General features: G+C 69.5%; 78 protein-coding genes. 40 read left to right on the top strand and 38 right to left on the bottom strand.

What is annotated here, in order from left to right; genetic code table 11:
• Positions 1-43: 43 nt before the first annotated feature.
• From gspF to UUA_RS11465, 12 genes are all read left to right on the top strand, one after another.
• Complete coding sequence (gene gspF / locus UUA_RS11520) at positions 44-1,261, top strand: type II secretion system inner membrane protein GspF (RefSeq protein WP_008437000.1); 1,218 nt, start codon at positions 44-46, stop codon at positions 1,259-1,261.
• A 122-nt stretch (positions 1,262-1,383) separates the two neighbouring features.
• Positions 1,384-1,797, top strand: coding sequence for a type II secretion system major pseudopilin GspG (gspG, locus tag UUA_RS11515; protein ID WP_161940593.1), 414 nt, complete (start codon positions 1,384-1,386; stop codon positions 1,795-1,797).
• Between the two features lie 83 nt (positions 1,798-1,880).
• Positions 1,881-2,348: a GspH/FimT family pseudopilin gene (locus tag UUA_RS11510; protein WP_039953867.1), complete on the top strand. Its 468-nt coding sequence runs from the start codon at positions 1,881-1,883 to the stop codon at positions 2,346-2,348.
• Between the two features lie 134 nt (positions 2,349-2,482).
• Complete coding sequence (locus UUA_RS11505; RefSeq protein WP_039953866.1) at positions 2,483-2,911, top strand: type IV pilus modification PilV family protein; 429 nt, start codon at positions 2,483-2,485, stop codon at positions 2,909-2,911.
• The gene (locus tag UUA_RS11500) at positions 2,908-3,564 is read left to right on the top strand and encodes a prepilin-type N-terminal cleavage/methylation domain-containing protein (protein WP_008436994.1); all 657 of its coding nucleotides are present in this window, start codon (positions 2,908-2,910) and stop codon (positions 3,562-3,564) included. The genes UUA_RS11505 and UUA_RS11500 overlap by 4 nt, the downstream gene beginning before the upstream one ends.
• Positions 3,561-4,430: a type II secretion system minor pseudopilin gene (locus UUA_RS11495; protein ID WP_008436993.1), complete on the top strand. Its 870-nt coding sequence runs from the start codon at positions 3,561-3,563 to the stop codon at positions 4,428-4,430. Before UUA_RS11500 ends, UUA_RS11495 begins: the two co-directional genes overlap by 4 nt.
• Positions 4,427-5,599, top strand: coding sequence for a PilN domain-containing protein (locus UUA_RS11490; protein WP_008436991.1), 1,173 nt, complete (start codon positions 4,427-4,429; stop codon positions 5,597-5,599). Before UUA_RS11495 ends, UUA_RS11490 begins: the two co-directional genes overlap by 4 nt.
• Positions 5,596-6,243, top strand: a complete 648-nt coding sequence (gene gspM, locus UUA_RS11485; protein ID WP_008436989.1) for a type II secretion system protein GspM — start codon at positions 5,596-5,598, stop codon at positions 6,241-6,243. Before UUA_RS11490 ends, gspM begins: the two co-directional genes overlap by 4 nt.
• Positions 6,240-6,965 carry a general secretion pathway protein GspN gene (locus UUA_RS11480; RefSeq protein WP_008436987.1) on the top strand — a complete coding sequence of 242 codons (726 nt, stop codon included), beginning with the start codon at positions 6,240-6,242 and terminating at the stop codon, positions 6,963-6,965. Before gspM ends, UUA_RS11480 begins: the two co-directional genes overlap by 4 nt.
• Positions 6,966-6,968: 3 nt before the next feature.
• Positions 6,969-9,299, top strand: a complete 2,331-nt coding sequence (gspD, locus tag UUA_RS11475) for a type II secretion system secretin GspD (RefSeq protein WP_050981873.1) — start codon at positions 6,969-6,971, stop codon at positions 9,297-9,299.
• Between the two features lie 63 nt (positions 9,300-9,362).
• Positions 9,363-12,137, top strand: coding sequence for an ATP-dependent helicase HrpB (hrpB, locus tag UUA_RS20035; RefSeq protein ID WP_008436983.1), 2,775 nt, complete (start codon positions 9,363-9,365; stop codon positions 12,135-12,137).
• Between the two features lie 108 nt (positions 12,138-12,245).
• Positions 12,246-14,900, top strand: a complete 2,655-nt coding sequence (locus UUA_RS11465) for a bifunctional diguanylate cyclase/phosphodiesterase (RefSeq protein WP_050981874.1) — start codon at positions 12,246-12,248, stop codon at positions 14,898-14,900.
• 21 nt (positions 14,901-14,921) lie between these two features.
• Here the strand turns inward: UUA_RS11465 and UUA_RS11460 are convergent, their stop codons facing one another.
• The gene (locus UUA_RS11460) at positions 14,922-16,331 is read right to left on the bottom strand and encodes a M20/M25/M40 family metallo-hydrolase (RefSeq protein ID WP_008436981.1); all 1,410 of its coding nucleotides are present in this window, start codon (positions 16,329-16,331) and stop codon (positions 14,922-14,924) included.
• Positions 16,332-16,491: 160 nt separating this feature from the next.
• Positions 16,492-19,002, bottom strand: a complete 2,511-nt coding sequence (locus UUA_RS11455; RefSeq protein ID WP_008436980.1) for a pre-peptidase C-terminal domain-containing protein — start codon at positions 19,000-19,002, stop codon at positions 16,492-16,494.
• 667 nt (positions 19,003-19,669) lie between these two features.
• Here UUA_RS11455 and UUA_RS11450 point away from each other — a divergent pair.
• Positions 19,670-20,941, top strand: coding sequence for a TIGR03862 family flavoprotein (locus UUA_RS11450; protein WP_081491545.1), 1,272 nt, complete (start codon positions 19,670-19,672; stop codon positions 20,939-20,941).
• Between the two features lie 11 nt (positions 20,942-20,952).
• Here the strand turns inward: UUA_RS11450 and UUA_RS11445 are convergent, their stop codons facing one another.
• Complete coding sequence (locus UUA_RS11445; protein WP_008436978.1) at positions 20,953-21,915, bottom strand: LysR substrate-binding domain-containing protein; 963 nt, start codon at positions 21,913-21,915, stop codon at positions 20,953-20,955.
• A gap of 250 nt (positions 21,916-22,165) precedes the next feature.
• Here UUA_RS11445 and UUA_RS11440 point away from each other — a divergent pair, with 250 nt between their 5' ends.
• From UUA_RS11440 to UUA_RS11430, 3 genes are read left to right on the top strand one after another with little or no spacing between them, the layout of a single operon-like run.
• Complete coding sequence (locus UUA_RS11440) at positions 22,166-23,299, top strand: DmsE family decaheme c-type cytochrome (protein ID WP_008436977.1); 1,134 nt, start codon at positions 22,166-22,168, stop codon at positions 23,297-23,299.
• A gap of 12 nt (positions 23,300-23,311) precedes the next feature.
• Entirely contained in the window at positions 23,312-25,927 is a 2,616-nt protein-coding gene (locus UUA_RS11435; RefSeq protein WP_008436976.1) for an MtrB/PioB family outer membrane beta-barrel protein, read from the top strand.
• Between the two features lie 11 nt (positions 25,928-25,938).
• A complete protein-coding gene (locus tag UUA_RS11430) occupies positions 25,939-26,643 on the top strand; it encodes a c-type cytochrome (RefSeq protein ID WP_008436974.1) in 705 nt (234 codons plus the stop codon).
• Positions 26,644-26,888: 245 nt separating this feature from the next.
• On the opposite strand, the gene UUA_RS11425 is transcribed toward UUA_RS11430, so the two are convergent.
• Positions 26,889-27,668, bottom strand: coding sequence for a glutaminyl-peptide cyclotransferase (locus UUA_RS11425; RefSeq protein ID WP_008436972.1), 780 nt, complete (start codon positions 27,666-27,668; stop codon positions 26,889-26,891).
• A 27-nt stretch (positions 27,669-27,695) separates the two neighbouring features.
• Entirely contained in the window at positions 27,696-29,075 is a 1,380-nt protein-coding gene (gene dbpA, locus UUA_RS11420) for an ATP-dependent RNA helicase DbpA (RefSeq protein WP_008436971.1), read from the bottom strand.
• A 95-nt stretch (positions 29,076-29,170) separates the two neighbouring features.
• On the opposite strand from dbpA, the gene folB reads away from it, so the two are divergent.
• Together folB and folK are read left to right on the top strand one after the other, a co-directional pair.
• Entirely contained in the window at positions 29,171-29,527 is a 357-nt protein-coding gene (gene folB / locus UUA_RS11415; protein ID WP_008436970.1) for a dihydroneopterin aldolase, read from the top strand.
• A 13-nt stretch (positions 29,528-29,540) separates the two neighbouring features.
• Positions 29,541-30,029 carry a 2-amino-4-hydroxy-6-hydroxymethyldihydropteridine diphosphokinase gene (folK, locus tag UUA_RS11410; protein WP_039953861.1) on the top strand — a complete coding sequence of 163 codons (489 nt, stop codon included), beginning with the start codon at positions 29,541-29,543 and terminating at the stop codon, positions 30,027-30,029.
• A 144-nt stretch (positions 30,030-30,173) separates the two neighbouring features.
• Here the strand turns inward: folK and UUA_RS11405 are convergent, their stop codons facing one another.
• The 4 genes from UUA_RS11405 to UUA_RS11390 all read right to left on the bottom strand — a co-directional run bounded on the left by UUA_RS11405 (position 30,174) and on the right by UUA_RS11390 (position 34,298).
• On the bottom strand, positions 30,174-30,494 hold the full coding sequence (locus UUA_RS11405; protein ID WP_008436968.1) for a tetratricopeptide repeat protein: 321 nt from the start codon (positions 30,492-30,494) through the stop codon (positions 30,174-30,176).
• Positions 30,491-32,215: an ArnT family glycosyltransferase gene (locus UUA_RS11400; protein WP_008436967.1), complete on the bottom strand. Its 1,725-nt coding sequence runs from the start codon at positions 32,213-32,215 to the stop codon at positions 30,491-30,493. Before UUA_RS11400 ends, UUA_RS11405 begins: the two co-directional genes overlap by 4 nt.
• 85 nt (positions 32,216-32,300) lie before the next feature.
• Positions 32,301-33,332, bottom strand: coding sequence for a CDP-glycerol glycerophosphotransferase family protein (locus UUA_RS11395; protein ID WP_008436966.1), 1,032 nt, complete (start codon positions 33,330-33,332; stop codon positions 32,301-32,303).
• A 150-nt stretch (positions 33,333-33,482) separates the two neighbouring features.
• Positions 33,483-34,298: a glycosyltransferase family 2 protein gene (locus UUA_RS11390; protein WP_008436965.1), complete on the bottom strand. Its 816-nt coding sequence runs from the start codon at positions 34,296-34,298 to the stop codon at positions 33,483-33,485.
• Positions 34,299-34,470: 172 nt separating this feature from the next.
• Between UUA_RS11390 and UUA_RS11385 the strand changes: the two genes are divergently transcribed.
• The 3 genes from UUA_RS11385 to UUA_RS11375 are packed head-to-tail and all read left to right on the top strand — an operon-like array spanning position 34,471 to position 37,205.
• Entirely contained in the window at positions 34,471-35,421 is a 951-nt protein-coding gene (locus UUA_RS11385; protein WP_008436964.1) for a UDP-glucuronic acid decarboxylase family protein, read from the top strand.
• Entirely contained in the window at positions 35,418-36,356 is a 939-nt protein-coding gene (locus UUA_RS11380) for a glycosyltransferase family 2 protein (protein ID WP_008436963.1), read from the top strand. The genes UUA_RS11385 and UUA_RS11380 overlap by 4 nt, the downstream gene beginning before the upstream one ends.
• A gap of 9 nt (positions 36,357-36,365) precedes the next feature.
• Positions 36,366-37,205 (top strand): glycosyltransferase family 2 protein, encoded by an 840-nt coding sequence (locus UUA_RS11375; RefSeq protein ID WP_008436962.1) that lies wholly within the window; start codon positions 36,366-36,368, stop codon positions 37,203-37,205.
• Here the strand turns inward: UUA_RS11375 and UUA_RS11370 are convergent.
• The 6 genes from UUA_RS11370 to def all read right to left on the bottom strand — a co-directional run bounded on the left by UUA_RS11370 (position 37,193) and on the right by def (position 44,301).
• Positions 37,193-38,194 (bottom strand): glycosyltransferase, encoded by a 1,002-nt coding sequence (locus UUA_RS11370; RefSeq protein ID WP_008436961.1) that lies wholly within the window; start codon positions 38,192-38,194, stop codon positions 37,193-37,195. The genes UUA_RS11375 and UUA_RS11370 overlap by 13 nt on opposite strands.
• A gap of 5 nt (positions 38,195-38,199) precedes the next feature.
• The gene (locus UUA_RS11365; RefSeq protein WP_235605862.1) at positions 38,200-39,453 is read right to left on the bottom strand and encodes an O-antigen ligase family protein; all 1,254 of its coding nucleotides are present in this window, start codon (positions 39,451-39,453) and stop codon (positions 38,200-38,202) included.
• 312 nt (positions 39,454-39,765) lie between these two features.
• Positions 39,766-41,481, bottom strand: coding sequence for an ArnT family glycosyltransferase (locus tag UUA_RS11360; protein WP_008436958.1), 1,716 nt, complete (start codon positions 41,479-41,481; stop codon positions 39,766-39,768).
• A gap of 74 nt (positions 41,482-41,555) precedes the next feature.
• Positions 41,556-42,857 carry a 16S rRNA (cytosine(967)-C(5))-methyltransferase RsmB gene (gene rsmB / locus UUA_RS11355; protein WP_008436956.1) on the bottom strand — a complete coding sequence of 434 codons (1,302 nt, stop codon included), beginning with the start codon at positions 42,855-42,857 and terminating at the stop codon, positions 41,556-41,558.
• On the bottom strand, positions 42,854-43,780 hold the full coding sequence (fmt, locus tag UUA_RS11350) for a methionyl-tRNA formyltransferase (protein WP_193385133.1): 927 nt from the start codon (positions 43,778-43,780) through the stop codon (positions 42,854-42,856). Before fmt ends, rsmB begins: the two co-directional genes overlap by 4 nt.
• A gap of 11 nt (positions 43,781-43,791) precedes the next feature.
• On the bottom strand, positions 43,792-44,301 hold the full coding sequence (gene def, locus UUA_RS11345; RefSeq protein ID WP_008436954.1) for a peptide deformylase: 510 nt from the start codon (positions 44,299-44,301) through the stop codon (positions 43,792-43,794).
• A 188-nt stretch (positions 44,302-44,489) separates the two neighbouring features.
• On the opposite strand from def, the gene UUA_RS11340 reads away from it, so the two are divergent.
• From UUA_RS11340 to UUA_RS11310, 7 genes are all read left to right on the top strand, one after another.
• Positions 44,490-45,611, top strand: a complete 1,122-nt coding sequence (locus UUA_RS11340; protein WP_008436953.1) for a LysM peptidoglycan-binding domain-containing protein — start codon at positions 44,490-44,492, stop codon at positions 45,609-45,611.
• Positions 45,612-45,703: 92 nt separating this feature from the next.
• Positions 45,704-46,879 carry a DNA-processing protein DprA gene (gene dprA, locus UUA_RS11335; protein ID WP_081491543.1) on the top strand — a complete coding sequence of 392 codons (1,176 nt, stop codon included), beginning with the start codon at positions 45,704-45,706 and terminating at the stop codon, positions 46,877-46,879.
• Positions 46,880-47,001: 122 nt separating this feature from the next.
• The gene (locus UUA_RS11330) at positions 47,002-49,503 is read left to right on the top strand and encodes a DNA topoisomerase I (RefSeq protein WP_008436951.1); all 2,502 of its coding nucleotides are present in this window, start codon (positions 47,002-47,004) and stop codon (positions 49,501-49,503) included.
• Positions 49,504-50,076, top strand: coding sequence for an L-threonylcarbamoyladenylate synthase type 1 TsaC (gene tsaC / locus UUA_RS11325; RefSeq protein WP_008436950.1), 573 nt, complete (start codon positions 49,504-49,506; stop codon positions 50,074-50,076).
• A 128-nt stretch (positions 50,077-50,204) separates the two neighbouring features.
• Positions 50,205-51,584, top strand: a complete 1,380-nt coding sequence (locus UUA_RS11320) for an AMP-binding protein (RefSeq protein ID WP_008436944.1) — start codon at positions 50,205-50,207, stop codon at positions 51,582-51,584.
• A gap of 106 nt (positions 51,585-51,690) precedes the next feature.
• Positions 51,691-52,989 carry a phosphoribosylamine--glycine ligase gene (gene purD, locus UUA_RS11315; RefSeq protein ID WP_008436943.1) on the top strand — a complete coding sequence of 433 codons (1,299 nt, stop codon included), beginning with the start codon at positions 51,691-51,693 and terminating at the stop codon, positions 52,987-52,989.
• Between the two features lie 170 nt (positions 52,990-53,159).
• Positions 53,160-54,041, top strand: a complete 882-nt coding sequence (locus UUA_RS11310) for a YbaY family lipoprotein (RefSeq protein WP_008436942.1) — start codon at positions 53,160-53,162, stop codon at positions 54,039-54,041.
• A 112-nt stretch (positions 54,042-54,153) separates the two neighbouring features.
• On the opposite strand, the gene UUA_RS11305 is transcribed toward UUA_RS11310, so the two are convergent.
• Entirely contained in the window at positions 54,154-56,001 is a 1,848-nt protein-coding gene (locus tag UUA_RS11305; RefSeq protein WP_008436941.1) for an autotransporter domain-containing protein, read from the bottom strand.
• A gap of 114 nt (positions 56,002-56,115) precedes the next feature.
• Positions 56,116-58,443: a Tex family protein gene (locus UUA_RS11300; protein WP_008436940.1), complete on the bottom strand. Its 2,328-nt coding sequence runs from the start codon at positions 58,441-58,443 to the stop codon at positions 56,116-56,118.
• A 489-nt stretch (positions 58,444-58,932) separates the two neighbouring features.
• Here UUA_RS11300 and UUA_RS11295 point away from each other — a divergent pair, with 489 nt between their 5' ends.
• Positions 58,933-59,430, top strand: coding sequence for a hypothetical protein (locus UUA_RS11295; protein ID WP_008436933.1), 498 nt, complete (start codon positions 58,933-58,935; stop codon positions 59,428-59,430).
• A 332-nt stretch (positions 59,431-59,762) separates the two neighbouring features.
• Here UUA_RS11295 and UUA_RS18560 read toward each other — a convergent pair whose 3' ends face one another.
• The 3 genes from UUA_RS18560 to mnmG form a co-directional block, all read right to left on the bottom strand.
• The gene (locus tag UUA_RS18560; RefSeq protein ID WP_008436931.1) at positions 59,763-60,617 is read right to left on the bottom strand and encodes a winged helix-turn-helix domain-containing protein; all 855 of its coding nucleotides are present in this window, start codon (positions 60,615-60,617) and stop codon (positions 59,763-59,765) included.
• Positions 60,618-60,973: 356 nt separating this feature from the next.
• Positions 60,974-61,738, bottom strand: a complete 765-nt coding sequence (locus UUA_RS11285) for an RDD family protein (protein WP_008436929.1) — start codon at positions 61,736-61,738, stop codon at positions 60,974-60,976.
• A gap of 59 nt (positions 61,739-61,797) precedes the next feature.
• The gene (mnmG, locus tag UUA_RS11280) at positions 61,798-63,675 is read right to left on the bottom strand and encodes a tRNA uridine-5-carboxymethylaminomethyl(34) synthesis enzyme MnmG (protein ID WP_008436926.1); all 1,878 of its coding nucleotides are present in this window, start codon (positions 63,673-63,675) and stop codon (positions 61,798-61,800) included.
• Positions 63,676-64,266: 591 nt separating this feature from the next.
• Between mnmG and UUA_RS11275 the strand changes: the two genes are divergently transcribed.
• On the top strand, positions 64,267-64,446 hold the full coding sequence (locus UUA_RS11275) for a hypothetical protein (RefSeq protein WP_235605863.1): 180 nt from the start codon (positions 64,267-64,269) through the stop codon (positions 64,444-64,446).
• 80 nt (positions 64,447-64,526) lie between these two features.
• Here the strand turns inward: UUA_RS11275 and pepN are convergent, their stop codons facing one another.
• Positions 64,527-67,181, bottom strand: coding sequence for an aminopeptidase N (pepN, locus tag UUA_RS11270; protein WP_008436923.1), 2,655 nt, complete (start codon positions 67,179-67,181; stop codon positions 64,527-64,529).
• A 66-nt stretch (positions 67,182-67,247) separates the two neighbouring features.
• Here pepN and UUA_RS11265 point away from each other — a divergent pair, with 66 nt between their 5' ends.
• Positions 67,248-68,249, top strand: a complete 1,002-nt coding sequence (locus UUA_RS11265) for an aldose 1-epimerase (RefSeq protein WP_008436922.1) — start codon at positions 67,248-67,250, stop codon at positions 68,247-68,249.
• Positions 68,249-69,196, top strand: coding sequence for a pyridoxal-phosphate dependent enzyme (locus tag UUA_RS11260; RefSeq protein ID WP_008436921.1), 948 nt, complete (start codon positions 68,249-68,251; stop codon positions 69,194-69,196). The genes UUA_RS11265 and UUA_RS11260 overlap by 1 nt, the downstream gene beginning before the upstream one ends.
• 13 nt (positions 69,197-69,209) lie before the next feature.
• Here UUA_RS11260 and UUA_RS11255 read toward each other — a convergent pair whose 3' ends face one another.
• Both UUA_RS11255 and UUA_RS11250 read right to left on the bottom strand, forming a co-directional pair.
• Positions 69,210-70,325, bottom strand: coding sequence for a sterol desaturase family protein (locus UUA_RS11255; protein WP_008436920.1), 1,116 nt, complete (start codon positions 70,323-70,325; stop codon positions 69,210-69,212).
• Between the two features lie 65 nt (positions 70,326-70,390).
• Positions 70,391-71,272 carry a DMT family transporter gene (locus UUA_RS11250; protein WP_039953856.1) on the bottom strand — a complete coding sequence of 294 codons (882 nt, stop codon included), beginning with the start codon at positions 71,270-71,272 and terminating at the stop codon, positions 70,391-70,393.
• Between the two features lie 79 nt (positions 71,273-71,351).
• Here UUA_RS11250 and UUA_RS11245 point away from each other — a divergent pair, with 79 nt between their 5' ends.
• The 3 genes from UUA_RS11245 (at position 71,352) to UUA_RS11235 (ending at position 73,903) form a co-directional block, all read left to right on the top strand.
• Positions 71,352-71,930: a DNA-3-methyladenine glycosylase I gene (locus UUA_RS11245; protein ID WP_008436918.1), complete on the top strand. Its 579-nt coding sequence runs from the start codon at positions 71,352-71,354 to the stop codon at positions 71,928-71,930.
• Between the two features lie 257 nt (positions 71,931-72,187).
• Entirely contained in the window at positions 72,188-72,982 is a 795-nt protein-coding gene (locus tag UUA_RS11240; protein ID WP_039953855.1) for a hypothetical protein, read from the top strand.
• 93 nt (positions 72,983-73,075) lie between these two features.
• Positions 73,076-73,903: a transporter family protein gene (locus UUA_RS11235; RefSeq protein WP_008436916.1), complete on the top strand. Its 828-nt coding sequence runs from the start codon at positions 73,076-73,078 to the stop codon at positions 73,901-73,903.
• Between the two features lie 165 nt (positions 73,904-74,068).
• Here the strand turns inward: UUA_RS11235 and bioC are convergent, their stop codons facing one another.
• The 6 genes from bioC to UUA_RS11205 form a co-directional block, all read right to left on the bottom strand.
• Entirely contained in the window at positions 74,069-74,947 is an 879-nt protein-coding gene (gene bioC / locus UUA_RS11230) for a malonyl-ACP O-methyltransferase BioC (RefSeq protein WP_008436915.1), read from the bottom strand.
• Positions 74,944-75,729, bottom strand: a complete 786-nt coding sequence (gene bioH / locus UUA_RS11225) for a pimeloyl-ACP methyl ester esterase BioH (RefSeq protein WP_008436914.1) — start codon at positions 75,727-75,729, stop codon at positions 74,944-74,946. Before bioH ends, bioC begins: the two co-directional genes overlap by 4 nt.
• Positions 75,726-76,469: a sulfurtransferase gene (locus UUA_RS11220; protein ID WP_008436913.1), complete on the bottom strand. Its 744-nt coding sequence runs from the start codon at positions 76,467-76,469 to the stop codon at positions 75,726-75,728. The genes bioH and UUA_RS11220 overlap by 4 nt, the downstream gene beginning before the upstream one ends.
• 28 nt (positions 76,470-76,497) lie before the next feature.
• On the bottom strand, positions 76,498-77,703 hold the full coding sequence (gene bioF / locus UUA_RS11215) for an 8-amino-7-oxononanoate synthase (protein WP_008436912.1): 1,206 nt from the start codon (positions 77,701-77,703) through the stop codon (positions 76,498-76,500).
• 151 nt (positions 77,704-77,854) lie between these two features.
• Entirely contained in the window at positions 77,855-78,898 is a 1,044-nt protein-coding gene (bioB, locus tag UUA_RS11210) for a biotin synthase BioB (RefSeq protein WP_008436911.1), read from the bottom strand.
• 155 nt (positions 78,899-79,053) lie between these two features.
• A complete protein-coding gene (locus UUA_RS11205) occupies positions 79,054-81,036 on the bottom strand; it encodes a multicopper oxidase domain-containing protein (RefSeq protein WP_008436910.1) in 1,983 nt (660 codons plus the stop codon).
• Between the two features lie 145 nt (positions 81,037-81,181).
• On the opposite strand from UUA_RS11205, the gene UUA_RS11200 reads away from it, so the two are divergent.
• On the top strand, positions 81,182-81,916 hold the full coding sequence (locus UUA_RS11200; protein ID WP_008436903.1) for a ComF family protein: 735 nt from the start codon (positions 81,182-81,184) through the stop codon (positions 81,914-81,916).
• Here the strand turns inward: UUA_RS11200 and UUA_RS11195 are convergent.
• A complete protein-coding gene (locus UUA_RS11195; RefSeq protein WP_008436902.1) occupies positions 81,897-83,456 on the bottom strand; it encodes a CehA/McbA family metallohydrolase in 1,560 nt (519 codons plus the stop codon). The two genes, UUA_RS11200 and UUA_RS11195, sit on opposite strands and share 20 nt — an antisense overlap.
• A gap of 150 nt (positions 83,457-83,606) precedes the next feature.
• The gene (locus UUA_RS11190) at positions 83,607-86,120 is read right to left on the bottom strand and encodes a TonB-dependent receptor (protein WP_235605864.1); all 2,514 of its coding nucleotides are present in this window, start codon (positions 86,118-86,120) and stop codon (positions 83,607-83,609) included.
• Positions 86,121-86,653: 533 nt separating this feature from the next.
• On the opposite strand from UUA_RS11190, the gene UUA_RS11185 reads away from it, so the two are divergent.
• The 3 genes from UUA_RS11185 (at position 86,654) to UUA_RS11175 (ending at position 88,944) form a co-directional block, all read left to right on the top strand.
• A complete protein-coding gene (locus UUA_RS11185) occupies positions 86,654-86,989 on the top strand; it encodes a PadR family transcriptional regulator (RefSeq protein WP_008436900.1) in 336 nt (111 codons plus the stop codon).
• Positions 86,977-87,501: a PspC domain-containing protein gene (locus UUA_RS11180; protein ID WP_039953854.1), complete on the top strand. Its 525-nt coding sequence runs from the start codon at positions 86,977-86,979 to the stop codon at positions 87,499-87,501. The genes UUA_RS11185 and UUA_RS11180 overlap by 13 nt, the downstream gene beginning before the upstream one ends.
• A gap of 159 nt (positions 87,502-87,660) precedes the next feature.
• Entirely contained in the window at positions 87,661-88,944 is a 1,284-nt protein-coding gene (locus UUA_RS11175; protein ID WP_008436898.1) for a hypothetical protein, read from the top strand.
• A gap of 25 nt (positions 88,945-88,969) precedes the next feature.
• Here UUA_RS11175 and ubiA read toward each other — a convergent pair whose 3' ends face one another.
• Positions 88,970-89,863, bottom strand: a complete 894-nt coding sequence (gene ubiA, locus UUA_RS11170; protein ID WP_008436896.1) for a 4-hydroxybenzoate octaprenyltransferase — start codon at positions 89,861-89,863, stop codon at positions 88,970-88,972.
• Between the two features lie 280 nt (positions 89,864-90,143).
• On the opposite strand from ubiA, the gene UUA_RS11165 reads away from it, so the two are divergent.
• Positions 90,144-91,280, top strand: coding sequence for a GGDEF domain-containing protein (locus UUA_RS11165; RefSeq protein WP_008436895.1), 1,137 nt, complete (start codon positions 90,144-90,146; stop codon positions 91,278-91,280).
• 208 nt (positions 91,281-91,488) lie between these two features.
• Here UUA_RS11165 and ilvA read toward each other — a convergent pair whose 3' ends face one another.
• The 6 genes from ilvA to UUA_RS11135 form a co-directional block, all read right to left on the bottom strand.
• Entirely contained in the window at positions 91,489-93,033 is a 1,545-nt protein-coding gene (gene ilvA / locus UUA_RS11160) for a threonine ammonia-lyase, biosynthetic (protein WP_008436894.1), read from the bottom strand.
• Positions 93,030-93,278: an acetolactate synthase small subunit gene (ilvN, locus tag UUA_RS11155; protein ID WP_008436893.1), complete on the bottom strand. Its 249-nt coding sequence runs from the start codon at positions 93,276-93,278 to the stop codon at positions 93,030-93,032. Before ilvN ends, ilvA begins: the two co-directional genes overlap by 4 nt.
• A gap of 154 nt (positions 93,279-93,432) precedes the next feature.
• Positions 93,433-95,241, bottom strand: coding sequence for a biosynthetic-type acetolactate synthase large subunit (gene ilvB / locus UUA_RS11150; protein WP_235605823.1), 1,809 nt, complete (start codon positions 95,239-95,241; stop codon positions 93,433-93,435).
• A gap of 210 nt (positions 95,242-95,451) precedes the next feature.
• Positions 95,452-96,468 (bottom strand): ketol-acid reductoisomerase, encoded by a 1,017-nt coding sequence (ilvC, locus tag UUA_RS11145; RefSeq protein WP_008436890.1) that lies wholly within the window; start codon positions 96,466-96,468, stop codon positions 95,452-95,454.
• A 118-nt stretch (positions 96,469-96,586) separates the two neighbouring features.
• The gene (gene ilvD / locus UUA_RS11140) at positions 96,587-98,308 is read right to left on the bottom strand and encodes a dihydroxy-acid dehydratase (protein WP_008436889.1); all 1,722 of its coding nucleotides are present in this window, start codon (positions 98,306-98,308) and stop codon (positions 96,587-96,589) included.
• 261 nt (positions 98,309-98,569) lie between these two features.
• On the bottom strand, positions 98,570-98,911 hold a 342-nt coding region (locus tag UUA_RS11135; RefSeq protein ID WP_008436888.1), incomplete at its 5' end, for an isocitrate/isopropylmalate family dehydrogenase.

The raw sequence follows: 98,911 nt of genomic DNA, 5'->3' as shown, positions 1-98,911 counted from the left end.
TATTCCCGACTCCCTATTCCCGGCTGGCGGCGGAGCCAGCCCAGTGAGCCAATACCGCTACAAGGCCGTCAACGAGTCCGGTGAAGTCCTGCAAGGCCGGATGGAGGCGGCCAGCGTGGAGGAGGTGATCGGCCGCCTGCAGGACCAGGGCCACACGCCCCTCGAAGCGCAGCCGGCCGACGGCGCGGGTGGCGGCAGCGCTCTGGCCGGCTGGTTCCGGCGCGGCCCGTTCAGCGGCGACCAGCTGGCCCAGTTCACCCACCAGCTCGCCACCCTGCTCGGCGCCGGCCAGCCGCTGGACCGCGCGCTCGGCATCCTGCTGGACCTGCCCGAGGGCGAGAGCGCGAAGAAGCTGGTCGAGCGCGTGCGCGACCGCGTGCGCGGCGGCAACAGCCTGTCCTCGGCGCTGGATGAGGAGCACGGCGTGTTTCCCAAGCTGTACGTCAGCCTGGTGCGCGCCGGCGAGGCGGGCGGTTCACTGGAGGAAACACTGCGCCGGCTGGCCGATTACCTTGAACGCGCGCAGCAGCTGCGCGGCAGCATCGTCAATGCGCTGATCTACCCGGCGTTCCTGCTGGTCGGCGTGCTCGGTTCGCTGGTGCTGCTGCTGGCCTACGTGGTGCCGCAGTTCGTGCCGATCTTCGAGGACATGCAGGTGCCGGTGCCGTGGATCACCGCCGCGGTGCTGGCGCTGGGCAACGCGCTGCAGGCATGGTGGTGGCTGATCCTGCTGCTGCTCGGCGGCGGCCTGTTCACCTGGCGCGCGCGGCTGCGCGAACCGGCGGCGCAGCTGGCCTGGCATGCCCGCCTGCTGCGGCTGCGCGTGGTTGGCCCGCTGCTGCTGAAGGTGGAAACCGCGCGCATCGCGCGCACGCTCGGCACCTTGCTGAAGAACGGCGTACCGTTGCTCAGCGCATTGACCATCGCGCGCCAGGTCACCGGCAACCGCGCGCTGGACGCAGCGCTGGACGCGGCGCACGAGCAGGTCAAGGGCGGCGCGGGCCTGAGCCTGGCGCTGGGCCAGTCGAAACTGTTCCCGCGTCTGGCCATGCAGATGGTGCAGGTGGGCGAGGAGGCCGGCCAGCTCGACACCATGCTGCTGAAGGTCGCCGACACCTTCGAGCTAGAGTCCAGGCGCACGATCGACCGCCTGCTGGCGGCGCTGGTGCCGGCGTTGACCATCGTGATGACCGTACTGGTGGCGATCATCATGGCCGCGATCCTGCTGCCGCTTTTGAGTCTGACCAGCAACATCCAATGATGAGGAGTATGTCGATGGTGAAGTCTTTGGCATTGATGAAGCAGGGAATCGGGAATCGGGAATCGGGAATCGGAAAAGCAGGGAGCTCGCGAGCTTCCGCTATTCCCTACTCCCTATTCCCTATTCCCGGGCGCGCGCAGCGCGCCAGCGGCTTCACCCTGCTCGAGATGCTCGCGGTGATCGTGCTGATCGGCATCATCGGCGCGGTGGTGGTGACCCAGGTCGGCAAGAACGTCGACAAGGGCAAGTACGGCGCCGGCAAAGCGCAGCTGATGACGCTGAACCAGAAGATCGAGAACTACGCGCTGGACAACGGCGCGCCGCCGCAACAGCTGGAAGGACTGGTGACAAAGCCGGCGAACGCATCGAACTGGCAGGGCCCGTACGCGAAGGAGTCCGACCTGAGGGACCCATGGGGCCATGACTTCGGCTACCAGTACCCGGGCCAGCACGGCAGCTTCGACCTGGTCTTCTACGGCCAGGACGGCAAACCCGGCGGCGACGGCTACAGCAAGGACGTCGGAAACTGGCAATGAAGCGGGGAATCGGGAATCGGGAATCGGGAATCGGAATAGCAGGGCGCTCGCGAGCTTCCACTATTCCCTGTTCCCGATTCCCTATTCCCGGGCGTGGCGACAGCCGCGCCGCCGGCTTCACCCTCCTCGAAATGCTCGCGGTGATCCTGCTGGTCGGCATTGCCGCGGCGGCGGTGTCGGTTTCGGTGAGCCAGGGGCTGGCCAGCGCGCGGGTGCGTGCGGCCAGCAGCGAGCTGGCCGGCGCCTTGCGCGCCACTCGTGCGCAGGCAATCGTGCGCGGCGAGGAGCAGCACTTCGACGTGGACACCCGCGCCAACAGCTACGACGGCGCGAAGCGACAGGACGTACGCCTGCCCGGCGGCCTGCGCGTGAGCATCACCAGCGCGAAGGAAGACCAGCCGAACGACCACACCGGGCGCATCCGCTTCTTCCCCGATGGCAGCTCCACCGGCGGGCGCATCACGCTGAAGAGCGGCCGGCGCGAGTGGCACGTCAACGTGGCGTGGCTGACCGGCGAAGTGCGCGTGGTCGATGCGGTGGCGCGGCGATGAACGCCGGGAATAGGGAATGGGGAATGGGGAATGGGGGAAGCCGCTCCCCGGAAGCGTCTGGGCTGAGCGCAACGCACGGACAGGGCAATGATGTCCCGATCAGCGACAAAACCTCTTCCTATTCCCTATTCCCCATTCCCTATTCCCGGGCCGCCCGTCAGGGCGGGTTCTCCCTGCTCGAAGTCATCGCCGCGATCATGCTGCTGGCGATTGCGTTCACCGCGCTGATGAAGGTGGCCGGCGCGTCGATCGGGCTGAGCCACAACGCGGCCGAATACAGCGAGGTGGCGATGCGCGCGCGTAGCCTGCTCGACGGCGCGTTCGTGGGTGAGCCGGTCATGCCGGGCAGCCGCTCGGGCCGCTTCAACCCGCGGTACCGCTGGCAGCTCGACGTGACGCCGTGGAGTCCGGGCGGGCCGGCGACGCCGGGCGAACCGCTGCAGCTGTATCAGCTGGACCTGACCGTGGCGTGGGGTTCGCCGGCGCATCCGCGCACGGCACACTTCCGCGCGCTGCGGCTGGGCACGCCCGACCTTGCCGGCAACGTGCAGGCAGCCCGATGAAACGCGCCGCGGGCTTCACCCTGCTGGAGGTGCTGGCCGCGCTGGCGCTGCTGGCGCTGCTGCTGGTCGGGGTGTATGCGGGCATCCGCACCGCCAGCCACAGCGTGCGCTCGGGCACCGCGACGATCGAGCGGACCGACCAGGTGCGCTCGGCCCAGCAGTTCCTGCGCCGCGAGCTGGCGCAAAGCATGCTGCAGCCGATCGGCCGCAGCGACCGCGGCGAGCCGCTCTATTTCGAGGGCAGTGCGCGCGAGATGCGCTACGTGGCACCGCTGCCCGGCTACCTCGGCAAGCTCGGCCCGCAGCTGCAGCAGCTGCAACTGGTCGACGACGGCCACGGTGGCCAGCGGCTGGAGTTGAGTCTGGCCGTGCTGCCGCCGGACGGCCAGCCGCCGCAACCACTGGGCGAGCCGCAGGTGCTGCTCGACCGGATCAAGGCCGGCGGCTTCAGCTATCGCGGCGTCGACCCGCAGGGCGCCGTGGTGCCGTGGTCGCCGACGTGGCCCGACGGCCGCCGGTTGCCGCAGCTGGTGCGGATCGAACTGCAGGCGCCGGGCATGGTGGCGTGGCCGACACTGGAGGTGCCGCTGCGGGCGAGTCCGCTGCAGGCTGGCATGTCGCCGATGCAGGTGCGCGGCGGGAGCATCCGGTGAAGCCTGCGCTGCCAAGGTTGCCGACCCGCCAGCGCGGGGTCGCCCTGCTGCTGGTGCTGTGGGCGTGCACCTTGCTGGCGATCCTGCTCGGCGGCTACGCCGCGCTGGCGCGCACCGAAGGCCTGCAGGCGCGCTACCAGTTCGCCCAGACCCAGGCGCATTACGCCGCCGAGGCCGGCCTGATGCGTGCGCTGTACGCCTTGCAGGATCCGCAACCGGCGCGGCGCTGGACCGGCGATGGCCGGCCGTATGCATTCGACTACGACCGCGCCAAAGTCGTCGTGCGCGCGATCGACGAGGGCGGCAAGGTCGATCTCAACGCCGGCTCGCCCGAGGTGCTGCGCGGCCTGTTCCAGGCGGCCGGGCTGAACGCGGCCGAGGCGCAGGTGCTGGCCGGGCACGTGCTGGACTGGCGCAACCCGATCGTGCTCGAGGGAGACGCCGCCAGCCAGCGCGCGGCCTACAAGGCGGCCGGCCGCGATTACGGCCCGCGCGGCGGCCCGTTCGCCAGCATCGAGGAACTGCAGATGGTGCTCGGCATGACGCCCGCGCTGTACCGGCAGGTGGCGCCGGCGGTGACGATCTGGGCCGGCACCGCCAGCCCGGATCCGAACACCGCGCCGCCGCTGGCGCTGGCCGCGATCCCCGGGATGACGCCGGCGCAGTTGGAGCAGATCCGCGCCGCACGGCAGCGCAACGCGGCCGACCCGCGGCTGGTCCTGAACAACGGAACCACGCATAGTATTCGTTCGGAGGCCACCTTGGCCGACGGCACGCGCGCAATCCTGCGCGCCACGATTCGCCTGCAGGCGGGGCAGGCGCAACCGTACCTAGTGCTGCGCTGGCAGGAGGGAGAGGCGGAATGATTACGGCGACGCCGTCGCTGCGGCCGTGGGTGGAGCGTGTGCGCCGGGGCTGGCGCGCCTCGCCGTTGCCGGGCTTCCTCGGCTGGTGGGGCGGCGAGCTGCGCGAGCTGCTGCCGCCGCGCTGGCGCGGCTGGTTCGGCAGCGGCGCTGACTGGCACCTGCTGCAGCACGCGGATGCGCAATGGACCCTGCGTCGCAGCGGCCACGCCGACGTGCTGGCGCGCTGGGAAGACGGCGCCATGATGGCTGCCGACGGTGTGCACGTGGCGCCGGCCGTGCTGGACGACGCGCTCGGCCGTGTGGACCGCGAGGACCTGCGGCTGGCGCTGCTGCTGCCGCCCGCGCTGGCGTTGCGGCGCACGCTGACACTACCGCTGGCCGCGCGCGACAACCTGCTGCAGGTGGCTGGCTTCGAGGTCGACCGGCAGACCCCGTTCCAGCTGGCGCAGGTGTACTACGCCGTGCGCGAGCCGGTCGCGCCGGCGCCGCCGGGGCGCTTCGGCGCCGAGCTGGTGGTGGCCACCCGCGACACGCTGGACCCGCTGCTGGCGCGCCTGCGCGCGCAGGGCATCGAGGTCGACGCGGTGGATCTGATGCTCGGCGATGGCCGTCTCGGCGCCAACCTGCTGCCGCCACAGCAGGTGCCGCGCCGCGCGCGCCCGCGCCGCCGGCTGAACCTGATGCTGGCCGCGGCCTGCGTGCTGCTGGCGCTGCTGATGCTGGGCGAGTGGCTGCACAACCGGCAGCTGGCGCTGACGCAGATGCAGACCGAGGTCGCGGCGATGCGCGGCGAGGCGCAGCAGGTGGCCGCGCTGCGCCAGCAACTGCAGGACAACGCCGGCGCTGCCGGCTTCCTGGCCCGGCGCAAGCACGACACGGTGGCCATGCTCGGCCTGCTGCAGGAAGTCACCGAACGCCTGCCCGACAGCACCTGGCTGGAGCGCTTCAGCGTCGACAACACCGGCCAGGTCGGCTTCCAGGGGCAGAGCCAGCAGGCCGCCAAGCTGCTCGATGTGCTGAAGGATTCGAAGCTGATCACCGACGCCAGTTTCCAGGGCAGCATCCAACCCGACCCGACCACCGGCAAGGAACGTTTCTACCTGACCGCGCGCGTGAACCAGCCGAAGCCGCCACCGGCCAACCCGGCTCCCGGCGGGAGCGCGCCATGAAGCTGACCGCCATGAGTCCGCGCGACAGCCGCATCGCGGCGATCGTCCTGCTGCTGCTGGCGGTGGGGCTGGCCTATTTCGTGCTGCTGCACTGGTGGTTCGTGGCGCCGCTGCGGCAGATCGGCGGCGAAATGGCCGACCTGCGCGACACGCACAGCCGCTACGCCGCGGCGATCGCCGAGAAGCCCGAGTTGCAGCAGCGCCTCGCCGCGCTCGGTGCCGGTCAGGCGGCCAGCAGCGCGTTCCTCGCCGCCGACGACCCCAACACCGCTGCGGGCGACCTGATGCAGCGGGTGATCGACGTGGTTGCCGCCAACGCCGGCGGCAACCGCTGCACGGTGAGCCAGAAGATGCCGCTGCCGAGCCCCCCGGCCTCGCCCGGCGAGCCGTACCGCAAGGCGGCGGTGAGCATCAGCCTGAACTGCGACATGGAACCGCTGGCGGCCGTGCTGCAGGCGCTGGAGCAGGGCACGCCGTACCTGTTCATCGACGACCTCAGCATCTACCGCAACCCGGTGGTTGCGCAGCAGGACAGCTCGGCGGGGCTGGAAGTGCAGTTCAGCCTGTCCGGCTACGTGCGCCCGAGCCGCGCTGCGCCGGCAGCGGCAGAGCGTGCACCCGACGATGCGGGAGTCGTGCCATGAACGCCGCCAGCCAGCGCCAGCTGACCCCGTGGCTGGTCGCCCTCGTGCTGTTGCTGGGCGCTGTGCTGCTGTTGCTGCTGGCCGGCCTCTGCCGCGGCGTGCGCTGGGATGCGCCGCGCCAGCCGCCGCCGTTGCCGCCGATCGGCCGTCAGGCCGAGCTGCCAACCCCGGTGCCGCTGCCGCAGTACGCGCAGGTCTGGCAGAAACCGCTGTTCAGCCCCGACCGCAAGCCGGCTGCCCGCGCCGCCGGCGGCAGCAGCCTGGGCGACCTCGGACTGACCGGCATCCTGCTCACCCCGGGCCTGCGCATGGCCCTGCTGCAGGATCGCAACGGCGACCGCCAGGTGCGGCTGCGCGAAGGCGAGACGCTGCCCGACGGCAGCGTGAGGCTGGTCGAACTGCGCCCGCGTTCGGCGCTGTTCGACTCTCCGGCCGGGCGCACCGAGCTGAAGCTGCCGGCCGGCGCGCCGATCGATCCGCCTCGCGCCGCGGCGGAAGCACGCGGCCAGCCGGCCGGCTCGGCGGCGATGCAGTTGGCACCGGGCGAAGGCAAGGCGGCGGCCGGGCGCAGCGGCTCCGGCCAGGGCAGCATCGCGCCGAGACGCGCCGCCTCGCCGGCCGCGCCATCGTCCGCACCGGAATCGGCCGCCGAGCGGCTGCGCAGGAACATCCAGCAACGTCGGGCCGGCCGTGCCGCCGCGGCCCACGAAGGAGAACACTGATCCATGTCCCGCATGCTCATCCAGCCCATCCTGCGTACCGCCGCGCTTGCCCTCGCGGTGGCCCTGGCCGCCTGCGCCAGCCTGCCGCCGCCGCATGACGACGGCGCGCTGCAGCGCGAGGCAATGGCCGGCACGCAGAACCCGGTGCCGGCGCCGCTGCCGTTGAACAACGAGGCCGGCAGCCGCGGCGCGAGCGCGGCGACCGCCGAGGTCAGCCACGGCAGCGGCCGCTTCATCCGCCCCGGCGCGCTGGCCACGCCGCGTCCGGCGGCCAGCGGCAACGGCGCGGTTACCTTCAACTTCGAGAACCAGCCAGTGCAGGCGGTGGTCAAGGCGATCCTCGGCGACCTGCTCAAGCAGAACTACACCATCGTGCCCGGCGTGCAGGGCAACATCTCGTTCGCCACCTCCGAACCGGTCGACGCCAGCCAGGCGCTGCCGATCCTGGAGACGCTGCTGTCGTGGACCGGCAACGCGCTGGTGCGTCGCGACGGCGGCTACGTGGTGATGCCGCAGAAGGACGCGGTGGCCGGCAACCTGGTGCCCAGCTTGGGCGCCAGTGCGCCAGCGGGCGGGCTGCAGGCGCGGCTGTTCCCGCTGCACTACATCTCCGCCACCGAGATGCAGAAGCTGATCAAGCCGTTCGCGCGGCCGGACGCCACCCTGCTGGTCGACCCGGCGCGCAACCTGCTGGTGATGTCCGGCACGCCGCAGGAACTGGCGAACTACCAGAGCATGGTGCGTACGTTCGACGTCGACTGGCTGCGCGGCATGTCGGTGGGCGTGTTCAACCTGCAGTACGCGAACGTCGGCGAGCTGATGCCGAAGCTGGACGCGATGTTCGGCGAGCACGGCAACACCCCGCTGGCCGGCATGCTGCGCTTCATCCCGATCGAGCGCACCAACGCGCTGGTGGTGATCAGCACCCAGAGCGACTACCTGCAGGAAGTCGGCGACTGGATCGCCCGCATCGACCGCGGCGGCGGCAACGAGCCGCAGCTGTTCGTCTACGACGTGCGCAACATCAAGGCGTCGGACCTGGCGAAGTACCTGGCGCAGATCTACGCCAACGGCGCCGGCAGCGGCGGAGACATCGGCGGCCAGGTCGGGCCGGGGCTGACCGGTGCCACCCTGGGCAGCGCTGAGAACGCCGGCGCGACCAGCATGGGCAGCACCGCCGGCGGCTTCGGCAACCCGGCCGACGCCTCGCGCGGTGGCGGCCAGGTCAACAGTGGCATGGGCAGCAGCGGCTTCGGCGCCACCGGCGGCGGCCGTGACAGTGGCGCCGCGGCCGGCGGCTTCGGCAGCAGCGCAGCCGGTTTTGGCGGCAACCCGGCCGGCGGCGGCAACGGCGCGGCCAGCGAGGCGCAGTACAGCTCCAGTGACGGCAGCGTGCGGATCAGCTCGGTCGACGGCAGCAACCAGCTGCTGGTGCGCGCGCGCGCGTCGCAGTGGGAGGAGATCAAGACGGCGATCAGCAAGCTCGACAACGTGCCGCTGCAGGTGCAGATCGAGACGCGCATCCTCGAGGTCAATCTCACCGGCGAGTTCCAGTTCGGCGTGCAGTGGTACCTGGAAGGGCTGACTGGCAGTACCGGCAGCACCTCGAACGGTACGTTCGTGCCGGGCCAGTCGTACCGCCACCGCCAGCTGGGCCTGGGCCAGGGCGGCAACGCGTTCGGTGGCGAGCCGTTCTTCTACTCCTTCCTCAACAGCGACCTGCAGGTCGCCGTGCGCGCGATGGAGACCAGCGGCAACACCAAGACGCTGTCGGCGCCGTCGATGGTGGTGATGAACAACCAGGTGGCCAGCATCGCGGTCGGCAATCAGATCCCGATCAACCAGACCAGCGTGAACACCGGCATCGGCACCACCACCAGCTACAGCCAGGTCAACTACCTGAGTACCGGCGTGATCCTCAACGTGCAGCCGCGGATCAACCCCGGCGGTCTGGTCTACATGAACATCAGCCAGGAAGTCAGCCAGGCCGACAAGTCGGTGCCGCTGGTCAACGGCAACCCGGCCATCTCGCAACGCAAGCTGGCCACCCAGGTCGCCGTACAGAGCGGCCAGACCGTATTGCTCGGCGGCCTGATCCAGCAGGCCGAGGGCAATACCGACACCGGCATCCCGGGGCTCAACCGCGTGCCGGTGCTGGGCCGGCTGTTCGGCAGCACCAACCGCAGCCGCAACCGCACCGAGCTGATCGTGCTGATCACGCCGCGGGTGATCCGCGGCGGCGCGGACGCCAAGCAGATCACCGACGATTACCAGAGCAAGTTCGAGTCGCTGGAGCCACTGCGCACGCCGGCTGGCGCCGGCACGAAGCCGTAGCGGGCGACCGCCCCGGCGCGCTGCCGGGGCAGCCGTACGGCGGCGCCCGCTATCATCGGCGCGATGAGTGCGCCGCCTTCGTTCCCGATCACCCCACTGCTGCCCGAGATCCGCGCGTCGCTGGCCGCGACGCCGCGGTTGGTGCTGGAGGCGCCGCCGGGCGCCGGCAAGACCACCCAGGTGCCGCTGGCCCTGCTCGACGCGCCGTGGCTGGCCGGGCAGAAGATCGTGATGCTGGAACCGCGCCGGATCGCCGCGCGCGCCGCCGCGCAGTTCATGGCGCAGCAGCTCGGCGAGGCGGTCGGACAGGCCGTCGGCTACCGCATACGCTTCGAGTCGAAGGTGAGTGCGGCGACCCGCATCGAGGTGGTCACCGAAGGCATCCTCACCCGGCTGATCCAGCACGATCCGGAGCTGACCGGCATCGGCGCGATCATGTTCGACGAGTTCCACGAACGCCACCTCGCCGGTGACCTCGGCGCCGCGCTGGCGCTGGAGGTGCAGGCCACGCTGCGGCCACAGCTGCGCCTGGTGGTGATGTCGGCCACGCTGGATGGCGAGCGCATTGCGACGTGGCTGGACGCGCCGCGGCTGTCCAGTCCGGGCCGCAGTTTCCCGGTGCGTGTCGAGTATCCGCCGGCGCGTGCGCAGGAAGCCGTCGAGCACCAGCTTGCTCGCGTCGCGCGGCAGGCGCTGGAAGAAAACGATGGGGACGTACTGGCCTTCCTGCCCGGTCGGCGGGAGATCGCGCGGGCGCAGGCGGTGCTGGAGGAAGCCGTAGCGCGTGACGCAGCGCTTGCACACCCCTATCGCTCCGGGGTGAGCGGTGGTGTTGGCGATCTGCCGGTGGCAGATCGCGCCACCGGGAACGCCCGAGCGCAAGCGAGGGCCGGGGGTTGCTTGGCGAGGAACGAGCCTAGCAACGGGGCTGGGGGAGAGGGTACGGGCGGAGCGGGACACCGCGCTTCGCCCGCGCCCTCATCCGCCCCTGCCGGGGCACCTTCTCACCCACAAGGGGACTCCCTGGCGGTCGCCGGAGGGAGAAGGGAGGGCACACGCATCGACATCGTGCCGCTGCACGGCGAACTCTCGCTGGCCGAGCAGCAGGCCGCGCTGGCGCCGGCTGAACCGGGCACACGGCGCATCGTGCTGGCGACCAACGTGGCCGAGTCCAGCGTCACCCTGCCGGGCATCCGCGCGGTGGTCGACAGCGGGCTGGCGCGCGAGCCGCGCTTCGATCCGAACTCCGGCTTCACCCGGCTGGAAACCGTGGCTATTTCGCAGGCCTCGGCCGACCAGCGCGCAGGCCGCGCGGGGCGCGTGGCCGCGGGCACGGCGTACCGGCTGTGGCCGCAGAGCAGGCGACTCGACCCCGCGCGCAGCGCGGAGATCGCGCAGGCGGAACTCTCCGGCCTGGCACTGGAACTGGCCGCCTGGGGTAGCGACGAGCTGCGCTGGCCGGACCCGCCACCGCCCGGCGCGCTGGCGCAGGCGCGCGAGCTGCTGACGAATCTTGCCGCGCTGGACACCGATGGCCGCATTACCGCGCTGGGCCGGCGCATGCTGGAACTCGGCGCCACGCCGCGGCTCGGTGCCGCCGCCTTGCGCGCGCCGCCGGAACTGCGGGCACTAATCGCCGACCTGCTGGCCTTGATGGAGGCGCGTTCGCCGCTGCGCGGCACGCAGGCGCGCAGCGACGATTTCCGCGTCCGCGTCGCCGCGCTGCATGCCTGGCGCGACCGCCGTGGCTCGTCCGTGCGCGGCGAAGCCGACAGCGGCGCGCTGGCGGCGATCGAGCAGGCCAGCAAGGGCTGGCGTCGGCGTCTGGACCTGCGCAGCGCCGCCAGCGGCACGCCGGACAGCCACGCGGTCGGCGACCTGCTGCTGCACGCCTTTCCCGACCGCATCGCGCGTCGCGACGAGGCCAACCCGCTGCGCTACACGCTGGCCAATGGCCGTGGCGCGCGTCTGCACGAGCACACCGCGCTGCTCGGCGAGCCGTGGCTGGTGGTACTGGACCTGCGTCTGGAAGCGCGCGACAGCCTGGTGTTCGCTGCCGCGCCGTTCGACCCGCGCGCGCTGGAGCGCGACTTCCCGCTGCGCTTCACCCGCGAACGCACGCTGCGCTGGAACGACGAGCGCGGCGCCGCTGAGGCGTTCGAGGAGCGCCGTTTCGGCGCGATCGTGCTGGAGCGGCGCAGCGTGCCGGTGAAACCCGCCGATGCGCTGCCCGCGCTGTTGGCCGCCGTGCGCGCGCGGGGTCTCGATGCGCTGCCGTGGAGCGAGCACGCGCGGCGGCTGAGGGCACGCATGCAGGCGCTGCGCGCATGGATGCCCGAGCTGGGCTTGCCCGATGTTTCCGATGCCGCCTTGCTGGCCTCGCTGGAGGACTGGCTGGCGCCGTACCTCGACGGCAGGCACCGCCTCGACGCGCTTGCTGCGGAGGAACTGACGCAGGCGCTGGTCTCGCGGCTGGACCACGCGCAGCGCCACACGCTCGACATGCAGGCGCCGGAAAGCCTGCAGGTGCCGAGCGGGCAGCAGCGCCGGCTGGAGTACAGCGAAGGCCAGTCGCCGGTGCTGGCGGTGAAGCTGCAGGAATTGTTCGGCCTGGCCGACACGCCGTGCGTGGGCGGCGGACGCGTTGCGGTCACCTTGCACCTGCTGTCGCCGGCCGGCCGGCCGATCCAGGTGACCCAGGACCTGAAGGGCTTCTGGCAGCGCACTTACCCGGAGGTGAAAAAGGAACTGAAGGGCCGCTACCCGCGCCACCCGTGGCCGGACGACCCGTGGACCGCCACGCCCACGCATCGCGCCAAGCCGCGCGGGCGGCATTGACGCACCGCCGGACGTGGCGCCCGCGGCACAGTTGTGTACCATCGCCGGTCACGGCATCGCGTGGTGAATCCCTTGCCCCGGAACAAGGACTACGACGAATTCCATCCGATGGCGGCCAACGGCCGTGGCGAGCCCGATGTCGCGTTTCCTGTGCCGTCGCCGTGGCGCCTGACGAGCTGGCTGTGGAGCCTGCTGGTGCTGCTGTCGGGGCTGGCGCTGACTGTGTTCATTCATCACCATCATCAGCAGCGGCTGCAGGTCGAGCACACGTTGATCCACGACGGGCTGGCCAACAAGGCCCTTGTCTCGCTGCAAGGCCGGCTGCATACCGCCGAATCGCTGCTGCGAGCCGCGCAATCGCTGTTCCTCTCTTCCGAGGAGGTGGATGAGGGCGAGTACGCCGGCTTCTACGCCAACATGAGCCCGCGCGAACAGTTCCCCAGCCTGCTCGCGCTGGCCTACGCGCCGCGCGAGCTGCGACCGGACGGCGAGCACTACATCACCCGCTGGGTCCGGCCATTGGCCGGCAACGAAAGCGTGGTCGGGCTCGACGTGGCCACGCAGCCGCACAACTTCGCCAGCCTGCTGGCGTCGCGCGACAACGATCAGGCGACCCTGTCGGCGCCGTTTCACCCGGTGCAGCTGGCCGGGTCCGGCACGGCCGGCGAAGGCGTCACCCTGCGGCTGCCGATCTACAGCCCCGGGCCGCCGCCACAAACCACCGCGGAGCGACGCAGCCGCGTGCGCGGCTCGATCGCGGCCTCGTTCCGGCTGGAGGGCTTGATCGGCGAGGCGCTGCCCGAGCAGCTGGTGCGCAACCTGCGCCTGCGGGTCAGCGACGTCAGCGGGCCGCAGATGGTGCTGCTGTTCGACTCGGATAGCGGCCCCTGGTGGTCGGGCGGCGATTACCGCTACGAGCGCAGACTCGCGTACGGTGGGCGCACGTGGAACGTCGAGGTGCACTCGCTGCCGCAGCGTGCCCATGGCCTGATCGGCGGCGGGCGCGGCATCCTGCTGGCTGGCGTGCTGGCCAGCGTGCTGCTGGCGCTGCTGGTGTACTCGGTCAGCAGTACCCGCCAGCGCGCGCTGGCGCAGGGCTGGCGCATGAGCCGCCGCTACAGCGAGAGCGAGAAGCGCTTCCGCGCCCTCAACGACCTGCTGCCGGCACTGGTGCTGCTGGCCGAGGCCGCCGACGGCACGATCACCTACGCCAACCAGGCGGCGCGCGACCGCCTCGGCCTGCGTGTGACCGAGCGCCAGCTGCCCGAGCTGTTCGGCGACCCGGAGCTGCGCACGCAGCTGCAGCAGGACGACACCCGCGGCTGCGGCCGGGTCGATGCGATCCTGCGCAACGACGTCGGCGACGGCTTCTGGGCCAGCGTGGCGATCTCGCGAGTGACCCTGAGCGGGCGCAGCAAGCTGCTGCTGGTGGCCAGCGACATCAGCGAACAGCGCCAGCTGACTGAGCTGCTGAGCCACCAGATCAGCCACGACGCGCTTACCGAGCTGTACAACCGGCGCGAGTTCGAACGCCGGCTGCACCGCGCGCTGGACGCGACCCAGGACGGCGCGCCGCTGGCCGTGCTGCTGTATATCGACCTCGACCAGTTCAAGTTGATCAACGACACCTCCGGCCACCTCGCCGGTGACCAGCTGCTGGCGCAGCTGGCGATCGTGATGCGCAGGCAGCTGGGCGGCACCGACATGCTGGCGCGGCTCGGCGGCGACGAGTTCGGCGTGCTGGTGACCGAGGTGGCCGATCGCGCGGAAGCCGAACGGATCGCCGAGCGCATGCGCCGCTGCATCGACGGCTACGTGTTCATCTGGGAACAGCGCAGCTACATGATCAGCGCCAGCATCGGCGGGGTCATGATCGACCGTCCCGGCATCCTGGTGAAGGACCTGCTGGCCCAGGCCGACACCGCCTGCTACATGGCCAAGGAGCTCGGTCGCAACCGCGTGCACTTCTATTCCGAGCGCGACGACCAGACGGTGCGCCGGCACAGCGAGATGGAGTGGGCGAACCGCCTGCGCTGGGCCATCGACGAACACCGCCTGGTGCTCACTTACCAGGAGATCCAGCCGTTGCCGCTGGTCGCCGGCGGCGAGCCGGACATCGAGGTGCTGCTGCGCTTCCGCGAGGAGTCCGGGCAGCTGGTGGTGCCCGGCGTGTTCATGCCGGCGGCCGAGCGCTACGGCCTGATGCCGGTGGTCGACCGCTGGGTGATCGAGACCACGCTGGCGAACTTCGACCGGCTGCATCCGGCCGGCAGCGCGCTGCGCATGGTGGCGATCAACCTGTCCGGTGCCAGCGTCGAGGACGAGGAACTGGCCGGCCGCATCATCGCGCTGCTGCGGCGCTACCGGGTCGAACCGTCGCGGGTGTGTTTCGAGATCACCGAGACCGTGGCGGTGCGCAACCTGTCGCAGGTGGTGCGCTTCATGGAGCAGCTGCGCGCGGTGGGTTGCCGGATCGCGCTGGACGACTTCGGCGCGGGGATGTCCTCGTTCACCTATCTGAAAAACCTGCCGCTGGACATCATCAAGATCGACGGCAGCTTCGTGCGCGACATGCTCACCGATCCGGTCAGCCACCTGATGGTCAGGGCGGTCACCGACATCGGCCACCGGCTCGGCCTGGAAGTGGTCGCCGAATGGGTGGCTGACGCGGAAACCGTGCGCGCGCTGGCGGCGCTGGGGGTGAACCGGGTGCAGGGCTTCAGCCTGCACCGGCCTGAGCCGGCGCTGTTCCAGCGCGACTGAGGCGGCGCTGCCGGCGTCGGCTCAGCGGGCGGCGCTGCTCGCGGCCGCTGCGGGCGAACGCTCGAAGCTGCCGGCGTCGCCGGGGAACACCACCGGGCTCTCGTAGCCGTCGGCCGAGACCGCCGACACGCCGAAGAACCAGTCGTCGATCACTACGTCCTTGAGCACTGCATGATCGACGTCGCCCACCGCGCGCGCGTGCTGCCATTGCGCCGCGGTGGTGTCGCGCCAGTGCACCCGATAGCCGGCGGCGCCGGGCACCTTGCGCCACTTCAGCGTGGTGTCGGTGGCCACGGCGCCGGCGGTGTCGATGCCGGTCGGCGGCGCCGGCGCGCGGCTCAGCGCGGCCATGGCGATGGTGTTCAAGGCGGTGACGCGGGCGAGGTAGCGGAAGTCGATGCCGTCGATGGTGTCGCCGTAATGCACGCCCTGATCCTGATCGGTATGTCCGCTGCGCAGGTCCTGGTGCTGCCGGGTGTAGTTCTCGTGTGCCTCGGTGACCCGCACCGCGGGATAACCCGCTTCCAGCAACGGCACCTGGTCGCCGCCGCGGCCGTAGCGGTCGGTGCGGTAGACCATGTTCACGCGGAAGTCGGGCAGGTAGTTGCCGGCGAGGCGGTCGAGGTAGCGGGCGAGGTTGCGCGAAGGCGAATCCACTTCGCCGCCGTGGTAGCGGCGGTAGTCCGCCTGGGCCGGCGTCTCGTTGCTCTTGGTGCCCTCGGAGAACACCCGCACCGTGGTGTTGTCGGTCGCCCCGTTCTGGCCCTGGCTGTTGCCCACGATGTCGTTGTTGAGCTGGGCCTCGACCCGCCAGCCGTGCGCGACCGCGTAGTCGGCCAGCACCTTGCCGCCGTACAGGCCCTGCTCCTCGCCGGACAGCGCGGCGAACACCAGGGTGGCGTCGTTGTCCTGCTTCGACAGCAGTCGCGCCGCCTCGATCACGGCGGCCACGCCGGAGGCGTCGTCGTTCGCGCCGGGCGCGTCGCTGGTGGCGTTCATCACGTCGCTGACGCGCGAGTCGAGGTGGCCGCTCATCACGATCACCCGCTGCGGGTCGCGCTGGCCGCGCTTGATCGCGACCACGTCCATCACCTCGGTGGGCGTGGGGATGCGCTTGCCGCTGAATACCTGCGCGGGCGTGACTACCTCGAGGCAGCCGCCGCAATCGCGCGAGATCGCCTCGAAGCGTGCCTTCACCCAGCGTCGCGCGGCGCCGATGCCGCGGGTGTCGGACTTCGTGTCGGACAGCGTGTGGCGGGTGCCGAAGCCGACCAGCCTGGTGATCGTGGCGCGCAGTTCCGCCTCGCTGGGCGCCTGGGCCAGTGCGTGCAGCGCCGGCTGTTCGTGCGGCATCGCCGGCGGCGGCGCCGCTGCGGCGGTGGTCGTCGTGGCCAACAGGGCGGACAGAAGCAGGAAGGCGGTTCGGGGCATCGCGCGCGTTCTCCGGCGGCAAAGCCCGCACCATACAACGTCGGCACGATGAGCCGATGTGCGTTCGCACCATCGCAAACCGCGAGGCCCGGTCGTTGCCGGCCGGGCCTCGGGTTGTTGTCGGCGCGCTTCCGTGTGCGCCGGTGTTCCGCTCAGCCGCTTACGGCGTGTAGCTGCCGGTCAGCGTGACACCGCTGTAGCTGCTGTAGGCGCGCACCATGATGTAGTACGTGCCCGGCGTCGGCGCGGAGGCGGTGCAGCTCTCGTTGTTGCCGGTGATGTACGGGCGGCAGTCGTAGCTGCTGGTGGTCGGCGTGGAACCGAGCTTGACGTACAGGTCGGCGTCGCCGGTGCCACCGGCGATGTTGATGTTGAGGTTGGTGGCTCCGCTCGGCACGACCATCGTGTAGTACAGGGCGTTGCTGGTGGTTGCGCTCAGGCCGGACACCGGCACGCCGTTCTGCAGCACGTTGCCACCGCTGCTGCTGGTGCTCCAGCTGGCCTTGACGCTGACCCCGGAGAACGCGGCGTAGCCGTTCAGCATGACGTAGTAGGTACCCGCCTGCGGCGAGGCCACCGTGCAGCTCTCGTTGTTGCCGGTGAGGTACGGACGGCAGTCGTAGCTGGACAGGGTTGGGGCGGAGCCGAACTTGGTGTACAGGTCGGCGTCGCCGGTGCCGCCGGACTCGGAGATCACCAGGTTGCTGGCACCGGCCGGGATCACCACCGTGTAGAACAGCTGTGCGCCCTGGGCGCCGGACTGGCCGGTGAGCGCCACGCCGTTCTGCAGCACGTTCCCGCTGCTGCTGGCGACCGTCACCGACTGCGTCTTGGTGTTGGTCGCGCCGCCGTTGTCGGTCACCGTCAGCGACACGCTGTAGGTGCCGGCGGCGGCGTAGGTGTGGCTGGGGTTGGTGGCGGTCGAGGTGCTGCCGTCGCCGAAGTTCCATGAGCGCGAGGCGATGGTGCCGTCGCTGTCGGTGGAGCTGTCGGTGAAGTTCACGGTGAGGCCGCTGACCGAGTCGCTGAAGTTGGCGACCGGCGGCACGTTGGCCGGCGGTGCAGTGCCACCGATGTCGGCGGCGGCCGTGCTGATGATCAGCTCGCCGCGGCCGCTGGCCAGGTCGTAGCCGACGCTGGCGGTATAGCCGCCGTTGTTGCCCGAGGTGATGTCGTGGAAGGCGGCGCCAGGCAACTGGTACAGCAGCGGTGCGGCAAAGCCCACGCTGGCGCCCTTGATGGCGATGATGCGCGCCCACGCGCCGGCAAACAGCGGCGCGGACAGGCTGGTGCCGCCGTACTGCTGGGTGGCGCCGTTGACGATGATCTTCGAGCCGGAGCTGGGATCGGCGTCATAGGCAATGTCCGGCAGGCCGCGCGTGGTGCCCGGCGCCACGCCGTTCTGCCAGCTCGGCTGCGGCTCGAACGTGCTGGAGCTGCCGCCGCCGCTGACCCACACGGTGGCGCCGTTCCAGGTGGTGGTGGAAGCGTCCAGCGTGGTGCCGCCCACCGCCACCACGTACTGCGACGCGGCCGGCCAGCTCGGCGTGACGCCGCCGTTCTTGCACTCGTCGGCGCCGGAATCGCCGGTGGAGATGGAGAAGGTCTGTCCCTGCGCCACCGCCTGCTGGAAGATCTGGTCCTGCGCCGCGGCCGAGCCGTCGCTCTTCGCACTGGTCTCGCACTCGCCCAGCGACACGTTGATGATCTTGGTGGCGTTGGCGGTGACGATGGTGTTGAAGTCGGCGGTGAGGTCGGCGTTGGACAGGGTCGGGATGTTGTAGAAGATCAGGCTGCCGACCTGGCCGCCGGCCATGCCGACGACGTCCTGGCTGTCCAGGCTCCACTCGCCCAGGCCGCTGGTGTCGGTGCTGGTGCCGTTGGTGTTGACGATCTGGGTGGTCACCGTGGCCAGGCCGTTCTGCGAGGTGAACGTGTTCAGGTCGGTGATGGTCTGGGTGATCTTGCCCTGGGTGACGATGCCCACCGGCACCCCGGCCGCCGTGGCCACGCCGTTGCCGCCGTAGATCGAGGAGAACTCGGTGGGGTTGTGGCCGGTCACCGCCTGAGTGGTGTAGGCGGCCTGCACCGGTTTGGCGAAGGTATGCGCCTGGTGCACGGTCTGCAGGCCGATCACCGACAGCACGCTGTCCTGCAGCGTGGCCGGGATCTGCACGTCGCTGTTGTTCATGAAGGCCATGCGGCCTTCCTTCGTGCGCACCTTGGCGAAGCTGGTCTTGAACGCGGCCTGCGCGGTGTCCGCGTGGCCGTCCGCCGAGATCATCAGGCGATTCGGCGCGATCTTGACGTTGGTGAAGCCGACCGAGCTCAGCCATGCGGCCACCTGGTTCGCCTGGTCCGCGGTCGGCGAATAGTTGGCGACGAACTGCTCGCTCGACATCCGATGCTGCACCATCGACAGCGTCGAGGTCATGGCCGTGGCCAGGAAGGTGTGCAGCTGGGCCGGGTTGCGCAGCTTCAGCGCCACCTCGATATGGATCGGCTGTGAGGTCGCCAGCGGGCCGCTGACCACGTCACCCTGGCGCAACTGGGTGGCGTGCTGGTTCAGCGCGACGAAGGCGTTGCTGCTGGCCGAGGCGGCGTTGGCCGAGGCGATCGCCGCCAGGCCGATGGCGGCCGTGAGCAGCGTGAGACGGAAATGATTTTGCATCTGTGGCTCCCAAAAGTTTTTCGAGGCAAACGAAGCCGCTGGGGCCGCGTGGACCTCATGGAATGAACGTCGCGGACAGGCGCGACGCGATCGGTTTTGGAATGGCCCAGCGATTCCGTGCGCGGCGGATTCGTCTTACTTCCCGGAATTGCACCACGTGGTGGACGTCCGCCGCGATCAGCGCCGGTGCGGAATGTCGTCACGGAACCGTTCGCCAAGCTCCCCATTGGCGAACCCGCTGACGGTAGGATTCGCCGCGGAAAACCGTCAATAGGATTTTTTCAGGGAACAGGTGATTTGCGTCACAGGTTTTCCGGGATTATCAGGCGGCCGGAATGGCGCAAATGTTTGCGATTATCCCCATGCGGCGGCGTGGCCACCGACGGCTCGGTGGCGCGCCCTGCCGCGACCAACACGCCCGCGAAAAACCGGTTCGATGGCGGTGGATTCGCGCAGATTTGCGATTATCCATGACGGCCGAGCGGGGTTACGCCACCGGCGCAAGAAGTTTCTCCATGGCTGTTTTTTCAGGCGTAATTGCTTGCGCCACAGATAATATTATCTGGCGCTGCCGTTCAGCCCTTCCTGCCCTGGTGGTCAGCTGCGATTCATGCGCGAAGCCACGCGGCCCTGCCGGGCCGGCGTCACCACCACCGCGACACCGGCGATGCATGCCGCGCAGGCGGCATGCGACCATGCGCGGGTGACCCGGACCACAACTCCCCGACTGGCGATCATCGGCGGCGGTCCGGCGGGACTGATGGCGGCCGAAGCCGCGTGCGCGGCGGGCGTGGCGGTCGACCTGTACGAGGCCAAGGGTTCGGTGGGGCGGAAATTCCTGCTGGCCGGCAAGGGCGGCCTCAACCTGACCCATGGCGAGCCGCGCGCGCGTTTCGTCGAGCGCTACGGCGCGCGCCGCGACGCGGTGGCGCGCTGGCTGGACGCGTTTGATGCCGAGGCGTTGCGCCGCTGGGCCCGCGGTCTCGGCGTGGAAACCTTCGTCGGCAGTTCGGGCCGGGTATTTCCGCTCGACCAGAAGGCGGCGCCGCTGTTGCGTGGCTGGTTGCACCGCTTGCGCGAAGCGGGCGTGGCCTTCCACATGCACCACCGCTGGCTGGGCTGGAGCGATGGCGCGCTGCGCTTCGCCACGCCGCAGGGCGAACGCACGGTGGCAGCCGAGGCGGCAATCCTCGCGCTCGGCGGCGCCAGCTGGCCGCAGCTGGGCTCCGATGGCGCCTGGGTGGCGCCGCTCGAGCACGCGGGCATCGACATCGCGCCGCTGCAGCCGGCCAACTGCGGCTTCGAGCTGGCGTGGAGCGAGCATCTTGCCAGCCGCTTCGCCGGCGCCCCGCTGAAGCCGGTGGTGGCGCACTGGGTCGACCGCCATGGCGTGGCCCGTTCGCGCCAGGGGGAGTTCGTGCTCAGCGAGTACGGCATCGAGGGCAGCCTGATCTACGCGATCGGCGCCGAACTGCGCGAGCAGATCGCGGAACGCGGCGAAGGCGTGCTGAAGCTGGACCTGGTGCCCGGCTACGACGAAAGCGCGCTGGCTAGCCGTCTCGCCGCGCCGCGCGGCAAGCACAGCATCGGCGACTGGCTGCGTCGTCGCGCCGGACTGGACGCGGCGAAGTGCGCGCTGTTGTTCGAGCTCACCGACAAATCCACCCTGGCCGATCCGGCGGCGCTGGCCGCGCAGCTCAAGGCCCTGCCGCTGCATCTGCGCGCGCCGCGACCGGTCACCGAGGCGATCAGCACCGCCGGCGGCGTGCGGCTGGAGGCAGTGGATGAGAACCTGATGCTGCACGAGCGCCCCGGCGTGTTCTGCGCTGGCGAAATGCTCGACTGGGAGGCGCCCACCGGCGGCTACCTGCTCACCGCCTGCTTCGCCAGCGGCCGGCTCGCCGGCCGCGCGGCGGCGCGCCGGCTGCTGGGCGCGTAGCCGGCGCAGTTTCAGTCGGCGACCAGGTTTTCCGCTGCGGGTTCCGCGTGCTCGGCCGGCGTGCCCTGCTGGGTGCGGCGCAGCACCTGGGGCATGGACTGCGCCACGAAGTCGATAAAGCTGTGCAGTGCCGGGGTGTGGCCGTGGCGCGAGGGATACACCGCATGCACGTTGCCGGCAGGCAGCGACCACGCCGGCAGCAGCGGCACCAGCCGGCCTGCGGCAACCGCCTCGCGGCAGACGAACTGCGGCAGCTGCGCCGCGCCGACGCCGCCGACCACCGCCTGGTACAGCACCTGCAGGTCGTCGCTGATCAGGCTGGGGTGGTACTCCACCTGCTGGGTGCGCCCGTCGGCGGCCTGCAGGTGCCAGAAGTGCCTGCCTTCCGCGCTGATCAGACCGACGCTGGAAAGGCGCTTGAGCTCCAGCGGCTGGGTCGGCTGGCCCTGGCGCCGCAGCAGTTCGGGGCTGGCCACCAGCACCTGCGGGTCCAGGCCATAGCTGCGCATCACCAGGCTGGAATCCTGGAGCGAGTCGCGCACCCGGAATGCGATGTCGTAGCCGCCGGCGATCACGTCGACCTGGTGGTGGCAGATATCCAGGTCCACCTGCACCCCAGGGTGCTGTCGCAGGAACTCGACCAGGATCGGCGCCAGCAGCAATTGCGCGAACAGCACCGGACAGGCCACGTGGATACGCCCGCGCGGCGCGGCCTGCGCTTCGTCGATCACGCGTTGGGTCTGCTCGGCCGCGGCCAGCAACTGCTGGCATTGTTCGTAGTAGCGCTGGCCGATCTCGCTGACGTGCGAGCGCCGCGTGGTGCGCTGGATCAGCCGCACGCCAAGGCTGGTCTCCAGTCGTGCTACGCGGAAGCTCAGCTGCGACTTGGCCACGCCCAGCGCCTTGCTGGCCGCGGTGAACGAACCCAGCTCCACCACCTGCACGAAGTAATAGATGTCGTTGAGATCCTGCACGGCGTGTCCCTCGAGGGTGGCGGGCGTGGCGGTGGATCGGGGGAACTGTCTTGTTGCGTTGCGCAATCGTGAAGAATTGTTCGCTGATCATGGATATTAAACGCAACATGAAAGGGCTTATCAATCGCATTGCATGAGGGAAATACTACGGCCTCGGGACATCGCCGCAGACGTCAGGGGCGCGTGCCACGCATCAGGATGGCGTCGGTCGGTCGCTGCGGGTGTTCACGCTAGCCAAGGGGTTCGAGCCATGCGTGCGATTTCGCTGTTGCTTGCCGTCGTGCTGTGCGCCGCGCTGAGTGCCGGCGCCATGCTGCTCGGGGCTCGCGACGTGCAGGCCCAGCAGGCCGGTGGCAACGCCGCGCCGGGTGCGCATGCCGCCCCTGCCGGCGGGCTCAGCCAGAGCGACATCGCCCGCATGCTGCCGGCCACCGACATGGGCGCGGGCGCGGCGCGTGCCGGCAACCCGCACCCGGCGAGCATGAGCGACAGCCTGGCCACCCCGTTCGACGCCGCCTCGATCCCGGCCAACCCGCTGGCGCCGAATGCCGATGCGACCGGCGCGAAGAGCTGCGTGGCCTGCCACACGCAGGAGAACGTGCAGGCTTCGCACTCGCTGCACATGGCCGCGTTCCGCGCCGGCGCGGCCAACACCGGCCCGCAGGCGGCCTGCGAAAGCTGCCACGGCCCGGGCTCCGCGCACGCCAAGGATCCCACCGCACCAGGCCTGATCATCGGCTTCACCCACGACTCGAAGAGCTCGCCGCAGACCCAGGCCGGGGTCTGCCTCGCCTGCCATGCCGGCGGCGCGCGCCAGCACTGGATCGGCTCCATCCACCAGAACCGCGGGCTGTCCTGCACCGACTGCCACAACCCGATGGCGCGGCTGTCGCCGGAGGGCGCGCTGGCCAAGTCGTCGATCAACGAAGTCTGCGCCAGCTGCCACCAGGACATCCGCGCCAAGTTCAACCGTCGCTCGCACATGCCGCTGCCGGAAGGGCAGATGGCCTGCACCGACTGCCACAACCCGCACGGCAGCATCACCAAGCCGCTGCTGAAGACCGACACCGTCAACGAGACCTGCTACACGTGCCACGCCGAGAAGCGCGGGCCGTTCCTGTTCGAGCACGCGCCTGTTCGACAGAACTGCCTCAACTGCCACGACGTGCACGGCTCCAACCAGCAGACCCTGCTGGTCGCGCCAATCCCGATGCTGTGCCAGCAGTGCCACACCATGACGCGCCACCCGAACGACCTGCAGAGCGCAGCCAACCTCGGCAGCGGGCCGTTCCCGGACGAGCGTTCGATGGGCCGCGGCTGTCTCAGCTGCCACGCCAACATCCACGGTTCCAACAATCCTTCCGGACCGAAGTTCCACAAGTGACGGAGGCCGACCATGCCTGTGCAGAAAGGAAACCACTCCGCACCGAAAGCCCTGACGCTGGGACTGCTGGCCGGCCTGTTCGGCATGCATGGCGCGCTGGCCAGCGACACCAGCGGCACCATGCGCGTGGGCGACATGCACTACGGCAGCCCGCTCGACCCGACCGGCTGGGCGCCGATGCTGTACCGCGCCGATCCCGAAGGCACCTCCTACCTGCACGCCGGCATGCTGCGTACCCCCACCGGCGCGCTGTACCCGTACCCGCCGCTGCCCGAGGCAGGCAAGCCGCTGGGGTTGAGTGACTGGAACTACGCCGGGCTGCTGCAGCTCGGCTACCTGCACGTCGGCGGCGACCGCAACGCGGAGTACTTCCGCCAGTACGCCGACTGGAAGAGCGGCGCCGTGCTCGGCCTGTTCGTGCTCGATTTCCTCAACCGCCGGACCGGCCAGTACGTCGAGCTGCGCGGCAGCCGCTTGAGCGGCGACGACCAGTTCTACCGCCTGCGCGTCGGCCGCTACGGCCACTACCGCGTCGAGGGCTTCTACCGCGACATGCCGCATACCGTGTCGACCAGCGCCTATCCGATCTGGAACGGCGTGGGCAGTACCGACCTGACCCTGTCGGCACCGCTGGTGCCTGGCGCCAGCACACCGGCGCAGGTGGCCGCGGTGTCGGCGGCCACGCCCCGGCGCAGCATCGGGATGACCCGCACCCGCGCGGGGCTGGGCTACGAAGGCGTGCTGTACCGCGACTGGATCGGCTCGGCCTCGATCACCAACGAGAAGCGCACCGGCACCCGCCTGTGGGGCGGCTCGATGTTCTTCAACTACCCGTTTCCCAGCAACGGCGGAGTGCTGGAAACGGTGCGACCGATCGACTTTCGCACCACCGACATCAACCTGAGCCTGCGCAACGTGGGCAAGGTGTGGCATTTCCTCGCCACCTACAACGGCTCGTTCTTCCGCAACCACAAGGACCACTTGAACTTCCAGAGCCCGTTCGCGCTGTGGAACGTGGTCGGCACGCCGCAGGTGGCCGACATCAAGAACGGCCAGTTTTCGCTGGAACCGGACAACGACTACCACAACCTGCGCCTGGACCTGACGCGCACGCTGAAGTGGAACGGCCAGTTCAGCATGGCCGGCGCGTGGGGCACCATGCGCCAGAACGACGCGCTGCTGGCGCCCACCACCTGCACCGGCACCGGCGGCATCTTCATCGCGCCGCCGGTGGACTACACCTTCCAGTGCGCCAACTGGAACACCACCGCGGCGCTGTCACAGCGCAATGCCAACGCGCGCATCGACACCGGCCTGGTCGACGCCCGCGTGACCTTCCATCCCACCGCCGCGTTCGGCTGGCACGCCGGGCTGCGCTGGTACCGCGAGAACGACAAGACCCGCTACCTCGCCTACAACCCGCTCACCGGCCAGTACGGCTACATCTCCGAGAACGGCTCGCAGGGCAGCGTGGTGCCGGGCGAGACCGGCATCTTCGACCCGAACAACCCGCTGTACCGCTCGTACATGGTTACCGTGCGCAACAACCCGTTCGGCTACACCGACACCATCTTCGAGCTGGGCGGCGACTGGCAGTTCGGCCGCAAGAGCTCGCTCGGCGTGGTCTACACCTTCGACCACAACCGGCCCAAGTACCGTGAGCGCAAGCGCATCGACGACCAGCGCATCAAGTTCGACTGGGTCAGCCGCGACGTGATCGGCGCCACCGTGCGGCTGAGCTGGGAGTACGCCAGGCGCGACGGCGACCGGTACAACTACAACCCGTACCGACAGTTCTTCTCCGAATCGCTGCCCGGCTTCGTCGAGCCGGTCAACGGCCTCCCCGCGCACACCGTCGCCGACATGCGCAAGTACGATCTGTCCGACCGCACCGAGAGCAAGGCGCGCGTGATCATCACCTATCCGTGGGGCGAGTCGGCCACGCTGTCGGCCACCTTCTACGGCAACCGCGACAACTATGACGCGACGATCGGCCGGCAGAACACCCGCACCACCGGCGCCACCGTGCAATGGGACTGGCAGCCGACCCCGGCCACCGTGGTGAACGTCTACCTCGGCGCGGAAAGCTCGCGCCTGGGCATTTCCAACGTGAACGACGCTGACGGCCCCGACAACGGCAAGGCGCTGGGCACCCCTGGCCAGACCAATCCCAACCTCGGCGGCCCGCTGTACCCGTTCGCGAATCAGTGGTGGGAACTCGACCGCGAGAGCAACCGCAACGGCGGCTTCAGCCTCAGCCACGACTTCGGCCGCGTGCGCGCCGACCTGCGCTACGACTACAACGGCTCGTTCGGCCACGTCGGCTACCGCTACGCCACCATCGGCGCACTGGCCAACCGCGTACCGGCTGCGGTGGCAGCCGCGGCGGCGGGCTACCCCGACAACAAGTACCGCACCAACACGCTCGACCTCGGTCTCAACTTCGCCATCAACCGCAGCGTCGGCGTGCGCCTGTTCGGCCGCTACCAGACCGGTGCCTTCAGCGACTGGCACTACGCCGGCTTCGACAAGACGTTGAGCTACGACCACCGTCTGTACACCGACAAGGGCGGCCAGCTGCACTACAGCGTCAGCCTGGTCGGCGTGATGCTGAACCTGAAGCTGTGAGGAGCGCCGCGATGACCTCTCGTACCAGCCTCCTGTGCATGCTCCTGCTCGGCGCGGGCCTCGTCGCGGACGCCGGGGCCAGCGAGCCGCCGCACACCCACACCCCGCCGACCAGGGTCGTCGACCTGCGCCGGCTGCAGCCGGTCAGCGGCGATGCCGTCGCCGGCGCCGGCAAGGCCACGGTATGCACGGCATGCCATGGGGCACGCGGCCTGTCGATCGCGCCGGAGTTCCCGAACCTGGCCGGGCAGTCGGCTACCTACCTGTACGTGCAGCTGAAGGAATTCCACGAAGGCCAGCGCGTCGGCGCGGTGATGAACGGCCAGGCCGCCACGCTGGGCGACACGGACGCGCGCGACCTGGCCAGCTACTACGCCGCGATGCCGCCGAAGCCGGCCGGCCGGGCCGATGCCGCTTCGCGCGGCGCGCAGCTGTACCTGGCCGGCGATCCGGCCAAAGGCATTCCGCCCTGTCAGGGCTGCCACGGCCCGGATGGGGCCGGTCCGCGACCGCATGCCAGCAGCGCGCCGCAACCGCCGTGGGCGGCCTTCCCACGCCTGCGCGGCCAGTCTGGCCAGTATCTGGCCCATGAACTGCACGACTTCAAGACCGGCACGCGTGCCGGCACCAGCAACGCGAAGGTGATGCAGGGCGTGGCAGCCACGCTCGACGACGAGGACGTACAGGCGCTGTCTGCCTACCTCGATACGCTGTGAGGTCGCCGGGGCCCTGAGCTTGTGAAGAAAACCGCTTCCTGTGGTTTTCTTCGATCGTGAGTCCGGTACACGCCCGGACTCGCTCACATGAAACAGTCACCTGTGCGACTGTTTCATGGCCGGCCATCGGGCAACCGCTCCTGCGTGGCCTCAACTCAGGCATCCATGCCCTCGCCATGCCCTCGCCATGTCCTTGCCATGCCCTCGCCGTGGCCGGCCTGAGAGGTTAAAAAAATCACAAGCTCTCAGCGCGCCGGTCGCTTCACCAGCTCGATCTCGAACAGCTGCGGCCAGCACTTGCCGGTGACGAACAGGCGCTTGCGCGCCGCGTCCCAGGCGATGCCGTTGAGCACGTCGTCGCCGGGGTCCGGCAGCCGGCTGATGTCGAACAGGCCGGTGAGGTCGATCCAGCCCGTCACCTGCCCACTGGCCGGGTCGATCCGCGCGATGCGGTCGGTCAGCCACACGTTCGCGTAGATCTCGCCGTCCACCCATTCCAGTTCGTTGAGGTTGCGCACCGGCTCACCGTCGGCAGTGACGTGGATGCGGTGCACCACCTCGAGCGTTTCCGGATCCAGCACGCGCAGCACCGGCGTGCCGTCGCTCATGTACAGGTGCGTGCCGTCGCGGGTCAGCGCCCAGCCCTCGCCCTCGTAGCGGAAGTTGCGTTGCGGCGTGAAGCTCGCCAGGTCGTAGACGAAGCCGGTGCCACTCTGCCAGGTGAGCTGCACCAGGCGGTCCTTCCAGTCGACGATGCCCTCGCCGAAATACTGCTTCGGCAGGCGATGGCGCTGCACCACTTCACCGGTTTCCAGCGCCACCTTGCGTACGGTCGACGCGCCGACCTGGCCGGTGCTCTCGTAGAGGTAACCATCCTTGTAGAACAGCCCCTCGGTATAGGCGCCGGTGTCGTGCGGGTAGGCATGCACGACCCGATAGCCGTAGACCGGGATTTCGGCGGCGTGTGCGGCAGTCATGCAAGCGAGCAGGGCGAAGGCGAGGAGGCGGATGGACCAGCGCGGCATCGGGTCGGCTTCCGGGAGTCGGGCTGCCTAGCCTAGCGGACGCACGCGGAAGTTGCGGCCCTTGATCCGCCCCGCGCGCAGGCGCTCCAGCGCCTTGTTCGCCAACGCGCGGCTGATCGCCACGTAGGCGCGGGTGGCGAACACGTCGATCTTGCCGATGTCCTTGGCCTCCAGCCCGGCGTCGCCGGTGAGCGCACCGAGGATGTCGCCGGGGCGCAGCTTGTCCTGCCGGCCGGCGTCGATCACCAGCGTCTTCATCGGCGCCAGCTGCAGGCTCTTGCCGCGCGGCGGCGCGAGCTTCAGCGCGCGCCATGGCAGCGGTGCGCCCTGCGCGTCCTCGATGTTCGCCGCCTTCGGCCGCTCGCGCGGCGTGCACAGGGTGATCGCCAGGCCCGTTTCGCCGGCGCGACCGGTGCGGCCGATGCGGTGGGTGTGGGTATCCGGGTCGTGCGCCACGTCATAGCTCAGCACCAGCGGCAGTGCAGCGATATCCAGTCCGCGCGCGGCCACGTCGGTGGCCACCAGCACGTTGCAGCTCCTGTTGGCGAAGCGCACCAGCACCTCGTCGCGGTCGCGCTGCTCCATGTCGCCGTGCAGGGCCAGCGCGGAGTAGCCGCGGCGGTCCAGTTCCTGCGCCACCGCGTCGACGTCGCGGCGCATGTTGCAGAACACCAGCGCGTGCTGGCCGCGCTCGCCGGCCAGCAACTGCGCCAAGGCGTCGAGTTTCTGTGCAGGCTCTACCTCGATGAACTGCTGCTCGATCGCCGGCTGCTGCGCGGCCGGTGCGTCCACCGTGACTTCAATGGGGTCTTTCTGCAGGCGTTGGCTGACCGCGCGGATCTCTTCGGGATACGTGGCGGAGAACAGCAGCGTCTGGTGGTGCTTCGCGATGCGCCCGACGATGTCGTCGATCACCTCGCTGAAGCCCATGTCGAGCATGCGGTCGGCCTCGTCCAGCACCAGTACCTTGATGCCGCCGCCGTGCAGGCTGCCGCGCTTCAGGTGTTCCTGCACGCGGCCGGGCGTGCCCACCACGATGTGCGGATCGTGGGTCAGCGAGGCCAGCTGCGGCCCCAGCGGCATGCCGCCGCACAGGGTCAGGAGCTTGACGTTGGGAATGTTCGCGGCGAGCTTGCGGATCGCCTTGCTGACCTGGTCGGCCAGCTCGCGGGTGGGGCACAGCACCAGTGCCTGCAGGCGGATCGTGTCCACGTCCAGCGCCTGCAGCAGGGCGAGCCCGAATGCGGCGGTCTTGCCGCTGCCGGTCTGCGCCTGCGCGATCACGTCGCGGCCTTGCAGCATCGGCGGCAGGCTTTGCGCCTGCACCGGGGTCATCTCGGCGTAGCCGAGCGTGTCGACACTGGCGAGCAGGGCGGGTTTGAGCGGGAGCGTGCTGAACGTGGGCATCCGCACATGATCGCATGGCGACCATCGCGCCATGGGCTTGCATCCGGCCGCCGGCTCGCGGACCCTGTACGGCCGTCGCCCCACGAATCGCCGTCATGGATACCGTTTTCATCGAAGACCTGCGCATCGACGCCGTGATCGGCGTCTACGACTGGGAGCGCCGTGTGCGCCAGACCCTGTCGTTCGACGTCGAGATGGCGTTCGACAACACCGTGCCGGCGGGCACCGACGACATCGCGCAGACCTTGAACTACAAGGACGTGTCCAAGCGGCTGATCGGCTACGTGGAGGCCTCCAGCTTCGGCCTGGTCGAAACGCTGGCCGAGCGCTGCGCGGCGATCATCCGCGAGGAGTTCGGCGTGGTCTGGGTGCGCCTGAAGCTGTCCAAGCCCGGTGCGGTGCGCGGTGCGAAGGCGGTCGGCGTGTGCATCGAGCGCGGCACGCGGCGTTAGAGCCTCTTCAATGATGGTGCGCGTCTACCTCAGCCTGGGCTCCAACCTCGAACCGCGCCGCTATCTGCCCGCGGCGATCGCCGAGTTGCGCGCGCGCTTCGGCGAGCTCACGGTGTCGCCGGCGTATCGCAGCAAGTCGGTGGGCTTCGACGGGGCGGATTTCATCAACCTGGCGGTGGGGCTGGATACCGATCTTCCGCCCGAAGTGCTGAACGACTGGCTGCACGCGCTGGAAGACCGCCACGGTCGCCGCCGCGACGTGCCGCGCTATGCGGACCGCACGCTGGACGTCGACATCGTGTTCTACGGCGCGCTGGTGCTTGACGGCCCCGGCCACCTGCAGGTGCCGCGCAAGGAACTGCGACACGCGTTCGTGCTGCGCCCGATCGCGGACATCGCGCCGGCGTTCCGGCACCCGCAGAGCGGGCGCAGCATGGCCGAGCTGTGGGCGGCGTTTCCTGCCACCAGCGAGCCGCTGCAGGTCGAGTCGCTGGCGGACTGAACCGGGTGCGCTTTGCGCGCTTTCGCCGCTCGCGGCAGCGCTCGGCGGACCGTGAAAAGGCGGACCCGACCACGCCGCCATGACGGCGGCGGCGCCAGCACCAGCGCTCCCGCGAATCGCCCGTATTTCGTCCGGCGCGGATGCCTACGGCTTTTCCAGCCGCCGCAGGAACACGCCCATTTCCTTCTCGGCCTGCTTGTCGCCGCGTGCGGCGGCCGCGGCGATGCCGCGGCGCCAGGCATCGGCGGCCGCTGCGGCGTCGCCGTGAGCCAGGCAGGCCTTGCCGAGCAGTTTCCACGCCGCCGAGTAGGTCGGGTCGAAGTCGAGCGCGCGGCGCAGTTCGTCGGCCGCCGCGCCGGCGTCGCCTTCGGCCAGCAGCGCGCTGCCCAGCGAGAAGCGCAGCAGCGCACCGTCGCGCGGGCCGCCGCATTGCTGGCGCAGGTTGGTGATCAGCTTCGTGCTCATGGCTGCACGCGGTAGCGCCAGTCGTCGGCCGGATAGATCCGGGTCGGCTGGGCCGGTTCCGGCGGGATCAGCCCGGCGCGCAGGTCGGCCAGCGAAGTGGCCGGCCAGACCACCAGCCACGACGAGCGGAACGGCTGCACCAGCAGCGCATAGCGCAGGTCATTCGCGTCCGGCTGCTCCACGCGCACCACCACCAGGCCGTCCGGGTGGGCGAGGGCGAAATCCTGCAGCGCCTGGTCGGTGTAGAACTCGGCCACCGGCCGGGTCAGCCGGCCCTCGAAATGGAACTGCCCTTCGTAGTTGCCGAGGAAGGCAATCGACCGGTTGGCCTGGTCGGCGGCGCCGAGCAGGCGCGCGGCGGGGCGCAGGTCGTAGCGCGGCCACAGGGTCAGCGTGAACAGCGTGTTGAGCGCCAGCACGCCGATCAGGCCGGCCACCGCCAGGCGGCGCAGTTCACCGCGGCCGCGCAGCAGCAGCAGTGCGCCCAGCAGCAGGAACACCACGCTGAAGTAGCGACTGTACGGCGCCGCCGCGTCAGCCCACTCGCCGTGCAGGTGATTGCCCGCCACCAGCAGCGGCAGCAGGAACAGCGCCACGGCGAACGCGATGCCGCCCACGCCCAGCGGCCAGGTGCCGAGCCAGCCGTTGTAGGCCAGGTTAGGCCGGCGCTCGCGCAGCACGGCGATCGCACCGGCCAGCAGCAGGGTGATGCCGCCGAGTTCTGGCAGCGGGTAGTACAACTGCTTGCCGCTGATCAGCGAGAGCATGAGGAAGGTGGGCAGCAGCCAGCACAGCGCGAAGCGCAGGCCCGCTTCCAACGGCCGGCGCAGCGCGGCCACCGCCAGCCAGGCGCGCGGCCAGCCGCTGAACGGGAACAGCATCACCGGCAGCCACAGCAGGTAGAACCAGATCGGTTCGGCGTGGTTCTGCAGGTCCTTGCCCTGGGCCAGTTTGTCGACCACGCGGCCGGCGGTCTGGGTGAAGAACAGCCGCTGCCGGTACGCCTCGCCGCCGGAGTAGCCGGCCGGCAGCGCCCACGCCAGCAGCATCGCGCCGCCCAGCAGCAGCGCCAGCACGCCGCGGACGTACCAGCGCGCGCGGTGCTGCCCGGCCCAGTCGTTCCACAGCGGACCGAGCAGCCAGGGGAAGGCCACGTGCAGCAGCATCACCGGGCCCTTGGTCAGCAGCCCGAAACCCACGCACAGGCCGAACAACAACCAGCGCGGCTCGCTGCGTTGCGCCTTCGGCGTCAGGCACAGCAATGCGGCCAGCGTCCACACCGCCAGCAGCACGTCATACATGATCTGCAAGCCGAACAGGAACGCGTAGCCGAACGCCAGCAGCATCCACGGCGCCGCCTTGGCCATCCACGGCCGCTGCGGGAACAGCCGCCGGGCCAGCAGCGAGACCAGCACCAGCTGCGTGCCGCCGAGCAGCACCTCCAGCACGCGCGGCCAGACGTCACTGACGCCGAACGCGAACCAGCCGGCGTGGATCAGCCAGAACAGCAACGGCGCCTTCTCGCTGTACGGCTGGCCGTTGATGTGCGGCACCAGCCAATGGCCCTGGTTCCACATCTCCCACGCCACCGCCAGGGTGCGGGTGGAATACAGCGGCATCGGCCCGTGCGAGAAGATCGCCAGCAGCGCCACCACCGCCCACAGCGGCAGCCAGGGCCAGACCGCGCGCAGTTGTTCGGAACGGTTGTAGGAAGGGCTCATGGACACGGGCAGGCTCATGGCGGGCGGAAGACGGATTCTAGACCGCGCGGGGCGGCGGCAAGTCGAGCGGAGCGGGGTCGGCGGCTCAGGCCGGGCCCCAGTAGCCGATGCGCCGGCGGATCTTCAGCTTGCGCCACAGGTTCAGCGGCTTGCGCCGGCGATTCTTCGCGCCGCGGGCGATGAAGGCGTCGATCGCGTCCAGCACGCGTTCGCTGGAGCGACCGTCGCGGTAGGGGTGAATCGCGTCGGCGTAGTCACGGATCGCCTGCAGCAGCTCCGGCGGCCGCGCCAGTGCGCGCCCGATCGCGCTCTCGAACTGCGCCGGGTCGTCGATGTCGATCAGCTGCGGGCCGGGCCGGCGGTTCTTGAACGTCACCACCGGCTTGCCGGTGAGCAGGAACTCGCTGAGCGCCGAGGAGGTGTCCGAGCACATCAGGTCGACCTGCGGGAACAGCTCCAGGATGTTGTCGTTCTCGGCGAAGGTGAGGTACTCGTTCTGCAGCGCCTTGAACTTCGCCGTGGTTTCCGGGTTCATCTTCGGGTGGAAGGTGACGATCCAGCGCCAGCGGCCATCGCGCGACAGCCGCTTCACTTCCTCGTACAGCGTCTCGGCCGCGCTCCACGATGGCGAGAAGGTGGAGTGATACAGGATCACCGGCGGCGTGCGCACCGGCGGCAGCGGGCCGTCGATCCCCTGCATGAACGGGTCGAGCTTGGGGAAGCCGGTCTCGATCACGCTGAAATGCCCCACCTTGTCCGCGATCGCCTGGAACTGCGCGGTGTCGCGTGGGCCGGTGGTGCAGTACAGGTCGAAGAAGCCGCGCACGTAGATATGCCGCGGCTTGCCGGCGTCGAAGCCGTGAAAGGTCTCCACCTTCACCCCGGGGAAGAAGTGCGGCACCGCATTGGACGAGGTGATCACCGCGAGCGGTTGCCACGCGCGCACCTCGGCCACGCTCAGCAGGCGTTCGCCCGCGACCAGGTCCTCCGCGCCGGGGCCGTCGAAGAACCAGGCCGCCTCGTCGCCGCGGGCGCGGATGGCTTCCTGCAGCGGGCGCAGGATGGCCAGCGCGTAGCGTTCGGAGCCGTAGAGCAGGTAGTGTTTTCTGGAAGACATGGGCGAGTCGGGCGTGGTGTGAATTGCAAAAGGTTATGGCAAGCCTCGTACCCTCGCCTCGGTCCTCTCACCGCGAGGGGACTCCCTGTGTCGCCGAGGCGGAGGTGCCGGGCGGGTTCGCTTGAGCATGCTGCGTCGCGAACCCGTACTTCAGCGATCCAGCTGATGCTTGTTCAATAAATCGGCCGCGTCCGCGACCGACTCGGGATTGTTGACCATCTCGTAGTAGCGCATGCGCTTGTACAGCGCGTAGCTGGCGGCGGTCTGTGCGATCAGGAAGCCGCGCCAGCCGTCCAGGCAGGCCAGCCGGAACAGGTAATCCTTGAGGAAGGCCAGCGCGTAGACGAACGGCGCCTGCCACATCCGCGCCGGCTTGCGCCGGTCCAGCCAGTCGCGGCACTTCAGTTCGGCGTAGCGCAGCACCTTGAGCTGCTTGTGCGCCAGGGTGGGGTTGTTGGCGTGGTCGAACGGCGCGTCGAAGGTGGGCGCGCGGCCCTCGAAACGCAGCGACTCGTGCACCCGCACGTCGCTCCAGCGCGCGCGGCCGCGGTGGTACAGCCGCGCCAGCTTCTCGCCCACGTTCGGCCGATACCAGCGCATCGGCCGGCCCATGTAGATCGTGCGCCGGCGCAGGTACGCCGCTGGCGCATCGCCGGCGATCAGCGCGGGCAAGCGGCGTTCCAGCTCGGCGGCGAGTTCCGGGCTGAGGTATTCGTCGGCGTCCAGCACCAGGATCCAGTCGTGCGCGCACTGCGTGGTGGCGAAGTTGCGCTGCGCGCCGAAACCCAGCCAGTCCTGGTGCACCACCCGCGCGCCATGCGCCTGCGCGATCGCCACCGTGTCGTCGTCGCTGCCGGAGTCGACCACCAGCTTCTCGGCCGCGAACGGCACGCTGTCCAGGCAGCGCGCGATGCTGCCGGCCTCGTTGCGGGTGATGACGGCGAGGGTCAGCGGGAACGTGGGCATGGGCGGATTCTAGCCGAAGCGGGGATTGCGCCCGCGCGCCGGCGGCCTGAACGGGTTCTGCATCGGGCCAAGCCGGTCGCATCCTTGCGCGGGAATCCGTGACACTATGCGCCGGTCGACCGGGGGGCCGGCGTCACCTTTCCTTTCTCGCAACGGTAGCCAACGGCAGCGCATGAAACGGATCCTCGTCACCGGCGGCGCCGGCTTCCTCGGTTCGCACCTGTGCGATCGCCTGCTCCACGACGGCCACGACGTGCTGTGCGTGGACAACTTCTTCACCGGCAGCAAGCGCAACGTGGCGCACCTGCTCAGCCACCCGTACTTCGAGCTGATGCGCCACGACGTGACCTTCCCGCTGTACGTGGAAGTGGAGCGCATCTTCAACCTGGCCTGCCCAGCCTCGCCGGTGCACTACCAGCACGACCCGGTGCAGACCACCAAGACCAGCGTGCACGGCGCGATCAACATGCTGGGCCTGGCCAAGCGGGTAAAGGCACGCATCCTGCAGGCCTCCACCAGCGAGGTCTACGGCGACCCGGAAGTGCACCCGCAGATCGAGGGCTACTGGGGCAAGGTCAATCCGATCGGCATCCGCAGTTGCTACGACGAGGGCAAGCGCTGCGCCGAGACGCTGTTCTTCGACTACCACCGCCAGCACGCGCTGGACATCAAGGTGGTGCGCATCTTCAATACCTACGGTCCGCGCATGCACCCCAACGACGGCCGGGTGGTGAGCAACTTCATCATGCAGGCGCTGCGCGGCGAGGACATCACCATTTACGGCGACGGCAGCCAGACGCGCAGCTTCTGCTACGTCGACGACCTGATCGAGGCGATCGTGCGCATGATGGAATCCGAGCGCGGCTTCACCGGCCCGGTGAACATCGGCAACCCGGTCGAGCACACCATGCTGGAGCTGGCCGAGAAGGTGCTGGCCCTGGTCGGCGGCCGCTCGAAGCTGGTGTACCGGCCGTTGCCGTCGGACGATCCGCGCCAGCGCCAGCCCGACATCGGCGTGGCGCGCGGGCAGCTCGGCTGGCAGCCGACGGTGGCGCTGGAGGACGGCCTGAAGGAAACCATCGGCTACTTCCGCCGCCTGCTGCAGGACGGTGCCGCGGCATGACCAGCTTCGCGGTCGTGGTCACCAGCTACAACTACCGTGCGTTCGTCGGCACCGCGATCGACAGCGCGCTGGCGCAGAGCCGCGCGCCGATGCAGGTGATCGTGGTCGACGACGGTTCCACCGACGGCACGCCGGCCCACCTGCGCGAGCGCTACGGCCACGATCCGCGGGTCACCCTGGTCTGCGGCGAAAACGGGGGCCAGCTGGTGGCGTTCCAGCGCGGCGTGGCGCATGCCCGCGCGGACGTGGTCTGCTTCCTCGATGCCGACGACCGCTGGGCGCCGGATTACCTGGCGCACCTGGGGGAACTCTACGACCGCCGCCGCGACGTCGACTTCGTGTTCTCCGACATGCAGCTGTTCGGCGACGAGCAGCGCTGGGAGGGTTACGCCGAGCACTCGCGCGACCTCGGTTTCACCGCGATCAGCACCTATGCGCTGATGCACTGGTACGGCGCGCCAACCTCGGCGCTGTCGATGCGGGCGCTGTGGGCGCGCCGCACGCTGGAGCTGCCGGCGGAGCTGGGCCAGACCTGGCGGCTGTCCGCCGACAACTGCCTGGTGTTCGGCGCCAGTGTGCTGGGCGCGCGCAAATACTACCTGCGCACTGGCGCGGTGCATTACCGCATCCATGGCAACAACGGCTGGTGGGGCCGGCAGACGCCGGCCACGACCTACCTCAACCGGTTCCGCTCGCGCTGCCTGATCGGGATCTACGCCCGCAGCATCGGCCTGGACGAGCGCTGCCTGGAAAGCGTCAAGCACGAGTTCCGCACCAAGCCGGATCCCTCCTGGCGCGAGGCCCGGCACTACGCGAAGCTGGCGCGCCTGCGCCACGGCTCGTGGCTGCGCAACCTGCAGCACGCCGCGTCGATCCTGTGGTCGACGCTCAAGCGGCGCCGGCCCGGGGCGGCCACGCGGCCGGCGACGGACTAGCGGGTCGCCATGCGCATCAGCGTTGCCGTGATCACCTACAACTGGCCCGCGGCACTGGAACGGGTGCTGCGCGCGCTGGCCGCGCAGAGCGAGCTGCCGCACGAGGTGATCGTCACCGACGACGGCTCGCGCGAGGAAACCCGCCAGCTGCTCGAACGGCTGGCCGCCGACTACCCGGTGCGCCTGGTGCACCTGTGGCAGCCCGACGACGGCGCGCGCATGAGCCGCGCACGCAACCGCGCCATCGCCGCTGCGCAGGGCGACTACGTGATCCTGCTCGACGGCGACATGGTCGCCGAGCGGCACTTCGTCGCCGACCATCGGGCGTTCGCGCGCCGCGGCTGCTTCGTGCAGGGCTCGCGCGTGCTGACCGACGCCGCGCTCACCGCGCGCATGCTCGAGCGCGGCGCAGCCACGCCGGACTTCTTCAGCCGCGGCATCGAGCGGCGCCGGCACACCTTGCGCCTGCCGTGGCTGGCACGCTGGTATGCCCGGCCCGGGACCAAACAGCGCGGCATCAAGAGCTGCAACATGGCGTTCTGGCGCGACGACCTGCTGCGCCTGAACGGCTTCAACGAGGCGATGACCGGCTGGGGCCGCGAGGATACCGAGCTGGCGCTGCGCGCGTTCCATGCCGGGCTGCTGCGGCGTGAGCTGCGCTTCAGCGCGCTGGCCACCCACCTCTACCACCTCACCCGCAAGCATGTCGTCGGCAACCCGAACGACCGCATCGTGGACGACACGCGCTCGCGCCGGCTGCTACGTTGCGAGCGCGGCGTCGAGCAGCATCTGGCCGAGTTCGCCGCGGCGCCGCCCGACTTGCGCGCGAGACCGGCTCAGCCGAGCTGACGCAAGGCGGCGTCCAGCCGCGCGGCGAAGCCGGCCTCGTTCGACTCGAACCAGGCCCGCGCCTGTGCGCCCAGCGCCGCGCGTTCGGGTCCACTCATCGCCAGCAGGCGTCCGATGGCGGCCTCCAGCGCCGCCTCGTCGAAGCGGTGCAGTGTGCTCAGGTTGAATGGCCCGGTTTCACCCGCGTCGATCAGGATGCCGCGTGCCGGGGTGACCAGTTCGTTCATCGGCGGTGCGTTGCAGGTGAGCACCACCGCTCCGCAGCTCATCGCCTCCACCAGGTAGTGGCCCCAGCCCTCGGTCTCCGACAGGCACAGGTGAAACAGGTGGGTGTTCTGCAGCCGGTGGATCTCGCGCACGTCGCCCGGGTAGCCGATCCGGTGCTCGATGTTGTCCGGCAGCGGCCCGGTCAGCGGGATGGCGGTGCGCGGCGACTGCAGTACCAGCAGCCGCGGCCATTCCGGATGCCGCTGCCACAGTGCCAGCAGCCGCTGGGTGCCCTTCATCCGGCTGGCGCCGGCCAGGTGCAGGAAGGTCGGTTGCCGCGGAATCTCCGGCAGCAGGCAATCGGTGCTGCGGAAGCCGATATGCAGGGCGCGGCAACCGCGGGCCGAGAACAGCTCGACGGCATGACGGGTCTTGCACAGGATCGCGTCGTGGCGGGTCAGGTAGCGCTGGCTGCGCGACGACAGCCATTCCGGATTCGGCACCAGCAGGTTCAGCCGGGCCAGCCCGAACCAGTCGGGGCGCACATGCTCCAGCGCGATGTTGATGTCGTACGGCGTGGCATGCCGGTCGGCATGGCGCAGTCGTTGCCACCACATGCGCGCGTGCGCCAGCCATGCCTTGCTGCGGCCGTCATGCCGGTGCGGGCCGAGCCGGGTCACCTGGACCTGGTGGCCGAGCGCAACCAGGGCCGAAGACAGCAGCCGGATGTCGTGGCTGAGGCCACGCTGGTTGTCCCATGCAAGCAGATTGATGCGGGCCATGGGGATCAGCGGGATGGGACGCTGCAGCGCAGGCGGCCGATGCTGACGGCCAGGCCCGACACCAGGAACAGATAAAGCGATTGCGGCATGGCCCGGTAGAACACGTTGTCGCCGAACGCGCACAAGACGTACATGCCGATCACCATCACGCCGGCAGCGGCCGCCGCGGCGACCGGCTCCTGCGGGTGGCCGAGGTGGCGGGCGAAAAAACCCAGCGGCACGGCCAGGAACAGCAGCAGCACCAGCAGCGCGGGCACGCCGCCGGCCACCATCGACTCAAGGTATTCGCTGTGCGGATGCACATACTTGGCGATCAGCGGACTGGCCTGGCCCATGGCCACCTGCTCGCGCACATAGACGCCGAACTGATCCAGCCCGATGCCTGCCAGCGGGTGCTCGCAGAATGCCTGCCACGCCGTACGCCACATCTCCAGCCGTTCGCCGACGGCGGTGGCGCCGCCATCGCTGCCGCCGTTGCCGAAACTGGCGATCTGGGCCGGGACGTCGGTCAGCCGCTCGACCATCTCCCGGTGCAGCGTGGCGGTGACCGCCAGCATGCCGAGCACGGTCACCGCGAACAACAGCAGAACCCGGCGCCAATGGCGCGAGCGCATGGCGTACCACAGCATCAGCCCAAGGTAGACCGGAGCGAACGACAGCAGCGGTCCGCGGCTCTGGGTCAGCACCGCGCCGTACAGGCCGACCACCATCGCCGCGACGTGCAGCCAACGCTCGCCGCGCGAGATCCCCGGCCGCAGCGCCTGCAACATCGCCAGCAGCACCAGCACCAGCAGGTACATCGCAAACTCGACGGCGGCCCAGTCACCGCCGTTCAATCCGTAGGGACGATCGACACCCAGCACGTAGCGCTGGTACAGGCTCGCTGCGCCCAGCAGCACGGCGGTCAGGCTAAAGCCGATCGCGACCACCCGCTGCTTCACCGGCAGGGTGAACACGGCCGCGATGCCCAGGAACAGCACGGTCTGCGCCGGCAGGTCGAGGGTGGACCAGTCGAGCCGGTGGCTGAGGAAGTTGCCGATGTCGTACAGCAGGCGCAACGCGCAGACGGCGATGACCGGCCAGGCCAGTCGCCAGGCCTGCCGGCTCTCCGCCCGCGTGGCCAGCAGGACCACGCCGACCACGAACAGCAGGGTCATCGGCAGGATCTTGAAGCGCCCGGATACGGCGAAACACAGCGGCATGATTGCCAGCAGCAGCGAAACGGTCCAGAGCTGCCATGAAGCGGGTTGAGCGCGCACGCGAGAAACCTGTCGAACCAACGTGTAATCCCTGTCTGATAATGCTAACGGGCCAGCGTCCTCGACACGGCATGTGCGCGTTGCATCGTAACGAGTAGGTTCATCTTCCATGTGCGCCGTTCCATGGGCATGTCGTGAAGTTGCGAAGCACGTCACCGCTCAGGGCTTGTGAAGAAAACCACTTCCTGTGGTTTTCTTCAGTCGCGAGTCCGGCACATGTCCGGACTCGCTCACGCGAATCAGGCACTTGCGTGCCCGATCCGCGTCCGGCCATCCATGGCCGGGCTTCGAGGTTGAAAAACTCACAACCTCTCAGGGCGCGTCGTCCGCTTCCTGGTCCACGGCGATGCCGGGCACGCAGCCGGGCGTCACTGCTTCCACCTTGAACATCCACCACTCGCGGCGGTTGGCGTGACCCACGTAGGTGGCGTGATGACGATCCACACACGTGCCCATCGCCTCATCGAGGCTGAAGATCCAGCGCTGCGCAGGATCTTGCCGGAGCCAGTCGATCGCCTCCGCATATTGTTGCGGCCAGGGTTTCAGGAAGCCGAACTCGGCGACCGGGCCTTGTGCCATCAGCAGGTTCTGCTCCTTCCAGGCGAGCAGGCCGATGGTGGCGTCCGGCCCGGCGACCGCGCGTGCCTGCACCATCACATCGCGCGCCGAGCGGTCGCCGTTGAGCATCGGGTAGCCCCACAGCCCATACACGCTCCACAGCACGCCGGCGAACAGCAGCCAGCCCAGCGGCGCGCGGCGCACCCGGGTGAGTGCGGTGATGACCAGGCCGGCCACGCCGATGCTCAGCAGCATCCACCAGATCTGCGGGTCGAGGCTCTGCTCGATCTTCACCGCCCAGGCCGGATGGCGATGGATCGCCAGCGCGGCGGCGAGGCTCAGGCCGCCGGCCAGCAGCACGGTCAGCGTGCACACCGCGATGCGCACGCCGCGCCGGCGCAGCAGACCGGGCAACAGCGGCGCCAGCGCCAGCGCGGTCATCGGCAGCGCCGGCAGGATGTAGACGTCGCGCTTGCCCGGGCTGAGCGAGAAGAACAGCACGATCAGCACGATCCAGCCCAGCGGCAGCAGGAAGCGCGCATCGCGCCGCTTCAGCCTCCGCCACCACGCCGGCAGCGCCCACGGCAGCAGCAGCGACAGCGGCAGCCAGTCGACCGCGATGATGCCGAGGAAGTAGAACGGCGAGTGGATGTGCCCGGTCGGCGTGGCGTAGCGGTGCACGGTCTGCCCGAACAGGATGTTCTGCACGTACTCGGCGTGCTGCGGGTCGCCGTCGGCATGCGCCACCAGCAGCATTGGCAGCAGCCAGCCGAGAATCGGCAGGAAAAACATCGCCAGCCCGCCGGCCCAGCGCCAGCCGCCGACGGGCAGCGCCAGGTGCCGCCAGTGGCCGCGGCGCGCCACCAGGTACGGCACCAGCATCAAGAGCGCCAGCACGCCGACGCCCTTGGTCGCCACGCCCAGCCCGGCGAAGAAGCAGCCGGCGGCGAACCAGCGCCACGACGGCCCCAGCAGTAGATGGCGCAGCAGGCCGTAGTTGGCCAGGGTCATCCAGCCCAGCAGCAGCGGGTCGATCTGCGCGTTGCGCATCTGGTAGGTGAAGTGGATGGTGACCAGCAGCGTGGCCGCGGCCAGCAGCGCGCTGCGGTGGTTCCACAGCCGCCGCGCAAGATCGTAGACCAGCGCCAGCACGGTGAATGCGGCGAGCAGCGAGGGCAGCAGGAAGGCGATGCGCCAGTCGCGCACCAGGTAGTAGCTGAGCGCCTGCAGCCACATGAACACCGGTGGCTTGTCCGGGTACAGCTCGTGGCCGCGGTGTGGGAACAGCCACTGGCCGTACTCGACCATCCATTGCGCTACCAGCGCGAAGCGCGGCTCGTCGGACGGCCATGGGTCGCGCAGGCCGATGCCGAGGCCGAGCAGCAACAGCGCAAACGCGCCAAACAGCAGCAGTTCGGTGCGGGCGCTGCGCAGCCACAGCGGGTGCGCATGGGAGAGGGAGGGCTTCACGCGGGAGGGTCGGCGGCGGTCGGGGAAGTGCCAAGCATAGCCCGGCCAGCCATCCTGCCAAGCCGGCGAGCTGCCTAGCGGGACTTCTGCAGCACCGCGTAGTACATGCCGTCGAGGTCGCCGTCACCAGGCAGGATCTGCCAGCCGACGGCGGCGGGCTGACCCACCGGCAGGGTGAACGGCACGGCCTGCGCATCGGCTTGCGCGGCCAGCAGTTCGCCGACGATCGCCTCGTTCTCCGCACGCAGCACCGAACAGGTGACGTAGAGCAGCCGCCCGCCCGGCGCCAGCAGCGGCCACAGTGCGGCGAGCAGGCGGCGCTGCTGCGCCTGCATCGCGGCGATGTCACTCTCGCGCCGGTGCAGCCGCACGTCCGGGCGACGGCGCAGCACCCCGCTGGCCGAGCACGGCGCGTCGAGCAGAATCCGGTCGAACGGCCGGCCGTCCCACCAGCCCTTCGGTGCGCCGGCATCGCCGGTCACGATCTTCGCGTCCAGGCGCAGGCGCATCAGGTTCTGGCGGATGCGTTCGGCGCGCGCGGGATCGAACTCCAGCGCGGTCAGCGCAATGTCGGCGCGTTCGAGCAGGTGGCAGGCCTTGCCGCCGGGGGCGGCGCAGGCGTCCAGCACGCGCAGGCCATCGTGCAGGTCGGCGAGGTCGGCGGCAACCTGGGCGGCGCCGTCCTGCACCGCGAACAGGCCATCGTCGAAGCCGGGCAGGCGGGTGACGTCGCTGCTGTGCGGCAGCACCAGCGCATCGGCCAGCCAGGGATGCGCAGTCGCGGCGTAACCGGCGGCCTGCAGGCGCGCGATCAGCGCTTCACGCTCGCTGCGCCGGCGGTTGACCCGCAGCATCAGCGGCGGCTCGTTGTTGTCGGCGGTCATCACCGCCTCGGCCTGCTGCGGCCAGTCGCGCTGCAGCGCGGTGGCCAGCCAGGCCGGATGGGCGTGGCGGGTCTGCGGCCTGGCGTCGAGTTTCGCCAGCCGGCTTTCGCGCTCGCGCTGCCAGCGCCGCAGCACGGCGTTGACCAGGCCGGCCAGCGGCGGCCGCTTGAGCGCGCGCACCGCTTCGACCGTGGCGGCCACCGCGGCGTAGTCCCGCAGTTCGAGGATCTCCAGCTGGACCAGACCGAGCACCAGCAGCGCGTGCACGGCCGGCTCCTTGTGGCGCAGGGATTTCTCCAGCAGGTCGTCGACCGCCGGGTCGAAACGCAGCCACCAGCGTGCGCCTTCGCTGAGCAGGGCCATCAGCAGGGCGCGGTCGCGCGGGTCGGGCAGCCGCGGCGCGGAGCGCTCCATCACCTCGCGCAGCGAGGCGCCGCGCAGGGCGATCTCGGCCAGCCCCCTGGCGGCCAGTGCGCGGGTGTCGGCCTTCATCGGCGCTGACGCAGTTCGGGGCGGGCGTTGAGGTAGTCGATCGCACCGATGCGCTTGCCGCCGGCACGCTGCACCGCGGTGACGCGCAGCGCGCCGTGCCCGCAAGCGAGGTCGATGCCGTCGCGGCCGGCGGCCAGCACGCTGCCCGGGGCGGCGTGGTGGTCCGCCTCGATCGCATGGGCGGCCCAGATCCGCAGTGGTTCGCCGGCGATCTCGCCTTCGGCCACCGGCCACGGATCGAACGCCCGCACCTGGCGTTCCAGTTCGATCGCGGGGCGGTTGAAGTCCAGTTTTGCCTCGGCCTTGTCCAACTTGTGCGCGTAGGTCACGCCGTGCTTCGGTTGTGGCGTGGCGGCCAGCACCTCGCCGGCCAGCGTACGGCGCAGGCCGTCGGCCAGTACCTCCGCACCCAGCAGGGAGAGGCGGTCGTGCAGCGAGCCGCCGGTGTCGTCGCGGCCGATCGGGGTGCGTCGTTCGAGCAGCACCGGGCCGGTGTCCAGGCCCGCCTCCATCTGCATCAGGTCGACTCCGCTCTCGGCGTCGCCGGCCAGGATCGCGCGCTGGATCGGCGCCGCGCCGCGCCAGCGCGGCAGCAGGCTGGCGTGCACGTTCCAGCAGCCGAGCCGCGGAATCGCCAGCACCTTGCGCGGCAGGATCAGGCCGTAGGCCACCACCACCAGCAGGTCCGGCCGGTACGCGGCCAGCGCCTGTTGCGCGTCAGCGGACTTCAGTGATTCGGGTTGCTCCACCACGATGCCGGCGGCCAGCGCGGCCTGCTTCACCGGGCTGGGCGCGAGCTGGCGGCCGCGGCCGGCGGGTCGGTCGGGCTGGGTATAGACGGCCACCACCTCGGCGCCGCTGGCGCGGCAGGCTTCGAGATAAGGCACGGAGAATTCCGGGGTGCCGGCAAAGACCAGCCGCAGGGGCCGGGGGCTCAAGCGCTGGCCGCCTGCTTGCGATGCTTCTCCAGCCGCTTCAGCAGCAGGCTGCGTTTCAGCGGCGACAGGTAGTCGACGAACACCTTGCCTTCCAGGTGATCCATCTCGTGCTGCACGGCCACCGCCAGCGGGCCTTCTGCCTCGTAGACGAAGTCCTTCCCGTCGGGGTCCTGCGCCTTCACCTTCACCTTCAGCGCCCGGGTCACGTCGGCGTACAGGCCGGGGAAGGACAGGCAGCCCTCCTGGTACACCTGGGCGCCGTCCTTCGCCACGATCTCGGCGTTGATCAGCACCAGCGGCTGGTTGCGCTCCTCGCTCATGTCGATCACCAGTACGCGCTGGTGCACGTTGACCTGGGTGGCGGCGAGGCCGACGCCGTTGGCGGCGTACATGGTTTCGAACATGTCGGCGACGAACTGCTTCAGGTTCGCGTCGAACACGCTCACCGGCGCGGCGCGGGTGCGCAGCCGGGGGTCGGGGAATTCAAGGATCGAAAGAACGGACATGGCATCACCTCAGCGCCGAAAATGCGGGCGAATTGGTAAAAAGCCAGCCGCAGCGCCATCTAGAATGGGCCTCATTGTACGTCGGCAAGCGCCCGAGTACAGACGATTTTTGCCAACTCGCGCCTGTTGCGCGCATTAACCATTCGGTTACACTCGACCGAGCATCTGGGGAAGGGGGATTCCCGCCAATGATCAAGAAAATTATCGTGTTGCTGGCCGGCATGCTGGTCACCGTGGCCGTCTATGCGGCCGGTGCGCAACTGCGTAGCGATCATCCGGACAGCTACACCGTGCGCCGGGGCGATACCCTCTGGGACATCTCCGCCAAGTTCCTGTCCAAGCCGTGGCTGTGGCCGGAAATCTGGCAGGCCAACCCGCAGGTGCGCAACCCCCACCTGATCTACCCCGGCGACGTGCTCAACCTGTCCTTCATCAACGGTCCGCGTCTTGGCCTGCAGCCGAGCGTGCATCGCGAAGGCGAGGCGGTGCCGGCGATCCCGCTGTCCGAGCTGAAGATGTTCCTGAAGGACATGCGGGTGATGGACTCGAACGCGGTCAGCTCCGCGCCGTACGTGGTCGGCCTCGAGGAATCGCGCCTGCGTGGCGCGGTCGGCCAGAACATCTACGTGCGCGGCCTGCAGGGTGAGCCGGGCCAGCGCTGGGCGATCGTGCGGCCGAGCCACGTGTTCCGCGGTTTCAATCAGGGTGACGCGGCCAGCGCCGACCTGGTCGCGCATGACCTGGACAGCAACGCGGCGATGGTCAATGCGCCGTGGCGCGAGGATTCGCGCAACGACGGCCACTACGGCAAGGGCGACGACCTCGGCGTCGAGGTCAGCGTGATCGGCACCGCCGAGACGCTGCGCACCGGCGACCCGGCGACCCTGCTGCTGCTCGGCGCCACCCAGGAGATCCGCAGCGGCGATCGCATCATGCCGATCGACGACAAGCCGTACGACGCCTACTACTACCCGCATGCGCCGAAGTCGGTACCGGCCAACGCCAAGGTGATCGGCTTCGCCGACGCGATGGATGCGGCCGGGTCGCGCCAGGTGGTCATGTTGTCGATCGGCGCGAAGGACGGCGTGGACAACGGCCAGACCTACACGATGATGCAGCCCGGCGAGACGATCCACGACGACGTGGCCAGCAACAGCTGGCGGCGTGGGGTGGGCGAGAAGGTCAAATTGCCCGACGAGTACATCGGCCACGTGATGGTGTTCCGCACCTTCGACCGGGTCAGCTACGGCCTGGTGATGGATGGCCTGCGGCCGGTGCACATCGGTTCCCGTCTGGTCATGCCCGAATAGGAGCCTGCGACCAGCGTTGCGGCATCTGCCTACAGGACGGCGCGGCTTCCACCGCGCCGTTTCCTTTGCGGCCCGCTCCGTAAACTGCCGCCATGACCATGGACGATCCTGATGAACTGCGCGCCTGGCTGATCGCCTTGCGCACGCCGGGCCTCGGCCCGGGCGGCCTGCGCGAGCAGCTGGATGCGGCCGGCGGCGACATCCGCGCCGCGCTGGCGCAGTTGCGCCGCGATGCGGCGCGGCTGGACGAGCCGGCGCAGGCCTGGTTGGCGCGGCCGGACGAGGCGCGCCTGGACGCCGACCTGGCTTGGCTGGCCGTGCCAGGGCATCGGCTGCTGCGCTGTACCGAGGCGGATTTCCCGCCGCAGCTGGAGCACATCCCGCAGCCGCCGGCGGTGCTGTTCGTGGTCGGCGACGCCGGCTTGCTGCTGTATCCGCAGGTGGCCATCGTGGGTGCGCGCGGCGCCAGTGCGGTGGGCCTGACCCATGCCCGCGCGTTCGCGCTGGCGCTGGCCGAAGCCGGTTTCGCCATCACCAGCGGCATGGCCGACGGCATCGACGGCGCCGCCCACGTGGCCGCGCTGGATGCCGGTGCGAAGACACTCGCGGTGGTCGGCACCGGAGCAGACCGGGTGTACCCGCGCAAGCACCACGCGCTGGCCCGGCGGCTTGCCGCGCAGGGGGCGCTGGTCAGCGAGTTTCCGCCCGGCACCCCGGCGCGCCCGGATCACTTCCCGCGGCGCAACCGGATCATCGCCGGGCTCGCGCTCGGCACACTGGTGGTCGAGGCGGGCCTGCGTTCGGGCTCGCTGATCACCGCCCGACTGGCCGCCGAACAGGGCCGCGAGGTATTCGCGCTGCCCGGTTCCATCCACCACCCGCTGGCCCGCGGTTGCCACCGATTGATCCGCGACGGCGCCCGGCTGGTGGAGAGCGCGACCGAGATTGTCGAGACATTGACGCCGGCAGCGCGCATGCTTGGCGGCGAGCTGGCCGCGCGGCTGGGTGCGACCGACGGCGCGGTGGCCGGGCCGCCGCGGGCCGCGAGTGACGATGGTGTCGCCCCGGGGCCCGCCGAGACAGATGGCGACACCGGGTATCGACGGCTTTTGACCGAACTTGGTCATGAACCGGCGACGTTGGATGAACTTGTGCAGCGTACCGGGCGGTCGGCTGCCGCACTTTCCTCGATGCTGATGATGCTGGAGCTGGAGGCCCGGGTGGCGAGTCTGCCGGGCAACCGCTACCAGCGATTGCCCGGCGGCTGAACTGCCGTCGGGCGACGCCTGCGGCGCGGCCGGGCTTGACAGTCGTCGGTGCGGCATGGTTTCAACTATATATATGTCCGGCACGGAAGCGCCGGTGGTTCACTTGGTGGATATCCCGTTTCATGGCAAAAAACTTGCTCATCGTCGAATCACCGGCCAAGGCCAAGACGATCAACAAATACCTGGGCAAGGACTTCCAGGTCCTCGCCTCCTACGGTCACGTGCGTGACCTCAAGCCGAAGGAGGGCGCGGTCGACACCGAGCACGACTTCGCGATGAGCTACGAGGTGATCGAGCGCAACCAGAAGCACGTCGAGGCGATTGCCAAGGCCGCTCGGGAGGCTGACGACATCTACCTGGCGACCGACTTGGATCGCGAGGGCGAGGCGATCAGCTGGCACATCAGCGAGATCCTGAAGGAGCGCGGCCTGACCAAGGGCAAGCAGCTGCACCGGGTGGTGTTCTCCGAGATCACGCCGAAGGCGATCAAGGCCGCGGTGGCCGCGCCGCGGCAGTTGTCGCACGACCTGGTCGATGCGCAGCAGGCGCGCCGGGCGCTGGACTACCTGGTCGGCTTCAACCTGTCGCCGGTGCTGTGGCGCAAGGTGCAGCGGGGGCTTTCCGCCGGCCGCGTGCAGTCGCCGGCGCTGCGCATGATCGTCGAGCGCGAGGACGAGATCGAGGCGTTCAAGGCGCGCGAGTACTGGACCGTCGAGGCCCAGCTCAGGCACGCTGAAGGTGACTTCACGGCGCGCCTGTCCCGGCTCAACGGCAAGAAGTTCGAGCAGTTCGACCTCACCAGCGAAGCGGGCGCGCATGCCGCCCGCGACGCGCTGAAGCAGGCCGCGCGCGGCCGCCTCACGGTCAGCGAAGTCAGCTCGAAGGAACGCAAGCGCCGCCCGGCCGCGCCATTCACCACCTCCACCCTGCAGCAGGAGGCGGCGCGCAAGCTTGGCTTCACCACCAGCCGCACGATGAAGGTGGCGCAGGGCCTGTACGAGGGCGTGGCGCTGGGCAGCGAGGGCAATGTCGGCCTGATCACCTACATGCGTACCGACTCCACCATGCTCGGCGAGGATGCGGTGGCCGAGCTGCGCCAGCTGATCGCCCGCGACTTCGGCGGCCACGCGCTGCCGGACGCGCCGCAGGTGTACAAGACCAAGTCGAAGAACGCGCAGGAAGCGCATGAGGCGATCCGCCCGACCTCGGCGATGCACACGCCGAAATCGGTGGCCGCCTTCCTCAACGACGACCAGCGCAAGCTGTACGAGCTGATCTGGAAGCGCACGGTGGCCTGCCAGATGATCCACGCCACGTTGAACACCGTGACGGTGGAATTCGCCGTGCGCGACGTCGCCGGTGGCGACGCCGCGTTCCGTTCCAGCGGCACCACCGTGGTCGCCCCGGGCTTCCTCGCCGTGTACGAGGAAGGCCGCGACCAGAAGAATGCCGAGGACGACGACGAAGGCCGCCGCCTGCCGCGGCTGGCGGTGGACGAGCAGGTGCCGCTGCACGATATCGTCGCCGACCAGCACTTCACCGAACCGCCGCCGCGCTATTCCGAGGCGAGCCTGGTCAAGGCGCTGGAGGAATACGGCATCGGCCGGCCGTCGACCTATGCCAGCATCATCCAGGTGCTGCAGAACCGCGAGTACGTGTTCCTCGACAGCCGCCGCTTCAAGCCGACGGACGTGGGCCGCGCGGTCAGCAAGTTCCTCACCCAGCACTTCACCCGCTACGTCGACTACGACTTCACCGCCAAGCTCGAGGACGAGCTCGATGCGGTCAGCCGCGGCGAGGAGGCGTGGGTGCCGCTGATGCAGCGCTTCTGGCAGCCGTTCAAGCAGCAGGTGGAGGAGAAGACCGAATCGGTCGACCGCAGCGAGGCCACCGGCGCGCGCGAGCTCGGCAGCGACCCGAAGACCGGCAAGCCGGTCTCGGTGCGGCTGGGCCGGTTCGGGCCGTATGCGGCGATCGGCACCAAGGACGACGCGGACAAGCCCACCTTCGCCAGCCTGCGCCCGGGCCAGAGCATGCACACGATCACCCTGGCCGAGGCGCTGGAGCTGTTCAAGCTGCCGCGCCAACTTGGCAGCGCACCGAACGGCGAGGAAGTCAGCGTGGCGATCGGCCGCTTCGGCCCGTTCGTCAAGCAGGGTGGCACCTATGCCTCGCTGAAACCCGAGGACGACCCGTACACGATCGAACTGCCGCGCGCGCTGCAGATCGTGCAGGAGAAGCTCGAGATGCTGGCGAACCGGCTGATCCTCGATTTCGGCAACGGCGTGCAGGTGCTGAACGGCCGCTACGGTGCCTACATCACCGACGGCGAGAAGAACGCGCGCATCCCGAAGGAGCAGGAACCGAAGGAGCTGACCGAGGCGCAGTGCCTGCAGCTGCTGGCCGCCGCGCCGGTGCGCAAGGGCCGTTTCGGCAAGAAGACCGCGGCGAAGAAGGCGGCCGCGAAGAAGGCCGCGCCGGCAAAGAGTGCGGCGGTGAAGAAGAAGGCCACCGTCAAGAAGACCGCGACGAAAAAGACCGCGGCGAAGAAGGTGGCGGCGAAGAAGGTGGCGGCGAAGAAGACCGCCGCCAAGAAGCCTGCGACCAGCAAGACCGGGGCCTGAATGCTGCAGCGCTTCACCCTGGCCGAACTCGACGCTGCCGCCGCGCTGCTGCATGGCGGCGGCGTGCTGGCGTACCCGACCGAGGCGGTGTTCGGCCTCGGCTGCGATCCGCATGACCGCGTCGCCTTCGAGAAAATCTTCGCGTTGAAGCAGCGCCCGGCGACCCAGGGCGTGCTGTTGATCGCCGCGGATTTCGCCCAGGTCGAGCGCTACATCGCACTGGCCGCGGTGCCGATCGAGGTGCTGCGGGAAGTGCGATCGAGCTGGCCCGGCCCGCACACCTGGATCTTCCCGCGCTCGGCCGAGGTGCCGGCGTGGGTCGCCGGCGCGCATGCCGGGATCGCGCTGCGGGTCACCGCGCACGCACCGGCCGCCGCGTTGTGCCGCGCGTTCGGCGGCGCGCTGGTGTCGACCAGCGCCAATCCGCACGGCCAGCCGCCGGCGCGCACGGCGCAGACCGTGGCGGGCTACTTCGGCGACGCGCTGGATGGCCTGCTGGACGCCCCGCTGGGCGGCCAGGCCAGCCCCACGGTGATCCGCGACGCGCTGTCGGGCGCTATCATCCGCGCCTGAGCGTTCCGGGGGGCGTGCCGGATCGGCTGAACCGGCGCGAGGCGCCGGCGGCGGCCGTTCATGCCGCCGTTCGGCGTGCGGCGCGATGCTGCGGGGCGTGACGAATCGAAGACCAGGGAGAACGCAGCGTGGCCATCGTCTATGACACCTGCCAGCGCGAGGTGCCGCAGCGGTTGCCGCTGCTCGGCGTAGACGATGCCGCGCGGGTGGTGGCCTGGCGCCACGGCGAGCCGGTGAGCGCGGCGCGCTTCCTGGCGCAGGTGCAGGCGGTGGCGGCGGAGTTGCCGACGGCCGCCGCGGCGGTGAACCTGTGCGAGGACCGCTATGCGTTCCTGGTGGCGTTCTGCGCCATCGCGCTGCGCGGCCAGGCGAACCTGCTGCCCTCCTCGCGCGCGCCGCAGGCCGTGGACGAGGTGATGGCGGCGCATCCGGGCTGCTATGCGCTGGGCGAGCAGGCGCTCGATCCGGCCCCGCGCGGCTACCGGCAGTTGCCGCCGCTGGATGCCGCGCCGCTGCTCGATTCCGATGCCGCGTGGCCGTCGATCCCGGCCGGGCAGGTGGTGGCGATCGGCTATACCTCCGGCTCCACCGGTGCGCCCGGTGCGAACCTGAAGACCTGGGGCAGTTTCCACGCCAGCAACGCCGGCAACCTGGCGCTGCTGCGCGCAGCGGTCGGGCCGCGTGTCGAGATCGTCGCCACGGTGCCGCCGCAGCACATGTACGGCATGGAGATGTCGGTGCTGCTGCCGCTGCTGGGCGACGTCGGGGTGCATGCCGGGCGGCCGTTCTTCCCGGCCGACGTGGCCGCCGCGCTGGCCGAGGTGCCGGCGCCGCGGGTGCTGGTGACCACGCCGGTGCACCTGCGCGCACTGGTGGAATCGGGCATCGCGCTGCCGCTGCTCGCGGCGATGGTGTCGGCCACCGCACCGCTGCCGGTGGAACTGGCGCGCCGCGCCGAGCAGCGCTTCGGCGCGCCGCTGCTGGAGGTGTTCGGCTCCACCGAGACCTGCGTGTTCGCCAGCCGGCGTCCCGCCGTGGACGAGGACTGGTCGCTGTATGACGGTGCCAGCCTGCATCCGCAGCCGGACGGCACGCTGGTGCAGGCGCCGCAGCTGGACGCGCCGGTGGCCCTGGCCGACATCGTGAGCCTGTTCGACGGCGGCCGCCGCTTCCGCCTGTGCGGCCGCCACGCCGACCTGCTGGAGATCGCCGGCAAGCGCGCCTCGCTGGGCGACCTTACCCGGCGCCTGCTGGCGATCCCGGGCGTGCGCGACGGCGCGGTGTTCCAGCTCGATGACGGCGATGCGCTGGGCGTGCACCGGATTGCCGCACTGGCGGTGGCACCGGGGCTGGATGCACACGCGATACTCGACGCCCTGCGCCGCGCGATCGATCCGCTGTTCCTGCCGCGTCCGCTGAAGCTGGTCGAGGCCTTGCCGCGCAACGAGACCGGCAAGCTGCCGCGCGCGGCGCTGCTGGCCCTGCTCGGCCAGCACGACGACGATTGAGCCGCCGGCCCGCGCCAGGGCGTGCGGCCTCGTTGCCGTCGGCTGAGCGCGCAGCCGCTACAATGTCGGGCTGCGCCGGGTGGCGCGCCTCACACGGAGCAGCCCAATGAAGGTCCTGGTCATCGGCGGCGGCGGTCGCGAACATGCGCTGGCGTGGAAGCTCGGGCAATCGCCGCAGGTCGACGAGGTGATCGTGGCGCCCGGCAACGCCGGCACCGCGCGCGAGCCGGGCGTGCGCAACGCCAACGTGGCGGCGGACGACCTCGATGGCCTGCTGCAGCTGGCGAAGCGCGAAAAGGTCGGGCTGACCGTGGTCGGTCCCGAGGTGCCGCTGGTGGCCGGCGTGGTCGACCGTTTCCGCGCCGCCGGCCTGCGCATCTTCGGCCCGCGCGCGATCGCCGCGCAGCTGGAAGGCTCCAAGGCATTCGCCAAGGATTTCCTGCAGCGGCACAACATCCCCACCGCGCACTATGCGGTGTTCACCGAACTGAATCCGGCGCTGGCCTACGTGCGCGAGCAGGTCCACCAGAGCGGCGGCGCGCCGATCGTGATCAAGGCCGACGGCCTGGCCGCCGGCAAGGGCGTGGTGGTGGCGCTGACTCTGGCCGACGCGGAACTGGCGCTGCACGACATGCTCGGCGCGCACGCGTTCGGCGACGCCTCGGCACGGGTGGTGATCGAGGAGTTCCTTGACGGCGAGGAAGCCAGCTACATCGTGATGAGCGACGGCAGCCACGCGCTGCCGATGGCCTCCAGCCAGGACCACAAGCGCCGCGACGAAAACGACCTGGGCCCGAACACCGGCGGCATGGGTGCGTATTCGCCGGCGCCGGTGGTCACGCCGGAAGTCGAGCAGCGCATCCTCAAGGAAGTGATCGAGCCGACCCTGCGCGGCATGGCGGCCGAGGGCGCGCCGTTCATCGGCTTCCTCTATGCCGGCCTGATGATCGACAAGTCCGGTGCGCCGAAGGTGATCGAATTCAACGTACGCTTCGGCGATCCGGAAACCCAGCCGATCCTGCTGCGGCTGAAGTCCGATCTGGTCGAGTTGATCGACGCCGCGCTGGACGGCCGGCTGGAACAGACCCGGGCGCGTTGGGACGCGCGCCCGGCGATCGGCGTGGTGATGGCAGCTGGCGGCTATCCGGGCCGGGTGCGCCTGGGCGACGCGATCGACGGCCTCGACGTGGCGCTGGCGGCCGACGTCAAGGTATTCCACGCCGGTACCCGCCTCGACCCGGCGGGGCGCGTGCTCACCGCCGGCGGCCGCGTGCTGACCGTGTGCGCACTGGGCAGCGATCTCGCCGCGGCGCGCGAAAGCGCGTATGCCGCGCTCGGCCGGATCCACTACGACGGCGCATTCTGCCGCCGCGACATCGCGCACCGGGCCTTGCACCGCCGCTGAGCCGGGCCGCCGTCGCGGGCCGCGTACGCCGCCGCATGGTAGGCCATTGGATGGCTTGACTTTTCCGGGCGGCGCTTTTTGGGCTATGCTTGGAACTTCCCCCGCGTAGAGTCGTGGCGCATAGCGCCTGAACGGCCTCGTGCTTGATTTCACGTTGATGAGGTTTTCCCATGCGCAAGACGGTTTTGTCGCTGATGTCGGTTGCGACACTGGCTCTGGCTGGTTGCAACAACGCTTCCCATCCGCCTCAGTCGACGGACTCCGCGGCGCCCGCTTCCGCGAACACGGCTGCGGCCGCTGCGCCGGTCCCGAGCCAGGTGAGCGGTACGATCACGCTGCGCGCCGGTACGCCCGCGCCGTCGGCGAACGCCACCCTGGTGCTGAACCTGGTCGACGTGTCGTCCACCGCCGTGGGTTCCGCCCCGCTGGCCAGCAAGACCTCGCCGGCCGGCTCGTTCCCGCAGTCGTTCACGCTGAGCTTCAACCCGGCCGCAGTGAAGCCGGGCGACCTGTACGTGATCCAGGCGTCCCTGACCGACGGCGACCGCAAGTACACCATGCCGATCCAGGCGCCGGTGCTGGCCAAGGGCAGCAAGAACGACGGCGTGGCGATCGAGCTGCTGGCCGAGCAGACGCCCAGCGAGAAGATCCTGGCCGAGTTCGCCGAGGCGAAGGCGCAGATCGGCGGCATGAAGATCAGCCACGGCACCAAGCTGGAGGCCAGTGATTCGCGCGGTTGGCAGCTGTTCCGCCAGGCCGGCGAGGTGAAGTACATCCGCGAAGAGGTCGACTACGGCGACAAGGGTTACACCAGCACCGACTATGCCTACAAGGGCGGCAAGCCGTGGGCGATCGTGCAGGAAACCAAGGCCAGCCGCGACGGCAAACCCAGCGCGATCGACCGCGCCGGCTGGAGCGACGACGGCACGCTGGTACTCAAGCAGCACCAGGTCGGCAGCGACGTGCAGCCGCTCGATCCGGCCGTGGCGGCGACGCTGAAGAAGCAGGCGGTGGAGATCCTCGGCATGGCTACCGGCGGCAAGAACAAGTAAGCCGTCCGGGCTCCCGCGTCGAGCGGGCAGGCCCACAAAAAAAGCCGTCCGCATCCGCGGACGGCTTTTTCATGGGCGGCCCGGACCAGGCCGGGCCGCTGGGCAGAGCGGATCAGAGACTGATCCGCACACCCATGTTGACGCTGTTGAGCTTCTGGCTGTTGTCGCCGAAGCGCCCGCTGTAGCCGATCCAGCTCTGCACGCTCGGGGTGAGTTGGGCGGACAGGCCCAGCGTCGCGGTACCCCAGCTCTGGTCCGGGCTGAAGCCGGACAGGGCGAAGCTGCCGTTCATGCTGTTCAGGCCGGCGCGGACCATGCGCGGGTCGGCCTTGCTGTCGTGGTTCCAGCCCAGCTCGACATAGGGCGACATCACCAGGTTGTTGACCTGCCACTGGCCGCGCAGGCGCCAGCCCAGCGTGGACAGCAGCGAGTCGCGCTGCTGCCGGCCGAACCACATGGCGCTGCTGTCGCTGCCGCTCTCGGCGTAGCCGCTGATCTTCACGGTCTGCCAGTCGACGGTGGCGAACGGGCCGGTCTGCAGCTTGTCGGCGAGATCGAACCACCAGCCGCCGGTGACGCCACCGCCCAGGTGCGAGCCGTCGGTCTTGCCGGTTTCGGTGCGCTGCATGGTGCCGATGCTCATGCGTCGTTCGATGTCCGCGAAATTCGACTGGCCGAAGTTGACGTAGCCGCCCACGTAGCCACCGCCGTTGTGGTAGCCGACATAGCCCAGGCCGCTGACGTCCTGCAGCTTGTAGCCGCCGCCGCCGGAGAAGTCGGCGTTGTGCTGGCCGATGCCCAGTGCCACGCCGGCAGTGACGTGTTCGCCGGCGAAATAATTCGCGCCCAGGGTGAAATTGAAATTGTCGCTGTTGGTGCGCGGCGAGTTGTTGCTGGCGTCGAAGCGTTGCCGGGCGTAGTCGATGTTGACGAAGGTGCGCACGTCGCCATCCTTGCCGGTGGTCAGCATCTGCTCGCGCATCACGCGGTTCTGCACGGCGCTGGCCGCCAGCGGCGCTTCGCCGAGCAGCGAGACCTGCTCCGGCGCGTGGATCACCGACAGCACGTACTGACCGAGCATGGCGTGGGCGGCGGTGGTCGGGTGCACGCCGTCGGCGAACAGATAGGTCTGGTCGGTGCCGGCCGCGTAGCTGTACGGCAGGCCCGAGCCCTGCGGGCCGCACTGCACCGAGCTGGAACCGGCGCCGCAGGCCGGCGCGGTGACGTTGCTGAAGCCGTAGGCGCCCGGGTTGGCGATCACTTCGTTGAGCAGCGCGTAGGTGTTCGCCGGAATGATGTTCAGGCCGTTGTTGCTCAGTTGCGTCAGGCCGCTGTTGAGCACGCCGTTGTAGAGCACGGCGAGCTGGCTGGCGCCGGCTTGTGCGGTGGCACCGCCGAGAGCGGCCTGCGGGGTCTTGCCGAGATCGGGCAGGTTGTAGACCAGCACGTATTTCGCGCCGGCCGCCTGCAGGCCGGCGAGCACGCCGAGTTCGGTCTGCGCGGCGTTGACCGCGCCGGCGGCGATCGCGTTCGGATCGCTCAGCGTGCCGCTCAGGTAGAAGATGTCGTTGGCGCCGCCCCAGACCTGATACAGCGCACGCGAGTCGGCCTTGCCGCCGTTCGCGCCGAGGTACATCTGCAACTGCTGCGCGATGGTCGGCACCGGCGCGACGTTGTTGACGAAGCCCGCGCCGCCCCAGGCGTAATCGGTGCCGCCGGCCGCCGACGGCGCCAGCGTGAAGCCCAGGCCCGTCGCCACGTTCTCCGCCGCGGTGGTCCCCGGGTTGGTGGTGAAGCGCAGCGGCGGCTGGATCGCCGGCGCGGTCGCCAGCGAAATGTTGCCGTTGTCGCTCAGGCTGTCACCGAAGACGATGACGTTGCTGAAATCGGTGGCCGCGGCGGCCGTGCTGAACAGCAGGGCGGTGGCGATGGCACCGGCCAGATGGCGGGTACGAAGCATGCAGATACTCCTCGGCCGGGATGGCCTTGTTAGCTGGACGTTACGGTACGGCATTCCATACGGAACCGCATGCTGCAGCGCATCGCCGCCGCCTGCGGTCCCGGCTTGGGCAATTCAGCGCTTGCCCGCCCGCGCAAACGCATCGGCGAACGCGTTGCTGGCCGGGGCGGCAGCGGGCTTGGGTGCGCCGCCGCCGGGGCGCGGACCGCGGCTGTCGCGCGGGCTGCCGCCGGCATCGCGGCCGGTTCCAGGACGGGTGCTGCGCGCCTGCCCCGGCTCGTCGTCCAGGCGCATGCTGAGGCCGATGCGCTGGCGCGGGATGTCCACCTCCATCACCTTGACCTTGACGATGTCGCCGGCCTTCACCGCGTCGCGCGGATCTTTCACGAAGGTATGCGACAACGCCGAGACGTGCACCAGGCCGTCCTGGTGCACGCCGATGTCGACGAACGCGCCGAACGCGGCGACGTTGGTGACGCGGCCTTCCAGGATCATGCCGGGCTTCAGATCCTTCACGTCCTCGACGCCTTCGGCGAAGCTCGGTGCCACGAATTCCGGGCGTGGGTCGCGACCGGGCTTCTCCAGTTCCTTCAGGATGTCGCGCACGGTCGGCACGCCGAATTTCTCGTCGGTGAACTGCTCGGGCTTGAGGCCGCGCAGAAAGCCGCTGTCGCCGATGATGTGGCGCACTTCGCGGCCGCATTGCGCGATGATCCGCTCGACCACCGGGTAGGCCTCCGGGTGTACCGCGCTGGCGTCCAGCGGGTTGTCGCCGCTGGGCACGCGCAGGAAGCCGGCGCACTGCTCGAAGGCCTTGTCGCCGAGGCGCGGCACCTTCAGCAGCGCCTTGCGGTTCGGGAACGGGCCGTTCGCGTCGCGGTGCTTGACCACGTTCTCGGCCACCGAGGCGGACAGGCCGGCCACGCGCGCGAGCAGCGCGGCCGAGGCGGTGTTCACGTCCACCCCGACCGCGTTGACGCAGTCCTCCACCTTCGCATCCAGCGCGCGCGCCAGCTTGATCTGGTTGACGTCGTGCTGGTACTGGCCCACGCCGATCGCCTTCGGCTCGATCTTCACCAGCTCGGCCAGCGGGTCCTGCAGCCGGCGGGCGATCGAGACGGCGCCGCGCAGGCTCACGTCGAGATCGGGAAACTCCTTCGCCGCCAGCTCTGACGCCGAATACACCGAAGCGCCGGCCTCGCTCACCACGATCTTCGAGAGCTTCGCCTCGGGCAGCTTCCTGATCAGCTCGGCGGCCAGCTTGTCGGTCTCGCGCGAGCCGGTGCCGTTACCGATCGCGATCAGGTCCACGTGGTGTTGTTTGCACAGCCTGGCCAGCGACACCAGCGATTCGTTCCACTGCCGGCGCGGCTCCAGCGGGTAGATCGTGTCGGTGGCCAGCAGCTTGCCGGTGGCGTCGACCACCGCGACCTTGCAGCCGGTGCGGATGCCCGGGTCCAGCCCCATCACCGTCTTGGCGCCCGCCGGCGCGGCCAGCATCAGGTCCTTCAGGTTGTCGCCGAACACGCGGATCGCCTCGTCCTCGGCGCCTTCGCGCACGCGGCCGAACAGATCCAGCGTGAGATGCAGGTGCAGCTTCACCCGCCAGGTCAGGCGCACCGTTTCGCGCAGCCAGGCGTCGGCGGCACGGCCGCGTTGGTGGATGTTCGCGTGCGCCGCGACGCGGCCCTCGCCCTCGGCGTGGCCCTGCTCGCTGTCGGCGGCGGGCGCGAGCTCGAGTTCGATCACGCCCTCGTTGCGCGCACGCATCAGCGCCAGCAGGCGGTGCGACGGGATCTTCGCGATCGGCTCGACGTGGTCGAAGTAGTCGCGGAACTTGGCGCCCTCGTTCTGCTTGCCCTCGACCACTTTCGCGCGGATCTGCCCCTGCGCCCACAGCCAGTCGCGCAGCTCGCCGACCAGGTGCGCGTCTTCGGCGATCGATTCCATCAGGATCGCGCGCGCGCCGTCGAGTGCGGCGCGCACGTCGGCGACGCCCTTCTCCGCATCGACGAATGTTTCGGCGAACGCTTCCGGCACCAGCGTGGGATCCTCGCGCAGGCCCGTCGCCAGCGGTTCCAGCCCGGCTTCGCGGGCGATCTGCGCCTTGGTGCGGCGTTTGGGCTTGAACGGCAGGTACAGGTCCTCCAGTCGCGCCTTGGTATCGGCGGCGAGCAGGTCGGCTCTCAACGCATCGCTGAGCTTGCCCTGTTCTTCCACACTGGCCAGGATCGCGGCGCGGCGCTCTTCCAGCTCGCGCAGGTAGCGCAGGCGCTCTTCCAGCAGGCGCAGCTGGGTGTCGTCGAGGCCGCCGGTGACTTCCTTGCGGTAGCGCGCGATGAACGGCACGGTAGCGCCGCCGTCGAGCAGCTCGACCGCCGCGCGCACCTGTTCGGTCCTGGCGGCGATGTCCTGGGCAATGCGTTGTTCGATGCTGGGCATGAGTTGACTACGGTTCCTTGGTTGCCGGCGCCAGCCGGGCGGGACCGCCGATGATAGCAAGCCGCCCGGATACCTCCGTCAGTCGCGAGGAGTCCCGCCATGGGTTCGGCACGAAGCGAGCTCCGGCGAGATCGACGGGGGCAAGCGTGGCTGGCGTGAGGCGGCCTCGATGCCGCGTGTCGGAGGCTCTGCGTCAGCAAGAGCGCCAAGGCCGCGCGTCAGGTGTCCTTGAAAGCCGGTCTCGGATGCGGGCATTGGCGAGGAGCTCCGTGGGAACGGAAGCACATGCCCGGCCGTCATCCCGGGAACGATCAGGTTGCCGCACATCTGACGGCGGTTCCATGGGTCTTTCGGCCTTCGCGTTTCGCCGGCGGATCCACCGGGAACCATCAATGTATCCACACCGATCCCACCGGAATCCCTCAAATAAGAGCCGCAGCTCCGGCCTAAGGTTGCCCGACGGACGCAGTCGTCCGCCCGGAGGCTTTTATGAAACGCCCGATTATTGCCACGACCATCGTGCTCGCTCTTTCCTGCATCAGCGGCATCAGTGCCGCCCAAGACGAGTCCCAACAAACCACCAGGCTGCAGCGTGTCACAGTCAACCCTGCACCAGGCCAATACGAGACCTACGCCATCAACTTGAACACCGGCTACGGATTGAAGACCCTGGTCGGCAACACTCACCGGCAATACGTGCAAGCGCAGCGGGAGGCCGAGAGGTCGGAGGCCCTGCGCAAGCAGGGTATGGCCCTGTCGCCGTTTGTCACGGTGGCCCTCGACAACTCGTCCGGTCCCGCCATGGGCAGACGGATCCTGCTGTTCGACGCCAACCGGGCCACGGTTGCCGTCGTGGAAGCACATTGCAAGCGCGCCGCACCGGCGGAAGGCCAACGGTGCCAGTTGGCTTCCCGGGACGCGTCTGGCCAGAGCCTGGCGTCGATAGAGACGGGGCGTCTGCAGCTGGTGGAGGTGGCTCAGCATTGACTGAGCTGGGCTGCGCCATGCCTGCCTGATGCCGGCGACGGATCGACGGTGCTCCGCCCGATGAGACAAGTCCGCTGGATCGGCCCGGATGACACGGTCGCCGTCGTCGGCATCCATTGCATCCGGTTTGTCACGCCCGAGCGGGCCCGGCACCACTGCTGCAACAGTGACCAGCACCGAAACGGATGGATGCATCAGGCAACCGAGACGGGGTATCCCCACGCGATAGCGGAGCAGGGGCCGACGGTGTCGTGCCGTCAGCCCCTCGCAGCGTGTTGCCGATCAGGCGTGGCACTGTGCGGCCCAGCCGCGGTGTCGTATCCGTGGCGCAGTCAGCGTGCTGGCGGTGGATCGGGCAGCGCCCGCTCGATGGCCAGCTGCGCGTCGAGTCGTTGTAGCTGATGGCGGAAGTCCGCGTCATCGGCCAGCGCGCGCCAGGCCAGGTCGCGTCGCAAGGCAGGCTCGTCGCGGAAACCTTCGTCGATCGCCCGACTCAGCTCGGCGATGGCTGTTTCCCGGTCGCCTTCCAGTACGGCCAGCACCGCTCCGTGATAGACCAGCGATGGTGTCGCCACGCCACTTTCGCCCAGGCGCGCATACTCCAGGCTCAGCACGGTGAGGATGGCGCGGCGTTGCGCGTCGCCCCGCGGCAACAGGGCCGCCCAATTCGCGAGTTGGCCCAGGCACGGCTCCAGGTCGATGAAGTTCAGGAACGGATCGCCGTCGCTGAAGCGGCGGCGGTAGGGTGTCTGCGCGACTTCCACTTGCCCGTTTGAGGCCTGTACCCGGGCCAGCAGGCGCGGCGGCGGTGCTCTGGCCGGCAAGTCGATGGCGCCAACCACCGGGGGAGGCGCATGGCGTACCTCACCGATGAAACGGAAGCCCAGGCTGTGCACGGTGGCGATGTAGCGCGGCTGTGCGGACGAATCACCCAGCGTGCGGCGCAGTTGCGAAACTACCCGGTTGAGTACCCCGGTTGTGACGTGGCGATGTCCCCAGACGATGTCCAGCAACGTGTCCTTGCTCACCAGCTCGCCGGCATGGCACAGCAGGGTCAGCAGCAGCATGTAAGCCTTGGGTTCCACCGGCAAAGGTCGACCGCCGCGCTCCAGCCGATGCGCGGCCGGCTCGACCAGGATGTCGTCGAACCAATAGGTTCCGGTGCTTTCGGGCTCGATTCGAGGCATCGTTTGGACCTGCGCCGCGAAGCCCTGAAAATCTACGCCGCGGATGATTAGGCACGCGTGATGTCGCCGGCCCGGCTGGGGATCCCTCCATGCTTGCCACGAAACTCCCGCGGCTTCCGCATCATTTCCGCAGACCTGCCGCACGGTTTCCTCAAGCTCCGCGGTGGCCATTTGCCACGGGTTGCCCGGTGTCAGGCCCGAGGGAACCCGTCGTCTCCGTTGAACCCGGCAACTCCCCGTTGCCGGTCTGCGCTGGAGTGCGAGGCCACGAGGTCACGCGGCCGCGGTTCCGCGTGGACCGAAGGGCTGCGATGCCGGGGTGGCCGATCCTTCGGCGCGGCCACCGTCCGGGTGACTCAGGCGCGGAAGGCGTTGCCGTTGCCGGAGGCTGCCTTGAACTCGCTGGCGCGGCCGTTCAGCACCAGGGTGCCGCAGACCATGTCGTGCAGGCCCTGCTTGCGCTGGGTCCAGGCGACCATCAGGAACCCGACGCCCAGGATGATGGCGCTGAGGAACTTGGCGAAGTAGCGCCCCAGCGCGCGCGGGAAGCTGATCCGCCGGCCCTCCAGGTCGGTCACCCGGATGCCCAGCGCCAGCTTGCCCAGCGTGCCCTGCCAGGCCGAGCTTTCACACACGGTGAAGTACAGCACGCCGAGCACCACGATCAGCAGCATGGCCGGCCACATCGTGGAGTAGTAGTGCATGTTGGCGGCCATCATGGCGTCGGGGTTGCCGACCGCGTCGAGGCTGGCCTGCTTCAGCGCCGCCTTGGCCGCGTCGCCGCCGAACGCCTTCTCGATCAGCATTTGCGGGATGTACAGCACGATCGCGTCGAGAATATAGGCGGCCACGCGCTTCCAGAAACCGGCGTGGTCTTCCAGCGCGGCGGCGGTGGTCTGCGGCAGCAGCGGGGCGGCCGGTGCGGCGTAGGGGTTGGCGGTTGCCGGCGGCGGCGCGACCGCCACGTCGGGGAACAGCACCGACAACGGCTGCCAGTCGGCCAGGCCTTCGTGCCAGGCCAGGTCGGCCGGGCTCACCTGGCCGCTGCGCAGCCATTGGCGCACGTCGTCTTCCTTGTACGGGCCATGCCGTTCACCGTCGCGGCCGATCCAGATTTCCATCGCGCACCCCCATGCTGGTCAAAGTGCGCATGATGCCATGAGCGGATTGCCGCGCGGGGTCAGGCGGCATCGCGGCGCTTCAGGTGCACCAGCAGCAGCGAGATCGCCGCCGGGGTGACACCGCTGACGCGCGCGGCCTGGCCCACGGTGGCCGGCCGCACGCGCTTCAGTTTCAGCAGCACCTCGGCCGACAGCCCGCGCACCTTGTCGTAGTCGAAGCCGGTGGGAATCGCCAGCTGCTCGTGGCGGCGCTGGCGCTCGATCTCCTCGCGCTGGCGCTGCAGGTAGCCGGCGTATTTCACCTGCACCTCGACCTGTGCGGCAACGTCGTCGCGCTGCACCGGCGGCCCCAGTTCGGGCACGGCGGCGAGCATGGCGTAATCCAGTTCGGGTCGACGCAACAGGTCGATGGCGCTGGTCTCGCGGCTGACCGCGATACCGAGCTGGCGCTCGATCGCCGCACCACGGGCGTTCGCCGGGGTCACCCACAACGTGCCGAGCCGCTGCAGCTCGCACTCGACCGCCTCGCGCTTGGCGCGCAGTGCGTCGAAGCGTGCCTGCGACACCACGCCGAGTGCGAAACCCTGCTCGGTGAGGCGCAGGTCGGCGTTGTCCTCGCGCAGGTGCAGCCGGTATTCGGCGCGCGAGGTGAACATGCGGTACGGCTCGATCGTGCCGTTGCTGGTGAGGTCGTCGATCAGCACGCCAAGGTAGGCCTCGTCGCGGCGCGGATACCACGGCGCCTTGCCCTGCACCGCCAGCGCGGCGTTCAAGCCGGCGATCAGGCCCTGCGCGGCGGCTTCCTCATAGCCGGTGGTGCCGTTGATCTGGCCGGCGAAGTACAGGCCAGGGATCGCCTTCGTTTCCAGCCACGGGTGCAGCCCGCGCGGGTCGAAGTAGTCGTATTCGATGGCGTAGCCGGGGCGGGTGATGTGTGCGTTTTCGAAGCCCTTGATCGACCGCACCAGTGCCAGCTGCACGTCGTACGGCAGCGAGGTGGAGATGCCGTTCGGGTAGATCTCGAAGGTGTCCAGCCCTTCCGGCTCGATGAAGATCTGGTGCGAGGACTTCTCCGCGAAGCGCACCACCTTGTCCTCGATCGACGGGCAGTAGCGCGGGCCGATGCCCTCGATCTGGCCGGTGTACAGCGGTGAGCGGTCCAGCGCGCCGCGAATGATCTCGTGGGTGCGCTCGCTGGTGTGGGTGATCCAGCAGCTGACCTGGCGCGGGTGTTCGTCGCGCGTGCCGAGGTAGGAGAACACCGGCATGGGATCGTCGCCGGGCTGCTCTTCCAGGTCGCTGAAGTCGATGCTGCGGCGGTCGATGCGCGGCGGCGTGCCGGTCTTCAGCCGGTCTGCAGCGACCGGCAGCTCGCGCAGTTTTGCGGCCAGCGTGCTGGCCGGCGGATCGCCGGCGCGACCTCCGGCGTACTGCGCCTGGCCGATGTGGATCTTGCCGGCGAGGAAGGTGCCGGCGGTAAGCACCACGGCGCGGGCGTCGAACGCGAGCCCCATCTGGGTGACCACGCCGCAGGCGCGGCCGTTTTCGATGATGAGGTCGTCCACCGCCTGCTGGAACAATTCCAGGTTCGGCTGGGTTTCCACCATGCGGCGGATCGCCGCCTTGTACAGCGCGCGGTCGGCCTGGCAGCGGGTGGCGCGTACTGCCGGGCCTTTCGACGCGTTCAGCGTGCGCCACTGGATGCCGGCGCGGTCGCCTGCATGTGCCATCGCACCGCCCAGCGCGTCGATCTCCTTCACCAGGTGGCCCTTGCCGATGCCGCCGATCGCCGGATTGCAGCTCATCTGGCCAATCGTCTCGATGTTGTGGCTGAGCAGCAGCGTGCGTGCACCGGTGCGCGCTGCGGCCAGCGCGGCCTCGGTGCCGGCGTGGCCGCCGCCGATCACGATGACGTCGTAGTGGGTCGGGTGGCGCATCAAACTGACCTGGGCGTGCAGAAAGTGACGAAACGGGGCGTCATGGTAGCGCCATCAATGCCTTGCGGGCCGCACGCAGTGGCTGGCACGCTTCCTGCTTCGGGGAAACCTGCACTTTCACGGGCAGAGGCTGCGCGAACCATGCGCGCCGAGGTCGGACGGACAGGGGTTCGATCGCGTACCAGGAAAGGAAGCAAGACGGCACCTCTCGGGGTGCCGTCGTCTTTTGTGCGGCCGGCAAGGGCCGTAAAGACGAAGCCCCGCGGCGAGGGCCGCGGGGCTTCGTGCTGTTAGATCTGGCGCCCGGCGGTCTCAGGAACAGGGGGAATCCAGGATGACCGTGTTGCCGAGCGCCAGAAACCGGAAATCTGCTGGCGCCGCCCCATGGCGGCTGCCGCGGAACGTGGGGCGATATTCGCTGCAAACGCGTGAACACGGGGTGACTGAAATGGAGTTTTGTGCCGGATCGCGGCAGCAGATGACGTGTTGCGTCAGTCGTGTGATTGCCTGCCCAAATTCTCCGTGATCCAGCTCACATATGGCATGGCGGTTGCATCGTCTGCTTACCCACCCACCAGGGAAGTAATGGACATGAGCTTCGACTTCCAACCGGTTTATCCGCACCATGACTTGCTGGTCGAAATCGGCCAGGTCGAGATGGCCATCGACGGACTGAGCGAGCGCGACGACAGCGAGCGCGTGGAGCTGCAGCCGACGCTGGAGTCGCGCATGCAGAGCCTGCTTGAGGCGCTCGATCATCTGGACGTCTGAATGAGATACCCCGCCCGTGTGCGTGGCGGCATCGCCGCGCATGCCAGGGCGATCCGGCGGGGCCCTGCGTCCGCCGCGGCTCAGTGGTTCAGCACACTGTCGATGATCTCGCCCAGGTTGCGCGAAAGCCCGGGTTGCCGGGCCAATTCCACGATGGCCGCCTGCGCCGCCTCGCGCCGCCGCGGCTCCAGCCGCTGCCAGCCGTTGAACGCCGTAGCCAGTCGCGCGGCCACCTGCGGGTTCAAGGCATCCAGTGCCACCAGCCGTTCGGCCAGCAGTCGGTAGCCAGCGCCGTCGGCGCGATGGAAACCGCTCGGGTTGCTGCGCACGAATGCACCCAGCAGCGACTGCACCCGGTTCGGATTCTTCAGCGTGAACGCGTCGTCGCGCTCCAGCTGTCGCACGCGATCCAGCGCCGGCTCACCCGGCAACTGCGCCTGCACCGCGAACCACTTGTCCAGCGCCAGCGCGTTGCCGGCGTAGCGTTCGCGATAGTCACGCAGCGCCGCGGCGGCCTGCGCCGCGCCGCTGCGCACCAGCACCGACAGCGCGGCGAGGCGATCGGTCATGCCGGGGGCGTCGCGATATTGCGTGGCGGCCAGCGCACCGGCACCGACCGGGTCCAGCAGCGCCAGCAGTTCCAGCACGCGGCGCTGCAACCGGCGGCGCGCCTGGCTTGCTGCATCGAGTTCGATGCCGGTCTGCGCGAGCAGTGCGAGGTACCGCCGCTGCAGGTTTTCCGCGCCCAGCCGCTCGGCCAGCTGCCGTTGCAGCGCCTGGCGTGATTGGAGGATGCGCTGCGGATCGATCGCGGTTTCGCGCTCGGCCAGCTCGATCTCGCCGGGCGGGGTGAGCAGGTCGGCCAGCAACGCGTCGTCGACGGCGGCGCTGTCGAACAACCGCGCCAGCGCATCGCACCAGGCGTGCAGCGCAGCGCTGGCGGTGCCGTCGCGCAGCTCCTCGTAGGCGCGTGCGGCCAGCTGCTGGCTGGCTTCCCAGCGATTGAAGCCGTCGACGTCGTGGGCCAGCAGCAGCGCCAGCTCGTCCGGCGTGTAATCGCACGCCAGGATCACCGGCGCGGAGAAGCCGCGCAGCAGCGACGGCACCGGCGCAGCGGCGACGTCGGTGAAGACGAAGTTCCGCTCGGCGCGGTCGAGCACCACCACCAGTTCGATGGCTGGTTTGGACGTCTGGCCGTCCATATGCAGCGGCAGCATGTCGCCGTGCGGGGAGAACAGCGCCAGCTTGACCGGGATCGGCAGCGGCGCGCGGGGCTCCGCGCCGTGGCCAGCCGGGGTTTGCTGCGCCAGGGTCAGCGTATAGGTTTGGGCAGCGGCGTCGTAGTGCCCGTGCGCCTTCAGCCGCGGCGTGCCGGCCTGGGCGTACCAGGCGAGGTAGGGCGTGAGGTCGGTGCCGTTGGCCTCGCCCAGCGCGGCGAGGAAATCCTCCAGCGTGGCGGCGTGGCCGTCGTTGCGTTCAAAGTAGCGGTCCATGCCGCGGCGGAAGCCATCCCGGCCCAGCGTGCCGGCCAGCATGCGCACCAGCTCGGCGCCCTTCTCGTACACCGTGGCGGTGTAGAAGTTGTTGATCTCGCTGTACTGCGCCGGGCGCACCGGATGCGCCAGCGGGCCGGCGTCCTCGGGGAACTGCGCGCGGCGCAGCAGGGCGACGTCGTCGATGCGCTTCAGCGGCGCGGAGTTCATGTCGGCCGAGAAGCTCTGCTCGCGGAATACGGTGAGGCCTTCCTTCAGCGAGAGCTGGAACCAGTCGCGGCAGGTGACGCGGTTGCCGCTCCAGTTGTGGAAGTACTCGTGCGCCACCACTGCCTCGACGTGGCGGTACTCCTCGTCGGTAGTCGAGTCCGGTTCGGCCAGCAGGCACTTCGCGTTGAAGATGTTGAGCCCCTTGTTCTCCATCGCGCCCATGTTGAAGTCGTGAGTGGCGACGACGTGGAACACATCAAGATCGTAGTTGCGGCCGTAAGTCTGCTCGTCCCAGCGCATTGCGCGCTCCAGCGCGTCCATCGCGTAGTGGCAGCGCTCGATCGCGTCGGCCTCGGCCCAGATCTTCAGCTGCACGGCGCGGCCGTCGGCGGTGACGTAGCCGCGCTCGATCACTTCCAGATGGCCGGCGACCAGCGCGAACAAGTAGCTCGGCTTCGGGTGCGGATCGACGAAGCGCGCCCAGTGGCGGCCGCCTTCCAGTTCGCCGGCGCCGTCCGGGTTGCCGCCGGCCAGCAGCACCGGGAAGCGGGCGCGGTCGGCGCGCAGGGTGACCGTGTAGCGGGACAGCACGTCGGGCCGGTCGGGGAAGAAGGTGATGTGGCGAAAGCCCTCGGCCTCGCACTGGGTCAGCAGGAAGCCGGTTTCGCGCGGGCCGGACAGGTACAGGCCTTCCAGCGCGGTGTTCGCCGCCGGGCGCAGCCGCACGCGGGTCTCCAGCACGCTGCCGTCGCGGGTGCCGTCCACTACCAGCACGCTGTCGTCGTAGCGGTATTCGTCGGCGGACAGCGTGCGGCCGTCCAGCGCGATCGCCAGCAGCTGCAGGTTCTCGCCGTCCAGCCGCAGCGGCGCGTCCTGCGCGGGATTGCGGCGCAAATGAAGACGCGCGAGCACTTCGCTGGCGTCAATGCCGAGGTCGAAGTCCAGCTCGACCGCTTCGACCCGCCAGGCGGGCGCACGGTAGTCGCGCAGGCGGATCAGGCTCGGGGTGGCGGCTTGTGGTAGTGCATGCATGGGATGGGCGCGGGAATGGGGACCGCTGAGGGTAACATGGGGTGTTCCAGACGCAGGAGAACCCCCGTGGACGCGAAGCGTTATGCCGCCGGACAGGACCGCCTTGGCGAGCAGGAGATGGTGGTGCTGGCCGAGCCCGGCACCGGCCGGCGCGTGCGCATCGCACGTCATGGCGCGGCACTGCTCGATTTCGAGGTTGGCGCCGCCGGGTCGGTGCGCGACCTCGCCGACGGCTACCGCGATGCGGACGAAGTGACCTCCCGCGCGGGTTCGCGTTTCGCCATCATGGCGCCGTTCGCCGGGCGCATCGCCGACGCGCGCTACACCTTCGACGGCCAGGCGCAGGATCTGCTGCCCGGCGTGACCGGTGCCGCGCGGGCCATGCGCCACGGCTTCGTGCGCAACGTGGATTTCGATCTCGCCGCACTGGCCGCGGACGACGACCGCGCGCAAGCCACCCTGACCACCCGCGCGATCCGCCCGCAGCCCGGCTACCCGCATGCGATCGATCTCGCGGTGACGTTCACCCTGGATGGTGGCGGCCTCACCCTGGAGGCGTGCATGCGCAATGTCGGCGACAGCGCCGCGCCGTGCTTCTTCGGCTGGCATCCGTATTTCCACGTGGCCGACGGTGAGGTCGACGACTGGCAGCTGCAGATTCCCGCGCAGACGCTGATCCGCACCGGCGCCGACCTGATCGCGCTGGCCGGCGCAGAAGCGTACATGGCGCTGGACGATGCGCCGGCGCTGGATTTCCGCGAGTCGCGGCGGATCGGCGACAGCATCATCGACCAGGGCTACACCGACCTCGACGCCGACGCCGACGGCCGCATCCGCACCCGCCTGCGCGACCCGGCCAGCGGCTTCGCCATCGCGATATGGCAGGAGCGCGGCGTGATGCACGCGTTCACCGCCGACACGGTCAGCCGCGACGCCCGCCGCGCGGTTGCGCTGGAGCCGATGGAATGCATGGCCGACGCGTTCAACCGGCCCGAGTGCGCCGCGGCGATCCGGCTCGAACCCGGCGCCGAGCGCCGCTTCCGTTGTGGCGTGGAGATCGAACCGTGATGGATGCCTTGCCCGATTTCGAGCAGATTCTCGATGCTGCAGCGCGCATCGCGCCGTACGCCAGCGTCACCCCGGTGCTGCGCAGCGCGGCGCTGGATGCGCTCTCCGGCGCGGAGCTGCATTTCAAGTGCGAGAACCTGCAGCGCGGCGGTGCGTTCAAGTTCCGCGGCGCCTGCAACGCAGTGTGGTCGCTCGACGACGCGCAGGCCGCGCGCGGCGTGGTCACCCATTCCTCCGGCAACCACGGCAACGCGCTGGCGCTGGCCGCCGCCACCCGCGGCATCGCTGCGCACGTGGTGGTGCCCGAAGGCGCGGTGCGCGCCAAGCTCGCGGCGATCGAGCGCGCTGGCGCCACCCTGCACCGCTGCGCGCCGACCCAGGCCGCACGCGAAGCAATGTGCGCCGAGGTGCAGCGCGCCACCGGTGCCGAGTTGGTGCACCCGTATGCCGACAGCCGGGTGATGGCCGGCCAGGGCACGCTCGCGCTGGAGCTGGCGCGGCAGGCGCCGGGACTGGACGCGCTGGTCACACCGGTCGGCGGCGGCGGCCTGGCCAGCGGCGTGGCGATCGCCGCGCACGGCCTCGACCCGGCGCTGACCCTGTTCGCCGCCGAGCCGCTCGGCGCCGATGACGCAGCGCAGTCGTTGATGCAGGGCGCGCGGGTCACCACGGTGGTGCCGGACACGATCTGCGACGGCCTGCGCGCACTGGTCGGCAAGCACAACCTGGACGCGCTGCACATGCACCGCGTCGAAGTGATCACGGTCAGCGACGCGGAGACCGTCGCTGCAATGCGGCTGCTGTGGTCGGAGCTGAAGCAGGTGGTGGAAGTCTCCAGCGCCACCGTGCTCGCGGCGATTCTCAAGCAGCCTCGGCGCTTTGCCGGCAAGCGCGTCGGCATGGTGCTGACCGGCGGCAACGTCGATCTCGATGCGCTGCCCTGGTGAACCGGCAGGTGGATCAGCCCGGCGCCGACTCCACCAGGGTGCTGCCGGCCGGGGCGTCGTCGACGGGGGTGACGGCGGGCGCATGGCCGGCCAGCGTATGCAGATCCAGCTGGCCCACCGGGATCGGCGTGTAATCCGCGCCGAAGGCTACTTCCCCGGGCCGCCAGCCGGCGGGCTGGCGCACGGCGACCCAGAAGCGCTTCAGCGCAGCCCAGTGCAGCCCAACCAGGCCATAGTTGTTGTCGGCGTCGACGATCGGATCGCCCACGCCGGTCGGCCGCGGCGGCTCGCCGTACAGCGCCGTGCCGAACAGCACGTCCCACACCGCAAGCACCTGACCGTAGTTGCAGTTGTGCAGCGTCGGGCGCTCGGGGTCGACCAGCATGTGGTGCAGGCGGTGGAATTTCGGGGCGACGAACACGCGGTCGAACACGCGGCCGAAGCCCAGCCGCACATTGGTGTGCGAGAAGTTCTGCACCAGTTCGCCGAGCAGCATCAGCCAGGCGAACTCGTCCGGGTCCACGCCGATCACCAGACCCACCGTGGCCAGGATCATCGACTGGATGAAGCCATCGACGAGACTGCCGCGGTCGTTGGTCCAGCAGCTCATCTGGCGCGTGCTGTGGTGCATGCTGTGCAGCGCCCACCACCACGGGATCGCATGCTGGGTGCGGTGCATCCAGTAGTACGTGAAGTCGTAGACCACGTAGTACACCGCGAACAGCACGTAGGGGTGGTCGTTGAACCACGGCACCAGGTTCTTCAGCGCCAGCGGCGAGGCGCTGCCGGTGGCGGCGGCCGCGTCGGCGCTGCCGAACAGGTGGCTGAACGGCATCAGCACCAGATAGGTGAACAGCGGGAAGATGCCCAGCAGCATCAGCAGCGTGTAGTTGCGGTCCACCCGGGTGAGCTTGCGGTCCGCCCACTTTTCCGCGGGGAAGAAGGTTTCAAGCGGGCGGAAGACGAGGCCGATGATGGCGAGCTGCAGCGCCGCGATCAGCAGCGCGGCGGCGATGTCGCGCGGGTCGCCAGCCAGTCCGTCCAGATGCAGCGCGCCCAGCAGCGGGATGACCGCGTGGTCACCCAGCCAGTTGACCAGATGGGTCCATAGTTGGGGCAGGTCGAACATCGGCACTTCTTCAGATCCGGCAGCGGCTCATCATATCGCCGGACGCCGGCGCGGACACTGAATGTTCAGGAACGGCGCTGCGCCCCCACGCCGCTGACCGCGAACAGCCCGAGCAGCACGAACACGATGCCGACCAGCTCCATGGCCGAGGGCCGTTCGTGCAGGATCAGCCAGGCCAGCAGCACGCTGACGATCGGCACGCCGAGGCTGGACACGCTGGCCACCGTGGTCGGCAGCCGCTGCAGCACGATCGACCACAGCCACCAGGCCAGGCTGGAAGCCAGCAGCACGCTGTAGGTCAGCCCGCCGATGAAGATCCAGTTCCATTCGATCGGGCGCTCCGGCACCACCAGCGCGATGCCGCCGAGCGCAATGCCGCCCAGCAGCATCTGCCACGCGGTGAGGTTGAGCACCGACGGCGCATGTCGCAGGAACATGCGCTTGCTGAGCACGGTGCCGGCCGCCCACGCGACGCCGCCGGCGATCGCCAGCGTGGTGCTCAGCGTACTGCCCATGTCACGCCACGGTTCGATGATGCACAGCAGCCCGATCGCGGCCAGCGCCAGCCCCAGCCAGTGCCGTGCGGTCGGGCGGTCGCCCAGCAGCAGCCATGCCAGCAGCACTGCCCAGAACGGCATGGTGTAGGCCAGCAGCGCGACGTGGCCGGCGCCACCGTCGAGCAGCGCCCATTGCTCCAGCCCCTGGAACGCGGTGGTCTGGCACAGGCCGATCAGCAGCGTGGGTCCCAGCGGCGGCGGGCGCAGCGATTGCCGCGACAGCAGCAGCGCGGCGAACAGCACGGCCGCGCCAAGCAGGTAGCGCAGCGCTGCGAAGTGGAACGGCCCGGCGTACGCCAGCACCTGTTTCATCACGACCCAGCTGTAGGCCCAGATCAGGATGGTGACGAGCAGCGCGGACAACGCGCCGCGGGAAGGCGAGGGCGGCATGGGCGGTCGGGACGGGAAGGGGCGACAAGTCTAGCGGCGTGGGTTAGCTTGTGGCGCACCCTTCGACCATCCGCCAGCCATGACCGCGACCGCCGAACTGCCACGCTGCCACTGGGCCGCCAACGGCGACGCGCTGATGCGCCACTACCACGACACCGAGTGGGGCGTGCCGCTGCACGACGACCGCGCGCTGTTCGAGTTCCTGTGCCTCGAAGGCGCCCAGGCCGGCCTGTCCTGGCGCACCGTGCTGGCCAAGCGCGAGAACTACCGCAAGGCCTTCCATGGTTTCGAGATCGCCCGCGTCGCCGCGATGAGCGGTCGCGAGCTGGGAAAGTGCCTGCTCGACCCGGGCATCATCCGCAACCGACTGAAGGTCTCGGCCACCCGCGACAATGCGGTCGCGGCGCTCGAAGTGATCGCGGAGTTTGGCAGTCTGGACGGCTATCTGTGGTCGTTCGTCGACGGCAAGCCGCTGCGCAACCGCTGGCGCAGCCAGGCCGAGGTACCGGCCAGCACCGCCCTGTCCGATCGCATGAGCAAGGCGCTGAAGAAGCGCGGCTTCCGCTTCGTCGGCAGCACCATCTGCTACTCGCTGCTGCAGGCCACCGGCATGGTCGACGATCACCTTGTGGGCTGTTTTCGCCACCGGCGGGGGTGAGTGCGGCGCGCGCGCAGACGCAGGAACTTGCGAGACGCGGCGACGACGATATGCCGAAATGTGCGCCCTTTCACAGCAACGGCACCAGCCTGAACGCCAACGGTACCGTGAACGAAATGTGTGCTGAATGGCACGCCGTGCGCACTTGTGAAAACTTCGTTCTCCGATGGAAGCTGCGCGGGTCCCGAGCATCTGCACGGGCCGGCACGCCGCAAGCCGTATCCCGAAATCCATCAACGCCATCCCGGAGGCACGCAATGAAATCACGTCATCTCATGCTCAAGCTGGTCAGTGCTGCGGTGCTCACCGCACTGGCTGCCTCGCCGCTGCTGGCGCAAACCACCGGCACCACCGGCACCACAACGACTACGACCACGACAACCACCACAACCACCCATGAATCGGTGACATTGAGCAACCAGTTCGGCACGTTCGCCGGTTCGACCACGAACTCGCAGGCGCTGGTGCAGGGGCTGCGGGATGGCACCGCGATCACGCTCACCGGGCCGGCGCCCACCACCGGCACCGGCAGCAGCACGGGTACCACTACGGGCGGCACCACGACGGGCACCACGACAACGGTGTCGACCACTTTCACCCCGGCCACCGGCCCGATGGGCTACGGCAACGTGAAGATTGCCTTGTCGCTGGCCGAGGCCAGTCTGGCGAAGGCAGGCATCACCGACCCGACCGCAGCCGAGCTGCAGGCCGCGCTCAATGGCGGCACGCTGGTGCTGGCCGACGGCACCAGCGTCGACCTGAAAGGTGTGCTGGCCCAGCGCGCCGCTGGCGAAGGCTGGGGTCAGATCGCCAAGGCCGACGGTTTCAAGCTCGGTGAGGTGATGCGCTCGCCGAAGGCGGTCGGCAGCGCCGCCGCGAACGGGCATGCGCACGTCCAAGTGGAAAAGGTCGAGGTGGCCAAGGTGCACGGCGCCGATCGTCCGGCCAAGCCCGAGCACGTGGCCAAGGTCGACCGCCCCGATCGTCCGAGCCGGCCGGAGCGTCCCGCGCGCCCCGACCGTCCGGACCATGCCGGCCGCCCGGGCGGCTGAGTCCATCCCGCCCGGCACAACCAAACAGCGGGCCCGGCGTGAGCCGGGCCTGTTGCCATTCTCTCCCCAGCAACAAGCAAGGAAACCTTCTTCATGCGCAACCCACACCTTTGGATGATCGCAGGCGGCCTGCTGCTGGCCGGTGCGCCGGCGGCCCATGCCGCCACGGACGACGGCCAGTTCAGTCTCTCCGCGGGCGCCGACTACAGCAGCGGCAAGTACGGCACCAGCGCCACCACCGACATTTGGTCGGTGCCGGTGACGGCGGCGTACCAGAGCGATCGCTGGACCTTCAAGCTCGTCGTGCCCTACATCAACATCAGCGGTGCGGACAACGTGATTCCCGGCGTGGGCAGGGTGAAGAATGGCAACCCGAATGGCCGCGGCCACGGCAAGGGCAGCGTGCCGCCGGCACCGGGCACGACGACCACCGGTTCGGCATCGGGTCTGGGCGACGTCACCGCTTCGCTCGGCTACGAACTGTTCACCAACGCCGACCACACCGCCGGGCTTGATCTCACCGGCAAGGTGAAGTTCGGCACCGCCGACGAGAACAAGGGCCTGGGTACCGGCAAGAACGACTACGGCCTCGCGCTGGACGCCTACAAGGTGATGGGCGACTGGACCGCGTTCGGCGGCGTGGGCTGGATGAAGTACACCAGCTCGTCGTACATCCAGCTGAAGAACGGCTTCAACGCCAACGTCGGCATGGGCTACAAGCTCGGCGGCAGCGACGACATCGGCGCCTACTACTACTACCGCGAGCGGATCGCCACCGGCGGCGCCCCGCAGAGCGAGGTCACCGGCTACTGGAACCACAAGTTCAACGACAGCCTGCGCGTGCAGGCCTATGTGATGGGTGGCTTCGCCGACGGCAGCCCGGACTACGGCGTGGGCGCGTCGCTGAAGTACAGCTTCTGAGGAAGCATCCCGCGGTCTCGCGCCCAGCCCGAGGCCCGCTGGAGTTCCAGACCCTGGCTCCGTGCATCTGCACGGAGCCTTGTTTCTTCCGGAACGACTATCGCGTCCATCAGCGAAGTGGCGGCCTGGTCCGGGTTTCCCGGCTGCCGAAAGCCGCCTCGCGACTCAGCGCCGCCGCGAGCCGCGCAGGCTGTCGATCGAGAAGGTGGCGATTTCGCCGCCGGGCACGCGGCGCGGCTGGCCGACTGGCGGACCCCAGGCGTGCGCGCTGACCACTTCCCAGGTGGCCGGAATGCGCCCGTCCCGGCGCATGCTTTCGTACGCGGCCAGCATGCGCCGATAGCGCGCCTTGCCGGTGAGGCCGCGGGCACGTGCGCGGTCGGCGTTGGTGGCGCCCAGGCCGCGCAGTTCTTCCAGCAGCTTGCGTGGCTCGCTGTAGGTGAGGGTGTAGCGGAACACGTCCAGCACCGGGTCGCGCAGGCCGGCGTTGAGCATCGCGTCGCCGACGTCGTGCATGTCGAGGAAGCGGCCCACGTGCGGCTCCTGGTCAGCTTCGGCCCAGGCCGCGCGCAGCTCCATCAGGGTATCCGGGCCGAAGCTGGAGAACGCCATGAAGCCGCCGGGCTTGAGCACGCGCATGCATTCGCCGAACAGCGCCGGCAGGTCGTCGACCCACTGGAAGCACAGGTTGGAATACAGCACGTCCACGCTGTGGTCGGCCAGCGGCAGGTGGGTGGCTTCGGCGCAGACGCGGCGGAACGGTTTCAGCCAGCTGTTGTGCTGCTTCGCCGCGCGCAGCATCGGCAACGCCAGGTCGACCGCGATCACCTCGGCCTTGGGGTATTTCTGCTTCAGCAGCGCGCTGCCGCGGCCGGTGCCGGCGCCGACGTCGACCACGCGCAGCGGCGTTTCCAGGTAGAAGCCCAGCCGTTCGAGCAGGGCATCGCCCACTTCGCGCTGCAGCGCATCGTGCTGTTCGTAGCTGCCGGCGGCGTGGCTGAAGTTGCGGCGCACGCGCTGTTGGTCGAGTTGAAAGTCGCTCATCGAACCTGCTCAAGGGAAGAAGGAAACAGCAGCGGCTGCAGCGCCTGCGCCACCGCGTCGGCGTGGCCGAAGAACGGCGCGTGGCCGGCTTGCTGGATTTCGGTGTACTGGCCGGCGCACTGGCTGGCCGACCAGGCCATCGCCCGCGGCGGCACCAGCCGGTCGCGGCGGCCGCTGATCCAGGCGCTGGGCACGGCCAGGTCGGGCAGGGCGGCGCGGCGGTCGCTGCTTTCCAGGATGCGGATGCCTTCCTGCAGCACGCGCAGGTCGGGTTCGCCGCGGGTGAACACCAGCTCGCGCAGGTGGCGCAGTTCGCCGCGCGGGTCGGCGCTGCCCATCGCCTCCAGCGCCAGGAAGCGCTCGATGGTGGCGTGGTAGTCGGTTTCCAGGTCGCTGGCCAACTGATGCACCAACTGGTCGTCGGCGCCGTATGGCCAGCCGGCGTCGCGCACGAATTTCGGTGTAGCGCACAGCATCGCCAGGCCGCGCACCTGCCGCGGCAGTTCCAGCGCGGCGGTGAGCGCGATGGTGCCGCCCAGCGACCAGCCCAGCCAGAACGCCGGCGGCGTCAGCCCGGCGATCGCCGCGGCACACGCACGCGGCTCCAGCGTCAGGCCGCAGTCGCGCGAGCGGCCGTGGCCGGGCAGGTCGACCACGTACATGGTGCATTGCGTTTCCAGCGCCTCGACCAGCGGCGCCAGCACGCCGCCGTGCATTGCCCAACCGTGCAGCAGCACCAGCGGCACGGGGCCTTGGCCGCGCCGGTCGACGAACAGGCTCATGCGTTGGTGCCCTGCGCAGGCAGCAGCCGTTTGTCCACGGCGCCGCGTCCGTCGAACACGAAGCAGTCGCCCTGCCAGTGCGCGCCGTTGGTCTGTTCGAGGTATTTCAGGATGCCGCCGTCGAGCTGGTAGACGTGCTCCATGCCGAGCCCATGCATGTGCAGCGCGGCCTTCTCGCAACGGATGCCGCCGGTGCAGTACGAGACGACGGTCTTGCCTTCGTAGCGCGCGCGGTCGGCGGCGATCGCGGCGGGGAAGCCGGTGAAGCTGGCGAGGCGGTAGTCGACCGCCTGCGCGAACTTGCCGGCATCGGTCTCGTAGTCGTTGCGGGTGTCCAGCAGCACCACTTCGCGGCCCTCGTCGTCGCGGCCCTGGTCCAGCCAGCGCTGCAGGGTAAGCGCGTCCACCACGGGCGCGCGGCCGCCTTCCGGGCGGATCGCGGGCAGGCGCATGGTGATGATCTCGCGCTTCAGGCGCACGCGCAGGCGGCCGAACGGCACCGTGGCGGAGAGCGATTCCTTCGGCGCGAGGTCGGCGAAGCGAGGGTCGTCGTGCAGCGTGGCCAGGAAGCCGTCGATCTGCGCCCGGCTGCCGGCGAGGAACAGGTTGATACCCTCCGGCGCCAGCAGGATCGTGCCCTTCAGCGCCAGCGCCTCGCAGCGCGCGAACAGCCGCTCGCGCAGCGCGGGCAGGTCGTCCAGGCTGATGAACTTGTAGGCGGAGATGTTGACGATCGACATGCGGGGGAATCGGCGGAGCAGGCGGCGATTATACGTGGTCGTCGCCGGGCGCTCGGAGCGAGGCCGGCAGGTGCAGCGTTTCCAGCGCGCCCAGCAGCCGGTCGACGTGGGCTTCCTCGTGCGCCGCGGACAGCGTGATGCGCAGCCGCGCCTGGCCGGCAGGCACGGTCGGCGGGCGGATCGCGGTGACCAGCACGCCTTGCCGTTCCAGCGCATGCGCCGCCGCCAGTGCGGTCTCGGCGCCGCCCAGCAGCAGCGGTTGGATCGCGCTGGGCGAGGGCGCCAGCGGCAGGCCGAGTTCGGCCGCGCCGCGACGGAAACGCGCGATCAGCGCGGCGAGTTTGTCGCGCCGCCACGTTTCGGCCTGCGCCAGCTGCACCGCCTCCAGCGCGGCGGCGGCCAGCGCCGGCGGCATCGCGGTGGTGTAGATGTAAGGGCGCGCGAACTGGATCAACCCCTCGATCAGCGCGGCCGGCCCAGCCACGAACGCGCCGCTGCAGCCGAGCGCCTTGCCCAGCGTGGCCATCAGCAGCGGCACCTCGTGCTGGCCCAGGTTTGCCGCGTCGAGGCTGCCGGCGCCGTGCGCGCCGAGCACGCCCAAGCCGTGCGCATCGTCGACCATCAGGGTGGCGCGCTCGCGTGCACACAGCTGCGCCAGCTCGCGCAGCGGCGCGACGTCGCCGTCCATGCTGAACACGCCGTCGGTGGCCAGCATTGCCGCAGCGTCGGGGTTCGCCGCCAGCTGGCGCGCGGCGGCGTCCACGTCGGCGTGCGGGTAGCGCTTCAGCCCGGCGCCGCTGAGCTTCGCGCCATCGAGCAGGCAGGCGTGGTTGAGCTTGTCCTGCACGCAGACATCGCCGCCTGCGAGCAGCGTCTGCAGCACGCCGAGGTTGGCCATGTAGCCGGTGGAGAACAGCAGTGCGCACTCGCGCCCGGTCCAGACGGCCAATGCCTCTTCCAGCTCGGCGTGTTCACGGCGGTGGCCGCAGATGAGATGCGCCGAGGTGCTGCCGACGCCTTCCTCGCGCGCCGCGCGGGTGAGTGCGGCAACCAGCTGCGGGTGCTGCGCCAGGCCGAGGTAGTCGTTGCTGCAGAACGACAGCAGACGCTGGCTGCCGCTCTCCAGCCACGGGCCGTCGGCGAGGTCGATCGTGTGCAGGCGGCGTAGCAGCCGGGTGCGCGTACGTTCGGCGGTGTGGTTGGCGAGGCGCTGCAGGAGGTCAGGGCGGGGCATGGGTCAGTGCTCGGCGCGGGGTGAAGAGCACCCCCTCCTGACCTCTCCCTGCTGTGCTGGGGGAGGGACCGGACCAAAGCTGCGCGCTCTGCTCCCTCCCCTGCTCACCCCGACAGGGTGAGCAGGGGAGGGTTGGGGTGGTGGGGTGCTCTTAAGCTGCAGCACTGCAGCCGCAACCGTGGCCGCAGCTGTTGGTTTCGCTGTCGACGATGTCCGCGTGCACGGTGCCCATGCTCGCGGTCACTTCCAGCGGATGCAGGTCGAGCCGGCGGAACAGCGCGCGATCCGCTTCCACATCCGGGTTGCCGGTGGTGAGCAGCTTCTCACCGTAGAAGATCGAGCCGGCGCCGGCGAAGAAGCACAGCGCTTGCACTGCGTCGTCCATCTGCTGGCGGCCGGCCGAGAGGCGCACGATCGACAGCGGCATCAGGATCCGCGCCACCGCGATCGCGCGCACGAACTCGAACGGATCGATCGGTTCGGCGCCGCCCAGCGGCGTGCCGGGCACCGGCACCAGCTGGTTGATCGGCACCGACTGCGGGTGTTCGGGGAGGTTGGCCAGCGCCTGCAGCAGGCCGGCGCGCTGCTCGCGCGTCTCGCCCATGCCGACGATGCCGCCGCAGCAGGTCTTCAGGCCGGCGTCGCGCACCTGTGCCAGCGTGACCAGTCGATCCTGGTATTCGCGGGTGTGGATGATCTCGCCATAGAACTCCGGCGCGGTGTCGAGGTTGTGGTTGTAGTAGTCGAGGCCGGCGTCCTTCAGCGCCTGCGCGTGGCCGTGGCCGAGCAGGCCCAGGGTGGCGCAGGTTTCCAGGCCCAGACCCTTCACCGCGCGCACGATCGCGGCGACCTTGGGGATGTCGCGGTCCTTCGGCCCCCGCCAGGCTGCGCCCATGCAGAAGCGGCTGGCGCCGGCGGCCTTGGCGGCGCGGGCGCGCTGCAGCACGTCGTCAGTATCCATCAGTTTCTGCGCCGCCACACCGGTGTCGTAGCGCGCCGCCTGCGGGCAGTAGGCGCAGTCCTCGGGGCAGCCGCCGGTCTTGATCGACAGCAGGGTCGACACCTGCACCGCGTTCGGGTCGTGGTGCTGGCGATGCACGCCGTGCGCGCGATGCAGCAGCTCGTTGAACGGCAGCGCGAACAGCGCGGCGACTTCCTCGCGCGTCCAGTCGTGGCGGATGGCGGCTTCGGGCATGGCGGGCTCCGTGGCAGAGCCGGCGAGTTTGGGCGGGCCGACCTCTGTCGTCAACTCTTCTACATGCTGACTGGTTGACGAGGTGACGCCGCGCGGCGGCCGCAAACGGAAAGGCGACCCGCAGGCCGCCTTTCCTCGACTCATCCACGCCGGGGTTACTTGCCGCGCGCGTCCTTCACCTGCTCGGCGGTGACCGGCTTGCCCTGATTGCCCCATGAGCTGCGCTCGTGGTTGGCGATGTCGGCAATGTCTGCGTCGTTCAGGGCGGCGGCGAACGGAGGCATCGCGGTGGGGTAGCTGGTGCCGTTGATCACCTGGCCCTGCAGCCCCTTCAGGATTACCTCGATGTGCTTGGCCGGGTTGGCGTCCAGCACTGCCACGTTGTCCTTCAGCGGCGGGAACGCGCCGGGCAGGCCCAGGCCGGTGGCCTGGTGGCAGGCCCCGCAGTTGGCGGCGTACAGCGAAGCGCCGCGAGCCGGGTCGAACTTGTACGGACCGCTGGCGGCCGCCGGCGGCGGCGTGGCGGGCGCGGCTGCTGCTGGCGCCTTGCTCACCGGCGGCTTGGCCGCCGTCTCGTTCGGGCCGCCCACCAGCAGCACGCCCTGCGCGCCCAGCTGCATGTGCGCCATCGCGTGGTCGACGAACGGGTAGTGGCCGGCTTCGTCCAGCTTCAGGTCGAACACCGCGCCCTCGCCGGGCCCGACGGAGTAGGTCGAGACGCCGTCGATGGCCTGTGCCGGGTTGCCGCCGGGATACACCTTGTCGAAGATCGCGCCGATCACGTGGAACGCGCTCCACAGGCTGGGGCCGGCGTTGACCACGTACAGGCGCACCAGGTCGCCGGGCTTGGCGGTGAGCGGGTGGTCGCGGTACTGGAACGCCGCGCCGTTGAACACCACCTCGTCGGGGCGCATCTGCTGCATCTTCTCGTAGTTGCCGGCCATCAGCTGGCCGGACACCTGCTGGGTGTACCACTCACCCTGCACCAGCACGTAGCTTTCCGCGGCCGGCGGCAATGGCGTGGCCGGGTCGACGATGATCGCGCCGTACATGCCGTTGCCGATGTGCAGCAGCACCGGCGGCGTGCCGCAGTGGTACAGGAACGCGCCAGGCACCTTGGCCACGAACGAGAACGTGATCGACTCGCCCGGCATGATGTCCACGTAGTGCAGGCTGGGCGGGGTGATCGCCGAGTGGAAGTCGATCGAATGCTGCATGGTGCCGCGGTTGGTGAGGGTGAAGTTCACCGTTTGCCCCTGGCGCACATGGATCACCGGGCCGGGCACGGTCGTGCCGAAGGTCCAGGCCTGGTACTGCACGCCGCTGGCGATCTCCACGCTGTCGTTGCTGGAGATGATGTGCACGTCCACGCTGTCGCCCGGCTGCAGCGGCGGCAGGCGGGCGTCGCGGGCTTTCTCGATGGGCTGGCTGGAGGCCAGCGACAGCGGTGTCACTGCGGCGGCGGCGGCCTGCGGGCTGGACGAGCGCACGTTCAACGCGCTGTGCAGGCCGGCCAGCAGCAGCGCCACCAGGATCAGCACGCCGGCCAGCGCCGGCCCCTGCACGCGCCACGGCAGCGGATGCACGTCGGCCAGCGGGAGCTTGTCGTTCCAGTCGGCCACGCGGCGCCAGCCGGGCCAGCGGCGCTCGATCAGGTAATCCAGGCTGTAGGGGCTGGGGCCGGCGCGCAGATTGATCACGATCAGCGCCACGAAAATCAGCACGTAGCTGAGCGCCGCGCCGATGTTGTTCGCGCCCACCGAGTACGGGCCGCCAAAACCCTCCGCCGTGCTCCAGATCAACAGGCTGAACAGGATGCCCACCACGTAGGTGATCTTGCGCGCGAAGCCCAGCAGCAGCGCCAGGGCCAGCAGCGTTTCGGCGATGCGCGTGGCCCACACGAAGAAGCCCACGTGCGGCGTCACCAGGCCGATCCACAGGTCGAACCACCATGCCGACCAGGCCGGTTGGCCGGTGGCGGCGTTGTGCAGGTAGCCCACGTAGTGGCTGGCGAAGTCGGACGTCCAGGTGAGCGCGGCGCTCACCGCCCAGATCAGGCCGAACGCCACGCGCAGCGCGGTGCCGGCGACGGCCGGCCAGGTGGATGGGGCGGACTTGCCGCCGTCGGGTACGGACATGGGAACCTCCCAGGTGGATGAAGTTGCAGCTGCAAGCAGGCGTCGCGGAGCGACAGCCTTGCAGTGTACGTCGCCAATATGGGCGCAGGGTGATATCCCGTACGCGGCTTACCGCTACCATGCCGGCGGAACATGGGGAGGACGGATGGATCAGCCAAGCCTGCTGCAACCCTGGCGAGCGCTGCGGCGGTGGCTGCTGCCATGGCGCTGCCTGTTGTGCGGCGCGCCCGGCACCGCCGGCGCCGACCTGTGCGCCGAGTGCGCGGCCGAACTGCCGCGCAACCGCAGTTGCTGCGCGCGCTGCGCGCTGCCGCTGGCCGCGCCGGCAGCCTTGTGCGGCGAGTGCCAGCGCCGCGCGCCGCCGTGGGATGCGGCGTGGGCGCCATTCCGCTACGGCTGGCCGCTGGACCGGCTGGAATCGCGCTACAAGTTCCAGGCCGATCTGGCGGCCGGCCGCGTGCTGGCCCAGCTGTGGCAGCGCGAGCCGTGCCCGATCCGCCTGCCGCAGCTGTTGCTGCCGGTGCCGCTGCACCACAGCCGCCTGCGCCGGCGCGGCTACAACCAGGCGCTGGAACTGGCCCGCTCGCTGGCGCGTGCATCCGGCGTGCCGCTGCGCCACGACGCGCTGCTGCGCCGGCGTTCCACCGCGGCGCAGACCGAACTCGACGCGCTCGCCCGCCGCCGCAACGTGCACGGCGCGTTCGCCCTGCGCGAGGGCGTGGCGCTGCCCGCGCACGTGGCGATCCTCGACGACGTGATGACCACTGGCGCCACCCTGGCCGAGTGTGCCCGCGTGCTGCGCCGCGCCGGCGTGCAGCGGGTGGACGTCTGGGCGTTGGCGCGCGCGCCGTCGCCGCGGGTCAGCGGCGCATCGGGTTGAGATAGACCGGGTTGCCCAACAGCAGGGGCTGGCCGGCGTCGTCGCGGACCTCGGCGCGCAGCCAGTGCATGCGACCGTCGCTGGTCCAGTCGAAGTCGATGCGCTGGTCGGCGCTGCCGATCGCGGCATCGACGGTGGGCTTGAACGGCTTGCCGTCGAGCAGTACCACCAGTCGTTTCCCGCCGACCCCGACGGCGTGCACTTCGAAGCGGATCCGCGCGCCCGCGGCGGCGTGCAGGGCGTCGCCCATGGTGGCGCGCTGGTCGCCGCTGCGTGCCTCGAGTTCCAGCAGGCGGTCGCGGCTGCCCTCCACGTCGACGAACACGTGGCCGGCGCGGATGCCGGCCAGGATTGCCGGCATCGACAGCTCAGCCGCGTGCACCACCGTGGCGGGTCGGCCGACCTGGCTGGAGCCGGGTTTCGCCACCGTCAGCGAGGCATCGTGGTTGTCGCTGCCGCCGATGCCGGTGGGTCGGTAGCCTTGCGCGAGCTGCTGTTCCCAGAACGGCACGCCGGACAGCACGGTACCCGCATCGCTGTCGTTGACGATCTCGATCGCCTGTACCTGCGTCATGTCGATCGGCGGCGTGGCGGTCCAGCCGCAGCCCATGCAGGTTTCGCCGCTGGGACGCACCGGGTGGTTGATCGAGAGCAGACCCTGCAGCGGCGCGATCTGCCGCAGCAAGGCGTTCCAGTCCTTCACCTGGCGGCCGTCGATGCGGAAGTCCACCGGCGCGTTGGTGCCGAACAGGTTGGCGTGGCCGCTGAAGGTAGTGATCTCGCGGCCGGGGATCAGCAGCAGCCGGTCGAAGTACGGTTGCAGCTCGCGCATCGCGTTCGCCTGCGACACCGTGTTGTGGTCGGTGATCGCGATGAAGTCCAGACGCTGCCGAGCCGCCGCCTCGGCGGTGAGGAACAGCGGGCAGGGCACGCGCTGGCCGGACTGCGCGGCGCAGCTGGCGTCGCTGTGCGCGTCGTGCATGTGCAGGTCGCCGCGGTACCAGCGCGCCTCGCGGCGCAGCGGCGGGTTCAGCACGGCCGGCTCCCACGCGGGATCGTCCGGACGGCCAAACCAGATGTTTGCCGTGTAGTGCGATCGGCTGTGCTTGCGGATGTTCGGGATGCCCAGCAGCAGGGTCCACCGCCCCGCGCGAATTGCACCTGGCAGGAACGATGGCGTGGCGTCGCTGACGGCGACGGTGAACAGCTTTTTCGAGCCACCGGTCCAGCCGCGAAAACCGTCCTGGCCGTGGAAGCCGTCGGGGCCGAGCAGGCCGAGGTCGATGGTGGTGCGCTCGTCGTCATGACCGCTGTAGTCGAACTGCACGGTGACGCGGTTGGTGCCCGCGGGCACCTCGAACGGCAGCATGCGGTAGGTCTGGTGATCGCGGCCATCCAGTTCGCCGCGCAGGACCAGGTCGGGCTGCTCGTGCCCAGGCCCCTGACCCGCGGCCTGGACCTTGCCGAGCAGCAGCGTCAGGCCGGCCAGCAGCAGGCCGGCGAGGAGATGAAGCAGGCGGGGATGCAGGCGCGGATTCATGGCGGATTTCCATTGGCGGGTTCATGGCTGGCGGGCGCTCGCGGCACCCGGCAGCTGTGCGCGCCGGATTTGGGTCAGTTGGTGGGATGTGGCGGACGGAGCCTTCAGCGCGACGAATCGGCCGGGCAGCAAGCCGCCCGGCCGCACGACTCAGAACCGGTACATCACCGCGGCACGGTACGAACGGCCCAGCAGCGGCCGCGCGATGAACGTGTTCGCCCCCGCGTCCGCACTCTGCAGTTCGCCGGCGCGCGGGTTGCCCTCGGTCAGGCCCAGCGAGTTGGTGAGGTTGTCGGCGTACAGGTACACCGAGAACGCCGGCGACACGTCGTAGCGTGCGCTGGCGCTCCACACGTCGTAGGAGGGCAGCCGCACCGAGTTGGCGGTGTCGACGTAGCGTTCGCCCTCGTGCTCGTACGCCAGCTGCAGGCGCAGCTGCCCGTCCAGCAGGTTCACCCCGGGCACCACGCGGTAGCTCAGTTTCGGCACGCGGATCAGCTGGTTGCCGGTGTAGTCGCGCAGGATCGGACCGGTGCTGCTCTTGTCGGTGTAGCGCAGACCTTCGTACTGCGGGTCCTGCCAGGTGGCGGTGAGCTGCACGTCGAACCAGCGGGTAGGGAACCAGGTGCCTTCGAGTTCGAGGCCCTTGGTCTTGGTGCTGGCGTAGCCCTGCTGCGCGACCGAGGTGTTGTTGTTCGGGTTGAACACGTAGTTGCTGAAGCCGACGTTGTCGTACTTGGTGTAGAACGCGGTGGCGTACAGGTCGAGCTGGCGCTCGGAATACTTGTAGCCCACCTCGCCCAGCTTCATGGTCTGGATGATCGGCGTGGCGGTCGCGTTGGTGATGTAGCTGCTCAGGTTCGGCAGGCGGAACGCCGAGGTCCAGCGCGCGAACACGCCGGAGCGCTCGGAGAACTGCCAGTTCGCGCCCAGCGTCCAGCCCGGCTTGCTGAAGCTGTGGTCGTACGACACGGTCTGGCCGGTGCCGGTCTGGATCTGCGAGGTGGCCAGCGTGCCGAGGTTCACGGTCTGCTTCTGCTCGACCCAGCCCTTGGTGTTCACGCGCTCCCAGCGCACGCCGCCGTCGATGCGCAATGCGTCGGTCGCCTGCCATTCGTCGGACAGGTAGAACGCATGGGTCGCCGAGCTGCCGCTGGCGTTCTCCCACTCGTAGCCGTAGCGATAGATGCCGTGGTCGGTGAGCGTGCCCAGTGGCTGGCCTGCGGCGTCCACCGCGACCAGGTCGAGCAGGCGCGCGTTGTCGCGCACGTCGAGCAGGGCGGTGGAGGAGTAGCGGCTGAAGTCCTGGTTGAAGTGCGCGTAGTAGTAACCGAACGTGACGTCGTGGCTTTGCCCGCCGAGGTCGAACTTGCGCAGCAGCCGGGTATCGTTGATGAACTCCTGCACCGGCATGGTCACGCCGCGCAGGCCGCCGATCACCACCAGGCCGTTGCCGTTCTGGTTCTTGTTGTCGAATACCTGTGCGGGGTTGTCGACGTAGCGCAGCTGCAGGCCGGCTGCACCGGCCGGCTGGAACTGCTTGGCCTGGGTCAGGAACTTGTCCGCGCTCATCAGCGAGTTCGGGAACACGCCGTTGCGCTGGGTTTTGGTGTCGCTGTAGCGCATCGACTCGGCCAGCTTCCAGCCCGCGCCGAGGTCATGGTCGAACTTCAGCGTGAGCTGGTCGCGCTTCACGTGCGTGCCCACGCTGTTGTCGAAGTTGTACAGGCTGCCGTTGCCCTGCTTCATCAGCACGTGCTCGGTCTCCGGCCCGGCCATGGTGCCGAAATTGCCGTCGAAGCCGGGCACGGCCTTGATCTTGCCGTTCGGGTAGGTGCGCATCGGGATGCCGAGGTACAGCGCGACCTTGTCGTCCATGTGCTTGAGGTCGACGCTGAAGCGGCCGTGTTCGAAATCCTTCGCCAGGTTCAGGCGAATCTGGCCGCCGTCGTTGGCGTCGAAGCCCGGGTCGCGGATGCCGTCGTCCTTGCGGTAGAAGCCACCCACGCCGAGCTTCCAGCCGTTGCCGACCGGCGTGCCGTACCAGAAGTCGGCACGCTGCAGGCCATAGTCGCCGACGGTGTACTTGACCAGGCCGTCCGGCGTGTCGCCGACCCGGCGCGGGATGAAGTTGATCGCGCCGGCCGGCGCATTCGAATAGAACACCGACGAGGGGCCGCCGCGCACCACCTCGATCCGTTCGATCGTCTCGTCCAGGCGGAACGCCTGGTCGGCGTTGAGGTAGCCCAGCGCGGGATCGTGCTGCACCGGGATACCGTCCTCCAGCAGATTGACCGAGCCGAAGCCGTCGACGGGAATGCCGCGCGCGCGGATATTGCCGCTGGCCTCGCCGCCGGACGCCTCCACCCAGAAGCCGGGCACCGACTTCATCGCCTCGGTCACCGAGGTCGGCGCCTGCATGCGCAGGCGGTCCTCGTCGATGGTGGTGATCGAGTAGCTGGTCTCGGCCTTGGTCCGCGTCTCCACGCCGGAGCGTGCGGTGACCACCACGCTGTCGAGGTTCTTGGCCTTGTCGGTGGAGGCGGTGGTGGCGTCCGCTTCGGCAGGCGTGCGCTCCTGGGCGTGGGCGGAAAGGGCGAGGCCGAGCGACAGACTGCCAAGCAGGGCCATGCCGACGGATCGGCTGATGAGGGAAGTACGCAAGTTGAATGCTCCGGGGACGGGGAGATCGCGGAGCCGTGCGGGAAACGTGCGCGACCTGGCGCCGCATGCGTTCCACCGGGAGTGGACCCGCGAGGCGGCACGGGTTTCGCGCAGAGGCATCCCTGCCGGTGGATTTCCCTGGTTCCGTCACAGGCTCTGATGGCGTGCAGCCTAGGGGCAGCCTGTGACAGTCAGTCAGGCTGTTGCGTGACAATGTTGAAATTTGGACGTCCAAATCACGCGTCGCGGCAAGCTTGTCGTCATATGGAGGTCACCGAAGCGCCGGCGCCGCGCAATTGAAGGCAGTCATCGGGATGTCGCCGTGGTCTGGAGCGTCCCTGGCCGGAAGCTGCCGTCGCATGTGCACGGATCCGCGTCGTGGTGCAGATGGATCGCGCAGGCCGCGGGATGTCCTGCATCAACCGTTGCCATGGTGGAAAGCGGACCGATGTCATCGCGGCGGCCGGCCTCGGCAAATGCCTTGACTTCATGTCTGCGCACAAGTACCTTTTTCAAAAAAGGTAGTATGTGAGATGGATGCAGGTAAATCCGGCGCGTTGCGCAAGGGGCTGTTGGAGTTCGTGGTCCTGGCCGTCGTTTCGTCGGGAAGGATCTATGCCGCCGACATCCTGCAGCGCCTGGGCGACACCGAGTTCGCCACGAAGGAGGGCACCCTCTACCCGCTCCTGAGCAGGATGCGGCGCGAGCGGTTGCTTGAGTACGAGTGGCAGGAATCCGAGGCCGGTCCGCCGCGGAAGTATTACCGGCTCACGCCGGACGGCCGCAGGCAGCTGGCTGCGTTCCGGGCGTACTGGAAATCTTTGACGCGTCTGATCGACGAGCTGGGTACACCACCATGCAAACCATGATCCATGTCGGCTTGAGCGGCCACACGACGACGTTCCTGCTGGACGAGGAAGGCTACCGGTCCTTGCGCTCCTACTTCGAGCGCGCACGTTCGAGGCTTGGGGGCGATCCCGATCGCGAGGAAGTACTTCGCGATCTCGAGCAGTCGATAGGCGAGAGGTTCGCGGCGTTGTCGCCATCCGGCGGCCGGGTCATTGCCGGCAACGAGGTCGACGCGGTGCTTGGACAAGTCGGCACGGTCGATCCAGGCAGCGGCAATGGCCCGGATCGCCACGAGTCGCCGATGCGGCGACGGCCCTTTTGCCGTATCGCGCAGGGCAGCTGGATCGGCGGCGTCTGTACCGGACTGGCCATCCGTTCGGGCATCCGCGTCGACTGGGTACGGACGATCTTCATCCTGGGCGCGGTTTTCACCGGCGGCATCGTGGTGCTGGTCTACCTCGCCCTGGTATTCGCCTTGCCTGTGGTCCAGACGCGCGATGAGTACGAGGATCTGTGCCGCTTGTCACCGTAGGCGACGCGGGATCGGGCAGGCCGGATACCGGTGGCGTGACCACGCTGGATCAGCTTCGGGCCGGGGTTGTGCCCTGCGCTTGCGGAGCACCGGTCGGTGGCGGAGTGACGGAGGACGTTTGCCATGTCAGTTGCAAGGTGGATTCGCAGGTCGCTGCTCGTGACATTGCTGGTTTCTTTCCTGCTTGTGCCGGCATCGGCGCTGGCCGCGTCGCCGATGCCAGCCGAGATCGCGCACGCAAAATCCGTCTTCGCGGATGCGCAAGGCGTCTCCGCCAGGGACGCCGGCCGTCTGTGGGGTCTCCCGCTCTACGGCCGGATGCTGCTGGTGATCCCCGCTACGCGGGCCGTGATCGCCAACCAGCCGGATCCCCGGCATCTGCTGCGGTCCTCGGACGGGGTCTATGTCGGCACGCTGCCCAACGATGTGGTCCTTTCCGACGCCCCCACGGAATGGGAGGGCGTGCGCTGGACCCAGCTAAGGTTGCCGGCCCTGCCGCAGGACGCCATGACGCGCTCGGTCACGCTGGCGCACGAGATGTTCCATCGCATCCAGCCGGAGCTGCATATTGCAGCGAACGCCACCGCGAACCCGCAGCTCGATGCCGAGCAGGGGCGGCTGTGGTTGCGGCTGGAGTGGCGCGCACTCGCCGCAGCCCTGATCGAATCAGGCCCTGCGCAGGTTCAGACCATCCGCGACGCCTTGACCTTCCGCGACCACCGCCAAGCGTTGTTCCCCGGTTCGGCGGCGACGGAAGCCGCCATGGAGATCGTGGAAGGCACTGCCCAGTACACTGGCATCGTGGTTGCGGAACCGGATGTCGCAGCGGCGCGCTGGCATGCGGCGGCCGACTTGATCCATCCCGACGCCGAGATTTCCTTCTCGCGCCTTTCCGCCTTCATGTCGGGGCCGGCCTATGGTCGGTTGCTGGACGAACGCATGCCCGGATGGCGCAAGACGCTGAACGAGCATTCCGACCTGGGCGCGATGCTGGCATCGACGCTGCACGACGCCGCGCAAGAATCGGCCGAGTCGCGTGCCGCGGCTTACGGCGCAAGCGGGCTGCGCGTGGTGTTGGCAGATCGCGCCGCCCGCGAGAAGGCCCTGCAGGCGCAGTACCGTGCCGCCCTGGTCGATGGGCCAACGCTTTCGCTGACGGCGCTGGGCCGTTTCAATTTCAACCCCAGCACCGCGGTGGCGTTGGGCGCGAACGGCATGGTCTACAGCACGTTCCACGCCATCGCGCGATGGGGCACCCTGGATGTGAGCGCGGGCGGCGTGCTGGTGTCGCCGGACTTCAGTCGCGCCGCGTTGTCCGCTCCGACGGTGACCCAGGGGGCGCATCTCGAAGGCAAGGGCTGGACTATCGATCTGGCGCCGGGCTGGTCTGTCGCACCGGCGACGAAGCCCGGGAACTACGTGTTGGTGCAGCATCCCCGCTGACCGCTGCTGCCGATCCGGTGCCCTCTCAGCGCACCGCCAGCGCCAGCACGATGCCGATCCACAGCGCCAGGCCCAGCCAGTTGTTGTGGCGGAACGCGGCGAGGCAGGCGTCGCGCTGACGCCCGCGGATCAGCCACAGCTGATAGGCGAACAGCGCGGCGGCGGCCAGCAGCGCCAGCCAGTACGGCCAGCCCAGCGCGGCGCGCTGGCCGACGAACAGCATCGCCAGCAGGAAGGTGCCCATCAGCATGCCGAGGATCGGCAGGTCGGCGTCGCCAAACAGGATCGCGGTGGATTTCGCGCCGGCCTTGAGATCGTCGTCGCGGTCGACCATCGCGTACTCGGTGTCGTAGATCACCGTCCACAGGATGTTGCCGATGAACAGCAACCAGCCCAGCGGCGGCACCGCGTGCGTCACCGCGGCGAACGCCATCGGGATCGACCAGCCGAACGCCGCGCCCAGCACCACCTGCGGCAGGTAGGTCCAGCGCTTGGTGAACGGGTAGATCGCCGCCAGTACGGCGCCGGCGAACGCCAGCTGGATGGTCAGCTTGTTGGTGAACAGCACCAGCACGAAGGAAAACGCCAGCAGCGCGCCGAACACGATGAGCGCCTCGCGCGGCGTCACCCGGCCGCTGGCGAGCGGCCGCCCGGCGGTGCGCTTCACCAGCGGGTCGAGCTTGCGGTCGGCGTAGTCGTTGATCGCGCAGCCGGCCGCGCGCATCGCAAACACGCCGAGAGTGAAGATCAGCAGCAGCTGCCACGGTGGGAAATCACCGGCCGCCAGCCACAGCGCCCACCAGGTCGGCCACAGCAGCAGCAGCGCGCCGATCGGGCGATCCATGCGGGTCAGCACCAGGTAGTCGCGCGCCTTGGCGCGATGGTGCGCCGGCAGCTTCTTGAGCAGCCAGTCCAGCACCCGCGTGGCGCGGGTCGAACTGTCGGCCGGCTGCGCCGCACGGGCGGCGGGTTTCGCCGCAGCGGGCCGCGGCCGGGTGGCGAGGGAGGGCGCGGCAGGGCGCTGCTGGCGTTTGCGGGAAGGGGGAGCCATGCGGCGAAGTCTAGCGCGCCGTGCCAGGGCGAACCGCGCGGTGGCTCTAAAGTTCGCCGCGCCACGGCCGATATGGCGGGTGGGCGAAACCGTTCGGGGTAACGCCAAGCATGCGCCGCAGCCCGAAGTCGTCGGCGTCGGAGCCACGATGGCCGAATACGAAACCAGCGAGGAGGACCTCCCGCTGTCGTCCGATGCGCCGGCGCTCGACGACGACGCGTCCCCACCGGCCGCGGAATCGGCGATGACCAACTCGTTCGTGCACTCGCGTCTGCTCGATTCGGTGGCCTCGCTCACCCACCACCGCGACATCGGCGCGCTCGACCACAGCCTGGTGCTCTCGCTGGCCGAACTGACCTCGGCGGCGCGCGTGGTGCTGGCCAAGCGAACGATCGACGGCGCGTCCGTGGAGGCGATCGTGCGCTGCGCGCCGGACGCGCAGGGCGTCTACCAGCTGCAGGAGGACGATCTGGACGAGGTCGATCCGACGCTGCAGCTACTGTACCGCTGCATGCATCGGCTGGAGGCGCAGACGGAAACGGTGCAGGGCCGCCATCGGCTGGTGGTTCCGATCCTGTGCGACGGTCGCGCGATCGGCGCGCTGCAGCTGGACAGCGACCTGCCGCCAGCCACCAGCCGACCGCTCACCGACGGCTTCGCCCGCATCTACGCCAACTACACCGCGCTGCTGCACGAAAGCGAGCACGACAAGCTGACCGGCCTGTACAACCGGCGCAGCCTGGAACGCCAGCTGCAGCGGCTGCTGCACGAGCGGACGCTGCGCATGGCGCTGCCGCCGGCCAACGGCTCGCCCGGCGAGCCTGGCGGGGAGCCGCCGCAGGTGTGGCTGGCGATCCTCGACATCGACCACTTCAAGCGCATCAACGATACCTACGGACACATCTACGGCGACGAGGTGATCCTGCTGCTGGCCCAGCAGATGCGCGCCTGCTTCCGTCGCAGCGACGTGCTGTTCCGCTTTGGCGGCGAGGAGTTCGTGATCCTGTTCGGCGCGGCCGGCGAGGCCGTCGTGCACGCCGTGCTGGAGCGCTTCCGCCAGCGCATCGCCGAGCACGTGTTTCCGCAGGTGGGCAGCGTCACCGTCAGCATCGGTTACGCTGGTGTCGGTCGCCACGACTACCCGTCCAGCGCGCTGGACCGTGCCGACAAGGCGCTGTACTACGCCAAGCAACACGGTCGCAACGGCGTCTACGGCTACGAGAGTCTGAGCGCGCGCGGCCTGCTGGGGCAGGGAATGGCGCCGGGCAGCATCGACCTGTTCTGAAAGGTTGTATTGAACCTCTCAAGCCGGCCGCGGCGAGGGCATGGCGAGGGTACGGATGCCCGAGTTGAGGCAACGCAGGGAGCGGTTGCCCGATGTCCGGACATGAAACAGGCACGCCAGTGACTGTTTCATGTGAGCGAGTCCGGGCGTGTACCGGACTTGCGACTGAAGGCAACCACGGGAAGTGGTTTTCTTCACAAGCCCTGAGTCAATCGCGCAGCAGCAGCCGGTAGGCCGGGTGCGTGCTCTCGTCCACGTGTGGATAGCCGAGCGCGGCCAGGAACTGCCGCAGCAGCGGCAGCTCGGTCGCTGGCACCTGCAGGCCGACCAGGATGCGGCCGTGGTCGGCACCGTGATTGCGGTAGTGGAACAGGCTGACGTTCCAGTCCGGATGCAGCCGGCCGAGAAAGTCGGTGAGCGCACCGGGCCGCTCGGGGAACTCGAAGCGGTACAGCCGCTCGTCGCGCGCCAGCGGCGAGCGGCCGCCGATCATGTGGCGCAGGTGCAGCTTGGCCAGCTCGTCGTCGGTGAGGTCGAGCACGTCGAACGCCTGCGCGCGGAACGCCGCGGCCAGCGCCTCGCGCTCGCCGCGGCGGGCAATCTGCACGCCCACGAAGATGTGCGCCTGCCGCGCGTCGCCGATGCGGTAGTTGAACTCGGTGATGGCGTGGCGCCCCAGCGTGGCGCAGAAGCGGCGGAAACTGCCGCGCTCCTCCGGAATGGTCACCGCGAACACTGCCTCGCGCTGCTCGCCCAGCTCGGCGCGTTCGGCCACGAAGCGCAGGCGGTCGAAGTTCATGTTGGCGCCGGAGACGATCGCCACCAGCGCGCCGCCGCCCGCGTGCGCGGCGGCGTACTGCTTCAGCCCGGCCAGCGCCAGCGCGCCGGCGGGCTCGGCCACGCTGCGGCAGTCCTGGTGGATGTCGCGGATCGCCGCGCAGATCGCGTCGGCGTCCACCCGCAGCATGGCGTCGAGATGCCGCTGGCACAGCGCGAAGGTCGGCGCGCCGACCTGCTTCACCGCGGTGCCGTCGGCGAACAGGCCGACCTCCTCCAGCGTGACGCGTTCGCCGGCTTCCAGCGAGCGCGCCATCGCGTCCGAATCCGCCGCCTGCACGCCGATCACGCGCACTTCCGGCCGCAGCGCCTTGATGCACGCGGCCACGCCGGCGGCGAGGCCACCGCCGCCTACCGGCACGAACACCGCCTCCAGCGGGCCCGGATGCTGGCGAAGGATCTCCAGGCCGATGGTGCCCTGGCCGGCGATCACCGCCGGATCGTCGAACGGGTGCACGAACACCGCGCCGCGCTCGGCCTGCAGCTGCGCCGCGGCGGCCTGCGCGTCGCTGTAGGAATCGCCGGCCAGCAGCAGCTCGACCATCGCCCCGCCGAGGCGGCGCACCGCGTCCACCTTCACCGGCGGCGCGGTCACCGGCATCACGATGGTGGCACGGATGCCCAGCCTGGCCGCGGCCAGCGCCACGCCCTGCGCATGGTTGCCGGCGGAGGCGGCGACCACGCCGCGCGCGCGTTGCGCCGCATCCAGCTGCAGCATGCGGTTGTACGCGCCGCGCAGCTTGAACGAGAACACGCTTTGCTGGTCCTCGCGCTTGAGCAGCACCGGCCGGCCCAGCCGCTCGCCGAGCAGCGGCGCCGCTTCCAGCGCCGAGACCTGCGCCACCTCGTACACGCGCGCGGCACGGATCTGCGCCAGCAGTCCGTCGTCGGCGTCGAGCGGGGCGACTGCGCTCATGCGGCGAGCGCGGTGGCCGGGTGCGCCACCTGCAGCACGTCGACCAGCTTGCGCGTCTGCTGCAGGATCTGGCCGAGTGCCGCTTCGTCGCACTGCAGGCTCAGCGTGAGCCGCGAGACGGCCGGGTCGTGCGTGGCCGTCACCGTCAGCGTGTCGATGTTGTAGCCGCGCGCGGCGAACAGCCCGGCCACGCGCACCAGCGCGCCAGCTTCGTTCTGCAGCAGGATGGACAGGGTGTGGTTCATGGCAGGACTCCGATGGTGAAACCCTCTCCCTTCGGGAGAGGGTGCCGACAGGCGGGTGAGGGTGCGGGCGGAGCGAGGTATCGACGCCCGCCCGTGCCCTCATCCGGCCCTTCGGGCCACCTTCTCCCAAGGGGAGAAGGGAAAAATCAAAAGCTCAGAACATGTGCGACGGCGAGTCCTTGCGTGCAGCCGCTGCCGCGCGCGCGGGAATGAAATCGCCGGTGATCATCTGCGCGTAGCTGGCGCCGGGGCCGACCATCGGATACACGCCGGCGTCCGGGTCGATCATCACTTCCAGGAACGCCGGGCCGGGGTAGGCGAGGAAGTCGGCGATCACCGGTTCCAGTTCATCCACGCGTTCCAGCCGCCGCGCCCAGCCGAAGCCGTCGGCCTGCGCGGCAAGCACGAAATCCTTCTTGTGCAGGCTCTTGTCCGAGGCGGCGAAGCGGCCCTTGAAATACAGCTTTTGCCACTGCCGCACCATGCCGTCGCCGACGTTGTTCAGCACCACCACCTTGATCGGCAGCCCGTAGGTGGTGACGGTTTCCAGCTCACCGATATTCATGCGGATGCTGGCGTCGCCGTCGATGTCGATCACCAGCTTGTGCGGATGCGCGAACTGCGCACCGACTGCCGCCGGCAGGCCGAACCCCATCGTGCCCATCGAGCCGGAGGTGAGCCAGTGCCGCGGCGCGCGGAAGTCGAAGTACTGCGCTGCCCACATCTGGTGCTGGCCGACGCCGGTGCTGACCACGGCGCGGCCCTGCGCGTGACGGTTGATCGCCTCGATCACCGCGTACGGCAGGACCAGCGCGCTTTCGCGGTCGTAGTTCATCGCGTGCGCGCGCTTCAGTTCGGCCACGTGCGCATGCCAGGCGGCGAGCTGTGGTTTCAGGCCGTGCACGCGGCCATAGGCGGTGAGCCGTTCCAGCGCGCGTTTCAGCGGGCCGACATGCTGCCAGTCAACGCGCTTCACCTTGCCGATCTCGGCCGGGTCGATGTCGACCTGCGCGATGAACCTCGCCCGCGGCGCGAACTTGTCCGGCACGCCGGCCACGCGGTCGTCGAAGCGTGCGCCCAGCGCCAGCACGAAGTCGCAATCCTCCACTGCGTAGTTCGCGTACGCGGTGCCGTGCATGCCGAGCAGGTGCAGCGCCAGCGGGTCGGTGCTGTCGAAGCCGCCCAGTCCCATCAGGGTGGTGGCGACCGGCAGGCCGAACGCGTCGACGAAGGCACGCAGCGCCTCCGCGGCCTCCGCCGCGATCACCCCGCCGCCGGCGTAGATCAGCGGGCGCTGCGCCTGCAGCAGCGCGGCGAAGAACGCGGCGCAGTCGGTGTCGCCGAGCACGGCCTGCTCCACCGCGCGCAACCGCGCGCGGTAGCCGGCCAGCGCCAGCTCGCCGCGGCCCTGCCAGACCAGCGTGGCGTTCTGCACGTCCTTGGGCACGTCCACCACCACCGGGCCGGGGCGGCCGCTGCGGGCGAGAGTGAACGCGGTGCGCACGGTCGCTTCCAGCTGCGTCGCGTCGGTGACCAGGAACACGTGCTTGGCGCAGGCGCCCATGATGTTGCTGACCGGTGCCTCCTGGAACGCGTCGCTGCCGATCGCCGCGGTGCCCACCTGGCCGCAGATCACCACCAGCGGGATCGAGTCGGCCATCGAGTCGCGCACCGGCGTGACCATGTTGGTGGCGCCGGGGCCGGAGGTGACGATGGCCACGCCGACCTTGCCCGACGCGCGCGCGTAGCCGGCGGCCATGAAGCCGGCGCCCTGCTCGTTGGCCGGCACCACCAGACGCATCGGCTCGCGTACCTCCTCTGCGGAGCCGTCGACGCACGTGTGGGTGGCGTTGTGGCGGAATACCGCGTCGTACACCGGCAGGATCGCGCCACCGGAGTAGCCGAACAGCACGCCGACGCCTTCGTCGGCGAGTACCTGCACGATCACCTCGGCGCCGCTCATGCTGTGGCCGGCCAGCGGGTGCCGGTCGGTCGTGGTTTCGGCTTTCAGTGCGGGTGCATTCACGAGAAAATCCCCAAAGATTCGATGCCGTGCTCCCTCCCCTGCAACGCAGGGGAGGGTCGGGGAGGGGTCGCTCTTGATCTTGAGGTCAAAAAGCGCAACCCCCTCCAACCTCCCCCTGCTGCGCAGGGGGAGGAGCCAGAGGGCAGGTCAGCCGGCCTTCTTCAACGGCGCGACGGTGGCGGGTGTGGCGTTCGGCTGCAGCCATGGCATCCGTGCACGCAGCTTGGCGCCGACGACTTCGATCGGATGCTCGAGGTCGGCCTGCTTCAGGCGCTTGTAGTTCGGCAGGCCGGCCTGGTACTCGGCGATCCAGTTCTTCGCGAAGGTGCCGTCCTGAATGTCGCGGAGCACCTCCTTCATGCGCGCCTTGGTGCCGGCGTCGACCACCCGCGGGCCGCTGACGTAGTCGCCGTACTGCGCGGTCTCGGAGACGAACTGCAGCATCTTCGCCAGGCCGCCCTCGTAGAACAGGTCGACGATCAGCTTCAGCTCGTGCATCACCTCGTAGTAGGCGATCTCCGGCTGGTAGCCGGCCTCGACCAGGGTCTCGAAGCCCTTGATCACCAGTTCGCTGGCGCCGCCGCACAGCACCGCCTGCTCGCCGAAGAGATCCGTCTCGGTCTCTTCCTTGAAGTCGGTCTGGATGATCATCGCGCGGCCGCCGCCGATGCCGTCGGCGTAGCCTTTCGTCTTCGCCTCGGCCTGGCCACTGACGTCCTGGTGCACCGCCCAGATGCACGGCACGCCGCGGCCGCGCTCGTACTCGCTGCGCACCAGCGCGCCGGGGCCTTTCGGCGCCACCAGGATCACGTCGATGTCGGCGCGCGGCTTGATCTGGCCGAAGTGCACGTTGAAGCCGTGCGCGAACAGCAACGCCGCGCCGGGCTTGAGGTTCGGTTCGATCGCTCCCTTGTACAGCGCGGGCTGCACCATGTCGGGGGTGAGCACGGCGACCAGGTCAGCGCCCTTCACGGCGTCGGCCGCTTCGGCGACCTTGAAGCCGTCGGCTTTCGCCTTGTGCCAGGTCGGGCCGTTCGGGCGCAGGCCGACTACCACGTCGAGGCCGGAATCGCGCAGGTTCAGCGCATGCGCGCGGCCCTGGCTGCCGTAGCCGAGTACGGCGATGCGGGATGTGGCAAAGGGGTTAGAAGTTTGCGAACTCACGTAGTGTCTCCTGATTGAGCCCCTCTCCCTGCGGCGACCCTGAGGGGGTCCCCTTGCGGGTGAGAGGGGTTGGGGTGAGGGTTCGGTAGTAATGAGAAGTCGCGGCGGTGCCGTACCCTCATCCGGCTCTTGGAGCCAACTTCTCCCGGAGGGAGAAGGGCGTTTCCTGTGGGGTTGCGGTGGGTGAAGTGGTGGCGCCGTCGGAGGCCGAACCAACCAAGAGCGCAAACTTGGCCAGCACGCCACGCGTCACCTTTGGTGCGGGTGGCATCCAGTGCTGACGGCGTTCGGCGAGGTCGGCGTTGGTGCTGATGTCGCGGGTGATCGCGTCGATCACCAGCTTGTCGCCGTCCTTGAGCAAGCCGATCGGCCCCCCGCGCGCCGCTTCCGGCGCGATGTGGCCGACCATGAAGCCGTGGGTGGCGCCGCTGAAGCGGCCGTCGGTGATCAGCGCCACGTCGTCGCCCAGGCCGCGGCCGATCAGCGCGGCGGTGACGCCGAGCATCTCGCGCATGCCGGGGCCGCCAGCCGGGCCTTCGTTGCGGATCACCACCACGTCGCCCTTCGTGATGCGGCCTTCCTGCACGGCGGCGAAGGCGGTTTCCTCGCTCTCGAACACACGTGCGCTGCCCTCGAAGCGGGTGCCGCCGTGGCCGGCCGAGTGCTTGCCGGGGATCTTCAGGATGCAGCCGTCCGGCGCCAGGTTGCCGTACAGGATGGAATAGCCGCCGTGCGGTTTCAGTGGCGCGCTCACCGGCGCGATGACTTCCTGCCCGGCGAAACGCGGCGCAGCGGTGGCTTCGGCGAACAGGCTGCGACCGGTGACGGTGGCCGCGTCGATCAGCATGCCGGCGGCGATCAACTCCTGCGCCACGCGCGCGGCGCCGCCGGCGTCGAACATCTCCACCGCGGTGTAGCGGCCGGAGGGCAGCAGATCGGCGATCACCGGGGTGGCCTCGGTGGCCGGCTGGAAATCTTCCAGCGACCACTCGGCGCCAGCCTCGCGCGCGATCGCCAGGGTGTGCAGCACCGCATTGGTGGAGCCGGCGGTGGCCGCCACCATGCGCGCGACGTTGGCCAGCGAGTCGCGGTTGATCAGCGCGCGCGGCGTGCGGCCGGTGCGCAGGCAGTCCATCACCAGCTCGCCGCAGCGGCGCGCGGCGGCGAGCTTGTCGGGATGGGTGGCGGGGATGTCGTTGAGGCCCATCGGCGACAGTCCCAGCGTGGTCAGCACCATCGCCATGGTGTTGGCGGTGAACTGGCCGCCGCAGGCGCCGGCGCCGCCGCAGGCGTCGCATTCCACCGCGCGCAGTTCCGCGTCGTCGATCTTGCCCGCGCCATGCGCGCCCACCGCCTCGAACACCTGCTGGATGGTGATCGGCCGGTTCTTGTGCAGGCCATGCGCAATGGTGCCGCCGTACAGCGCCACCGCCGGGATGTCCAGCCGCGCCATCGCCATCGCGGCGGCGGGGATGGTCTTGTCGCAGCCGCACAGCACCACCATCGCGTCGCACAGGTGGCCTTCCACCGCCGCCTCGATCGAGTCGGTGATCACCTCGCGGCTGACCAGCGAATAGCGCATGCCCGGCGTGCCCATGGCGATGCCGTCGGTGACCGCGATGGTGTTGAACTCCACCGGCGTGCCGCCGGCAGCACGCACGCCTGCCATCGCCGCCTGCGCGAGATCACGCAGGTTCAAGTTGCACGGCGAGACATCCGACCAGGTGTGCACCACCGCCACCAGTGGTTTTCTCAGCGCGGCGTCGTCCAGGCCGGTGGCGCGCAGCATGGCGCGGGCGGGGGCGCGGTCGGGGCCGCTCTTGATCAGGTCACTGCGCATGAGGAAAGCTCCGATGGACGGCCATTTGCATGTGCCTCCTCTCCCCCTTGGAGAGGGAACTGAGGTGAGGGGTGGGTGCTCGCCATGAAGCCGATCGACGGCGAATAAGAAAGCGCCCCCTGCGCGCGAGGGAGGTCGACGGGACGGCCAGGGAGTCGGCGCCGTCGCGGCGTGCAGGGACCGTCCGCGCCGCATGCGCGCAGGGGACAGCAGAAAACGCGGCCACGTCCGTGTGGCCGCTGGGGGAACCGGGTAAGGGCATCAGCCGCATGCGCGCGCTCCGGCGAAGAACGCGGCGGCGGTGTCGGCGTGGTCGTCGATCGCGGCGATCACCGCATCGCGCACCTCGTCGGTGCCGGCATCGCCGCCGATGTCGCGGCTGTGCGGACCATGGCGCAACACCTGCTCCACCGCCGATTCCACCGCGACCGCCTCGGCCTCCAGGCCCAGCGAGTGGCGCAGCAGCAGCGCGGCGGAGAGGATCGCGCCGACCGGGTTTGCCACGCCCTGCCCGGCGATGTCCGGCGCCGAGCCGTGGATTGGCTCGTACAGCCCGCGTCGACCTTCGCCCAGCGAGGCCGACGGCAGCAGGCCGAGCGAGCC

It is taken from the genome of Rhodanobacter thiooxydans LCS2, from assembly GCF_000264375.1.
GTDB lineage: Bacteria > Pseudomonadota > Gammaproteobacteria > Xanthomonadales > Rhodanobacteraceae > Rhodanobacter > Rhodanobacter thiooxydans.
Note: the sequence above shows the minus strand (reverse complement) of the source record. Positions and strands in the feature narration are given on the sequence as shown.

Bases quoted from the DNA above. Each gene is read 5' to 3' on its own strand.
- UUA_RS11500 (WP_008436994.1), top strand. From the start codon at position 2,908: ATGAAACGCGCCGCGGGCTTCACCCTGCTGGAGGTGCTGGCCGCGCTG.
- UUA_RS11490 (WP_008436991.1), top strand. From the start codon at position 4,427: ATGATTACGGCGACGCCGTCGCTGCGGCCGTGGGTGGAGCGTGTGCGC.
- gspM (WP_008436989.1), top strand. From the start codon at position 5,596: ATGAAGCTGACCGCCATGAGTCCGCGCGACAGCCGCATCGCGGCGATC.
- UUA_RS11480 (WP_008436987.1), top strand. From the start codon at position 6,240: ATGAACGCCGCCAGCCAGCGCCAGCTGACCCCGTGGCTGGTCGCCCTC.
- gspD (WP_050981873.1), top strand. From the start codon at position 6,969: ATGTCCCGCATGCTCATCCAGCCCATCCTGCGTACCGCCGCGCTTGCC.
- hrpB (WP_008436983.1), top strand. From the start codon at position 9,363: ATGAGTGCGCCGCCTTCGTTCCCGATCACCCCACTGCTGCCCGAGATC.
- UUA_RS11465 (WP_050981874.1), top strand. From the start codon at position 12,246: ATGGCGGCCAACGGCCGTGGCGAGCCCGATGTCGCGTTTCCTGTGCCG.
- UUA_RS11460 (WP_008436981.1), bottom strand. From the start codon at position 16,331: ATGCCCCGAACCGCCTTCCTGCTTCTGTCCGCCCTGTTGGCCACGACG.
- UUA_RS11455 (WP_008436980.1), bottom strand. From the start codon at position 19,002: ATGCAAAATCATTTCCGTCTCACGCTGCTCACGGCCGCCATCGGCCTG.
- UUA_RS11450 (WP_081491545.1), top strand. From the start codon at position 19,670: ATGCATGCCGCGCAGGCGGCATGCGACCATGCGCGGGTGACCCGGACC.
- UUA_RS11440 (WP_008436977.1), top strand. From the start codon at position 22,166: ATGCGTGCGATTTCGCTGTTGCTTGCCGTCGTGCTGTGCGCCGCGCTG.
- UUA_RS11435 (WP_008436976.1), top strand. From the start codon at position 23,312: ATGCCTGTGCAGAAAGGAAACCACTCCGCACCGAAAGCCCTGACGCTG.
- UUA_RS11430 (WP_008436974.1), top strand. From the start codon at position 25,939: ATGACCTCTCGTACCAGCCTCCTGTGCATGCTCCTGCTCGGCGCGGGC.
- UUA_RS11425 (WP_008436972.1), bottom strand. From the start codon at position 27,668: ATGCCGCGCTGGTCCATCCGCCTCCTCGCCTTCGCCCTGCTCGCTTGC.
- dbpA (WP_008436971.1), bottom strand. From the start codon at position 29,075: ATGCCCACGTTCAGCACGCTCCCGCTCAAACCCGCCCTGCTCGCCAGT.
- folB (WP_008436970.1), top strand. From the start codon at position 29,171: ATGGATACCGTTTTCATCGAAGACCTGCGCATCGACGCCGTGATCGGC.
- folK (WP_039953861.1), top strand. From the start codon at position 29,541: ATGGTGCGCGTCTACCTCAGCCTGGGCTCCAACCTCGAACCGCGCCGC.
- UUA_RS11405 (WP_008436968.1), bottom strand. From the start codon at position 30,494: ATGAGCACGAAGCTGATCACCAACCTGCGCCAGCAATGCGGCGGCCCG.
- UUA_RS11400 (WP_008436967.1), bottom strand. From the start codon at position 32,215: ATGAGCCCTTCCTACAACCGTTCCGAACAACTGCGCGCGGTCTGGCCC.
- UUA_RS11395 (WP_008436966.1), bottom strand. From the start codon at position 33,332: ATGTCTTCCAGAAAACACTACCTGCTCTACGGCTCCGAACGCTACGCG.
- UUA_RS11390 (WP_008436965.1), bottom strand. From the start codon at position 34,298: ATGCCCACGTTCCCGCTGACCCTCGCCGTCATCACCCGCAACGAGGCC.
- UUA_RS11385 (WP_008436964.1), top strand. From the start codon at position 34,471: ATGAAACGGATCCTCGTCACCGGCGGCGCCGGCTTCCTCGGTTCGCAC.
- UUA_RS11380 (WP_008436963.1), top strand. From the start codon at position 35,418: ATGACCAGCTTCGCGGTCGTGGTCACCAGCTACAACTACCGTGCGTTC.
- UUA_RS11375 (WP_008436962.1), top strand. From the start codon at position 36,366: ATGCGCATCAGCGTTGCCGTGATCACCTACAACTGGCCCGCGGCACTG.
- UUA_RS11370 (WP_008436961.1), bottom strand. From the start codon at position 38,194: ATGGCCCGCATCAATCTGCTTGCATGGGACAACCAGCGTGGCCTCAGC.
- rsmB (WP_008436956.1), bottom strand. From the start codon at position 42,857: ATGAAGGCCGACACCCGCGCACTGGCCGCCAGGGGGCTGGCCGAGATC.
- def (WP_008436954.1), bottom strand. From the start codon at position 44,301: ATGTCCGTTCTTTCGATCCTTGAATTCCCCGACCCCCGGCTGCGCACC.
- UUA_RS11340 (WP_008436953.1), top strand. From the start codon at position 44,490: ATGATCAAGAAAATTATCGTGTTGCTGGCCGGCATGCTGGTCACCGTG.
- dprA (WP_081491543.1), top strand. From the start codon at position 45,704: ATGACCATGGACGATCCTGATGAACTGCGCGCCTGGCTGATCGCCTTG.
- UUA_RS11330 (WP_008436951.1), top strand. From the start codon at position 47,002: ATGGCAAAAAACTTGCTCATCGTCGAATCACCGGCCAAGGCCAAGACG.
- tsaC (WP_008436950.1), top strand. From the start codon at position 49,504: ATGCTGCAGCGCTTCACCCTGGCCGAACTCGACGCTGCCGCCGCGCTG.
- purD (WP_008436943.1), top strand. From the start codon at position 51,691: ATGAAGGTCCTGGTCATCGGCGGCGGCGGTCGCGAACATGCGCTGGCG.
- UUA_RS11310 (WP_008436942.1), top strand. From the start codon at position 53,160: ATGCGCAAGACGGTTTTGTCGCTGATGTCGGTTGCGACACTGGCTCTG.
- UUA_RS11305 (WP_008436941.1), bottom strand. From the start codon at position 56,001: ATGCTTCGTACCCGCCATCTGGCCGGTGCCATCGCCACCGCCCTGCTG.
- UUA_RS11300 (WP_008436940.1), bottom strand. From the start codon at position 58,443: ATGCCCAGCATCGAACAACGCATTGCCCAGGACATCGCCGCCAGGACC.
- UUA_RS11295 (WP_008436933.1), top strand. From the start codon at position 58,933: ATGAAACGCCCGATTATTGCCACGACCATCGTGCTCGCTCTTTCCTGC.
- UUA_RS18560 (WP_008436931.1), bottom strand. From the start codon at position 60,617: ATGCCTCGAATCGAGCCCGAAAGCACCGGAACCTATTGGTTCGACGAC.
- UUA_RS11285 (WP_008436929.1), bottom strand. From the start codon at position 61,738: ATGGAAATCTGGATCGGCCGCGACGGTGAACGGCATGGCCCGTACAAG.
- mnmG (WP_008436926.1), bottom strand. From the start codon at position 63,675: ATGCGCCACCCGACCCACTACGACGTCATCGTGATCGGCGGCGGCCAC.
- UUA_RS11275 (WP_235605863.1), top strand. From the start codon at position 64,267: ATGAGCTTCGACTTCCAACCGGTTTATCCGCACCATGACTTGCTGGTC.
- pepN (WP_008436923.1), bottom strand. From the start codon at position 67,181: ATGCATGCACTACCACAAGCCGCCACCCCGAGCCTGATCCGCCTGCGC.
- UUA_RS11260 (WP_008436921.1), top strand. From the start codon at position 68,249: ATGGATGCCTTGCCCGATTTCGAGCAGATTCTCGATGCTGCAGCGCGC.
- UUA_RS11255 (WP_008436920.1), bottom strand. From the start codon at position 70,325: ATGTTCGACCTGCCCCAACTATGGACCCATCTGGTCAACTGGCTGGGT.
- UUA_RS11250 (WP_039953856.1), bottom strand. From the start codon at position 71,272: ATGCCGCCCTCGCCTTCCCGCGGCGCGTTGTCCGCGCTGCTCGTCACC.
- UUA_RS11245 (WP_008436918.1), top strand. From the start codon at position 71,352: ATGACCGCGACCGCCGAACTGCCACGCTGCCACTGGGCCGCCAACGGC.
- UUA_RS11240 (WP_039953855.1), top strand. From the start codon at position 72,188: ATGAAATCACGTCATCTCATGCTCAAGCTGGTCAGTGCTGCGGTGCTC.
- UUA_RS11235 (WP_008436916.1), top strand. From the start codon at position 73,076: ATGCGCAACCCACACCTTTGGATGATCGCAGGCGGCCTGCTGCTGGCC.
- bioC (WP_008436915.1), bottom strand. From the start codon at position 74,947: ATGAGCGACTTTCAACTCGACCAACAGCGCGTGCGCCGCAACTTCAGC.
- bioH (WP_008436914.1), bottom strand. From the start codon at position 75,729: ATGAGCCTGTTCGTCGACCGGCGCGGCCAAGGCCCCGTGCCGCTGGTG.
- UUA_RS11220 (WP_008436913.1), bottom strand. From the start codon at position 76,469: ATGTCGATCGTCAACATCTCCGCCTACAAGTTCATCAGCCTGGACGAC.
- bioF (WP_008436912.1), bottom strand. From the start codon at position 77,703: ATGCCCCGCCCTGACCTCCTGCAGCGCCTCGCCAACCACACCGCCGAA.
- bioB (WP_008436911.1), bottom strand. From the start codon at position 78,898: ATGCCCGAAGCCGCCATCCGCCACGACTGGACGCGCGAGGAAGTCGCC.
- UUA_RS11205 (WP_008436910.1), bottom strand. From the start codon at position 81,036: ATGTCCGTACCCGACGGCGGCAAGTCCGCCCCATCCACCTGGCCGGCC.
- UUA_RS11200 (WP_008436903.1), top strand. From the start codon at position 81,182: ATGGATCAGCCAAGCCTGCTGCAACCCTGGCGAGCGCTGCGGCGGTGG.
- UUA_RS11195 (WP_008436902.1), bottom strand. From the start codon at position 83,456: ATGAATCCGCGCCTGCATCCCCGCCTGCTTCATCTCCTCGCCGGCCTG.
- UUA_RS11185 (WP_008436900.1), top strand. From the start codon at position 86,654: ATGGATGCAGGTAAATCCGGCGCGTTGCGCAAGGGGCTGTTGGAGTTC.
- UUA_RS11180 (WP_039953854.1), top strand. From the start codon at position 86,977: ATGCAAACCATGATCCATGTCGGCTTGAGCGGCCACACGACGACGTTC.
- UUA_RS11165 (WP_008436895.1), top strand. From the start codon at position 90,144: ATGGCCGAATACGAAACCAGCGAGGAGGACCTCCCGCTGTCGTCCGAT.
- ilvA (WP_008436894.1), bottom strand. From the start codon at position 93,033: ATGAGCGCAGTCGCCCCGCTCGACGCCGACGACGGACTGCTGGCGCAG.
- ilvN (WP_008436893.1), bottom strand. From the start codon at position 93,278: ATGAACCACACCCTGTCCATCCTGCTGCAGAACGAAGCTGGCGCGCTG.
- ilvB (WP_235605823.1), bottom strand. From the start codon at position 95,241: ATGAGCGGCGCCGAGGTGATCGTGCAGGTACTCGCCGACGAAGGCGTC.
- ilvD (WP_008436889.1), bottom strand. From the start codon at position 98,308: ATGCGCAGTGACCTGATCAAGAGCGGCCCCGACCGCGCCCCCGCCCGC.